This window comes from Paenibacillus tritici (genome assembly GCF_018207515.1).
GTDB classification, from domain to species: domain Bacteria; phylum Bacillota; class Bacilli; order Paenibacillales; family Paenibacillaceae; genus Paenibacillus_AQ; species Paenibacillus_AQ tritici.
On the sequence record NZ_CP073365.1, the window covers coordinates 807,079 to 922,421 of the forward strand.

The window sequence follows — 115,343 nt, forward strand, 5'->3', positions numbered from 1 at the left end:
TCCAGTATAGCGATGTACAGCTTATAAATGAAATATATAATTGCTATTCAGTTTATATCTATTGCCTATAAGCGTTGCTATTTGCGAATTAAAGAACATTAGTTAGAGATAAGAACCCCATATTGTTTGAAAAAGTTGGTAATTGCAGAGGCGTCCATCCGCGCATCAGGCAGATCTTCGGGATAATAAATGCCTGGAGCCAGTGGTTCGTCCCCGGGTGCCTGCAATAGCTTTTCTGCTTGGACAGCAGCTCCCAAGGCGGTAAGATGAGTCTGACCAAGCGGATCGGAAATCGCGATTCTCCGTTCAACCCATTGCCCATTATGATCACGGCCCTTTAGATGAATAAGGATGTGATGTGCGCTGCCAGTGCCCGGATTGTAGAGCAGACTTCGTCTAAGCGGACGGAATCGCTCCCCGCTGATCAACTTCCATATTCCGCTTTTGACCAGTCCGACAAGCGCGTATGTGGATGCTTTACTATCGAAGGAGATGCGGAAGCTGGCGGAGTCGACATGCTCAGCTTTGGGCAAGGTTACATGATCCGGGGTGTCAAGCCGATAACATTGTGCTGTATATCCGTCTGGAAATTGGACTTTGACAGGGTCGGTCATGGGGAATACAAGACGCCGTCCCTCCGGTTCCGTAATATGGAAGGGAATGGTCATACGATCCATGTACGCCGCAGAATCGGGTCCTGCCTTGTCACTCAGTGAGTATAGCGCATGAATATGGATGGAGACGTTCTGAAGAGAGGCCGAATGCAGCATGGCGAACAGTGAAGCAGTTCCCGCCATCCATCCCGAGGACAGCACGACAGGAGCATATAGCTCTATGTTCTCCAATTTGCTGACCGATTGTTGGAATATCTCTGTCCAGCGGGTAAGGTCGATGAGTGGGATTTTTCTTCGAACTGCAGACAGAAGCAGCCGATCCTGCAGATCGTTAACGGAGTTAATTATCAGCGACACATTGTCGTCTACATTAAGCAGCGGATCATCCGCATTATTATCAATTACGACTGTCCGGACTCGCTCGGACTCGAAAGGTGCCGCTTTCCCAGTTGACCTTCCTCCCAGTGCAATATCCAGATCGGGATGCCGATCCAGTAATATTTGCGCGATCTGTCTGCCTACGGCCCCGTATCCCCCTACAATAAGTATTTTTTTCCTGTTCATATTATTTGCCTCCGATCAAATGTTTAAATGTTTAATTTATTCGACATAATGTTTTAAAAAATTGGAATGACATGTGCTAGTCCGGTAAATGGCACTAGTAATGGCATTCCTCTTCAACAAAATGGACAAGCTGTTTCATAAGTGCTATCGCTTCGTTAAATTCAAGTCTGTAGAACATCTCCGTGCCCTTCTTCTGAACTGTAAGCAGCCCTGCTTGCCGTAAGATTTTGAGGTGATGAGAGACGGTAGGCCGTGACATCGGAATATGCTCTGCGATTTGTGTCACATTCATACTCTCTTTGTCGATCAGCAGCGCAACGATTTGCTGGCGAATCGGGTCTCCCAAGCCTTGAAAATAAGGGCTTAAATTCTCGAAAATATGGATTGCTTTCTGATTACCATTTAATTCGTTCATAGCGCTCTCCGTTCTAATGCTTAATCGTTTAAACGTATTGTATTGTATCTGGCCAAAGAACGCAAGAAGACGCTTGGGCATTTGCTTCCCACAGCGTCATTCTTGTGTCATACAGAGAAATTAATACACCTGCACGCCCGCACCAAGCACGGACTTGTTCAGCACGGAATTGCCGGTCAGGAATACCTTTTGCAGATTAGGCAGCTTGCTCAGGATATCTATATTGGAAATGGCGTTGTTCTCCAGATGAAGCTCTTCGATGGCCTGCCATTTGCCCATGAATGCAAGAGTTGCCAAGTTGCTGTCCTGCAGGGTGAAGGAACGCAGAGCGGACAGGCCCGCGAAATAAGGCATCGCCTGGTCAACTTCAGTTACAGAGTTATTGTTAATACTAAAAGACGGCCGGTCCAAGGTCAAATGCTCAAGCACGCTGTTCGCCGCGCCTGCCTTTTGTCTGAAATCCAGACGGCATTCCGAGCAGACCAAAGTCTTCACCTGCTTCAAACGAAATAAGGAATCACTCTCCTTATACAGCGACGAATCGTAGATGCTTAGTGTCTGCAGTTGCGGCAAATCGTCAAGGGCGCCAAGCTGGGCCATTTCGTCGATATCCCAGAGGGAGAGCTGCGTAAGCTCCGGAAATTTCCCCAGTGCCTTCATATTGAGCTCCGAGCTTCCGCCCCGGAGTGTCAGGCCGGTTAGGGCAGGCGCCTTCAGCCCGGGAAGAAAAGCGCCGGGGATTTCCACCCGCTGGGCGCCCGGCAATGCCAGCGCCTCCGCCTTCTGGTAGTACCCGGACAATGTCAATTCCCGCAAAGAGGGCAGACTGTTCACGGCCGCTACCGAGCTAAGCTGGCTTAAGGAAGCCAGGCGGAGCGAGGTAATAGAGGTTTTGCCGGCCAGAGGCTTCAGACTGGTGAAATTCAGATTCTCGATATCCAGCGTTTGCAGAGCAGGCATGTTCTGCAAGAAGTCGATGGATTTTACATTGGTTAAATAGGAAAGCTTAAGCTCCTGGAGCCCGGTTAAGGCGTACAACGGCTGCAGATCTGTGGTTTCACTGTGATGGATAGCCAGAGAAGACAGCCCCGTCATAGACGATAACCACCCCAGGTCATTGACGAAGGTAAGGGACAGGGACTTCAACGGAAGCTTACTCAGCAGATGCAAATCCGTTATAGACTCATCCACATAGGTAATGGACAGCGAGCTTAAATTGGGGAATTCCAGCAGCAGGGCCACTTCCTGATTGCTGCGCAGCTGGGTGGTGAGCTCCGTGATTTTAGACTTGTCGCCGAAGTACCCGGAAAATATGCTAAAGGATTCGTTAAAGGCGCCGCCATAGCTTTTTAATCCGGGCATATGGGCCAGAGTTGTTCTGTCCGCCTGGTTGATCTCATAGGTACCCGTCAGATTCAGTGCCGTCAGCCCCTTGAAGGCCTCAAAATCCCGCTGATCAATCCGCTGGGTATTCAGTTTCTTGTCCTGGGTAATATACGTGATCTTCTCAGCCTGGGCATTGCTGAAGGGATCGGCGAAGCTGTAGGTGAAACGCCACTGGTCATTCTTTGTACGATCCACGGTCAAATAGCGCAGCGAGGCCAATTCCTCCTCTGTCGGCATCGCAGAGCCTTTATCCAAGATCTCCCGCAGAAAGGAGAGCAGGACCTCGCTTTCGGGCATTTTCCGTACAGACAGATTGGCTTCTGTTGTGCGCTGAGGGGAGTCTAAGCCGTAATACAAATAAGTACCGATGGCACCTGATATGACGAGCAGCAGGAGCATTACCAGCCTTATAGGGATGGAGACGGAGACGGTCGGCTTCGGCGTGGCTTCAGGTGTTGCTCCGTGATAATGGTTAATGGTCTGGTCCACATAGTAGACATTATTTTGCTTCAATAGAAGCTCCGTTTGACAATAGGGACACTTCAGGATCGTACCTTCCTTGTATTCAATTCTTCCGCTGCAATTGGGACAGGTTAACGGAATAAAAGCCACGAATGCCCCCTCCTTCATTATGTAATGAGTTAATAACTATACTATTATATTTTCCTTTGGTTCCATATTACTGAACCGCCCGACGCTTTGGCAACAAAACGTTAGGGAATCTCAATTGGTATGTAGTGAAATGTAAAAGGACCTGAAGCAGTGCTTCAGGTTCTTCTTGTGCGCAAAATGGTATGTTCAGACCAGTTGGGATTCGATGGAAGGCCCACTTACAGGGTCGGGTTGCGGACATCTGCCAGCCAAACGGCACAACTGCCACCGGTAATCTCCCTTTCCCTCACGGGAAATATCCTCGACTTGGAAGAACCTCCGCAGATCATCCATGAACGGGTAGTGGTCATAGTCGTCAACCAGAACGAAAGCGTCCGGCTTCAGTTTTTTGTAAAACAGGGGGTAGGCCAAGGAGCGTCCGTTCCCGTGAGGGCCGTCCAGAATCATAACGTCGATGGAGTCGTCTTCCAGCGGGAGCATATCCACATCAGCATAGAAGGTATTCCGGATGGTGTAGTGGTTATGCTGATCGGCAGGAACGGGGAGTCCGTAAGAATTCCATACAGACAATGCAATATCCGGACATGAGAAGATTTCGTTCCATTCCTCATCCGTCAGACTCTTCAAAGGCTGTGTATGAAATTCAATACAGCCATTCCCAAGTTCAGCTTCCTTCCAGGTATTGCTCAAGGTCAGGTCATGCTCCACCGAAATCATGGAGATAGGGAGTAGCTCCTGAGTCACGATCTCGTTCCAGAAATGCGGAGTTAATCCGCCGCCTAATTCCAGAATCCGCCAGGTCCGGTTATGATCCAGACGCCGGCATAAATGGACCAACGCTCCTTTGCTCAATGCCTTGCTTCCAAATACCACACCCGTTTGTTCGGCTGCATTAAGCGCTTTTTCTATGTCTCTCACAAGCATTCCATTCACCTCGTCACGATTTTCTAGTTACGATTCACTATATGCAAGGCGGATTTTAAGCATTCCACAGCGGATGGCGGAAAGTTCTAGGAATAGTAAGTGGACTTTGGAAATATTTTTTAAGAGAACGACTTTATAGAATGAGGTGCTGAAATGGACCAAACAAAGATTCTAATTGGCAGTCCGATCTGCCAGAAGCCTGCTATCCTTAAGGAATTCCTGGACTCCCTGGATGAGTTGAGGACCGAGAATCTTCATATTGAATATTATTTCGTGGATGATAATGAGGACCAAGCTGCTAAGGATTTACTGCATGAATTCTCGCAACAGCATGAGCAAACTCATGTTATGCCTTATGAAATAACTACCGGGCGATATGTCCGTAACGACAAAACCCATTACTGGCCGGATGAGCTGGTATGGAAAGTAGCAGGGATGAAGGACGGTATCATTGAGTATGCAAAGTCCCATGAATTTGATTATCTGTTTTTAATTGATTCTGATCTGGTTGTTCATCCCGATACGTTGGAGCATCTGATAAGTGCGGAGAAGGATATTGTATCAACCATTTTTTGGACCAAGTGGCAACCGGACAGTCCGGAAATGCCGCAAGTCTGGGTGTCGGACCACTATACACTGTATGAAATGCGTGAGGGTGGAAAGCTGGAAGATGAGGAGATCCGGAAGAGAACCTCGGAGTTCTTGCACAAATTGCGGGTGCCCGGATTATATGAAGTGGGGGGCCTTGGCGCGTGTACTTTAATTAGCCGTAATGCACTGAGCGCCGGAGTAGGTTTCAAAAAAATCCCGAATCTATCGCTTTGGGGGGAGGACCGCCACTTTTGTGTACGTAGTGCGGCACTCGGATTGACTTTATATGTGGATACCCATTATCCGGCCTATCATATCTATCGCGAGACCGATTTGGATGGGGTGCAGGCCTATAAACAAAGATATCCGCACCATTCCAGAGCTATCCGGGAGGGGCGGAGTGTGACCGTCAGTTTATGTATGATTGCCAAAAACGAGGAGGATGCGTTACAACGTGGTCTGCCCAACATAAAGGATCTGATGGATGAAATCATTATAGTGGACACGGGATCAACCGATAGAACCAAAGAAGTGGCTGCGGAATTCGGGGCGAAAATCTATGATTTCCCATGGATTGACGACTTTGCCGCTGCGCGAAATCATGCCTTCAGCAAAGCAACCATGGATTATATCATGTGGCTGGATGCGGATGATATTATTCTGGAGGAAGACCAGAAGCTGCTGCGGCAAACGATCCGTGCATTGAATCCGACTATTGATAGTGTAACGATGCCTTACAATATTGGTGTGAATCCCAATGGCAAGGTTACCTTCAGCTTGAGGCGGAACCGGATTGTTAAGCGCGAACGGAACTACCAATGGTATGGTGCAGTTCATGAGTATTTGAATGTATATGGAAATGTGATTCATTCCGAGGCTGCGGTGACCCACCACAAGGAGAAGGAATACACGGACCGGAATTTGCAGATATACCGCAGACATCAGGCAGCCGGCAAAGAGTTTTCTATCCGGGATCTCTATTATTTTGGCAATGAGCTGCGGGATAATCTGTTTTTTGAAGAAGCGGTGGAGTATTATGAAAAATATCTGGCTACGGGGTTAGGCTGGGTGGAGGATCAGATTGCAGCGTGCTTGAAGTTGTCTGCTTGTTACATACGGATGTACGAGCGGGAAAAAGCATTCGAAAGCTTATTCCGGACGATGATTTATGACAAACCGCGTGCGGAGGCTTGCTGCCGAATTGGAAATATCTTTTATGATCAGCAACCGAAACAGCTGGAGCAGGCTATTTTCTGGTATGAATTGGCTGCCTCCTTACCGAAGCCTACCAGCGCCTTGGCTTTCATGGAGCAGAACGCCTGGACATGGCTGCCACATTTGAATCTGTGCTTGTGCTATGACAAGCTGGGACAATATGACAAGGCAAATGACCACAATAATCAGGCTTTGGCCTATGAACCCGATCACCCCAGCATGCTGCTTAATAAAAAATATTATGAGGAAAAGTTTGCTGCTTTAAAGAAAGAGCAGCAGGAATCGACTGTCCGCATCCCAATTTATGAATAAATATGAGTGCTAGCTAGCTAGATATCGAAGGGACCCATGCTTCAGGCATGGGTCTTTTTTCTTATGAACTGCTGCCGCAGCAGAAACAAGCACCTCTGCAATCCCAGCGGGAATGTGAGGTGCTTGTTGTTGTAAGGCTTACCCGATAGCAACGAAAGTAATAAGTCCACTATTCACTTCTGCATCGCCAAATTCCCCCGAAGCCTCCGTATTGTCAAACATGAGGGCAAGCTGTATGTCACTTCCACCTGAATCGGTCTGATACACAAGCGTGTACGTTAAGGAAACGTATTCTGTGTCGGATGCAACTGTAGCAGCGATAGGGGAGGTACTGTAGAGATCAAATTCAGGGTCAGGATTGCGACGATGAAGCAACTCTATCCCAATTGTACCCCCAGAGTCAGAAGTACTGCGTACAGTAGCCTGATAAATAATCATAAAGGTGCGATATGAAGCCAGAGTAAAGGTGTTTCCACTGTTTGTGACAGTTCCTCTTGTGGGCGATACTGAGGCTGAATAAGGACCAAGCGGTGTATCTGGGCCGGAAGCTATAACTGAAGGTGCATCAACAAAATAACTTGCAAAATCATAGCTGTATACGCCCGTTGCACCGGTTTCTCCCGTAGACCCAGTGATGCCGGTCACGCCGGTGGCCCCCGTCTCGCCGGTGACTCCCGTACTGCCAGTGGCTCCGGTCTCGCCAGTAGTTCCAGTCTCGCCAGTAGCTCCCGTATCGCTGGTGGTACCCGTCACGCCAGTGGTGCCTGTCACGCCAGTGGTGCCCGTTTCGCCGGTAGGCCCGGTCACGCCAGTGGTTCCGGTCTCGCTGGTAGCTCCAGTTTCGCCAGTGGCACCAGTCACGCCAGTAGCGCCGGTAGCCGCAGTAGCTCCAGTCGCCCCAGTAGCTCCGGTCGCACCAGTGGCACCCGTCTCGCCGGTAGTGCCCGTTTCACCGGTAGTCCCCGTCTCGCCAGTAGCTCCAGTTTCACCAGTAGCCCCGGTTTCACCAGTAGCGCCAGTCTCACCGGTCGCCCCGGTGGCCCCGGTCGCACCAGTAGCACCAGTCGTACCAGTAGCTCCGGTTACTCCAGTGGCCCCGGTCGCCCCAGTAGCTCCGGTCGCCCCAGTAGCCCCCGTATCGCCAGTAGCTCCGGTCTCGCCAGTAGCTCCGGTCTCGCCAGTAGCTCCCGTCTCGCCGGTAGTGCCCGTCGTCCCAGTAGCTCCAGTGGAACCCGTATCGCCAGTAGCCCCGGTCGCCCCAGTAGCTCCGGTCTCGCCAGTAGAACCCGTCGCCCCAGTAACCCCGGTCGCCCCAGTGGCTCCCGTCTCGCCAGTAGAACCCGTCGCCCCAGTAGCTCCGGTCGCCCCAGTAGTTCCCGTATCGCCAGTAGCTCCCGTATCTCCAGTGGCTCCAGTAGCCCCGGTCGTACTAGTAGCCCCGGTCTCGCCGGTAGTGCCCGTCGCCCCAGTAGCTCCGGTCGCTCCAGTGGAACCCGTATCACCAGTAGCCCCGGTCGCCCCAGTAGCCCCAGTCTCGCCAGTGGCACCCGTCTCACCGGTAGCCCCAGTCTCGCCAGTAGCTCCAGTCTCGCCAGTAGCTCCGGTCGTCCCAGTAGCTCCCGTCTCGCCGGTAGTACCAGTAGCCCCGGTCGCCCCAGTGGAACCCGTCGCCCCAGTAGCCCCGGTCTCGCCGGTAGAACCCGTCGCACCGGTCGCCCCAGTGGCACCCGTCTCGCCAGTAGCTCCGGTCGCCCCAGTGGAACCCGTATCACCAGTAGCTCCAGTCGTCCCAGTAGCTCCCGTCTCGCCGGTAGTACCAGTAGCCCCGGTCGCCCCAGTGGAACCCGTCGCCCCAGTAGCCCCGGTCTCGCCGGTAGAACCCGTCGCACCGGTCGCCCCAGTGGCACCCGTCTCGCCAGTAGCTCCGGTCGCCCCAGTGGAACCCGTATCACCAGTAGCCCCGGTCGCCCCGGTCGCCCCAGTAGCTCCGGTCGCCCCAGTAGCTCCGGTCGCCCCAGTAGCTCCGGTCGTCCCAGTGGCCCCGGTTGCACCAGTAGCCCCCGTCTCGCCAGTGGCTCCGGTCGCCCCAGTAGCTCCGGTCGCCCCAGTGGCCCCGGTTGCACCAGTAGCTCCAGTAGCTCCAGTAGCTCCAGTAGCCCCGGTCGCCCCCGTCTCGCCAGTAGTACCCGTCGCTCCAGTAGCCCCGGTCACGCCAGTAGTCCCCGTCTCACCTGTAGTCCCGGTCACGCCAGTAGCCCCAGTAGCCCCGGTCTCGCCAGTAGTCCCCGTTACGCCAGTGGTACCGGTCGTACCAGTAGCCCCAGTCTCACCAGTAGCCCCCGTCTCGCCGGTAGTCCCGGTCGCACCAGTGGCCCCGGTCTCACCAGTAGCGCCCGTCTCACCAGTAGCTCCGGTCGCACCAGTCGCCCCGGTCACGCCAGTAGCCCCAGTATCGCCAGTGGCCCCGGTCACGCCAGTAGCCCCGGTCTCACCGGTAGCCCCCGTCTCGCCAGTCGCGCCCGTCTCACCAGTCGCCCCAGTAGCCCCCGTCTCGCCGGTAGTGCCCGTCGCCCCAGTGGCACCCGTCACGCCAGTAGCACCTGTCTCGCCAGTAGCTCCCGTCTCACCGGTAGTGCCCGTCGCCCCAGTAGCCCCGGTCACGCCAGTAGTCCCCGTCTCACCTGTAGTCCCGGTCACGCTAGTAGCCCCGGTCACGCCAGTAGCCCCGGTCTCACCAGTGGCGCCAGTCACGCCAGTGGCCCCGGTCACGCCAGTAGCCCCAGTCGCCCCGGTCGCACCGGTAGCCCCAGTAGCGCCGGTCGCACCAGTAGCCCCGGTCACGCCAGTAGCCCCCGTTTCACCGGTAGCCCCGGTCACGCCAGTAGCACCCGTCTCACCAGTAGTCCCCGTTTCGCCAGTGGCCCCGGTCACGCCAGTAGCCCCGGTCTCGCCGGTAGCTCCTGTCACGCCAGTCGCACCCGTTTCACCAGTAGCCCCGGTCTCACCAGTGGCCCCAGTCTCCCCAGTAGCCCCAGTAGCCCCGGTCGCACCAGTAGCGCCGGTCACGCCAGTCGCCCCCGTCGCACCAGTCGTCCCGGTCGCACCAGTAGCTCCGGTCGCACCAGTCGCTCCCGTCTCCCCGGTCGCACCAGTAGCCCCCGTCTCCCCGGTCGCACCAGTCTCCCCGGTTGCACCAGTAGTCCCGGTTGCACCAGTAGCCCCGGTCGCACCAGTCGCGCCCGTCTCACCAGTAGCCCCGGTTGCACCAGTAGCCCCGGTTGCACCAGTGGCCCCGGTCACGCCAGTGGCCCCCGTCTCGCCGGTAGCACCCGTCGCACCAGTGGTGCCCGTCTCGCCAGTGGCCCCGGTAGCCCCGGTCTCACCAGTAGCCCCGGTTTCACCAGTAGTGCCTGTTTCACCGGTAGCCCCCGTCTCGCCGGTAGCCCCGGTTTCACCAGTAGCGCCGGTCGCACCAGTAGCTCCCGTCTCCCCGGTTGCACCAGTAGCCCCGGTTGCACCAGTAGCCCCCGTCGCACCAGTAGCTCCCGTCTCCCCGGTCGCACCAGTAGCTCCGGTCGCACCAGTAGCTCCGGTCGCACCAGTAGCTCCGGTCGCACCAGTCGCTCCCGTCTCCCCGGTCGCACCAGTCGCTCCCGTCTCCCCGGTCGCACCAGTCGCTCCCGTCTCCCCGGTCGCACCAGTCGCTCCCGTCTCCCCGGTCGCACCAGTCGCCCCGGTTGCACCAGTCGCCCCGGTTGCACCAGTAGTCCCGGTTGCACCAGTAGCCCCGGTTGCACCAGTAGCCCCGGTTGCACCAGTGGCCCCGGTCACGCCAGTGGCCCCCGTCTCGCCGGTAGCACCCGTCGCACCAGTGGTGCCCGTCTCGCCAGTGGCCCCGGTAGCCCCGGTCTCACCAGTAGCCCCGGTTTCACCAGTAGTGCCTGTTTCACCGGTAGCCCCCGTCTCGCCGGTAGCCCCGGTTTCACCAGTAGCCCCAGTCTTACCAGTAGCCCCAGTAGCCCCGGTCGCACCAGTAGCGCCGGTCACGCCAGTCGCACCCGTTTCACCGGTAACCCCGGTCACGCCAGTCGCCCCCGTCGCACCAGTCGCTCCCGTCTCCCCGGTCGCACCAGTCGCTCCCGTCGCCCCGGTCGCACCAGTCGTCCCGGTCGCACCAGTAGCTCCGGTCGCACCAGTAGCTCCGGTCGCACCAGTAGCTCCGGTCGCACCAGTCGCCCCGGTTGCACCAGTCGCCCCGGTTGCACCAGTAGTCCCGGTTGCACCAGTAGCCCCGGTTGCACCAGTAGCCCCGGTTGCACCAGTAGCCCCGGTTGCACCAGTGGCCCCGGTCACGCCAGTGGCCCCCGTCTCGCCGGTAGCACCCGTCGCACCAGTGGTGCCCGTCTCGCCAGTGGCCCCGGTAGCCCCGGTCTCACCAGTAGCCCCGGTTGCACCAGTAGTGCCTGTTTCACCGGTAGCCCCCGTCTCGCCGGTAGCCCCGGTTTCACCAGTAGCCCCAGTCTTACCAGTAGCCCCAGTAGCCCCGGTCGCACCAGTAGCGCCGGTCACGCCAGTCGCACCCGTTTCACCGGTAACCCCGGTCACGCCAGTCGCCCCGGTCTCACCAGTCGTCCCGGTCGCACCAGTAGCGCCGGTCGCACCAGTAGCTCCCGTCTCCCCGGTTGCACCAGTAGCCCCCGTCGCACCAGTAGCTCCCGTCTCCCCGGTAGCCCCCGTCTCGCCGGTAGCCCCGGTTGCACCAGTAGTGCCTGTTTCGCCGGTAGCTCCGGTCTCGCCGGTAGCTCCGGTCTCGCCGGTAGCTCCGGTCTCGCCAGTCGCACCCGTCTCACCAGTAGCCCCGGTCACGCCAGTAGCGCCAGTCTCACCAGTAGCCCCGGTAGCACCAGTAGTGCCTGTTTCGCCGGTAGCCCCCGTCTCGCCAGTAGCCCCCGTTTCACCAGTAGCTCCGGTCTCACCAGTAGCCCCGGTCTCTCCGGTAGCCCCCGTCTCGCCGGTAGCGCCGGTCGCACCAGTCGCACTAGTCGCCCCAGTAGTGCCAGTAGCGCCAGTCTCTCCGGTAGCCCCGGTCTCTCCGGTAGCCCCGGTCACGCCAGTCGCACCCGTCGCACCAGTCGTTCCGGTCTCACCAGTAGCTCCGGTCGCACCAGTAGCCCCCGTCTCTCCGGTAGCCCCCGTCTCGCCGGTAGCGCCGGTCGCACCAGTAGCACCAGTCGCCCCAGTCGCCCCAGTAGCGCCAGTAGCGCCAGTAGCGCCAGTCTCGCCGGTAGCCCCGGTTTCGCCAGTAGCCCCGGTTTCACCGGTAGCCCCGGTCTCGCCAGTCGCACCCGTCGCACCAGTCGTTCCGGTCTCACCAGTAGCTCCGGTCTCACCAGTCGCACCAGTAGCGCCCGTCTCGCCAGTAGTCCCCGTCTCGCCAGTCGCCCCGGTCGCCCCAGTCGCCCCGGTCGCCCCAGTAGCTCCGGTCTCACCAGTAGCTCCGGTCTCACCAGTCGCACCAGTCGCGCCCGTCTCGCCAGTAGTCCCTGTCTCGCCAGTCGCCCCGGTCGCACCAGTGGCTCCCGTCTCGCCGGTAGCCCCCGTCTCGCCGGTAGCGCCGGTCGCACCAGTGGCTCCCGTCTCACCAGTGGCTCCCGTCTCGCCGGTAGCCCCGGTTTCGCCAGTCGCCCCGGTTTCACCGGTAGCCCCGGTCTCGCCAGTCGCACCCGTCGCACCAGTCGTTCCGGTCTCACCAGTAGCTCCGGTCTCACCAGTAGCCCCCGTCTCACCAGTAGCCCCCGTCTCGCCGGTAGCGCCGGTCGCACCAGTAGCACCAGTCGCCCCAGTAGTGCCAGTAGCGCCAGTCTCACCGGTAGCCCCGGTCTCGCCAGTCGCACCCGTCGCACCAGTCGTTCCGGTCTCACCAGTAGCCCCCGTCTCTCCGGTAGCCCCCGTCTCGCCGGTAGCACCAGTCGCCCCAGTCGCCCCAGTAGCGCCAGTAGCGCCAGTAGCGCCAGTAGCGCCAGTCTCGCCGGTAGCCCCGGTTTCGCCAGTAGCCCCGGTTTCACCGGTAGCCCCGGTCTCGCCAGTCGCACCCGTCGCACCAGTCGTTCCGGTCTCACCAGTAGCCCCCGTCTCTCCGGTAGCCCCCGTCTCGCCGGTAGCACCAGTCGCCCCAGTCGCCCCAGTAGCGCCAGTAGCGCCAGTAGCGCCAGTAGCGCCAGTCTCGCCGGTAGCCCCGGTTTCGCCAGTAGCCCCGGTTTCACCGGTAGCCCCGGTCTCGCCAGTCGCACCCGTCGCACCCGTCGTTCCGGTCTCACCAGTAGCTCCGGTCTCACCAGTCGCACCAGTGGTGCCCGTCTCGCCAGTGGCCCCGGTCTCACCAGTAGCCCCCGTCTCGCCGGTAGCTCCGGTTTCACCAGTAGTGCCTGTTTCGCCGGTAGCCCCCGTCTCGCCGGTAGCCCCGGTTTCACCAGTAACCCCCGTCTCGCCGGTAGCCCCGGTTTCACCAGTAGCCCCCGTCTCGCCGGTAGCCCCGGTTTCACCAGTAGCCCCCGTCTCGCCGGTAGCCCCGGTTTCACCAGTAGCCCCAGTCTCACCAGTAGCCCCAGTATCCCCGGTCGCACCAGTAGCGCCGGTCTCGCCAGTCGCACCCGTTTCACCGGTAACCCCGGTCACGCCAGTCGCCCCCGTCGCACCAGTCGTTCCGGTCTCACCAGTAGCTCCGGTCTCACCAGTCGCACCAGTCTCCCCAGTCGCTCCCGTCGCACCAGTGGCCCCCGTCCCGCCAGTGGTCCCGGTCTCGCCAGTAGCCCCAGTCTCGCCAGTGGAACCCGTCGCCCCAGTAGCCCCGGTCGCCCCAGTAGCCCCGGTCGCCCCAGTAGCCCCGGTCGCCCCAGTAGCCCCAGTCTCGCCAGTGGCACCAGTCTCACCGGTAGCCCCGGTCTCGCCAGTGGCCCCCGTCTCGCCAGTAGCACCCGTCGCACCAGTGGTGCCCGTCTCGCCAGTGGCCCCGGTTGCACCGGTAGCCCCAGTCTCACCAGTCTCACCAGTCTCACCAGTCTCCCCAGTAGCCCCAGTAGCCCCAGTAGCGCCGGTCACGCCAGTCGCACCCGTCGCACCAGTCGTCCCGGTCTCACCAGTGGCTCCGGTCTCACCAGTAGCGCCAGTCTCCCCGGTAGCCCCGGTCTCACCAGTGGCCCCCGTCTCTCCGGTAGCCCCGGTAGCCCCAGTAGCCCCAGTCACGCCAGTGGCACCCGTCGCACCGGTAGCCCCGGTCACGCCAGTAGCCCCGGTCTCGCCAGTAGCCCCGGTCACGCCAGTAGCCCCCGTATCGCCAGTAGCCCCGGTCTCACCAGTAGCCCCAGTCTCGCCAGTGGCACCAGTCTCGCCAGTGGCACCAGTCTCGCCAGTGGCACCAGTCGCCCCGGTAGCCCCGGTCTCGCCAGTAGCTCCGGTCGCCCCAGTAGCTCCCGTCGATCCGGTCGCCCCAGTTGCTCCCGTCGATCCAGTTCTGCCGGTAGACCCTTTCCCCGAAAGTCCCGTATGCCCCGTATGTCCAGTAGCCCCCGTGGGTCCCGTTATGCCGGTAGCCCCCGTAGCTCCCGTAGTACCGGTGGTCCCCGTTAGACCAGTAGCTCCCGTAGTGCCAGTGGCTCCCGTTACACCCGTTACTCCAGTAGCCCCTGTGGGCCCCGTCGATCCGGTAGCGCCAGTTCTGCCGGTAGCCCCTTTCCCAGAAAGCCCCGTATGTCCTGTATGCCCCGTAGCGCCAGTAGGCCCCGTAACTCCCGTAACCCCGGTAGTCCCTGTAGTCCCCGTCGCGCCCGTCGCGCCTGTCGCCCCAGTGGTCCCTGTCGTGCCAGTAGTTCCCGTATTTCCCGCAGTTCCAGCTCTGCCGGTAGACCCGCGCCCCGAAAGTCCCGTATAGCCCGTATGCCCCGTCGCGCCAGTGGGCCCTGTAGGCCCGGTTGGGCCTGTGGGCCCCGTATCCGCGGTAGTAGCCAGAATAATCGTGTCTGTTACTCCCGTAGGTCCTGTAATTCTTTCGAGATTACCCACAATATCACTCCTTCCACAACGCCTTAATACTCTGAGTGCCTTGAATATGAGATCAGTATTTGTTGCCGGATTCATATTCAACTCTGTAGGGAAAGTTTATTCTGAGACTGCTTAAATACAACCATAACGTGGTTTGGTACGATAATTTCTCTCCAAAGTCTATGGGGGTGCATAAGGTATATGGATGTTACGGATTTTGATACATGAGGGAGTGCTTATCTTGTCAAATGTAAATGTTCGTCATGAACATGAAGGTCAAACAACTGCCTTTTTTTCAGGACCGGAAGACCGTTCTATTTCCATACGTATGCTTTTGCAGCGCTTTGAGGATACAGGCATTGAGGATGAACGGCTGCTGACCCTTGCTGTACATGCTTATGATTCCGGGCACTATATCCGGTCGGCTTCTTTATTTGACCAATTTCCGCCATCCTCACCGCTATATGCCCTTGCCAAGCTGGGAGGAGCGCTTTCGCACCTGTCCCAGGCTGTAGGGGTAAGCCGTAGCTGGCGAACAACGGATTCTCAGGATCAACATAACCATAATAAGATCAGTAACTTGGAAGCCATTGAACATAAACTCCGGCAATTAATAGCGAAGCAAAGAGGAGGCCGTTCATGAGTAAACCTTCGATTTCTCTTTGTATGATTGTACGGGATGAAGAAGAGTTACTGCCGCGTTGCCTGGACAGTGTCAGAACACTGACGGACGACATCATCATCGTGGATACGGGCTCCGCGGATGGAACAATAGAGATAGCGGAGAGGTACGGAGCCAGAGTGATCCGTCATGTCTGGCAGAATGATTTTGCAGAGGCGCGCAATGTGGGCTTGGAAGCAGCAACCGGCGATTGGATTATATTCCTCGATGCGGATGAGGTCTTGGACCCGTACAGATGCGAACTGATTACTAGTTATATGAGCCATACCGAAATAGAAGGAATTCTATTTCAAATACACAGTTACTTGGATGAGCAGGTGCCGTGGCAGACCATGATCACTCCGGCATTGAGAATGTTCCGGAATCGCCCGGAGTACCGGTTCCGAAATGCCATACATGAACAAATCATTGATAGCATTGCCTCCCACAAGCCTGATGCTGCTCTGGGCCAATCGGATCTGATCATCCACCATTTCGGCTCTGATCCCAAACGCATGGCTTCCAAACAAAAAATAAAACGAAACAGAACCGCCTTATCCGGTGTGTTGAAAAAGGAACCAACCAATTCCTACCAGATTTATAATTTAGCGGTGAACTATTGTCAGACTCATGAGCTTGAACAAGCGGTTCTTCTCTTCCGGCAATGCCGCCAGTACGATCGGCAGGATTCTCCCTGCCGTTCAGCATCTTACTTACATGAGACCATCTGTCTGTTTCGTCTGCACAGAACGCATGAGGCGATAGCGGCGGCGAATGAAGGGATAGGTGAATACGATAACTATACCGATTTGTATCACTGGCTTGGAATTCTTCATCTGCAAACAGGAGACACGAAGAGGGCAGAGGACATGTTTATCCATGCCCTTAAGCTGGGGGATGCGGTGAATTATGTGTCTCACAAGGGTACCGGAACCTTCCGTACCCGGTGGCTGCTCGGTAGCCTTAAGCACCATACAGGAGCTTATGATCTGGCCATACAGCAATACACGCTGGCATTGGATTGGGAGCCCTTGTTCTCCCCGGCGTTGCGGGATCTTGCCCGTTTGCTGAGATGCTGTAACCGGGAAGAGGAGCTTTCCCAGCTGCTCTTGCGGCACATGAACTTACATGGAACCCAAATGATGTCTCCGCTCCTTGCCATTCTGACCGAAGTGGATAGTTACCAGACGATTTTGTCCTTACTTGACAGGCGGGGTCCGGGTGAAGAGTCCTATGGGGAAGCAGTAATACATTTTCGTGCCTTGTTATTGTCAGGCAAGCTGACCGAAGCGGAACAATATGTTACAGCCAATTCTATTCTGTCGCAGAACATGCAGCACCAATTAGAGATGGAACAGTGGATCCTGTGGATGAAAAAGGGGGTCCCTATTGAAATTCTTAAGTATCCTTTTACAGGAGAAAACATGGAGAACGAAAATGCTGCTGCCGCCTGGTTGTCATTCGCAGCCAAAGCAGCCTTGGTGAATGGTCATGCACATACTGCGCGATCCATTACCGGGAGGTGGCAAACTGCCGTTCACCGGGAACCCCGTGCCATACAGAACAAGCAGGCCTGCACAGGGCTGATTCAGACGTTGCTATATATGACGGATGTATGCTTGAAGGAAGCCGGAACACTGCTTATAGAGCAAGAAACGCAGCAATTGCTGCGGGAGATCAGAATCAGTATGTGTACTGAAGATATGCTTGAACAGATACAGTCTATCTGAGAAAAATGCCTCCATTCTCAAAATGATGGAATGGAGGTCTTCAGCATCAGGATCGACTGCTGTATGCCGCGGCAATACCTTGAACATTGCCTCCGATATTAATCGAATTGCCCGCTGAATAGGTCAGGAGATTGACGGGATGGACATATTGATGTTCGGAAACATAAGCCTTGGTACTATCGGGCGTAATGGCAACTTGCAAAGCAACGGGAAGTTCAACGAAATGAGAGGTATCGTTGTTCCCCGTTTCGATGATTTGCAGTCCGGGGAACTGGTCATCGTCACCCGCAATAGTTACACATACTTTGGACTGATCTGGCGTCAATGCAATATGCCGTTCTCCTTTATAACTGGGCAGATACCAAGGGCCCTCATGACCTTCTCCCCAAATCCGGATTTTCACCAGCTCGTTAGAGGATGGGTTTTTCATAATATAAAGCAAATTATCGCTGCCCTCCAAATAGATGCCGGAGACCCAGCCGTCTGTATAGTAAGGAATAATAGGCGTAAATTGTCCTGCCTCCGTAAGGGTGAAGCGCGCAAAGCGGTCCTTCTGGAAAATAAGAAACATCTGACCGTCTGATGAATTGGCAAGAGGGTTACGCTGAGGCTCCTCTACAAAGTTATAGGTATAACCGGTGTTGATGACTTGCTCGTTTTTGACGGAGATAGCATATACTTCCCCTTGGTCTCCTTGATCGAGCCGGGTAGCCACAAATATAAACCAGCTCTTGGGAGAAGCGAGCAGGGCAAAGGGATGGCCGCTCCCCACGGATACAGTGGTCAGAACTCGCCGATTAACGTTATCGATAACGGTGACGCTGCGGGAATCGTAGTTGGCTACATAGGCTTTGGAGTTATCCGGCGTCACAACAACAGCAGCCGGGTTAGCCCCTACGTTCAGAGTAGCAGTGACAAGATTAGTAGTGGTGTCGATCAACGAAACGGTATTATCTTGCGCATTCACCACATACAGAGTGGCTCCGTCCGGCGATTTGGCTACTGCGCCAGGCCCGCGTCCAACCTCAATCGTCTGGATAATGGCGTTGGATGCAGTATCTACTACAGCCACATGACCTTTGCTTAGTCCATCATCTTCAGCAGGACGGTAGGACACATACAAGTAAGCTGGCGGCGATACATTGTTGAATACAATAGTAGACATATCCGTTTCCAGAACCTGCGTGGTTGCCTGAATGTTAATGAAGGAGCTGATGCGGGCTTGAAGGGTATACGTATGTGAGCCTTCGGGCGGCGCATCCACATAGAAGAAGCGGATTAGATCCTTGAAAGGGAGCTTCTTCAGAGCAAGATAGCCGAAGGTGCTGTTGCTGGAATAAATTTCAGTGCCGTTACGGAGGATCTGGAAATCAATGGATATCGAGGTTTCGCTGGTTTCCCCGCTTGCCCAGGAGAGCAGAAAAGAAACATCGACTTTGACAGACTGGTTAGTCCCGATACTCAGAAAAGGAACGGTACTCAGCGTCACCCAGGGAGCAGGTGCACCAAGAGGCAAGGTTATGGACACATCCGACCGGGCATAACCGATATAGTTGGAGGCTCCGGTGGCCCCTCTGGGACCATTCGAACCAGTATAACCTGTCGTTCCTGTAACCCCCTCAAGGCCACTGAGACCTGTAACCCCTGCGGGTCCCTGATTTCCAGTGGGTCCACTGATGAGGCCTGTTGCTCCTGTTACCCCGGTAAGCCCCGTGGACCCTGAAGGCCCGGTTTCGCCGTCAGGTCCCGTTATACCTGTAAGCCCATCCGGGCCAGGGTTCCCCGTCATTCCGGTAAGCCCGGTCGGTCCGGTAGGTCCGGGATCACCGGGGTCTCCTGTGCCGCCGGGCCGGCCTGTTGATCCGGTGGGCCCCGTTGGGCCTGTCGGTCCGGTGGGGCCCACCACTCCATCCTCTTGGGGTTGTGAGCCTTCCCGGATCACTTCCTGATCATTCTCACCGGTTATTCCGGTAAATATTGGCTTGCTTTGCTTATCATCCACAATGCACAACTCCTTATTCTAAACTCTCAGGTTCATAGAGCATGTGTGCCTGGTTAAGAAGAGCGCGTATTATAAGCAGCAGACATCCCTTGCACGCTGCCTCCGATATAAACGGCGCTCAGAGCGGTATATCCCAAAATATCGACGGGATGGACATATTGATTCTCAGAAACATAAGCCTTGGCGCTGTCCGGGGTGATCTCAACCAGGTTGGCCACAGGAAGCTGGATGAAATGGGATTGGTCATTATTTGCGGTCTCAATGACTTGCAGTCCGGGGAACTGGTCATCGTCGCCCACAATGGTCACACATACCTTGGACTGATCTGGTGTTAATGCAATATGCCGCTGTCCTCTGTAACTGGGCAGATACCAGGGCCCATCATAGCTTCCGCCTATAAGCCTGACTTTCACCAGCTGGTTAGAGACAGGGGAATTCATAATATAGATTACATTGTCGCTGCCCTCCAAATAGATGCCGGAGGTCCAGCCTTTGACATAATAAGGAACAATAGGCGTGAAGTCCCCTGATTCGGTTAAGGTGAAACGCGCAAACTGGTTCCTCTGGAAAATAAGAAACGTCTGGCCATCCGATGAATTGGCAAGAGGGTTGCGCTGAGGGACCTCTACAAAGTCATAGGTGTAGCCGGTGTTGATGACTTGCTCATTCTTGACGGAGATGCCGTATACTTCCCCTTGGCCTCCTTGGTCGAGCCGGGTAGCCACAAATATAAACCAGCTCTTGGGAGAAGCGAGCAGGGCAAAGGGATGGCCGTTCCCCACAGAGACAGTGGTTAATACTTTACGGGCAGCGTGGTCAATAATGGTCACATTGCCTGAATCTGAATTGGCGACATAAGCCTTGGAATTGTCAGGCGCCACGACGATCGCGGTTGGGTTACTCCCCACAGACAAGGTTGCCGTTACTTGATTGGTGGAGGTATCAATCAGGGAAACAGTATCATCCCCGGAGTTGGCCACATAGAGGATTGCTCCATCGGGTGATTTGGCCACTGCGCCCGGTCCGCGGCCTACCTCAATAGTCTGTACGACCGAATCGGTACGGGTATCGACCACCGCCACGTGCCCCTTTTCCTGATTGTCTTGCGGACGGTAAGACACATATAGATAGGTGGAGAAGCTTTTGTTATTGAAAGCAACGGCAGCCATATCCGTTTCCAGTATTTTTAAAGTATTCTGGACATTAGAGAATCCCGTAGTGCGAACCTGCAGGGAGTACGTATAGGCCCCGCTGCCGGGCACATCCACATAGAACAGATCGATCAGTTCCTTGTTGTTCATCTTACTGTTGGTGTAAAAGCCGTAGGTACTCAAGCTCTTATAGATCATATTTCCATTCCGCAGCAGCTGGTACTCAATACTTAAAGAGGTGGCATCTGTATTCACACTGTCCCAGGATAGAAGGAAGGAGGCGTCGATCTTAACTGCCTGATTGTTCTTCAAATACAGGAAGGGAACTGTATTTATGGTCATCCAGGGTGCAGTAGCGGAGAGCAGTAGCGGCACCGCCGTTGAAGAGCGGGCATTGTTAATATAGCTGTAAGGCCCAGTCGCTCCGCGAGCACCGGCGGACCCTGTAGAACCAGTTGCCCCCAAGGCTCCCACGGGTCCTTGAGTTCCGGAAGAGCCTGTCGGTCCAGTAGCACCAGTAGCACCAGTAGCGCCAGTAGCACCTGTTTCTCCTGTGTGTCCGGTGGAGCCTGTTGCTCCCGTAGCTCCGGTAGCCCCGGTCTCTCCTGTCGGACCGGTGGGACCGGTGGGACCGGTTGCTCCCGTAGCACCAGTAGCGCCAGTTCCTCCTGTAGAGCCTTGGTGCCCCCGGTGCCCGGGTCTGCCCGGGTCACCTTCATCTCCAGGATCCCCAGTTTCCCCTGTCGGTCCCGTGATTCCTGTAGAATCGGCTAGCGCGGGCGATATAAGATATTGATTTTTCATAATCTCATCCACGTGTGCACAACCCCTCATTCATTTTCACTTTCATATTTGCACGCTACGGGCCCGGTAAGCCCCTGCCATGCCGCGTACTTGTTTGCCTATATAGACTGCCCTCAGAGCCTGGTAGCCCAGAATATCCACCGGATGGACATATTGATTCTCAGCTACATAAGCCTTTGTGCTGTCCGCCGTGATTTCGACTTTATAAGCAATCGGCAACTCGACGAAGTGGGAGACATTATTATTCTTGGGTTCGATGATTTGGAGACCGGCAAACTGGTCATCATCTCCTATTATGGTTACGAGTACACGGGAATTGTCTGGAGTGACGGAGATATCATATTGTCTTTTATAACTGTCCAAATACCAAGGACCATAGTATCCGCCGCTTCCATAAATCCGCCAATATGGCATTTGTGTTGAGGTCGGTTCTTTCATTACATAATTGTAATTATTAGACCCTTCCAGGAATACGCCGGAGACCCAACCATTAACGGTAATATGCCCGCTTATAGATAAGGGACTTGTGAGTCCACTCTTAAGAACGTAAACATAATTTTTGGTGTAAGCAATTAGTGTTTCGCCGTCCGAAGAAACGGCTAGCGGATTTTGTTGAGGCTTCGAGATAAAATCATAATTGTTGGAATGAAATAGGGATTCATTCTGAACGGAGATAGCGTATACGTTGCCATTATCCGCCTGATTCTGCTTGCACGCCACATAGACATACCAGTTTCTCGGCGAAACCACCATTGCAAATGGATGATCGGTACCCATCGACAGAGTACTTAATACTTCACGGGTTAAGTTATTAATAACGGTCACACTGTGAGAATCATAATTCGCCACATATGCCTTGGAGTTATCCGGCGTTACCACTACAGCAACGGGGTTGAGGCCAACGGCCAGTGTCACTGCAACCCTTCGCTCACGGGTGTCAATTACGGAGACAGTATTGTCCGTACTGTTGACAACATAGACGGTGGTTCCATCCGGAGATTTAGCGAGTGCTCCCGGATTCCGTCCTACCTGAATTGTCTGGATAATGGTATCAGAGGAGGGATCGACCAGAGCTACATAACCGGATTGCTGATCATCTGAAATATAAGAAACGTACAGATAAGAAGAAGGCTCTATGTTATTGAATACAATAGCCGCCATGTCAGAATTCAGGATATGCGTGGCATTTTGCAAATTGAGATATCCGTTCGTTCTAACCTGCAGGGTATAGGTGTAAGCTCCCCGTTCAGGCGTATCTACATGGAAAATCTCTACCAGCTCTTCATTGATCATTTTGGAACTGGTCCGGAATCCGTAAGTGTTGGTGGCGGAGTAAATGGGAAGGCCGTTTCTCAGCAGCCTGTAGTCGATTGTCAGCGAGGTGTCGTCAGTAGTAGTGCTGTCCCAGCCTATCAGGAAGGAAGCCTCCACCTTCACTGCCTGTTGTTCGTCCAAGGTTACGAATGGCACTGTATTGACAGTCACCCAGGAAGAAGGCTCGCCAAGCGGGAGCAAGATATCTTGAGGGGACTTGGAGTATACAATTTCACTGGAGGGTCCGGTATCACCACGGCTTCCGGTACCTCCAGTAACTCCGGTAGGGCCTGTGACACCCGTCACACCCGTAACTCCTTCATCTCCGGTGGCGCCGGTGGCACCTCGGGGTCCCTCAGGCCCAACAGGGCCTATGCCTCCTTCGGATCCATCATCTCCGGTTCCGCCGGTGATTCCCTTCTCTCCGGGAGTGCCCGTTGAACCGGTGGGCCCAGTTGGCCCAGTAGGCCCTGGAGCGCCGGTAGCACCGGTAGACCCTGTGTCTCCGGTATGTCCAGTTGGACCAGTAGCGCCCTTATGTCCCCGGTTACCTGTCGGTCCTGTTGGTCCTGTAATGCCTTCAGGCAGCTCCGGGCCCGTGCCCGGCCAGATGATCTCCTGGTCATCTTCGCCTGTCTCCCCAATGATGATCGGTCCGGGCCCTCCGTTGACGGGAGCTTGCAGGGGTTGATTCTTATTTTCTTTGAATTCATCCACGTGTCGGCACAACTCCTTTATAAGGAATAAGGGGAGCGTCAGCTCTGCAGACGATACGCTGCGAGTAGGGTCTGCACAAGCCCATCGACGCCAATCGCCTGCATTTCTGTGAAGGTCTGAAGATTGACAGGATGTACATACCGGTGCTCAGATACATAGGCTATGGCGCTGTTGGCTGTAATAGCTACTTCCCGGGCAACGGGCAGGTTGACAAAATGGGATGTGTTATTGTTCTCCGGCTCTATAATTAGCAGGCCGGCAAATTGATCATCGCTGCCTGCAACGGTGATGCAGATACGAAGCTGATCTGGAGAAGCAACTACCTGATTTTGTCCCTTGTAGCCGGGGTAGGGCACCGGGGTCTGCCAACGGGCCGGACTGTTGTCGGCAGACACGTGCCATATGGATATCTCCTCAGACGGCGTAGGTTCTGTCCAGTACATCTGATGGAACTGCTGAATATCCTGGTCAATGAATATGCCGGACCGCCATTGACCTCCGAGAGAAGTATAGGGTACGGAAAAGAAGGGTCCAATGGAGCCTGAACTTAGACTGGCCAGCAAAGCCTTTTCTTTCCCAGCAGCCACAAAGGTCCGGCTGTTGCTGGAAACCGCAATAGGGTTGCAGGAGGGATCGAATTCAAGGCTGTAGCTTTTGCCAAAAACGGTAACCTGTTCATCGGCTGTTCTAATAGCCGCGATGTAATCGTTCCCAGCGGTATCTGACTTGCATGCAGCAAAAATGTAGCTTCCATCAGGTGAAGCGGTAAGGGCAAAGGGGGTGCCCGTTCCCACTGGAACAGTTGCAATAACCCGGCGGGTCAAATGGTCTATAACCGTAACATTCCGTGAGCCGGAATTGGCGGTATACGTCTTCGTGTTGTCTGGTGAAACCACAATGGCAACGGGAGTTGCCCCAATCTGAACGACGCCGATTTGTCTGAGCTGGACAAGGTCCCACACCCACATGAAGTTGTAGCCAGATTGGGCTGCTGTGACCGGATCCTGATCTCCGACATACAGTGTTGTAAGGTCTGGAGATATGGCCATGGGTCCCGGCTTAGAGCCTGCGAACAATGTCCTCACGATATGGTTTGAAACGGTATCAATGACTGCTACATGACCATTCAGATTCTCGGTATCATTCCAGCAGGAGACAAAGAGATAATGCTGATAGGCCATCTGGTTCGGATATACCACAGCCGACAAATCAGATTCCAGAATTTCAATTGTAGCCTGCAGGTTACTGTAACCATTAATCCGGGCTTGCATAGTGTATGTGTATGAGCCGGAGGGGGCAGTGTCAACGTGGAAGAAATTAATGAATTCCTGATGAGTAGCCCTGGAGTTCTCTGCCAGTCCATACACATTGGCCCCCGTATAAATTACAGTACCATTGCGGAGAATTCTGTATTCCAGATTCAATTCGGCAGCGCGGCTGTCTCCGCTGACCCAGGATAACAGAAACGAAGCATCAATTTTTACAGCTTGGGTAGCGGTTAGGCTAATGGCAGCAACACTGCTTACCGTGGCCCAGCGTGCGGGCGTACCCGGGGGCAGGATCAGAGGATCGGTTGAAGAGGCATACCCGATATACGCAGCAGGTCCGGTTGCTCCCCGGGGTCCGGCAGGGCCGGTTGGTCCGGAAGCGTCTGCTAACGGTTCGGGTGTATTGAGCTGGTCTTGATTATCATCCACCATGTTAACTCCTCTCAAGGTATAATCGACATATGTATATGTTCGATTTCTAAATAATAGTATTTTGTTAATATTTGTCCAATTATGGGACAGGCGAAAAACGGACACCGGTTAGTACCGGTGCCAGTTTACCGCACAGAATGTGATTTGGTTTAAGGTTGGTTAGGTGTATACGGATTGAGGCTGATAATGCGTAAATTAAGCTGATTGATTGTCGAACCCATGCCCATGTTTGTATGCATAATTAACGCCAGTCCTTCGGGAGCGGGGGTTATGTCTACGACAAAAGAATTGTTCCATACATTTTGACCCACCGAATCATGAGTTACCCGGCTGCCAAAATTAACAGGGTAGCGACTGTCGTTAATTACATCTTCTAATATAATCTCCACCATAACTCCATTAGGAGCTGTGGTGATGGAGGGAATGGCGTCCACCATATAGTCTATCTGGAACAACCCTCTGGCCAAATTAATGTATAGGGGGTAGTCAATTCTGGGTGAACCAGTGCCGCCAGTAATTTCTTGTCCGCCATGGCTCCAGTGGACATCCTGATCGCCGTAAAAACTTGCTTCTAATGGTGTGGTGGGTCCTGTTATATAGGCCATCAAGAAGTTCGCGGTAGGCAGCCCCCCTGTAGTGCCTGTCGGTCCGGTTATGCCCGTGCCCGTTGGTCCGGTCGGTCCGGTGGGTCCAGTCGGTCCAGTAGGCCCGGTGGGTCCAGTCGGGCCTGTAAGGGATTCGCCTGTTGCCCCCGTAGCGCCGGTGGGTCCGGTCGGCCCGGTGGCCCCAGTGGCACCAGTAGCTCCTGTACTACCCGTGGCTCCAGTGGGACCCGTGGCACCAGTAACGCCCGTAGCACCGGTCGGCCCTGTTATTTGGAGACCGGTGGGCCCGGTGGGCCCGGTCGGTCCAGTTGCACCAGTGGCCCCCGTCGGTCCGGTGGGTCCGGTCGGCCCAGTGACCCCTTCTCCGGTAGGTCCAGTCGGGCCGGTAAGGCCAGTAGCCCCTGTAGCTCCTCTAAGACCTGTCGGTCCTGTAGCTCCTGTGGGACCAGTTGGACCGGTGGGTCCGGTGGCTCCCCTTGGCCCGGTATGGCCAGTAACGCCTGTACTTCCGGTGGGTCCGGTGGCTCCTGTTGCTCCAGTTGTCCCGGCGGGTCCGGTAGGACCGGTAATGCCGATCCCCGCTGCGCCGGTGGGACCGGTGGGGCCGGCAACATCCACCGGTTCCCAGGGAGTCCAGACACCGCCGGTATTTACTCTGTAATAGATAGATGGATTCGAAAGATAGAGCTGCTGCACTGTTGTACCTGATACTGTCACATACAGGGTCCAAATTTGTGGATTCAAAGGCCCGGACGGTCCGTTCAAAGGCGGTCCTTGCGCAGCATTGGAGCTGTAAACCCCGGGTATGATATACAAATTCAAGTCTGCTCCCGAGGGCTCAGCTGTAAATGCGGGGAACACTCCGTTAGCGGCATTAAGAATAACATCACCGGTTAATCCGTTTACCGTATTGACACCGCCGGTTGCTCCAGTAGGTCCTATCGGACCCGTTACGGTAGGAATATTAACCGATGTCTTCAGCTTGGAATCCAGCATCATTTCCTGTCGGAAGATGCTGTCGAGCATGGCTTGCGTGCTGCTGTTCACATTCAGAATATCCTGAATGGATGCGGGGGGACTGGTGATGCCAGGCAGGGTGCCCAGAGCGAACTGGATCTTTTCTCCCTCCGCGTTGATGATGTGGGCCAGACCAAGCTCTTCCATGGCAATGGAGGACATGAGCAGGTTCTGGACATCATCCCGCGTCAGTGTAATCGTGGGTGTAATATTAGGAAGATTGGGAGTAGACATAGGGATTCCTCTCCTTCAGTAAGATTATTGAACGCGTAAGGTAACCACACGTACGGAGGCGCCAAGAATCGTGGTGCCTGTTCCAAAATTGGTGTTTAACACAAATGACATGGCATCGGCAGGGAACAAGGTGGCATCCAGTATAAAGGAGTTGCGCCAAATATTCTGGCCGATCTGTTCCCTGGAGACCCTGGAGTAAGGGGTATACTCCTGCACATCGGAGCCGGAATAGGAGAAATAGAGCTCAGCGAACAGGGAGGGAGTCGTATTAGCCGGAATTGCGTTTACTGTGAAGTCCATTTGGTACTCCGCATTTGGGATCAGCGTGATTTCTGAGGGATTGCTCTGGAAAGGGAGGATTGTGGACCTGGGTTGTCCAAGGGTAAGTCCGGTACTCCAATTGGATATGAATTCTCCCCCCGTAAAACTTGTTAAAGTAGCTCCAGTCACAAAGGCGTAAAAGAAGTCCTGATCCAAGATCCCGGTAGGGCCGGAAGCGCCGGGGGGGCCCATAGTGCTTCCTCCGGTATGTCCTGTGGGACCGATAGGTCCAATGCGTGTAGGGCCGGAAGGTCCTCTGCTACCCGGCTGTGTTGCACCAATCCCGGTCCGGCCGGTGGCTCCCTTAGCTCCGGCAATCCCAGTGGGTCCGGTGGGGCTTTCACCCGTCTGTCCGGTAAGTCCTCTGGGTCCTCTTGATCCCGGATTCCCGGTAGTCCCGGTTTCCCCGGTAGCTCCTGTGAAACCTTTAGCCCCAACAGGTCCTGTCGGCGATTTACCGGTAGCTCCGGCAGGTCCTCTCGCTCCCCTGAAAGCTCCGGCCAGAGGGGAGGCTCCTTTCATGCCGGTAGCTCCAGCGGCTCCAGTGGCCCCGGGTTCTCCAATGACACCGGTGGGTCCGGCAGGCCCGGTGACCGTACTGGTTACACCGGTAACGCCTGTAACGCCCTTCTCTCCAGGGATGCCCGCAGGTCCGGTGAGTCCGGCATGCCCCGCCGAACCCGTCTGCCCCGTCATTCCGGTCTGGCCTGTATCTCCGGTTACGTCTGGTCCGGTAGGTCCGGTAGGACCAACCTCTGCAACAGGCTCCCACGAAGTCCACAGGCCATCAGCTTGGCGCACCCGGTAATAAATGGACGGATTAGAGAGATACAACTGCTGAACAGTAGTGCCTGAAACACTGACATAAAGTGTCCAAATCTGTGGATTAGCAGGTCCGACCGGTGAGTCGGGAGGGATACCTTGAACGGTATTGGAGCTATAGACACCGGGTTGAACGAATGTACTCAGAGGCAAATTAGAAGGAAGCGAATCGGATACTGGAACAATCCCGTCCGCTGAGGTCAATGCGACTTCACCAGCCAGCCCATTTACACTGAAGACTCCGCCCGGAGGTCCCGTAGGCCCGGTAGGTCCAATCATAGATGGGAAACCTGCGGTCGTACGCAGCTTGGAGCCGAGGATCATCTCTTGGCGTGAGATCACATCAAGCATGGACCGGGCACTGGCATTCACGGCCAGAATATCGTCTATGGTGACAGTTGGCCCGCTTATCCCCGGAAGCGTACCCAGAGCAAATTGAAGCTTCTCCCCTTCGGCGTTAATAATGTGCGCCAAACCAAGCTCTTCCATAGCGATGGAGGAGAAGAGTAAATTCTGCACGTCATCGGAAGATAAGGTAATAGTAGGCGATATATTAGGAATATTAGGGGTGGACATAAAGGAACCTCGCTTTCGCATTAGTTTTCCGGAAGAGAAGCCTGCTCTGAATCTGTGGCGACAAAAGAGGAGCAATCTCTCTGAACCAGATAATTCCAGCTTATGAGAGTATGTATGAAAGGTTCGGGCGTATTACTTGCTTCAGCCCAGAATCTCGTCCAAATAAAAAAACTCAGGTCATATTGACCTGAGTCTACTATCGAAATATCTAGTTCTCGCTACTTGTTTATACTTAATCGTCTCTTTTTTGAGCTGCGCAGAATAATTCGTGTCCCCGCATTTCGGCTTGAAGCCGGGACAGCAGCTCCATTTTTTGAGGGAAGGTAAGCGGACCATAGACTGGATGGCCGGAGGTCGTTGATTCCAGCTCGGCATAGGTTTGTCTGCTGAATAAGGCACGTACCTCTAAGCCTGCTTGATCCGTAATGCGTCTCAGGCTCCGCTCGGAATGATGGAAGAGATGATCCGCTTCGGTGAACAAGGGACTGGAAGCCTTCCGCAATTCATTCCTGAGACAGTACCGGTTCGGTACGCTAAAAAACAGATAACCACCCGGCGCGAGCAGAGAGGACGTCTCCTTCAAAAAGGAAACGGGCTCAGCGATATGCTCAAATACATGCCAGAACACAACCGCATCGAAGGAGTTCACCGGCAGCTCCAGCTCCGGACTCCATATGCCTTCAATGACCGGCAATTGGTAGTTCTCAGCAATGTATGTGCAGGAGGCTGGGGAGGGCTCAATTCCAAGGGCGTCCCAGCCTGCGGCCCGTGCCATATTGAGAAATTCGCCCGTCCCCGAACCGATCTCCAGCAGCTTGCCGCGGCCCGGGCTGAAGGTCTGCAGCATAAGCAGGTTGAACGAGCCATGATCCAGATAAGTACTTCTCATCCACTGGTCCCGCATTCGTATCCAGCTGTCATTATAAATCTCCGGTATAAGAGCTTGGCTTGTGCTGCGGCTGTCCTCCGGTTGAAACAGCATATCGCAATCCAGGCAGTCCATCAGCGTAAAGCGGGGATAGTTGGCGAACGTGGATGTAGAGCCGCTTCCGCATACTGGGCATTCCATATTCCAATAACCTCCAATGTTAAAAAAGAAAATTTCAGGTAGTCATTTGATAGGCAGCCACCATATCGTGAACCTTGCCGCCGATATAAATGGATTCAAAGGGAATGAAACGGATAATATCCACCGGATGCACATAGCTGTTCTCCATGACATAAGCCAAGGAGCTGTCAGAGGTGATAACCGACTTATGGGCAACGGGAATCTCGATGAAATGAAGGTCACTGTCACGCTCCGTATCAATAATCTGCAGACCTGCAAATTGATCGTCATTGGCCTCAATGCTGATGCAGATTCTTGAGTAATCCGGTGAAGCTACAATGTGACTTTGACCGGTAAAGCTGGCATAATTCCAGGGACCAACATAATTACTATTATCGTACACCCTGAATCTTCCCCTTGAAGTGGACTCAAAGGTCTGAATGCCGTAAAAATAATCAAATCGTTCTTTGTGAACAGCGGAGGTCCAATTCTTCAGACCATAGGAATATGAGGCGGTGATCGTATTGGAATTATAAACATTGAACGTCCGCGTACCACCAGGGGCGATGAACATCAGTTTAATACCGGCTACCTTTGCTGCAAGCGGATTGTATCTGCGGTCCAGTCCGGAATTCTGCCCCAGATCCTGAACATGATCGTTACCTACGGAGATTGCAATGGCGTGGCCTTTATCTCCCTCAGTGATTGTAGCGGCAAAGATAAACCAGCTATTGGGCTGAGCTGTAAAGGCAAACGGACTGCCTGTCACAGGAACGGTTGCCTTAACCTGACGGGTCTCATGATCGATAATGGTCACATTCTGTGAACCATAATTAGCTACATAGGCCTTGGTGTTATTAGGGGCCACGATAACGGCAGTGGGGCTATTGCCTACGGGTAGCGTGGCCGCTACAGTATGGGTGTTCGTATCAATAATGGAAACTGTCTCATCCTGGACATTGACAACATAGACGCTGGCTCCATCAGGAGATTTGGCCAACGCCCCTGGACTGCGGCCAACGCGGATGGTCTTAATCACCTTCTGGTTATCGGGGTCCACGACAGCGACGAAGCCGGGATCATTGGGGGCTTCCAGATTCTCAGTATAGGATACATACAGATAAGATTTGGACAGGATGCCGGAATAGACCACGGCTGCTAGCTCGGATTGCATAATTTGCACCGCAGGCTGAAGGTTGGTATAACGGTTGATACGTATTTGCAGGGTGTAGTTATAGTTACCGACATTTGGGTTGTCAATATGGAAGCAGCTGATCTGTTCCGAGCTCTTGGCATTTGCCTTGTCCTCAGAACCAAAGATATTGCTGGACAAGTAGATCTGAGTGCCATTTCGCAATATACGGTAATCAATGCCAATAAAGGTATGAGCGGCGGCTACACTGGTCCAGGACAGCATAAAAGAAGCGTCAAGCTTCACCACTTCCCTATCACGTGTATTAATAAAGGACAACGTCTCCAGTGTCTGCCATGGGGATGGAGTGCCCAAGGAAAGTGTGACGGCAGTGGAGGAATTGTTATAGCTGATTGTACTGCCCGGACTTGAAGTACCTTGAGGAGGTTGTGGACTTTGCGGTCCTCCGTTACCGGGGACTCCATCGGTGGGGAGCACAGGCGTATTCTCCCACGTCCATGCTCCATTTTCATCGGGAATGCTATCCGGGCTTGGAGTTTTGACCACTTCTATTAGATTGTGATCGTCTTCTGGGTTCACTGTGCGATTCCTCCCTCAGTAGTTATTCAATCTTCTGATTCAAGGATTTGCGTTTTGGGTCTGAGCTTGCTCTGCGTCCGGTAGCTGACTGCCATACCATACACCTTGCCGCCGATAGAGATGGCTTCCCCCTTGGTATATGTCACCAGATCAACAGGGGTCACATATTGCTCTTCGGTGACAAATGCCTGTAAGCTGTCAGGTGTAATAACTACCTGATGGGCAACGGGGATTCTCACAAAATGCGAGAGAGCACCGTTATAGGGCTCAATAATTTGCAGGCCGGCAAACTGGTCATCGCTAGCCTCAATAACGATGCATATCTTTTGGCTATCCGAGGAGACGTCTATGTCATTCTGGCCCTTATAGCCGTCGAGATAATTAGGGCCGGCAAAGCCGGTAGAGATGCCGGCGAACATGATCTTTGTGGAAGGGGGGGCTTGAATTGCATAAAAAATATCATGCCATTGTCCTGCATCAGTGGCTACGGCAGCAATGTTACCCCCTACGTTCCAAGTAGTCAGGCTTCTAAACTTACTCTGACCGTCAATGCGATAGACCCTGATGTTAGTAGGTCCAAACATGGGCACCCAGTTTCCATTGTTTGTAACAGCGATCGGGTTATGATTCTCGGATCCCCATGCCAAGTTACCATTCTGGACCGTGTATTTCACCGTATCAATAGCGGCATAGCTATCCGGATCCTTGCAGGCAGCAATGACGAACCAGCTATTTGTGTCTACAGTCAGGGAAAACGGAGCTGCAGGAAGCGCTATGGTGTTGACGGCGGTATGGGTACTGTTATCAATGACGGTAACACTTTTACTTCCGAGATTTGCTACGAAGGTCTGTTTGTTGTCCGGTGTAATCACTACAGCTACCGGCTCAGTACCCACGCTGATAGTGGCAGTGATCTGAAGGGTTGCCGCATTAATGACAGAGAGGGTTTCATCTCCGTAATTAATGACATAAATAGCTGCTCCATCCGGCGATTTGGCAATGGCCCTCGGATCATTTCCAACCTTTATGGTTCCCGCAATCTTTTGGGTCTGCGGATCTACCACTGACACATAACCTTTCCCATCCGCTGCGGAGGTGTAGGTAACGAAGAGATAGCTGGAGGAGTCTACGCTGTTGAATACGTTGACACTCATATCGGACTTACTGACGCTTAAAGGGCCTTCTACGTTATTGTAGCTTGAAATCCGGGCTTGCAGCGTGTACGTGAATGAACCTTTACCGGGTGTGTCCACATGGAAGAAGCTGAGTGTCTCCTCGTGGACGGTTGTCGCGTCAACATCATACGCAAATATTGTATTATCCAAAAGAATTTGTCTGCCGTTGCGCAATAGACGGTATTCAATGGCCAATTTGCTGTTTGCTTTATCGATGCTGTCCCAGATCACCTCCATATTAACCTCGATTTTGGCAACCTGATTCTCTGCAATGATATTGAAGGGAACGGTTACAAGGTAAGTCCAATCCCCGGGTGATCCCAGCGGAAGGCTCACTGGCGATAACGTGGATTGATAATGGAAGCTGTTGCACGGACAGGAATTTAGGGAATCAAGATTCATTTGTATACCTCCTTAAGATGGGAGAGACAGATAGCGATATAGGCAGTTATGATTGGGTCCGGTATGCTCCAACGATTCCCTTCACCCTGGACGAGTTGCCCAAATGAATTGAATTAGAGGAGGAGGGGGTCACAAGATTGACGGGATGGACATATTCAATTTCTGCGACATAAGCTTTGGTGCCGTCATAAGTGATAGCCAGATCATTGGCCACAGGCAATCTTACAAAAGCAGACGAAATATCCAGGCTTTGCGAATCAATAGAAATCACCTGCAGGCCCGCGAATTGGTCGTCATTAGCCGTAATGGTTATACACACACGCGATTGGTCCGGTGATACCCGGATTTTATTCTGGCCTTTGTAGCTGGGAATATCCGGTTTCTGTTCTCCCGTTACAGCGCCGCTGGCATCAATCGCCAGATTACTTGCTGTTCTTATGACATCTTCAGTGAAGGACTTGGTCGCCAAAAAAAGGCCATTGTTCAGGTAAACGCCGGAGACGGTTTGATTCAGCCATGTAACAGAATTCCCGGGACCAATATCGTCAGGACCATTGATCCTCCTTAGCTGATTGTTGATATCCAGGGCGGCCACCAAGTGACCGTCAGGTCCGACAACCAGCGGGTTGTGGGCGGTGCTAAAGCTCAGGTTCCATCCGCCGTGCGCGAAGGGATTAACCTCATCGCTGTCTACGGCAATGGCCGATACATAATCGTTAGTTCCTCCTTCACGGCAGGCGGCATACATATACCAGCTGTTGGGACATGCAGCCAGAGCGAAGGGACTTCCGCTGCCCACGGACACTGTTTTAATAACCGTTTTGGAGGAATTATCAATAATGGTGATGCTCTTATCGTCATAATTGGCCACGTACGCTTTGGTGTTGTCAGGGGTTACCATAACTGCTTTGGGATTACGTCCTACGTTCAGCGTAGCGGTGACCGCATTGGTATTGGTATCAATGATGGATACCGTATGGTCCCCTTCGTTGACTACATAGACAGTCGCTCCGTCCGGTGAGATGCAGATGGAGCCCGGTTGCTTACCTACCGGAATGGTTGCGAGAATAGCATCCGTCTGAGAATGGATGGCCGCTACATACCCGTCGCCGTTCTGTGCTTCATAAGATACATACACAGGTATGGATACAGGGGTGGTATTGTCAACTACAAGTACAGACATACCCGCTTCTACAATTTGGATTTCAAGTAGCATGACATATTGAGAGTCCGTAACTTTAGCCTGCAATTCGTACGTGAAGGCCCCGCTTAACGGCTGATCCACGTATAACAAACTTACCGGTCTCTGATTGATGGTTTTTAAATAAGTTAAATGACTATGAATTACAGGCTCACTCAAGTAGATAGGGATGCCATTACGCAAGAGACGGTATTGGATACCCACTGTTACCTCTAAATTTTGGTACGACTGCCATTGAGTCAGCAGGTAGGCATCAAGCTTGACCGCCTGGTTTTTCTTGGTGCTAATGAATGGAGCCGTCAGAATGGTGTTCCAATTGGAGTCGTTGAAATATATATATTTTGTCTGAACAAAATCAATATGAGACATGGCCCATTATCCCTCCCGCTATAAAGTTGTATTTCCCCACGGCTTCCCCAAGATGTGATCAGTCAATCTTCGTAAGAGTGAATTCATGCTTGCACTTTCTGCCGTTGAAGGCGTGGCGCAGAGTTACCGAATGAGCAGTCAAGTTCTTGACACCAAGTCTTTGACCGGCTTCGCATTGAATCATGCCGGTGACATGAGCAGGCTGAATGCCGGTGAAGGTAGAGGCTGCAGGCTCGTAATGCAGGGAGGAATGATGCTCGGGCGTTTCACCATCTAATGAGATGACGAAGGAGGCAGGCTGATTATTGTTCAGATGAAGAGACAGGGATAAGGAGTACACGCCGGATTGATTCACAATCACTTCTCCCGTCCGGGCATCAAGCTGGCAGTCGCTGCTTAGTGCCATTGCAGTAAAAGGAATGAAGTCATTGTTGGCAATCACGGCGTCACCTAATAAATAAGCGGAACCGTAGGCCTTTACAAGATCATTACTGGTAATATTCACCCAACTAGACCAAGTAGAGCCATTATCTTCACTTCGGCGCCACCAGATGCCCCTGTCTGTAAAGAAATACTGGGTTGTATAGGGAGGGTTATTGTAATAAGGAGCAGCTAACACCATTAATACCCAAGAACCGTTATCATTAGGGGCATTATTAGCTTGGTATCCGTTGCCTACATAGTAACCAATTGTCTTGAATTGGTTTAGATCAATATGGTCGCTGCCTCCAAGATTCGTTAAAGGAACAAAGTTCTGATTCGTACCCGTGCCGCTGCTGCTGTGCCACTCGCTCCAGGTGCTGCCGCTATTGCTGCTGGACCGCCACCAGGAACCGGACTCGGACTTATAGGTCTGGAGGATGTGGGTTTGACCGGACACCGTCTGGGCCACGACTTCCACACTCCATGCTGCATCGGAGGCCGGAGCATGGGTACCGGCGCTGCCCGGACCAATATATACGCCGGTGTCTTTGAGTTGGTTGAGATCAACAGTGCCGGACAAGGTTCTCAAAGGCAAGGAGGATTCAGTTAAGTTAATCCACTCGGTCCATCCATTAGGGAGGTGAGTACTTGAGCGATACCAGACTCCATTAGGATCAAAGAAAGTCTGACTTAAAAAAGGATGTTCTAAAGGGCGGTAGTCAACCGGAGCGCCAGTGATCATTAGTGTCCATAAAGCGCTGTCGCTGGGCCCATTTACAGCCGGTTTGTTGGGACTGTAATAGAATCCATTAGCTGTGGCATCATCTAAATTTGTGTCATCCCCCCAAAATTCCTCCCAATACCGGATGGGCATTGGATATATGTCTATATCCCATTGTGTCCATGAAGACCAAGTGTCACCTCGATTAAGACTATACCTGGACCACCTGCCATCTGAAGTTATGAAGGTTTGACTGATGAAGGAGGCCCGTGCCAGGATTTCGAGAAACCATTCCGATCCTTGGGAAAATGGGGAGTGTGTGGGACGGGTTCCAGTTCCAATATATACGCCGGTGTCATGGAGCAGATTAAGGTCAACAGTGCCGGACAATGTCTTGAGCGGCATAGAGGGTTCATCCACCAGACTGGTCCAATCCGACCAGGTCGAACCGTTATCCTGGCTTCGGCGCCACCAGATGCCGTTGTCTGTGTAGAAGGTCTGCATGACATAACTCTGACTCCCATAGGGTGCGGCGACCACCATGAGGACCCAGGCAGCATTGGAGTTGGGGGCATTCGTCGCTCCTATACCGTTCCCCACGTAGAAACCGGCTTGGTTAATTTGATTCAAATTGTTGGTTTCGGTCTTCTGCAGCGGCATGGCAGGAACATTCGTGTCGCTGTGCCACTCGCTCCAGGTATTGCCTCCGTTGCTGGTAGACCGCCACCAGGAACCAGAATCGGACTTATAGGTCTGAATGACATGGGTTTGGCCGGACACCATCTGGGCCATAACCTCCACGCTCCAGGCTGGATCGGCAACCGGGGCATGGGTGCCAGCAGTACCTGGACCAATATATACGCCGGTGTCGTTGAGTTGGTTAAGGTCAACGGTGCCAGACAATATTTTGAGCGGCATAGAGGGTTTATTGACCGTACTGGTCCAATCCGACCAGGTAGAACCGTTATCCTGGCTTCGGCGCCAATACATGTCGTTGTCCGCATAGAAGGTTTGCGCAACATAGCTCTGATTCCCATATGGAGCGGCTACCACCATGAGCACCCAGGCAGTGCTGGAGCTGGGTGCATTCGTCGCATCTCTGCCGTCTCCTACATAGAAGCCAGCTTTGTTAATTTGGTTCAAATCATTGGTTTCCGTCTTCTTCAGCGGCATGGCCGGTTCATTCATGAGGCTTTGCCATTCCGACCAGGTAGATCCTCTATCTTTGCTGGACCTGTGCCAAATACCGCTTGGCGATTGATAGGTTTGACTGGCACTGACATCCCGGTGGGCTTTATTGTCATCATCTATGATGACCTGTACAGTCCATGTGACATCCTGACTGGGGGCATTCGTACCCGCTTTATTCCTGCTCAGATAGAAACCGGAAGTTTGTAAAATGTTCAGATCAATGCTCTCGTTATCAGGATTCACAATGGTCAAGTGCATCGCAGATGTCAGCGTAAATCTGGACGCAAGTGTATCCGCCAATGCCCCCGCTAAATCTTCATCTTCGTGATTCATTTCGTAAATCTCCTTTCGGTGTAAGGTGCCTGTTCTATTACACAATTCCGGACTTCGTGGTGGACAACAACCGGTCATTGCAACAAATGGTCGTTAATACTGCATATGCAGAGACAAATATACTTAAGACCACAAATTAAGAAATAACATTAATTTGAAACTATATAAATATATTGATTTCTTTCTCGTTCATAGTCTACAAATGACAACAGCGACTCCCGGAAACCGGAGAGTCGCTGTCTCATATAATCTGTCCTGTTATCTGTCCTGCAAGGAAGGAGGCTGCTCCATCCAGGAGCGCTCACTGGCTTGCACATAAATTCCCAGGGCCTGCTCGAAGGAAAGACCGTGAGAATAGAAGTCCAGCACCTTTGCGGCGAAGCGCTTGCACTTATTGGCGCCTGGCGACTGCAGCAGCTCTGTGGCGAGCTTGCGGAAGTCCTGCGGCTTAGCTTCCGCAGCCTCAACGGCGTCCAGTAGCCCCTTGTGGCTTGGAAAGAGCATCCGGTTATAAGCCAGGATCATTCTGCCGCTGAAGAAGACCAGACTGCTGGCGGTGTGGGCGAGCAGGAAGGCGTCGTTCTTCCGGGCCGCCTTCTGGGCGAAATAGAAGGCGAACATGAAGATCTGGGCGCAGAAGTCCCGCAGATTGCGCTCCCGGTTCTCCTCGGGATAGACGGGAATCCGGGCGACCCATTCGCCCAGCTCCGGGATTCTGGAGAATACAACCTCCGACCCGGTAAAAGCATATCGCGTAGGCTCGTTGCCCCGCTCGGCGGCCAGCTCCACAAACCGGAGGTTGACCACTTTGATATCGGCATATCCGCCTTCATAGGTGCTGACCTCACGGTCCACGTAGGACAGCAGATGCTTCCGTTCATACTCTGCATAGGAATCATCGGTGAATACCAGGTGAACATCCACATCCGAGGTCTCCTTGGCGGTTCCTTGGGCTACTGATCCACTGGTGATTACCGCCAGACAGGATGGATTCTGCTCCAGCTTCTCCACCAGCTTCTCCAGTGTCTGTCTATGGTGCTCATACATTTCTTGCATCCTCCCTTAAGCGTTGTCCAGCACATTAAGCGTAGCCGCTGGGGGGCTTGCCAGCTATGGGCAATTCAGACATATGTTTTTGGGATCTATTAGGGGAGTCACTTCTTTGGGGCTTATGATATAATCTGGGTTACAGGTTAGTTATTCTACTACGGGACAAGGTATTGTCCTGATCATTATAGAGAGGTTTTGGATATGACGAACAATTTTTGGCGTGATTTGCCACGGCCGTTTTTTATACTGGCGCCGATGGAGGATGTGACGGATGTTGTGTTTCGCCATGTGGTGAGTGCGGCGGGCAGACCGGATGTGTTTTTTACGGAGTTTGCGAATTCAGAGAGCTATTGTCACCCGGAGGGGCATCATGCGGTGCGCGGGCGTCTGACTTATACGGAGGATGAACAGCCGATTGTGGCCCATATCTGGGGAGACAAGCCGGAATACTTCCGCCGGATGAGCATTGGGATGGCCGAGGAAGGCTTCCGGGGCATCGACCTTAATATGGGTTGTCCAGTAGCGAATGTGGCGGAGAACGGGAAGGGCAGCGGACTGATCTGCCGTCCCGAACTCGCAGCGGAGATCATCCAGGCGGCGAAGGCCGGAGGATTGCCCGTCAGTGTCAAGACCCGGCTCGGGTTCAGCAGCATTGACGAATGGCGGGGCTGGTTAACCCATATTTTGCAGCAGGATATTGTGAATCTGTCCATCCATCTGCGCACCCGTGAGGAGATGAGCAAGGTGGATGCCCACTGGGAGCTGATCCCGGAGATCAAGAAGCTTCGCGATGAGGTGGCCCCGCATACCCTGCTGACCATTAACGGGGATATCCCGGACCGGCAGACCGGCCTAAGACTGGCTGAAGAGTACGGAGTGGACGGGATTATGATCGGGCGCGGGATTTTTCAGAATCCGTTCGCGTTCGAGCAGGAGCCGAGGGAGCATACCAGCGAAGAGCTGCTTGATCTGCTGCGGCTGCATCTGGATCTCTACGATCAATACTCAGGACAGGCACCACGTTCATTCAGCCCGCTACAGCGGTTCTTCAAAATCTACGTCCGCGGCTTCCGCGGGGCCAGTGAACTAAGGAATAATCTAATGAACACCAAGTCTACCGGTGAAGTGCGGGCGCTGCTCGATGCGTTTGGGAGTAGGGAGCCGGACGGGGCGGAGGGACTGGGGGATTAAAGGAGAGAATATGAGAACATTTATTAATTTCGAAGTGGAAAGGGATTAGGTGGTCTATTTTTTATATTTCGGAAGTTTGTAGATAATTATTCCATTTTTGAGGAAGGAGGTATATGATAGGATTGTTGGTAAATCACCATATATACCAATAAATACTATTCGGGGAGAATTGACATGAAAAAAAGAGTTGCAACATTATTGCTAGTTTCAGCGATGTTTGCCTCCGTATCAGGAGTATCTGCTTCAGGAATTGCAACAGAGGATACTCAAATCAGCAATCTAAGTAATGATAATATTTCAGCTACAGAGTCTAATGAAATGATCAATTACGCTAGGCTAAACCTCTCCCAAGAAAAAGGCGAGGCCTCCAGATCAGTATCTGTAAGTTCGTACCAATATACATTTTTAGCTACGAATCCGAATGAAAAAAGTTATGTATATGAAGAGCCTTTGAATGGAACACCACAATTAACAGTTTTTGATTCAAGTATTCAAGAAGAAAAAATCCAACCCCAATCGTTACCTACAGATCAAACTGATTTTATCAAAGATGGTGTAGGCGGTAGATATTATATATCTCCAACTGGAACAGCTAACTCTTACTTAACTACAACCTTAAAATTACCAGTAGATAGTTTAGTTGCCCCTAAAATTGCTGCTTACAATTATATCGGTTATTCAGCTGGAAGTGATGAAGCTGATTTAGGGACAGTGTACACAGCTACTGCTGGACCAAGCGGATCTGAAAAAGGTTGGAGAGTTGCTGCTAACGTTAAACATAATGGAGCCACTGTTGCAATGAATGGGGTATCACCTTACAATCAGATGTACAACAAAAATGCATTCTTATCCAACTCTTCTGTAACAATGTCATCTTGGTATAACTATAACGGAACCGGTCATGCTAGAATAAAAGTAGAAGGAACTGCAACGTGTTCAGATAATGCTTGCACAATATCGACTGATTCCCACCTTATTTCAATTTTTGAGTCTGGTGTTATTGGGACAAATGGAATTAGCTCAATCACTAAGTGGAAAATATTATCAACTGTTGTTTCATCTGATAACACAGGGAAAAATTACGCGGTTTATAGCGGTATTAAAATAAATGGAGCTGCAGTATCAAGTAGTTCTTTTGGAGTTCCTGAACAAGATCATGCGTATATTACTAGGGATGCTAATAACACAGTTACAATAGATGTAGATTCAAGTAAATACCCATTATAAGAGACAGGGGCTATTCCAAGTAATGGGATGGTCCTATTCACATTTTTTTGCAACTTTTCTGCGTGACTTAAACGTCTATAAATTGAAAATATATAATTTGGAGGAGTTAGTTATGAAATTGAAATTAATAATACCGTTTCTTGTTGTCATCTTGGCCTCAGTTGGCTGTATCTCAGTCTCCAGTGTAAGTGCGGCAACACCACCCACTTATGGTTCGGTTATTTTAGATGGGAAACCTCTTGGCTTTGATGCCAAACCCATAATCATTAATGGGAACACGATGGTTCCTTTCCGTAAAATCTTTGAATCATTAAATATGAATGTCCATTGGGATTCCAAAACAAAAAATATCACTGCCAAGAATACTGGTGTAACCATCCAAATGACTTTGGATACCCTTAAAGCAACTGTCAATGATAAAGAATTCACGTTAACGCAAACTCCATTTAATACACCTGAAGGAACGGTTTATGTGAACCTCCGATTCATTAGTCAAGCTGTAGGGGCAACAATAAGCTGGGATAATACGAAGAAGATTGCAACGATAAATACAAAATGATGATGCGCTGAAGCTGCCTAATTGTAAATAGACCGATTCCTTGGATAGGACGGTCTATTTTGTTATATCTACCCAGTTGTAATACTTCCGCCATGTACTTTGCGCTCCAATTAAACGACTATAGAGGCAGAAGTTTGTGATATCCCGATCCATAGGAGGATGAATAATTATGGCTTATACAACAATAGACGGCGTGCGGGTGTGGGGGAAGCCGGACGACGGCGCGCTGGTGCAGGCCCGTATGTGTGCGGAGAACGGGAATGTGGTGCAAACTCTGCTCATGGCGGATCATCATAAAGGCTACAGTCAGCCCATTGGCGGGGTGGTCGTGTACGATGGGCAAATCTCCCCGTCTGGCGTGGGTTATGATATTGGCTGCGGGAACAAGGCGGTGCGGACCCGCTTGACCATGGCTGAGCTGCGGCCGAGGCTCTCAGGAATCATGGACGAGATTGCCCGCAGAATCTCCTTCGGAGTCGGCCGTGTCAATAATGAGCGGGTGGATCATGAGCTGTTCGATGACCCGGATTGGGATGTGTTCAAGGCAGTCGGCAGAGTGGAGCATGACAAGCTGAAGGCTCTGGCCCAGAGTCAGCTAGGCACGGTCGGCAGCGGTAACCACTTCGTAGACTTGCTGGAAGAAGCCGGAGACGGCCGGGTGTGGATTGCCAATCATTTCGGAAGCAGAGGGTTCGGGCACAAGACGGCGAGCGGGTTCCTTAACCTGGCTGCGGGCAGAGACTTTCTTGCTAACGCCCCCGGCGAAAAGATGGACCAACCGCCCGTTCTGCTGGATCTCAGCAGTGAGCTGGGCGATATGTATTACAGAGCGATGAAGCTGGCGGGACGCTACGCCTATGCAGGGAGGGAATATGTGATCCGCCAGGTCTTAGCCATCCTGGGAACGGAAGCGGATCTCGAAGTGCATAACCATCATAACTATGCCTGGAAAGAAACCCATAACGGCAAGGAAGTCGTCGTTGTCCGCAAAGGGGCGACCCCGTCTGCACCGGGACAGGTTGGTTTTATCGGCGGCAGTATGGGGGATATATCGGTAATCGTTAAGGGCAAGGACAGTGCGGAGAACAAGGATTCTTACTACAGCACCGTTCATGGGGCGGGGCGGATTATGAGCCGGACCCAGGCGGCAGGCCGAATGAACTGGAAAACCCGCACCCGCAGCGGCGGCCAAATCTCGACAGCGCAAATGCTCGGAGCGGTTCGCGATTTCGGTGTTGAGCTGCGCGGCGCGGGCACGGACGAGAGCCCTTTTGTGTACCGGAAGCTGCAAGAGGTGCTGGATGCGCACGCGGGAACCATCGAGGTCATGCATGTACTGAAGCCGGTTGGGGTATGTATGGCGGGAGCGAATGAGTTCGATCCGTATAAGGATTGAGATCGTTCCTCTCTCCATAGTGAGTTGACTTCTAAAAGCCCCCTGTTTACACTTTGTGTATACATTCAGGGGGCGGTTCTATGTTTCAGGTTCAAAAATGGGGGAACAGCTTAGGTATTCGTATTCCCAAATCCCTTGCGCTGAAGGTCGGTATTGAGGCGGGCTCCGAAGTCGATCTTGATGTGGAAGAGGGGCAACAAGGACGGGAAGCATGGTGACGTGCGGGTATGTGCCAGATCGGGGGAGTGTACAACATGACAGGAAGAAATGACCCTTGTCCTTGTGGCAGCGGGAAAAAGTACAAGCAATGCTGTATGCTTAAGCAGGCGGAGGAGCAGACACTGCAGGCGAAGGGGCGGCACTTTTTTGATCGGAAGTATAAATTAACGAATGATCTATATGCCTTTCTGGCTCAGAAGCAGGGCGGAGAATGGACATTTGATCGTCTGAAAATTCTACCCTTCGATAATAAGTTAGGCTATTCCAGAGACGGGTCCGGCAATATGTGGTCGTATTTCTTCCGTGTCTATGATAATGGCTTGCGCGGAATAGAGTGGTTTATGGAAGAGAGAGGCCACAGGTATACCGGAGAAGAGCGGAAGATGCTGGACCACTGGATGGAGATGAAGCTGTCCTGCTATCAGCTCGTGGATCAGTATGAGCAAGGATTGATCATTGAGGACATCTGGACTGGGGAAAGGTACCGGATGCCCTACTGTGAGACGATGATTAAGCTTCCGCCTTGGACGGTATCCATCGGAATGCTTGAGCCGTTCGTAGAGGATTGGTGTATCCATGGACTGTTTATGTGGGGCCATCCTGATGTAGCATCCGAAGTCATGACCCGGGTAAAGCAGTTGCAGGAAGAAGCAGCCAAGGCTTCAGGTCAGGAGCTGTCACCTGCGGATATACTGGCCGGCAATTATCCGGAGATGCTCAATTTGTGCGTTAGAATTAATAACAGCAATGGGACCACAGTTAGCAATCTGGAGGAGATACAGGAGCTGACCTGGGTAACGCGCGAGTATACCTGTGAACATCGAGAACTGCTGGAAAAGATGCTGCTGGAGATTGGCGATGATTATTTCCTGGCGCCGGGCACAGTGCCTGAAGAAGGGATTGCCGTAATTAGCCGGATAGACAGGCTGGACGGACTATTAGGAACCCTGCCAGCGGAGCGCCGGGAACGGCTTGACTTGGGCGAGATCCAGCTCTCGATGGATCTGGCAGATATTAAGATCGACAGACAAGGCGTAACCGTCACGGGTTGGCAGAGTGCTGAGCTGGAGGCTACACTGGAGCTGCTCGACTCGAAGCTGTCTGCAGCCGCAGGTCTGACCCTGGTGAATGAACGAAGAGAAGCCCATGAGCTCCCCCGGGAACGGGTCGTTAATGGATACAATATAGTAACAGACAAGAACCTCTCTGACCAGGAGTTCCAAGCTTACGGGAATCTGCCCATGCTGCTGCAATGGGTTCTAGATACACTAGAGCAAGATCCCGAAGAAAGTGCAGAAATGCTGGTTAGGAGAAGAGAATATAGGCAATACCGGGCCAATCCGCACAACGCCAACCTGAACCTGTTACGTACAGCACTTGGGTTGCTGGAGAGTCCGTTTACCGGGTAAGGGACAAGCCGGTTCTCTGTTTGATTAAGGAAGGTAGGATACTATGTCTTGGAGCAAATTGAAGCAACAGCTGGAGGGCTTTCTCAGTCCTGCGTTACAGGGAAGGGTAGAATACCGCGCACCGGGTTACCGTTATTTTGCGGATAAATCAGGGATCTGTTACATCTCGGTGGATAAGAAGAACGTACTCAACTTGGGAGATAAAACGAACACGATCAGGTGGTATGCATCTGAGCTTGACATCAGGAATGATCCGGGTATCCGGATTCCTGTCACCGATGACGACATTGAAGCCGTCAGACAAACGGCCAAAGGGCCAATTCCCGAGGATCGCCTGATCGTCATGGCCCGAGGCCGCTTAAGCACAGAGCACGCCAAAGAGCTAATGGCAGCGCAGGCTGCGCTCACTAAATCGAATTTCATCGTAGTGGCGAATCAGTTCCTGACGACTCCTATCGAGGAGAGCCTGGAGAGTAATGATATGGTGCTCAATATCCTGGCCTTGGTGGATCGGAGAGTCGGGAAGAAGCGGATTATAGGCATGTCAGAGAAGATGAGGCTGAAGCATCCGGTGGTGCAGTATTTCTATGAGCTGCGCCGGTGGACGCTGTGAGTGTATTAACGAATAGATCAGCCTGAACGGCTCCACTGACATTCACTGTCCTTGGAGCTGTTTGCTTTATTCAACGCTTGCCGGCCACCAGCATATATCCGGCTCCCCGGACTGTAATGATTCGCTCCGGATGGACAGGGTCGGCTTCGATTTTTTTGCGTAGATTACTGATGTGGACAGCGACCGTTCGCGTATCCTCCAGGCTCTTCATGCCCCAGATGAGATGGAACAGCGTATCGACAGTGACGACATGATTCACGTTCTGTGCCATATAGGATAGCAGACTGAACTCTTTTTTGGATAAAAAGATGGTTCTGCTGTCCATATTGACCGACTGTGCGTAGAAATCCAGCGTCAGCCCCGGCAGCTCCAGCAGTTGTTCCCTTCTGCCCGTGGACACTCTGCGAAGGTGGGCCTTGATCTTGGCTATGAGTACGCCCGGACTGAACGGCTTGGTCACGTAATCGTCGCCGCCATACGATAAAGCGCTGATCTTCACCTCGTCCTCCTCATGGCTGCTCAGGAACACAATCGGCGCATTCGTGTGTTTGCGTGCGTCCCTGCACCAGTCAATGCCGTTCTCATTGGCCAGCAGGACATCCAGAACAATAAGATCCGGGTTAAGCGATGCCAGCATCATCATGGCTTCTGTCCCGCTGTGGCAATACGAGGCTATGAAGCCTTCACGCTCACAGTACGCCTGAACAATCTCACAGATATGGGGATCATCATCGACGATCATAATTGTGTATGTGTCCATCACTCCGTCACCTTCCTGCTGCTGAAATACAAAGGTAGCGATACATAGAATATCGACCCCGTCTTGCCGTCGCTCTCCGCCCGGACGCTCCCGCCATGCGCTTGAACGATTTCTCTGCAAATCGCCAGCCCAAGCCCGCTCCCCTCTACGCCCATGTCCATGCCCGGCCGGTCAACCCTGTAATTGCGGTCGAAGATCTGCTCCAGCTGCTCAGGGGGAATGCCTGTACCAGAGTCTTGTACGCTAATGAGCGCACAGCGGGTATCTTGCACCTCGTCCACGGCTAGGGCAAGACGCACCACTCCGCCACTGGAGGTGAACTTCATAGCGTTCGACACCAGATTGAATAGCGCCTGGTCTAACCGTTGCGTATCCATCTCTACAACGGGCAAGCCAGGTCCATGATCCTCCGTATTTCCAATCTCCAGGTTGAAATCAAGCCCCGCGTCACGCACAACCAGCTCATATTGTTCATAGAAACCACGCAGGAAGTGTACCACAGGAACCGGCTCCATCCGGTACTCTACTTGCCCCGTCTCCAGATGCGACAAGAAGCTCAGCTCCCCGATCATGCGGTTAATCCTCACCGTGTTATCCCGGATATACATCAGGTATTGTTCATTGCGTTCCGGCTTCACCCTGTCCATTACCGCCTCGACATAACCGAGCATACTGGACAGCGGCATACGCAGATCATGTGTAATGTAGGCCAGCAGCTTCTTCCTGCCTTGCTCGGAGTGTAGTAACCGCTCATACGACATGCGGAGGTCTTCGTGAGCTGCGGATAAGGCATGTGTGCGCTCCAGCACGAGCTGCTCCAGATTGGCATTCATCTCCGTCAGCTTGGTATTGGCTTCCTGCAGCTCCCGGGCAATCCGCTCTTCGTTCGTTGCCGCCCTCGTAAATCTGGAAGACAGCAGCATCATCTGGGCGATCGTGAATACCAGCAGCCCGAACGGAGAGGTATTTCCGATTCGTGACCATTCGTTATAATACAGGAAATCGTTGATCACCGTAACCAGAGCAACCACCGATACGAGCAGGAAGATCAGCGCCCCCTCCATCCGCCGCATGGCCGCCGCAGCCAGCCCAACCATCAGATACACCATATGCAGAACAACGATGACACCGATCAGCAGCAGCATTCTTGAATAGAGGATGGCGGGGGTTACCACTATAACCACACAGAGTATGCCGGTTACGATCCGGCTGCCATGGCGGAACCAACGTGACACCACATCCGGGAAAATGCATTCGAAATACATAGTGATGATCCATCCGCCGAGGCAAAGAATCAGATATTCGATCTTGAACTGCAATTCCCACGGAAAACGGGGAAGCCACTGGGTAAGCATCAGCTCGCCGTTCAGCAGGGACCGGATACCGAACATCACGGTGAACAGACCGAAGTACAGTGGCGCCCTGTCCTTACGCCGCAGGATGTAGAGCAGCAGATGATACACGCCAATCACCAGCAGGCTTGCGGTGATGAACATATCTGAAGCAATCTTCAGATGGGTCTTGACCGTTAGCACGTTACTGCCGCCCAGCTCTATATCCTTGGTGATGCCGCCCCGGTTGTGATGGAAGTTCGCCACTTGCATAACCAGCTCTACCGTGTCGCCTTCGGGCTGGAAGAATACCAGCTTCGTAGCCAGACGCGGAGTCATGCCGTGCTTGTCCTGACCCACCTCACCGACTTCTGCCAGCAGTTCTCCGTTCACCCATAATTTATACGCATGAAAAATAGTAGGCAGCCGCAGCGCCAGCCGCTCATTCCTGTCCTGTCCGCTAAGCTGAATGACCAGCCGAAAGGTTGCGAAGCCTTGCCCGCTCAGCTCGTGACCCTCCAGCTTGTACCCCAGCCAGGAGCCGGGGATGTTGATATATCTATCCACCTGTTCCCCTGCTGCCATACGGTTCCGTATGTCCTCCGGCGAGAGAAGCTCTTGCCAGTAGAATTCCCATTCTCCTTGTAACTTCTGCGGATTCTTACCCATAGAGTCCTGCGTTAGATCCAGAATGCCTTCTTTGCTTTGAAGCTTGGGGGCGCCTGGCGATCCAGGCACGATGGCATAGCTAACGGTCAAACCGATAACAACGGCAACAGCGAGTTGAAACCAGATATTACGGGAAACGAATCTTAGCATACCCCTCATCATGAAGCCGACCCCAATCTACAAGATTCGCCAGCATAAGCTGATTCTCTTCATGATAGCATCATTGAAGAAAACTGTGTGAAATAGCAGAGTTTAAAGTTTTCTTTAAGTTTCATTTAAGGGCTAAATTACTATGATAGAATCCAGTTTAAGGAGACAAACCGTCGAAATTTGTCATATTTCCAGGCTGCTTTTGCTAGGAGAAAAGCACCCGAAAGAGGAGGCATAACTTGTACAAACGTATCATTAGTTTCATGCTGGCCGTGTTTTTATTGGTATCCATCATCCCCCCGGGAATCAGCTCAGCGAAGGCAAGCAGCCCGAATCAAGCGAATACTATCCTCAGCTTCAGTGATGTTAAGCCGTCCGACTGGTTCTATGCGGCGGTCAACTATGTACAGCAGAACGGATTGTTTAAGGGGACTGACAATGATCACTTCACTCCCCACGGCACGATGACCCGTGCTATGTTCGTAACGGTACTTGGACGTATCGCACAAGTGGATGTAACCCAGTATACAGAAGCGGCATTTGCAGATGTCCAGGGAGGCTCATGGTATGCACCCTATGTAGCTTGGGCAGTGGAGAGCGGAATTACAAGTGGTACAGGCACAAATAGCTTCTCACCTGAGGCCACGTTAACCAGAGAGCAGATGGCTACATTTACCGTCCGGTTTCTCGATACACTTACGATTCCTTATCCTCCCGATTCTACAATCAGCTCGAAGCCTAGCGACTTAGCTAAGGGTTCTCCTTGGGCTGCTGATGCGGTTACTAAGCTATGGCAGGCAGGCCTCATCAAAGGCGATGCGAAAGGCAATTTCAATCCTGCTGCGAATGCAACCCGTGCAGAGGCAGCTTCTTTCTTAATGCGCAGTCATGAGATGGTGAGCAAGCAAAGAGCAGCACAACCCACACCAGCACTAACCCCAGGATCAACACCAGCACCAGCGCCAACACCGGGTTCAACGTCTGCACCAGTGTCAGGGTCAGGGTCGGGACCAGCACCTAATCCTACATCCCCGCAGGCCACTTCACCAGGTACATACTACACAATTACCTTCCATACCAACGGTGGCAAGGAGATAGGCAGCAAGACTGTTGGTAAGGGAGACAAGCTTGGCGTGCTTCCGGCAGCCTCCAGAGCAGACTATCGCTTCCTTGGGTGGTATACAGATAGTGCGCTTACAGAAGAAGCGAAACCAGATGCAGTGGTCACCCGGAATATGACGCTGTATGCGAAATATGAGAAATTACCGGAGCTTGGACTGCTGACGCAAAGTGTTCCTACGATCACGAAGCTTGAACAGCCAAGCACGTTCACGATTAAGGTAGTAGACCCTTCCGGCACATTAACAGCCAGTGAAGTTAAGAACGCTGTTACCTTTACCTCTACTTCGCATTCCCCCTTCGCGGAGGAGACAGGAATTGCAGTCACTGGAAGCAAGGGTGAATTCACGGTTAGAGCCAACAACGAGAAGGGCGCTTATCCAGAGGGGGGAACGTTCCAGTTCAACCTGACCAATGAAGCTCTTCTTTTCAAAGACGGACCAACCGTACAGGATTCCTCTACTAGAGAGCTGGTATTTACAACTGCCAAAGCTGAGGTGAATAACCTCCAATATAAGTCTGACGTTGTATATGTAGCCGCAACGGATATCTCCATGATGAGTCAGGATGGGCAGAGCGCGGACTTTATTCCCAACTCCCTGTACCAGCTGGAGGCCAGCCCGGAAGAACGCAGCAGCTCTCCTGTTAATTATGAGAATGGCTACTTCATCTACGAGGGCAACGATATTGAGGTCGGGGATACCGTGATTATCTATCAAGGGACGCACCCGAATCAGCGGCTGGATGCATCAGATGATAATGACCTGTCTTATGTCAAAATCCGTTCGGTTACAGGACATGAATATCGTTATGGCGCTCCTGATATCAAGGATATTCTATTCATCCCGGATGTGCTGCCTGTCAATGTTCTTGCAGATACGGATGGTGATCCGGGCAATCTCTCTATCACCGTTCCTGCAGCCGATATGGATTACACAGACAGCAAGTATGCTGAATTTGAGTTTGATGAGCAGCTTGTCATTGAAGCCGGTGACTATATCTCGTTCTATCAGGGCGAATGGGGTAGTGATGCGGCTAAGCTAACAGACTATGCATTAATTACGGGTGTGAATCTGACGAACGGTGTGTATACGATCACGTATACGATTGCAACCGAGGATGACATGCTAAGATCACTGGATTATTACAAGAAGCAGGATATTGATAGTACAGACCTGATTCCTGAGAGTGAAATTCCGAAGCTCGAAGCACAGATGCGGCAGAAGGCGATGGATAGCGGTTTTGCGGAGCAGGCTGCCGGATATCTGGCGGCGATGGCGCTGGAAACGGATAGCTTCAAGGATCTTAGCGGAGATCTGCAGGTTGAAGAGAAGGATATCCAGTACCTATCCTCCCTTGAGGATACAGGTACCATGCAGATGAAGGTGGCCGGCTCGAAGGTAGAGGTGGAGCTGGAGGATATCAAGGTCAACATCGGCACAGACTTAAGCCACTTCAAAGGCAAGAGCGGAGTTCGCGCATCTATAGAGATTACGGCCGGGGTCTCGATCGAAGTGGATGATGAGAATGAAATCAAGATCAAGCTGACGGGTGTATTCGAGCAGGAATTATCCGTAGGTATATCCGCGAGCGGGGAGATTTTCTGGAAAAAAGCCTGGTTCATCCCCTATCCGGCAGATTACACGATCAACGCTAACATTGATGTGTTCACGTACACGGCGGTTCAGTTCGATGCCAACATTGGATTGTTCGAGCAAGAGGAAGATCCGGATTGGAATGACGACAGTGTAGAGAATATTGCCAAGCAGCTGAAGAAGATTATGGAGGAAGCTGAAGATCTCGATGATCAGGAGATTGATGCGATCTCCAATTCCTTACCTGATCTGTACCAGGCCATGCTGGAGAACGATAATGACTGGGTAGATATTGTCGAGCAGAATCTGCTGAAGGTCAGCTTCCGCGTAGTGGCGGGACTGATTGAAGTAACGTTCAGGGCGGATTTTGTGGTGAGTGCCAAAGTCAATGTCTCGCTGGGGATCATCTACACCTATGAGAACGGCCAGCGGTACAGCTATAACATCCGGCTATTGGCAGGAAGTGTGGGCAATTCGAAATCCACCCTGGTACCGGAAAAGTATGACTTCACGTTCTACGCCATGGGTGAGCTGGGGCTCCGGGCCGGGATACGGTTAGAGGTGGCCGTGGGCGCATTATCCACCTCTCTCAATAGTATCGGCGTTCAGGTAGAGATGGGCGGCTACATTAAGCTATGGGGATTCTTCTACTATCAATATAGCCAGACCCAAGGCAAAGCCTCCACCTCTAATGCTGCCGGAGCCATCAATGTAGAGATCGGGCTGTATCTGGATGTTAAGGTTATCGCCCAGGCGTTCAAGGGAACCTTCTCCGTCGTGCCATTCTCAACATCCTATGAATTCCCGCTGCTGACCATAGGTTCACGTTATGTGGTGATTGACTTTGCCTATGATCAAGACGATGTACAGGATGTTAATCTGAAGGGGAATGACTATATCTTCCCGCTGGATGATCACTTCCTGGAGATGAGCTATATGGATCTTCACGAAGGTGAAGTAGAGAACCAGGTGTATCATCAGGTTGATCAGTATTTCGATATCTCGTTCTCGAATGCGAACTTCTACTATGATCCATTGAAGCGTCGAGTCCTCGTGGGTAATTTCGAACCTACAGGCGTGGACACGGTAATGACCATTGCCTGGAGATCGCCGATCGGAAGCTTCAAATCTGAACCGCTTAGCCGCACGATTAATCTGCATTATGATGATCTTAGATCAAGCTACAGCATGAACCTGTTGTCCTATGATCGCGTAGTGAATCCGCCTTCGCAATCCAAAGTCATTACTAGAATCTGGGGGGAGTATAACTCCGATATCCCGAAACAGCCTGATCCGGTTAGAGTCGGATACCATTTCACAGGCTGGTACGATGATGTGAATGCCTCAGTGCCGGTAACCATTCCTGCCAAAATGCCTGCAAACACGACCTTACTGTGGGCGAAGTGGTCACCAAAGACGGATACACCGTACCTGGTGGAGAGCTACACTCAGAATATTTATACCGGACAATACAGTCTTCATTCGGCAGAGAGGTACAGAGGGACAACAGACAGCGTAGCTGAATATGAACCCATGGATATTTGGGGGTATCGTTCACCACAGAAGCAAGAGATCAAGATTAACGCGGATGGGACAACGGTGATTAAGTATTATTATGAACGCGGAAATACTGCATTAACCTTCGCGTTCGATTATCTATCCCGATTGGGACTGCCTTTTGGAGTGAGTCCAGAGGTCAGAGAATATCGGCCAGGAGCTATCCTGGACCCGCCGTATCCGGCTCTTCCAGGGCTAACCTTCGTAGAGTGGGAGAATATAGATGCAACCGTTCCTTTGGATGCCCGGACGTATCAGGCTATTTTTGAAATTGCGAATATAGATCTGAAGGTTAATTATTATACTAGAAATGATCTGGAGTCGGAATTCACTAAGCTTGGTAGCGAAATTGTATCGGTTCCTGCCTGGAGTACGTATGACGCTTCTAAGGAAGACCTGCTGGCCCGAACGGAGTACATGCTGCAAACAGAGACATCTGTTATTCCAGACCAGTCACCGTATATTATGTATACGAATCCGGAGCAAGTGTCTTCCACAGGCTTGAACCTCTATTACGAGAAGCTGTACGATGCAGCCTTTGATCTGAACGGAGGCAGCCTGACGGAACAAGATATTAGCAGTGGCGGCGGCAGTATGGTAGGCGGCAGCTACGTCATCTATACAGCTCAAAGTTACCTATATGGAAGACCGAATAATCCGACTCGTGAAGGCTTTGAATTCATGGGCTGGGAAGGCTGGGCTGCGGATGAGATCAAAAAAGAAATGCCCGCACAGGATGTAACCTATACAGCGATTTGGAAAGCGAAGTACAAAGTGGAGCATTACGTTAGAGGTGTTGGCATTGATGACGACTATACGCTCTATACCACAACGGAGCATTTAGGCCTTGAACATGAGACTGTAACTGCAGCTGTATACGGCATTGAGGGCTTCATGTTCGATGCCGGGTCCAGTCTGAATGTAACCACCGGAACCGTGAAGGATGACGGCAGCCTTGTACTGAAATTGTATTATGAAAGAAATGTATATGCAGCGAAATTCATAGCTACTGATCCGGATACTGGAGAACAGGAAGTATTATTTGAAGAGACCTACCGGTACGGCGCGGAGTTCAGCATTCCGGCGAGAAGGACCTATGCCTATCGCAAGGTTCTTGGCTGGAGAGCCATAGATGGAGGGCCGGAGATCGAAAGTATCTACGTGCGTTCCCTCCCCATGCCTGCACAGAACGTAACCTATGAGATGATTCTGGGTGACTACGCTGACGACGGGGGCGGAGGGTTCCCGGGTGGGGGAGGCTTTCCGGGCTGGCCGTTCTGATGATTAATTGAATTAAATAAGGGGCTTCTCGGTCATCTTCGGATGATTGGGAGGCCCTTTGTTTGGTTGGCGTGGCTGGTTAATCCGTATTTTGCAGCAAGACATAGTGAGTTGTCCATTCCTCTGCCCGTTAAAATTCATCAGGTATGGAATTAATTTCACAAATGACAATACAATATAATACCCTGTGGATCGCCTAATAAGCGAAACCGGTAAATTAAATTAAGGAGGATTATGAGATTGATGAGACTGAAGCACAATGCTCCAGCCAGAGCCGTATCCCTAATGGTAGTTGTAGCAATGTTCCTATCCCTATTCTTCACCGCCTTACCGCAGGCAAATGCGGCCGCCAGAGGAGCATGGGCTCCCAATACGGCTTATGCAGTAAACGATACCGTCACTTATAGCGGAGGTACCTATACCTGTCTTCAGGCACATACTTCCCTCACAGGCTGGGAGCCAGTTAATGTTCCTGCACTATGGAAGAGCGGCAGCACTACAACGCCAACACCGACACCTGCGCCGACCACACCCCCGGCTACGAATGGAGTCATCTTGTATGCGAATATTAACTATGGGGGCAATGCCGTAACCCTTGGTGTAGGCAATTATGTATTATCTCAGCTCAATGCTGCCGGAATTCCGAATGACTGGATGTCCTCGCTCAAGGTTCCTAACGGCTGGACGGTTGAAGTGTATGCGGACGATAATTTCGGCGGCACGAAGTGGACCTACACGGCAAGCTCCTCCTGGGTCGGCGACAGTGTGAATGACAAGATGTCTTCGGTCAAAATCTATACGGGTTCACCGAATCCTTCGGTAACGAGGCCCTCCGAGGTGCCCAGCCAGATCTGGACCTATGCCATGAATGTGGACAATAAATTCGGAAAAGGCGGAGATTTCGCACTGCTACTGAGCGCGGTGATCAAGAAGGAGAGCAGCTTCGGAGCAGGCCTGCCGGGCAGCCCATCCGCCGGTGACGGATTGATGCAGGTGGAGCCGAACACCCGTAATGCCTATCTATCCCAATTCAGCGCCAAATTCGGCCGCACGTATAATCACAGCAGCGAACAGGATCAGGTAGCCTTAGGCGGACTGATTCTCGATGAGAAGATCGTCAGATTCGGCAATATCTACAACGGACTCTTACACTATAACGGAGGCGACAACTGGTATCCGGGCGCTACCGATTCTTACGGCCGTCCGATTCTGGCGGATCAATATGCCAATGCTGTGTATGCTACGTATAAGGGGTATGGGGGGCAGAATTAAAAGAAACTCAAACAGCTTCGCTGACAGCATGTGTCAGTGAAGCTGTTTTATAATAAAAAAAGAAAGAAACTTGAAGGAGGACGTACAAATGAATAATAAGGTATATCTATATGTGTTAGACACCATGGCAGACTGGGAAATAGGGTATCTAACGGCTGAACTGAACTCGGGAAGGTGTTACAAGGAGGGACAAGCCCCCTCTACAATAGTAACCGTAGCCAATGAGAAGACACTGATCACTACCATGGGCGGACTGAAAATCATGCCTGACATCACGGTAGAGGAGTGCAGCTTGGTAAGCGGAGATGCCTTGATCCTACCCGGCGGTGAGACCTGGACCGAAGCCATCCACAAGCCGATCCTTGGGCTCGCTGAGAGATGTGTACAGGAGGATATATTAGTGGCAGCGATCTGCGGGGCTACCATGGGACTTGCCCAGGCCGGACTGCTGAACTCACGCCCGCATACAAGCAATGATCTGGAGTATCTCAAAATGATCTGTCCCGCCTACACCGGCGAAGAGTTCTACCAGAACCAGCCTGCTGTAACGGACGGCAAGCTGATCACGGCAACCGGCATCGCCCCGCTGGAATTTACTCTGCATGTGTTGAAAGCCCTGGATGTATTTGCACCAGAGAAATTAGAGGCCTGGTATGGTCTGTATAAGACTCAGGAAGCGAAGTATTACTATGCGTTGATGGGATAAGAGCAGTTAAGCAAGACCGCCCTCTCTTCGCGGACGGGCTGAACACCCACCACTCGGAAAGCTTGGTTCGTTTGGTGGCAGGCTACTGCCATCTGGACGAACCTCTCGGTCTGAAGGGAAAGCATGGAACTCTGGCGACCCAACCGAGTCGAAACAGTGGAAGAAGCCGAGGACGAGGTGCAGAACCTGCAAAAGCTGGGCGCGCCGGAAGCATTTCTCGATATCTGCCACGATAGGCCATTTCCTCGCTGCTCTACGACTACTTCCCGAGCGCTTGGACGATATCGTTAATTTTCAGATCATCGGCCAACATGCCATCGCTTATCCAGTGTTTGGCTCCAACCATATAGATATTCCCTTGCTGATAAGCTGGAAGCCCCTTCCAGACAGCGGATTTCTCAATTTCGGCGAAGCCTTCGAGATCCTTCTTATAATCTTCCGGCCCTCCACTGGCGCTGCCAACTGTGACGAATATATAGTCGGCCTTAATTTGTGGTAACAACTCCATTGATATTGTCGCATTTTCTCTTTCGGGTTCCTTCTTCTGCAAATCCAAGGCAAGTGGATCGGCCTGCAGACCAAGATCATGGTACAGGGCGGTCGCATAGCCTTGCACCTGCTCAGAGGACAGAATCGACGGGAAATACAGGCGGAAATCTTTGGCCGTAACCCGAACTAACGCTACCGTAGGTTGGGCCGCTATAACAGGTGCCAGATCCTCCCTAGCCTGCGCCACCTTCTCTTCATGGGCTTTGAGAGCAGCTACCGCTTTCTCCTCCTGACCTAGATCTTTGGCGATCTCAGTAATTGAACTTCTCCACGTCCGGCGGTTATAGACGATTGTCGGCGCGATTTTGGACAGGGCATCGTAATCTTCCTGTGTGATAACATCGAATGCAATGATCAAGTCGGGGTTCGACTGAAGCACCGCCTCCGGCGAAAGGGATGGGAGCACCTGGATATCCCGGGCTTGCAGCTGTGGCATCAAGTAATTGTCTGACCCCGCCGTTACAGCCAGCACGACCGGTAAATCAAGAGAGAGCAGCATATCCTCCAGATTGATCGAAGCAATCCGTTGCGGATGGACAGGAATATCCGTTTCACCGAATTTATGCTGAACCGTGAGAAATTGGGGCGCCGAAGAAGTGTTTTGTGTGGCGACTCCCCCTTCTTCTCCTCCACAAGCGGTCAGAAATACAAGCAAAAGTGCAATACATGCATGAATAGCAGCTTTACGTTTGAAAAGCAAAATATACCCTCCCTCAACATTGATAATCATTATCAATGTTGATTTTAGCATAAGCCTATGTCCCCATACATGGACAATTGTGCGGGATACCCATGGACACCGATGCTAAGTCGTTCAGCCTCCTGTGCCGCCGAACAACGTAACGACCCGATCAATAATCATGTTGTGAGCGAGCGGGGAATAGTCGAGCCAAGGCATCTCGTGCTGTTCGTAGACATGTCCTTCTCTAACAGCCACCAGCCCGGTCCACTGTTCTAATTCGCGAAGGGTCTCCCAGGTGTGCATGGAAGCGGGGTCCCCATCGACGATCAGCAGCAACCGGTCGCCCGTATACGAAGCAAGGTCCTCGATGCCGATATTGCGATAGGTCTGAATGTCGTGCACATCATATGCAGGGTTCAAGCCAAGGTCCTCGAATAGCACGGCTCCGGCATTCCGGCAGCCATAGACAAGCAGCTCGCCAAGCATAATGTGCAGCACAGACACTGTATGCTCTCCGAGTCCCGATCGGAGCAGCGCGCCGGCCCGCTCCGCTTTTGCCTCATAAGCGGCCAACCACAGCTCCGCCTCCCTCATCTTGCCAACCACCAGCGCTACTTGGCGAAAATGACTGCGCCAGTCCAGCCGGTTCCACGCAATGACTACGGTGGTAGCCAATTGGCGGATACAGCCCTGGGAGATGGCATCTTCATATTCACTGCAGATGATGATCTCAGGACGAGCTTCAGCAAGCACATCCAGATTTGTTCTCCACTTCTCAAAGCTCATGGTCTTGGAACGCGACAACTGATACGGAATATGTTCCACGTAATCTAATCTGTGCAAATCCCGGCGTTTGTCGACAAGCCCCACATAAGGAGTTATACCCAAGGCAAGCAGATGACCCGTATAAGGAAAGCTGATAGCCGCTATTTTCTCTAGCTTTTGCTTGATATAGTTCGTGGGGGAAAGTCCGACCGTTTTTTTGAATTTGCGGCTGAAATAAAATTCGTCGGCAAACCCAACCTGGCGAGCAACGTCGCGAACTTTTCCCCCGCCAGTGAGCAATCGTTCCTTGGCCTGATTCATCCTGATTCCGTTCAAATATTCCATAGGACTGTATCTAGTCCTTGCCTTGAACAAGTGGGCGTAATGCCAGACACTCATATCGGCCAATTCGGCGAGTTTCTCACGTGTAATGAGCTCAGGGTAGTGGGTATGCATATAATCCATTGTTCGCTCGAGCCGCGATATATTCTCAGCTGTATCGGCAGGTTGTGACAGAAACAGCTGGTTCAGCAAGTCGAAGAGCAGCATCTGACGCCGAAAGGAGAAGCTAGACCTGTGTGGAGTTGGAAGCGACTGTTCGCCGGAATAAGAGTCAACTCCCTTGCCGGAGACGCCAATCTTGCACAGCTCCTCAGTCCGTCCGAGCACCTCCGCGCTCTGCTGGACCTGTAGCTTGCCATACAACTCATCAGCGAATCTTGCTTGACAGAACAGGGCCTCGTTATCCTTGACACCCCCCGCCCTCATGACCGGATTCCACAAATCGAAGCTGATTCTGTAATAATTCAGTGGATTATTCGCGGATGTTCGTAATTCCATCAACATCCCGGGAGCCAATAGATAAGCGTGGCCCCGCTCCATTGGATAAGTCTGTCCGTTATATTCAAGCTCTCCCTTGCCGCTTACAATGAGAAGCAGCACGTGAGATTTGACAAATTGTCTTTCCGGGAGCGACATTCTTGTAGAGAGGATATGCTCCTCAGTTCCAGGCTGTAAGAGCATGTTGTCCAAGTTGTTCGTTTCCACTTGCCTATGTTGATCCACCGTTGCACCTCCCCCTGCCTTGATTATATCAATAACAAAAACGAATTGTCATATGCGTTCATCTGATGGAGAACCCATAGAACCAGACGGATGAAAAGGTCAAGCTTCGATCTTTTTTCTACAGGAAAATCCTCTCTCCAATCAAGCGAACTAAAGGTTAGCATAAGCATCATTGCTTCAAACATTTTCAAGAATCAATGGGGAATTGAAGAATTGCTAATATCTATTAGGTAATTAGAATTATTTGGCGGCATCATGAAGCTTAACTGGTGAACAAGTAGCTGAGTTATTTAGAAAGTCTGGAATTAAGCGACTTGTACCCTCTCTTCATGGAGAGGGTATTTCTGTTGGTCGGGGGGATTCGAACATATGGTACGATGTGAGGGATGCTTGATTGAAGGTTAGAGGCTAAGGGGGAAGGCAAATGGAGGCAATACACTCTCATAATTGCAATCTGAACATATGGTATTATCTACCCGATGAAGTATGGAATAAAGTTGCTAAGTTATATGAGCGTATGCCCGGTTGGATGGGGTACATAGACGGGATTCCACACTGGTATGGGCAAGAAGAAGATGATGTTTATATTCAGGCATCCGTTGAGCTAAGCGGATTATCATTTTATGCGCAGATGGATCAGAGCGATTGGGATTCTTGGATCGGAAGGTTTAAATCTGAGGCGACCAAGGTATTGGGGTTTGAGGTGGGGGAGCCTGAGGATGGGGTTGAGTAAAGAATATGTCATTGTATCACAACCATCAGTTACGTAAGGACTCCTCTTCCGCGGCAACGGCCAGTCTCTATCAACAAGGGAATCCTCTGGAGCAAATGAACCTGAAAGCGTATAGTCCTATTTTCCCAGCATTTTTGCAGAGCCTGCTTATTTGTTAACGCGTATAGAAACCCCTGTATTCTTGCAGTATTATACATAGATTCCATCCGGCGAAACGGCCGTTGCCTTAGAAATCCCCAAGGGGACGATGATTGTGGCCATTCCGGAATAAACACAAGGCTCCTCATTCTATGAGTTAGGATATGGCTATACCAGCTATCCTACTTATGAGAAGGGGTGGCGGTAGGTTCGTCAGTTCAAGACGATAGAGGATGCAAGCTCTGCATGGAGCGAAGAGTATTATTTATGTGAAAGCTTAGAGGCAGTATTGGATACAGCGATTGGTGCAAACAAGCCTTTTCGTGCCGCGGTGCGTCAGCAGCAATGGACCCTGGAACGGGGGACGGATATATTTGCACGATATATTGATGACGTACTGTATCAGAATGGAGTTTATCTTTCGCCGCCGGATTTGTTTTATCGGGTGGTTGATCGTTGGGAGATTATGTTGCTTGGGGTAGTGGGGGTTATCTTCGTTTTTCTGTTAAAGTCGAGTTTAGGGTTTTCTCGGATTTGAAGATAGGAAGAATTCGGGGCTACATAATCTTCATTAACTGGAAGGCCTTCATTGCGACAGTCTAAGAACAGTACAATCGAATTAAATCAAATTAACACTGACACTATTTCATACTTAATCTTCATGTCAGGAGGTTGGTATTTTAAACCAGTTTATTCGTCTTACTGGTGAAAATATCAATTGCTAGTTTTTAGATTGAGTCGGAAGGAGTATGGATAATATAAAAAGCCAAAGATTCGATATAATTCGCATAAATGGATATAAATATCTTCTGTATAATAGTACTATAGAAGTATAGAAAATGACTAATTCCGCAGAAGAGAGTGACGATTTGTGTGCGCTGATTATATTGCGTGTATCTTTGGAGCTGCGTGAGATGGCGACCACTGTTACACGTTTTTCTATTTTATACAGGAGGCGATCAACCAAGTTATGGTGTCATTATTTTCTTTTTTGGAAGAGGCCCATAGTGGGCTCTCTGTTTTAGCTGTTGAAGCGGAAGAAGCGGTTTGGAGTAATCCACGTGCTACACTAACGCAAGGCAGGCTATTCAGTGAAGAGCTGGCCTCTATCGTATCCAAGCAAGAGAATCTGGAAAATGTATTCGCCTTAAAATATCATGAACGAATACATAAATTGTCTCGGGAAGGGATTTTGCCTGAAGAGATCAAAACCAGTTTTGAATGGCTACGATTGAGTGGAAATCAGGCCTCCCACGATGTCAAATCAATTCCCATTGAGCTCGCAATTACAGCTCACAGACATATCTTTGCGTTGGCTTCGTGGTATGTAGAGTCCTATGGACCCTTGGAGATTGAGACGCCAGCCTATCAGATGCCCTTTAAGCCTTCAAAAAGTAGTTCCAATCTTGTTACAAATGAGCTTGTAAGTGAACATTTGGGGCAGCTATTGAATGAGCAGATTGAGACGAAGCTACTGCCCACATTGACGGAGCAGTTCAAGTTTTTGCATGACAGCATCTCCAAGGTGGCAGGTAGTTTGGATGAGTGGACGCGGCAGCAACCAGTGTCAGTGGAGGAGGGAAATTTAGGTGCCACTACGACAGGTATAGCCACATCAAAGAATGCAATAGAGTTAATTGAATCTTCCGATTCAAGCGAGAAGTTGGAAATCGGCAACTATCTGGTTGGTCGTGGGCTTTTAACTATTGACAAACGACCAAACAATGGAGCTTTGTGGGTAATCGGCGGATGGGAGCTCAAAGACGAACTTTTTTCGTTGAAAGATCAGGGTCTTTATTTCAAATTCGCCAGAAACGGAAGCCAATCAACCAAACGCCAACCAGCTTGGTTCTTGACCGGGAAAGAGCCCTCCACTGAGCGCTATTTAAACGTACAGGAAAATCAGGAGCAAGATAAGGTACGAATTCTCGATGATCTTGAAATAATGCTTAAATCAGTTATCGGTGATCTATCGATAAATGATCTAACGGAGGAAATTCCCGATTCGTCTGCTCAAATAATAATTGAGCTGGATCAGCCAAGGAATGAGGTTAATCCTAACGTACAGGAAAAAACAGAAGCAGTTTTAGGAGAACGGCAAGATGTAGCGTCTATGTACATTGAAGATATCGTTCGGACATATCAGCAACGGGAAATTCGTTTTCCAGTATCAATGTCTGACTTTTCGCTGGATGGACTACAAATTATTGGTTGTGACGCATTACTTCGAAGTATGCGCGATGAACAAGGTTGGACAGCAATTTCTAATCTACCGCATGAGCTTTCAGAAATTACAGAGAATGTTAGCGGTGCTGGTACGAAGACAGTTGCCAAGTTGGTTAAGCAGATGGAACAGTCCATTCAAAATGAGAAGAAATTGATTGGTTCCGGTAACCGCAAGGCCAATCTAGTTATTGCTTATAGAGCTCTGAAAAAGAAACTGGGCAGACGTCCAACATACTTGGAGATGCATCAGCAGGGGACTTGTGACAGTAAGGAGTTTCGTCAACTGTTCGGCTCCTACCACTTGTTTCTGTTGAAAGCCAAAGAATTGGACAAGCAGAAAGCCGCAGTGGCTCAGCGATATGAACAATGGCTACTGGAAGCAGAATCGACCATCATGCGAAAAAGCTATAAAATGGTTGTGCTACTCATCATGCTGGAGCGCGGATCGGATGGTTGGATGAAGCCGATTACGGCCGAAGAGGCTGCATCCTTTTTCTATGCCTATTATATGAATGACCCGGATAAGAAAAGCATTGACTTCTCAGATGATGAGACTCGTAAACTGTGGGAAGAACCACTGGACAAAACTGCACGGCTAATTGCAAGGATGCCTATGAGCACCTGGGGCAGCAGCTCCAATAGGGTTGTCTCCTACAATAAGGGGCAGTTTAAACTGTTGTTCAACGTGCGGGAGAATGACCGGGAAATACTGTATGAGTGGACGCGAGATATATGTGAGTATCGGCTGACTAGTTATTTTGAGCGGAAGTCTGAGAGTTATAGAATGTTAGAATGATTACTGAAAATGATTTGGCATTGGTGATGCGGGTAGATCTAAGACAACGAGCTAAATGACAGAGGAGACATAATAAATATATGAATAATTTTAACGATAAGGTAAGTTTCATATGGAAAATAGCCGAACTCTTAAGAGGGCCTTATAAACCTGAGAAGTATGGGGATGTAATCTTGCCTTTAGCGGTGCTCAGAAGGTTTGATAGCCTGCTTGAAGATACTAAACCTGAGGTAATAGAGAAGGCGAAAACTACAGATATTGAAATGATTCTTAATAGGATGACTGGTCACGGTTTCTCTAATAGATCTAAATTCGACTTTAATAATCTATTGAATGATCCAGACAATATTAGAGCGAATTTCGAAAGCTACATTCGGAACTTCTCAATGAATATAAGAGAGATCATGGAGAACTTCGATTTTGATAAGGAAATAAAGAAGTTAGATGATAACAACATGCTGTTCTTGGTAATCAAAGAATTTGCTCAAATCGATCTTCATCCTAATTCAGTAACGAATCAAGAGATGGGTTATATCTTTGAAGAATTAATTAGACGATTCTCAGAAAATGCCGAAGCAGGGGATCACTATACACCGCGAGAGGTTATAGTATTGATGACCAATATTCTTTTTAATGGACTTGAGCAGGAGTTAACTCAGGAAGGAACCATATTCACAGTAGGAGATTTCGCATGTGGTACAGGAGGAATGCTGTCCGTAGCAACCGATTATATCCATGAAATGAATCCGAATGCCCAGATCGAAGTTTTCGGTCAAGAAATTAATCCCCAATCTTATGCTATTTGCAAGTCGGATATTCTTATTAAAGGGCAAAAGGAAAAGAATATTGTTCTTGGCAATTCATTCACAGCAGATGGACACCGTAATGAAAAGGTTAGATTTGCTCTCATGAATCCTCCCTTTGGTGTTGATTGGAAGAAGGATAAAGATCAGATCGACAAAGAAGTTAAGGAACAGGGCTTTAAGGGCCGTTTCGGTGCGGGAACCCCTAGAACCTCAGATGGATCTTTGTTATTTCTTCAGCATATGGTATCAAAAATGCAAGAGGATCAAAAAGGATCGCGTATGGCAATTATTTTCAACGGGTCTCCACTTTTTACAGGGGATGCGGGTTCAGGTGAATCCGAGATTAGGAGATGGTTAATTGAAAATGATCTATTAGAAGGGATTATCGCTCTACCTAACGACTTGTTTTACAACACAGGGATAGCTACTTATATATGGATTGTTACCAACCGTAAGAATGACGACATTTTGCGTGGACCTATTAGAACAGGGAAAATACAGCTTGTCGATGCAAATGGTTTTTCTCACAAGATGAGAAAATCATTAGGTTCCAAAAGGAATGAAATCAGTAAATCTGATATCGATGAGATCGTTAAAATTTATGGTAACTTTAAGGAAAATGAATATTGTAAAATCTTCGATAATAAAGAATTTGGATATCTGAAAGTAACCATTGAGAGACCTTTGCGGCTCAACTTCCGGATTTCAGAAGAAAGAATTGAGAATCTATATTCCGAATCTGCCTTCTCTAACCTATATGATCAGGACAAGGTTGAAGATTTAGAGTTGAAAAAGACAACTTTGAAGATTAAGAAGACAGAATTGACTGAGCTTGAGAAACAATATAAGGGCAAAGAACTGCAAGATAGTATTTTAAATACATTGAAGCCACAGTGCAACAATCAAATATATAAAAACAGGGATGAGTTTATAAAAGTTCTCCAAGATATTCTGCACGACTTAAAGCTAAACAACACGCTATTTAAAGCAGTATTGATGGGGTTATCGGAACGGGATGAAACGGCTGATTACTGTTATATTGGCAAGAAGAAAGAAGCAGATCCCAGCCTACGAGACACAGAAAGCATTCCGCTGTCTATAGATGTTGATAATTACGAATTCGACAATGAGAAGCATATTAAGAAGGAAAATCAGAACATACTTGATTATGTAGATAAAGAAGTTAAGCCCTATGTGAAAGAGTTTTGGATTGACCACACCAAGACGAAGATTGGATATGAAATTCCTTTCACAAAATACTTCTATAAATATGAAGAATTAAGACCATTTGTAGATATAATGGCCGAAATTCAAGAGCTTGAGAAAGAGATTCAGGTTGAGATCAAGAAGGTGCTTGGGTAATGGGTGAAATTAAGTATAGAGCAGAGGAAGAGATGAGGAATAGTGGCATTGAATGGCTGGAGAAAGTGCCGCATGAGTGGGGAGTTACTAAGTTAAAATATATGATGTTAGTTAACCCTGTTAAATCAGAAATTAAAAATAAAAATCAAGAGTGTAGCTTTGTCCCAATGAACAAAATTCATAATGGAACTATTGAAATAGATGATGTGAAAAGAATAAGTGAAGTATATGATGGCTACACATATTTTAAAAATGGTGATATTGTAATGGCGAAAGTAACCCCATGCTTTGAAAATGGTGACATTGCAATAGCATCAGATTTAGTAAACAATATTGCATTTGGCACGACAGAGATAAATGTATTTAGAGTTAAGTATGGATATGACATACGATTTGTATACTATAGATTGCAAGAATCTCATTTTATGAAATATGGGTCAGTCCACATGACTGGAGTTGCGGGTCTGAAGCGGTTACCTACTAGCTATATTACCGATTTTAAAACATTAATACCAAGAATGAGAGAACAACAAAAAACATCCAATTTTCTTGACGTTAAAACAGCACAATTCAACACCATCATCTCAAAAAAAAAGCAACTAATTAAGAAATTAGAAGAAGCTAAAAAGAGCCTCATTTCCGAAGTTGTTACTGGGAAAGTGAAAATCGTCGATGGTGTGATGGTGAAAAGGCAGCCAGAGGAAATGAAGTACAGTAGAGTTGAATGGTTAGGAATGATACCGAGGGATTGGGAAATAAAGAAAGTTAAGTATTTTACTACTAAAGTCGGAAGTGGGAAAACCCCTAAAGGTGGAGCAGAGTCGTATGTTGATGATGGAATAATTTTTTTAAGAAGTCAGAATGTGCACAACAACGGTATCGAACTTGGGGATATTGTGAAAATTGATAAGAGAACTGATAGAGAAATGAGTAATAGTAGAGTTATTGACCAAGATCTTTTATTAAATATAACAGGTGCATCGATAGGCAGAAGTTCAATATTTATTAATATGGATTTTAGTGCTAATGTTAATCAACATGTATGTATTATTAGACTTAGAAAAGAAATTGAAAACAAAGAATTTTATCTGTATTTACTGCAAAGTCATTTTTTGCAAGATCAAATAATGTCTCTTCAAACAGGTACTTCTAGAGAAGGTTTGAACTTTGAACAGATAAAAAATTTGTTATTTACTCATCCTAAATCGGATGATGAACGTGGAATTGCTTTGGAGTATTTAAGAGCACAATTAAATGACTTCAATAACATAATTCTAAAAAATAAAATCCAAATCCAAAAACTAAAACAAGCCAAGCGATCCCTAATCTCCGAAGCAGTAACGGGCAAAATCGACTTAAGAGATTGGGAGATTGTTGAGGAAGGAGAGTAGTCATGATTACTTCAATCACACCAGATTCATTGAGAGAACGTTCATTTCAGACCTTAATCAAGGACTATCTCGTTCATGACAATGCGTACATTGAGTCCTTCAATAGTGGCTATGATCAGAATCTAGCTATTGATACAGATTGCCTATTCTCCTTCTTAGAGACCACACAAGAAAAACAGATAAATAAGTTGAAAGAAATCTATAAATCAAACTTCAAGAATAAAGTTCTGGACAACCTTGATAAAGAACTCAGAGCAAGAGGGTCTATTGATGTATTAAAACACGGCATTAAGGACTACGGAGTTAAAATCAATCTTGCGTATTTTAAACCACCAACTGAGTTGAATCCTGATCAGGTTATTTTATATCAACAGAACATTCTATCCGTGACCGAAGAGTTGAACTATACAGGAAATAAAAGGATTGATTTAGTAATCTTTCTGAATGGTATTCCCGTCATAACGATGGAATTGAAGAATGCATTTACAGGTCAGACCTATAAGAATGCTATTAAGCAATATAAAGAAGATCGAAGTCACTTGGAATCATTGTTCCGATTTAAGGAAAGAAGTATTGTCAATTTCGCTATGGATACGGATGTTGCTTATATGACCACTCGAATAAATGGAGATAGTACCTACTTTCTTCCATTTAATAAAGGTGTTGGGGATAGTGGCGGAAATCCACTCGTTGAAGGGAAGCTCAGTACCTATTATATTTGGGAGGAAATCCTTGAGAAGGATTCCATATTGGAGATCATTCATAAATTCACCTTCATAGATAGTAAAGAAGTCACCCTTGATAAGGGATATACCAGTATTAAGGAAACAGTGATCTTCCCCAGGTATCATCAACTGGATGTTGTACGGAAGGTTCTGAATCATGCCAAATACAAGGGCTCAGGTGAGAAATATTTGATCCAGCATTCAGCCGGATCGGGAAAAACCAACTCCATTACCTGGATCACTCACAGATTAGCTTCGCTGCATGATGCAGACAACCATATTATATTTAATGGAGTTATCGTAGTAACGGATAGGGTTATTTTAAATCAGCAGTTACAGGATTCCATCTATCAATTAGAGCATAAGGTAGGTCTGGTCGCTAAAATAAAGGATGGTTCCAGTCAACTTGCAGATGAACTCGAAAAAGGTACAAAGATCATTATTACTACTATTCAGACCTTCCCATATGTTCTAAAGAAGCTAGAAGGTACTAAAGGTAAGAAATACGCTATCCTCATAGATGAGGCTCATTCATCGACTTCCGGTAAGAGCATTATGGCTTTACAAGAGTCGTTATCCTTAGAGGAAGCTGCAGCTCTAGCGGGTAAGGATGAAGCAGAGGAATTGGATGCAGAAGACAAGATCAACCGAGAATTGGAGAAGTTTGCAGATCGGGATCATATTAGTTTCTTTGCGTTCACAGCCACTCCGAAGCCGACCACTTTGAAATTGTTTGGAAGTGAAGGTGAAGAGGGGAAGTATTATCCGTTCCATGTGTATAGTATGCGGCAAGCGATTGAAGAGAAGTTCATATTTGATGTATTACAAAACTATATGACCTATAAGATGTTCTACAATGTTAATAAGAAGATAGAGGATGATCCATCCTTCAGTAAAAGTAAGGCAACTAAATCAATAGCCAGGTATGTTAGCTTACATCCACATAATATTTCGCAGAAGACAGAAATCATTATTGAACATTTCCGAAGCTCGACTATGAAAAAAATCGGTGGGGAAGCTAAAGCCATGCTCGTAACCTCTTCAAGATTACATGCGGTTAGATATAAGCTTGCTTTTGATGAGTACATCAGACTTCATGGATATAGTGATTTAAAAACACTGGTTGCTTTCTCAGGATCAGTGAAAGAGGAGGGGGATGAATACCGAGAAACAAAGATGAATGGCGGCGTTAGTGAAGCAGGACTACCAAAGGAATTTGATAAAGAGGAATCAAGGATTCTAATCGTAGCGAATAAGTATCAGACGGGTTTCGATCAGCCCAAGCTTCATACGATGTATGTAGATAAAAAACTCTCAGGGGTGAAGGCCGTTCAGACGCTATCTAGATTAAACAGATATTGTGCTGGCAAAGAGAGCACCTTCGTCTTGGATTTTGTCAATGAACCTGAAGAGATTAGGGAGGCATTCTTACCTTTCTATAAGGTAACTGTCCTTAATAATGATATTGAACCAAATGAAATCTACAGGGTAGAAAGATCGATCTATGATAAACAGGTCATTAACAGAGAAGATGTAATTGTATTTACGGATCTATTTTATAAAGAACAGCAATCCAAAGTGGACATAAGCGTGATGAACAATAGTATTAATCAATCCGTTAATCGAATGGTTGGGTTTACAAAGGAAGAGACAATTGAATTTAAGAGTCTTATTGGTAAATTCATCAATCTCTATATGCTAATCATCCAAGTAGTACCTATTGTAGATTCGGATCTTCATAGATTAAGTATTTACTTGCGTTACCTCATTAGGAAAATTGAAGTTGAGGATACAGGGGGGGTGGATCTTACCGATAAAGTGCTGCTCCAATATTATAAGTTGGAGAAGAAAACAGAAGGTGCCATTCAACTTGATGGAGACAATGAAGGTGTAGATATTAGATTTGGTGGTAACAGTCAAATTGCTGAAGAAGCTACGGACTACTTAAGTGTCATTATTGACAATTTGAATAAAAAATATGGAACAGACTTTTCAGAATCTGAAAAACTGGCTGTTGCACAGATTAGATCCAATCTGCGTGGGGATAAGGAATTGGAATTAAAAGCCCAGGTCAACTCTTATGATGTCTTCAAGCATGCCTTCGAGCCCAGATTCCTAGATGGTGTGATTCAAGAATATGACAAAAACCAGGAATTCTACGGCAGGATTCTAAAAGATGATAAGTTCAGACACAACTTTATGGAATTACTTATGTTGGACGTATATTCTTCGTTCAAAGATGAAAAAAATCATAGTGCATAAGCAATTATAGAAGAGGTGTTTACAATGAGGAATATGTGACTGGTTCCGCAGGGGAAAGGGAATATCTTATTGATGGGTTTAAAGATAAGCGAGCGTTTGCAATTGCTGGCCCTAACTAGGTAATTGGGTAAAGTAAGCACATTACAAGATATGAAGAGACTCTTGAAGGTCACGTAGCATTATGTATCTACAGGTGGCTTTTCAAAAGAAGCTATATATGAAGCTAAGCGGTCTATATCCCTTTGTCATTAATTGATCTTGATATTTTGACGGAATTAGTAACAAAATTATGATCAATTTGATTCAGAGACACGGATACTAAATCCTTTAAGAAAAATATATTGACTTTTGTAGGTTGAGTTCCAGAAAATGAGAGGGTTACTTTAAATTGTTTAATGAATACATAAATATAACTTTAAAAGAAAAGACGCTAAGTACATGCAATCAAAGCGTCTTTATTTTTGCCTGAAAAGTTAAATCCCTTTCCTAGAATGATATGTAGAATTTATTTTACTACATTAATTATGAATGTATCATCAATTATGAATGTATCATCCTTGTATTATGTACTTACTTGTCGTTAGGAGAGGATCTCAGACGAACTTCGCCTTTTCTGCTGAATAAAACCCTGTGTTTGTTAAATGACATAGGCTTATTAATAGGGCTTTATTCTTTACTTATCCACTCTCCCCCAACAACTCCCCAACAGAAACCTCCAACGCCTTCGCTATTGCAACCACCTCATAATCCTGCACAAGTCTATATTGACCTTCCAATCGTGATAAACTGGTCGGGCTGATGTCTAAGCCCAAGGTTTGCAACCTCGCGAGGAAATCCTTTTGCTTCATTCGTTTAGCTTTTCGAATAGCTACAACTCGGGTCCCGATGATGTTTTTGTCACCTGGGGGCTCTTTGCGATGTCTCATTTCCGTGTCACCTCACAATTTAACCAAATTGTATGCGAGGTAAGTGTTGTTTTAATGCGAATATCGAATTAAAATAAAATAAACCGATAAACGCATTAAAATTTCTGTACATCGTCTACAGACATAGCTTTCCCAGGAAGGAGAGGGTGCGATGCAACATCTTATGCATAATTATGAGGAGGAGAAGCGAAAATTGAATGAACTCGGAAATAAATCATTAGAGCAAGGGATTCCGCTAAGCAGCAATGAAGCGGTCCAGGCCCAGAGTCGTAAGGTGGACGAAATCATTAATCAAATGTATCAAGAAAAAAGTAGACATACACTTCCACTTAATTTGAAATTCTGTCTTGGAGGGGATGAGGTGAACTTTCCGGCATGGTTTATAAAGACGATACAAAGTCGATTGAATGAGGTCACTGCACAGATCGAACATCAGTCTGAGTCTAGACATCCTTTTGAAGAAGAGAGCAAAGCTTTTCAAGCGTTATTTGAGTCGATGGACATTGCTCACAAGCCAGAGTTTGAGCATTGGGAGGATAAGCTTTCTTTGAAGCACTCTGTTATTTATGAACGTCTATATCTACAAGGGCTTAAGGATGGAATGCAGCTTGCTAATGCATTTGCTGCGCCTTCTGTTCTCTCAGATTAAGACGGAAGCCAGGGCAAAACGTTAACTTTATGTAAAGGCTAAAGGCTGTCCATTCGACAGTCTTTTTTCTTATGTGTTTTATTGGAAGGGAATCCTTCCCATATTGTCGAATTATCATACATATTGTAAATCAAAAGGATACGAGGTTTTGCTATGTTGAAAGCACTGTTGTCTCTCTTCAAAAAGTCTGACGCTAAGCCGGCACAGGCTGTAAAGAAAATACAAACTCCAAAGCCCAAACCAAAAGTTGCTTCCACACGAATTGGAGAGTTAGGCGAGCACAAAATCAATATTCAGCTTGACCAGCTACCTAAGGAGTGCAAAGCGCTAAGCGATCTAATGCTCCCTAATCCCAAGTCTAGAACAGGCTACGCTCAGATTGATCATGTTGTTATTTCCCCGTATTGCGTATTTGTCATCGAGACGAAAAACTACAATGGGGAAATTAAAGGTGGGCGGACGGATCAGCAATGGTCAGTGAGCAATCGTTATAAGATGTATAATCCGCTGAAGCAAAACTACGGACATATCAAGGCCATCGAGAGTCTGATGAAAAGTGTAGCGGCAGTAAAGTTTGTCTCCATGATCTCATTCACAATGAGATGTCGGTTCAGTATTGATCCGGAGCTTCGGAAGATTCATTCAGACGAACTGGTTGTCTATGATGTGGAACTAAGTGAGTTTATCTCTAGGAAGCTGATTAGTTTGAAGACGGGAACCCATGTACCTTCTATTTCTGTGGCGCAGGCCCAAACGATATACGATCAGTTAGTTCAGGCTAATATCACTGATACCGAGATTCGAATGCTTCATGTACAGAGAATTAAAGGGATCAAGAATTATTGAAATCATTACTTTTATAGAGGGGTGTTAACTATGGGGAATATGTGGCTTGTACGAGCAGGGGAAAGAGCATACCTTATTGACGAATTTATAGGAAAACGAGCTGTGGCAATTGGTTGGGAAGAATTAGGTAACATTAATGCAGTGAAAACTTTACAAGAGATGAAGAAGCTTTTGAAGGTGACGTATCCTGAATATAAAGATGGTAAGATCAATATTACTGCTGGCCAGATTTATCGTTTTGTAAGTGAATTCAAATTAGACGACCAAGTAATCACATATAATCCTGAAGAGCGCCTCTACTACATAGGAAGAATCAAGTCAAATTATGAATTTAAGCCAAATCATGTTACGGATATGCCCCATATTCGCAGAATAGATTGGGAGGGAACTGTATTTAGAGATGTTTTGACGGCCAGTACTCGGAATACACTTGGTTCCATAATGACTATTATATCTATCCCGAATGATGTTCAGAAGGAATTGCTCAAGCAAATGGTAGCCGGACAGACAGAAGGTGATCAACCAAATCAACCCATAGAGTCGGTGCAAGCTGAGACGGAGGAAGAAGCTGAAGAATTAGCGCTGATCAAGGAAGACGTCATTGAGAAGTCGAATGAATTTATCAAAGATAAGATTGCTAAGTTAGACTGGGAGCAAATGCAGGAGCTCGTAGCAGGCGTACTCCGAGGAATGGGGTACAAGACGCGAATCTCACCTAAAGGGCCGGATCGAGGAAGAGATATTTTTGCATCTCCAGATGGACTAGGGCTTGAAGAACCAAGGATTATAGTGGAAGTAAAGCACCGTTCAGGCAGTATGGGATCTAGTCACATACGTAGTTTTACCGGAGGACTAAGAGTAGGGGATCGGGGGATTTATGTATCTACTGGTGGATTTACCAAAGAAGCCAAATATGAAGCAGAACGATCAAATATCCCTTTATCGTTAATAGACTTGGATCTACTAGCGGAGTTAGTAACGCAATATTATGATCAATTTGATTCAGAGACACGGACGTTAATACCGTTAAGGAAGATATATTGGCCGTTATAAGTTTGGGGTTTTTAGATAACTAAGGATGTGGTGTATCCACATCCTTAGTTATTGATACATTCTAAGATTTAGTCAAATACCCGTACAACTTACTCTCCACAGCATTCTCTAATAGCAGATTCATATGCACAACGGATATAGACTTATTATTTTTGTCCAACATAGATGCCTGTACAGCAGTTTTTTGATCGGGATGTGCTTTACCTAAGTAGTAGAATTCTGTTCCATCTGCATCATCCTTTTTCACGAAAACATGAAGGTCGATTTCTAGACGATCTGCCTCAAGAATCGTTTTAACCTCCTTAGATTCAAGTTTTCGTTTATTTTTTGTTGACCACATTAAAACCTCTGTATTGATAAAGTTTTCTTTATATTTCGTACTTGCTTCTATTTTTTCATTTTTGTGATAGGTTACAAAGATAGGGCAAGTTTGATGCTTTGTTTTATAGCCATATATCGTTGAGCCCTCGTCATTATTCCAATTCAAAAGTTTACAAGCATCTTTTCTGGAATACTTCTTGTATAAAGTTAAAGATTCGCCAGGACTGTACTGTTCATTTTTATGAAAAGCAGTCTGAATAATATCAATCACCATTTCTCTAAAGTACGTGTTATTCTTTAGCGAATAAGCCAATGTTGGATGGAACACATAATTTTGAGACGGATCGAATTGCACTACAGCTATTTCTCCATACTTTTTTCTTGTGGCTTCAGTGAAAAAAGATAAATTTAGAACACGTAAGACAGAATCCAACGTTGCGGAATCGGTTAGGCAGCCATCCTCCATAAGTGCATTCATATACTCGGTCGAAGTAACACTATCTCCAGAGAGAAGTAAGTTTATTAATATAATTTCATGCCTGCGTTTTTCATTTAGAATCTCTTCCGATAGCATCGCTATATAACTTTTCTCGTGCTCTGATAAGATGGGAATATTTTCTTTAATCTTTTGTAGAAAGTGATAATAGCTTGAATGCTCATCAGTGAATATAAACGGATCAATTGAGTTTGCTTCAATGAAATCCATTAGTTTGGGTATTCGATTAAGGCGGTTTTTAAGTTGAGAGTAAGATTCTTTAAGAATCTTAAGTGCTGTTAGATTGCTATTACTAATCGAGCGATAAATTTGTTGGAGGGCAATTTCTTCGAAGTTAATTGTTGAGATGCCCTTAATATAACTGGTGTCCTTCATGTGACGACGAATATTATCCTTGTTTTGAGTCTTGTCTCCAGACAGGGCTACAGGAATCAGATAATTATTTTTATAGTTACCAATAAAGTCGATAATCGTGACGAACTCTTTATTAGGATACTTACGTAAGCCACGTCCAAGCTGCTGAACAAACACTATACTGGACTGAGTTTGACGAAGCATTACAACTTGGTTAATACAAGGGATATCGATTCCTTCATTAAAAATATCTACAGTTAGAATATAGTCTAGGTTACCTGATTCAAGATCAGTTACACAGCGCTCCCGTGTTTCTTGACTATCACTCCCAGTCAAAGCTACTGTACGATAACCTTTCATATTTAGAATGTTAGACAACTCGATAGCTTCTTCTCTGCGACTACAAAAGATTAAGCCCTTTATGGCTTCCCCTGAGTAACCGTAATATTCAATCTTTTCAATTAAATAAGATACTCTTTCAACTGTGACTAACTGGGAGAATAGAGTGGTATCATCAACGATTTGGCCATTGTATTCAAAGTCAGTAACGCCAAAATAGTGAAATGGACACAACATATCTTCTTCCAAAGCTTCTTGAAGGCGGATTTCGTAAGCAATGTTGTAGTCGAATAGTTCATATATATTAAATTCATCAGTGCGTTCTGGAGTTGCTGTCATGCCCAGTAGGAACTTAGGTTTGAAATATTCGATAACTTTAAGGTAGGAACGTGCTCCGGCTTTATGAACCTCGTCAATCAAAATATAATCAAACGCCTCAGCATTAAAATTACTTAATGAGGAGTCCTGAGAGATGGTTTGAATTGTAGCAAAGAGGTACTTGGCCTCTGTTTCTTTACTGTTTCCAGATAAAATACCAAAATCACTGTCCGTACCGTCTAGAATTCGCTGATAATCGGCCAAAGCTTTATGCAAAATTTGTTCTCGGTGTACTACAAATAGCATTCTACTTGGAGCAAAGTTCTTCACGTCAAATGCAGAGAGATAGGTTTTTCCTGTCCCAGTAGCTGAAATAATAAGTCCTTTTACTGCTCCAGTTGAGCGCAACTCTTTTAGATTTTGTAGAGCGTTCTCCTGCATTTTATTAGGTGAGACTAAAGCAGATGCAGTTTGAGGAAACATTTCAGGAGTTAAGGGCGCTGCTAGTCGATCATTACGAGTAACCTTTTGAACCTCTTCATAAAGGATTTGATATAATTCGATCCATCTATCGGTAAGTGGAACAGCATTAAGCCATACTTTTTCAAACTCACTATGGAACTGTCCAAGAAGGCCCCCATGTTTAAATGAGGTTAATTTCACATTCCATTCATAGTTGGCTTTTAATGCAGCGGCAGTCAGATTAGAGCTTCCCATAATGATTGTTGAATGATCTTCATGTTGAAAAACGTAACCTTTAGCATGAAAACCACTTAAATCGGTCAAGCGAACTTCTACATTCGTTATTTTTAACAACTCTCTATATATTTTTGGTTTGTTAAAGTTTAGATAATTGGAGGTTAGGATTTTACCACTAATCCCTCTTGATTTCAGATCAGCTAAGTGCGACTTAAGGGTGGCTAAGCCACTCTCCGTAATAAAGGCAACAGAAATAATGAAAGAGGAACAACGGTCCAGTTCCTCTAACAAAGGCGTAAGAACATAATCATTAGTGTCCTTATTATTGACTAACAGTTTTGGCTTATATTTATCTGGCGAATCCTGTTGATGGTCAATAAATGCCCAACTTAATGAACTGTTTAAATGTAGAAGGGGATTGTCCATTTCATTTCCCCAGTGCTTCTTGAATTTTTTTTACAGCAGGAATATCGGCAGGTGCCCATTCTAAAGACATCAATTCATTAGCAGGTAACCATTGTATCGCAACATGTTCAGTTAAGGTTGGTGTACCTTTTAATAGATTGCAATAAAAAGTAGTGAGATGAACAAAACCAAAGTCATATTCGTACACAGTGGTCTCGATCGCTTCACCAATTTCGATTGTGCAGTTCATTTCTTCATCAATCTCTCGTTTTAGTGCAGACTGTGGTGTTTCGCCGTCCTCAATTTTCCCGCCTGGGAATTCCCACATATAGGCCAATGCTTTGCTGGCTCCCCGCTGTGCACAAAGTATTTTTTCATCTTCAATGATCACAGCACCAACAACATGGATATGTTTTTTCATTAGTCAGTTCCCTCCGGTTATGCAGCTTAATGAGAAAGATATGGATTCTGCATTGATAATACTATTTTAGTATACTTTCATGAATGTTTACATACTGCATATGAGGAAGAGTCCGACCGGCAGAATGCCCTATGGAGGCAGTACAATTTTGCGGGACTGGAGTAAGTTACTTCTTTTCGATTGCTTGGGCATTTTTCTGTAACAGAACTGAGATTTTTTTACTTTATGATATGATTTGTGGTATAGTAAAGGCAGAAAAAACGTAGAATACAAAGAGAGCCGTGCTGGATACACGACTCTCGGAGCAATAGCCGCTTTTAAGGGCGGTGGCTTTCGGAATAGCAGTTAAGAAATAGACCGCTTCCCTTGACTAGGGCGGTCTATTTCTTTTTGTGGAAAGAGAGAATCAACACAACCAGAGTCGCGAACGAAATCATTAGCGTCAATGCTTGGTATACCTCCACAGGCTTCACCTCCCTTCCGGGAGATTAGCCGACCGCCCATATAAGCCTTTCTATTGCTTCTGCGATTATACCACGGATGGAAAATTTTGAATATACGAACAGCTCAGACTCGACCAATGGAGCCCGCCGGAAGAGTGGGCTCGGACTAATGAGAGATTCTAAGAGAGCGGTGCAATAGGCAGGAGAAAGTATAATAAAAAAGAGAGCCGTGCTGGACACACGACTCTCGGAGCAATAGCCGCTTTTAAGAGCGGTGGCTTCAAAAGGTAGACCGTCAAAGAATAGACCGTATCCCTTGGGCAGGGCGGTCTATTTCTTTTTGGGGGAATTAAGCAGTGCGATAATGAACATGCCGAACATGAACATCAGGGATCACGAATGGAAAAGTGTGAACTTACCAACAGGACTCTTCTAAAAAAGCTCAAAAGCAGGCCCCCACCTGCCTTTGGGCTTTTTCCTGTGCCTCCTACAATCCCCCTCTGGAAATTTATTCTCCCATCGTAATACTTCCGCCATGTTCGCCCCGCTGGATATCAGCGATGATAGAGCCTGTAAGGTAACGCCAAGCGCGTTCATCCTACATCCGGTTCTTATCCGGACGGGCGTAACGAGGCGGGGATCTCAGGTGATCCCGCAGTGCCGGCATGTATGTTACGGTATCCTGTACGGTCCGTTTCGATAAGAGTCACTTTTGGGGTTCGATTCCCCGATCGCCTTCACAGCGACGTTGGTTACAGTACTCGATTTCCATCGAGCCACAATTGAAGCACAATTGGAGTAAGGAAACCAATGGACAGAATCTCTGGCGGCTAGTCTAGCGCACTGCGGAAGGGCTTTGCAATCCGTGGATACCGATAGTGCGGCAGCAGGGGAGGACAGTGGCAAGGACAGAAGGGAATGAAGGCTGGCCGAAGGTTGGGTTAGCCTCGGACCCCTAGAAGTCCTCCCGGACCTCCCGGCAGACCGCCTGTCTCAAATGTGATTCCGCCCGGTCCACAGCGGGATTCTGTCATCCATTGGCCAAACATGAAGGGGGTAATACATATGATGTTGAAACAAATCACAATTCAAGCGGACCAGCGCGGTCTGCTCTTTCATAAGGGAAGTTATGTGAAGCGGCTACTGCCGGGAACCTACCGTTACTTCTCATGGTCGCAGCATACGGTAGTAGTATTGAACATTGGCAGGCCGTTTAGTGTCGAGGGCAAAGACCTGGAGCTGTTCTTACAGGAGAATGAACTCCTGCAGGAGCTCGATGTCGTACGCGTACAGGATCATGAGATTGTTCTGCACTATGAGGATGGCCAATTCAAGCAGGTGCTGAAGCCGGGTGTGTATGCTTATTGGAACCTCCTGCGGAAGCACACCTTCGTCCATACGGATATCAGGCAGCCGGAGCTGCCTGCCGGGATTGACCGCTCGATTATATCGAAGCTTACTCCATATGTGCAGTGCTACGAGATTGCGAGCTACGAGCAGGGCTTCCTGTTCTATGATCATACGCTCCAGCGGGAGCTCACGCCGGGTAAGTATTATTTCTGGAAGGGACCAGTCTCGGTGCTGACGAAGACGGTCGATCTGAGACAACAGCAGATGGATCTGGTGGGCCAGGAGATGATGACAGAAGATAAGGTCTCGCTGCGTCTGAACTTCGTATGCCAGTACACCATCGTCAGTCCGCACCGCGTTCTGGAGATGAAGGGGTTCGACGAGCAGATCCACATCCAGCTTCAGCTCCTGCTCCGGGAGTATGTCGGGACGCTGAAATTGGACGATCTCCTGAAACGAAAAGAGGATGTTGCCACCTTCATTTTGTCCCGTATCCAGGAGAAGGAGGGAGAGTTCGGGGTACGTTTCCTTGGGGCGGGGGTGAAGGATGTGATTCTGCCGGGGGAAATGAAGGACATTCTGAACACCGTCCTGCTCGCCGAGAAGAAGGCGCAGGCGAACCTGCTTACCCGCCGGGAAGAGACAGCTTCGACGCGCAGCCTGCTGAATACGGCGAAGCTGATGGATGAGAATCAGACGCTGTTCCGTCTGAAGGAGCTGGAATTCCTGGAGAAGATATGCGACCGGATCGGTTCCATCTCGGTTACGGGCGGCGGCGATCTGCTGGAGCGGTTAAGCTCACTCATCGGTACCCATAAGTAGACCGCTTCCTGGCGGTCTATTCTTTTGTGCAACGCTATAGAACTAAGCTATAGTAGAGCTAATAATGCCGAACCCAAGGAGGTAATCCCATGGACAACAAAGCAAAGAAAATCCTGATGAACACCTTCTGGACCTCAGCCGGCTGGAAGAGTAGTCCTGCTGCCTTCACCGGTGAGGATTTCGACTATGCCAAAAGCAAAGGCCTGATGTTCGATCCTGTGACGATTACCCACGACAAGATTATCCAGCGGCTGCAGGAGCTGCATCAGACGATCACCAGGGAGCGGGTAGCTGCTGCGTTCCTGCACAGTCTCTCGACGAAGAAGGTCCATTTGCGGAGCGCCCTTTCCAGCTGGGCCCTGACTTCCGGTGTACCTGTACATACCTATGAGGAGCGGAGTGCTGTCCGGCCCAATTACAGCAGCTGCGGGGATTGTAACTTTCACAGATTAATGTCTGACCGGGAATATATCAATCAGGATCTGAATGTGCTGAATTTCGAACGGGTCAAGTGGGGCGGGATTCGTCTCAACTGGCTTTTATATTGCTGGCTGGACCTAGAATTATTCAGTACAGAGGAAGAGTTCGAGGTTACCGCCGAGGATGCTGCTATACTCTCCGGGATGCTGGAAGCGGTCCGGGGTTGTGGGGAATATGATGGTGCACGGCTGCTGGAGAAGCGGTGGAAGGGCGTGGTTCCTTCCAGTAAGAATGAACGGGATGTAATCCTGGAGATTTGGGGCTATGCCGGATTGCTGATACCGCGGGACACACCCCGGAAGCGCAGAGGCGGGAGTTCAGATTATAACTCTATGGCGGAGTGGCAGGGGAATGACGGTTATTCTCCGGAAGCGGTAGAGCTATATTTCGGCGGCTTCAACAACAATCGCCCCCCACAGCTCTCATGAGCGAATGGAGGGCGATCCTGGTAATGAACGGTTCCACTTATTCTACTCCACCAATCCCAGCAAATACCCGTAATGCTCGGCTTCCATCTGGTCCTGCGGGATGAAGCGGATGGAGGCGCTGTTGATGCAGTAGCGCTTGCCGCCGCGGTCTTCGGGGCCGTCATCGAACACATGACCCAGGTGGATGTCGCCGGATTGGCTGCGGACCTCGGTGCGTTCCATGCCGAAGCTGGTGTCCGTATCGTAGGTTACCACCTCCGGGGTAACGGGCTTCGTGAAGCTGGGCCATCCGCAACCGGAATCGTATTTGTCCCGGCTGGTGAATAGGGGCTGACCGGTTGTGACATCCACATACAGGCCTGGTTCGTAATTATCCCAGTATTCGTTGCTGAAGGCACGTTCGGTATCATTGTTGACCGCGACCGCATACTGTTCATCCGTTAATTGTTTCTTCAATTCTTCATCGGAGGGCCGCGGATATTGGGCGGGATCAATTACCACCGCTTGCTCATCCAGAATACTTAAGTCAATGTGGCAGTATCCGTTCGGATTCTTCTCCAGATAATCCTGATGGTACTCCTCCGCCAGATAATAATTCTTCAGAGGCAGCACTTCGGTTACAATCGGCTTATCATAGTTCGCCTGCTCCTGATCTACAGCCTGCTGAATGATGGCTGCATCCTCCGGGGACGAATAGTAGATTCCTGTCCGGTATTGAACACCTCTGTCATTGCCTTGCTTATTGAGGCTGGTAGGGTCAACTACTTTGAAATAAGAATCCAGTAACTGCTGCAGCGTCACTTGCTTCGGATCATACTTCACATGAACGGTCTCGGCGAACCCGCGGTCCCCGCTAATGACATCTTCATAGGTTGGATTCTCGCCTTCCCCGTTGGCATAACCCGAGGTGACATCCTGAACTCCCTGAATGCGGGACATATAGGCCTCCACCCCCCAGAAGCAGCCGCCCGCCAGGTACAGATTGTGCAGATCCTTATCGGCGATGGTAGTGGTCTTCACGGCCCGGACCGGCGCCGAAGAAGCGGTCCGGCTCTCCGCATTGTTTCCACAAGCAGATAATACGACAGCCATGGTAAGCAGACATAAGCCCCATAAGGTACGTTTCATGAGTATTCCTCCTTCCTTACATCATTCCCTCGAAGGTCTGGGTAATTTGCTCATTGGAAGCATGACCCGGGAGTGATTTCACTAGATTACCGTCGGCATCAATATAATAGGAACTGGGGAATGCCCGGACTCCGAATTTCTTGGCCCATACCCCATCCTCATCCAAAAGCACAGTTAAGTTGTCATAAGACTGTCTGTTGAACCACTCTGTGAATTCCTTGGAGGACTTTTCGCCCTTGGCATCCGGTGTAACGATCGTGACCACCTGGAAGTCATTCTCTTGCCCGGCCAAGGTATTGAGGTCCTCCAGACCGGCCAGACAGATGGAACACCAGGAAGCCCAGTACTTCACATATACTTTCTTCCCTTGAAGATCCGCAAGCTGTAGAGAGTTACCCTTCAGATCCTGTAAGGCGAAATCTGGGGCAGGCTTTCCTTTGTCCATTGCAGCGGGGGAGCCGGTATTGCCGGCCGCTGCGTCCGGTTTCGTACCACAGGCCATCAGGAGCGACAGCATTCCGCCAATCACCAGGACATATCCCATCCATTTCCACGCACTCCTCATAGCTAACCCCTCCTAACGATTTATTGAATCCAGCCGACAATCGTGTTCAGCCGGTCTGTCATCAGCAGCAGTCCCATGATAATCAGCATACAGCCGGATGCGATTTTGATTCCTCCCATGAATCTGTACAAGCGGCGAATCCGCTTCACCAGAACTTCCGAGAATACGGACATGATCAGGAAGGGGATCGCTAGACCGAGCGTATACAGGAACATAAGGAAGCCTCCATAAGCAGGAGAGCCTTCACCGGCGGCGATGCTGAGAATACCTGCGAGTACCGGGCCGATGCAGGGAGTCCAGCCGAAGCTGAACGTCAGACCAAGCAGGAAGGCGCCTATATATCCGCCTTTGGCCACACGATTGCTGGATAGCTTTTTTTCACGTTCCAGCCAAGATAACTTAATGAGGCCTGTCTGATAGATCCCGAATAAGATAACGATGGCTCCGCAGATAGCAATGAATCTCGGGCTGGATATGATATTGCCAAGGATGCCGGAACCGAAGCCAAGCAAGATGAAGACTACAGATAGTCCAAGCACGAACAACAACGTCCGCATCATGAAGCTGGAACGAAACCGGAAGGAGCTGGTGTCAGCCACTCCCTGATTCGTACCATCCGCTATACTTCCAGACAGATAAGACACATATACCGGAAGCAACGGCAGAATACAGGGTGCAAAAAACGATAACAGCCCTGCGCCAAACACGCCGAACAGAAATATAGATTCACCGGCCAAATCAGTCACCACCTTAATAAATGCTGCTTACCCGGGCCCTAAGGCTTACCGGCTGATATAGATGGGAACGGTGAACCAGAAGCAGCTGCCTGCTCCCTGAACACTGTGCACCCCAATGGCACCGCCATGAAGCTCAACAATCGACTGTGCGATGGCAAGGCCCAGACCGGCGCCCCCGTTGTTCTTGCTGCGTGCTTTGTCAATCCGGTAGAACCGTTCAAATATGCGTGCCGTCTCCTCCGCTTCAATCCCCTGACCTTCATCGGTCACTGAGATTCGCAGGTATTGACCCTCTTCAGCGGCAGCCAGCACGATCTTACCTTCCATAGGTGAATGCTGAATGGCATTCTGCAATAAATTGGACAAGACCCGCTTAATCTGCGTCGGCATCATCAGAGCGGCAGGCAGTTTATCCGGCAGCTCAATCTCCACGTTCAGCTTCTTCTCCGTGAGGTGAAAAGAGAAGCTCTCCAGCGTACTGATCAGCAGCTCATCCGCATGACAAGGCAGCGGGTCGAAGATTTCGCCTTTGGCTTCCAGACTGGATAATTCAAATAGATCATGGATCAGCCCTCCGAGCCGCTTCGTCTCCAGCCGGATGGTATTCAGATAACGCTGAAAAGTCTCTTCGTCCTGAATGACATCGTCCTCCAGCGCTTCAACGAACGATTGAATGGAGGCGAGGGGGGTCCGCAGATCGTGGGAGACATTCGCAATCAGTTCCCGCCGTGCGGATTCCGAGTGGTGCAGGTTGTCGAAGCTTTCCTTCAATTTGAAGCTCATTACATTGAACTGCTGTGCCAGGAGCTTGAACTCCTGCGGGCCGATTAAGGGGACTTCGGTATGGAAATCCCCCTCGGCAATTCGTACTGTCTGCTGTGTAATCTGTGCAATGGATTTCTCTAACGGCCTTGTCAGCAAATGCTGCAGGATGAAGGATAGTAAGCCTACCCCCGCCGTTATACCGGACAACCAGTAGAGCTGATTGATGTTGAGGAGCATTTTGGAGTAGCTGACGAATAGACAGATCAACAGGACCCCAATCCCCGTGAGGCTGGACAACAATAGATACGTACGCAGTTTCATTAGATGCCATCACCCGCAAACTTATAGCCTATTCCCCAGACCGTCTTGATATATTTCGGGTCAGAGGGAGTCTGTTCGATCTTCTCCCGTAATCTCCGGATATGCACGGTAACTGTGGTGGTATCTCCCTCGTAGCTGAAATCCCAGATCTTGCTCAGAATCTGGGTCCGCGAGAACACCTGGCCGGGATGACTTGCCAGTAAGTACAGCATCTCGAACTCTGTAACCGTCAAGTCAATCGCTTGCCCGCTGATCTCCACGGTACGCTTCGCCACGTCTATAGTAAGTCCTTCATACTTAATGGTGTGTTCAGCCGCGGTAACAGGCGATGCCTGAACCACCCGCATTCTGCGCAGGATCGCCCGCACACGCAGCACGAGTTCTCTTGGACTGAAGGGCTTGGTCAGATAATCATCTGCACCCATCGTCAGCCCCATCAGACGATCCTGTTCCTCCCCGCGCGCCGTCAGCATAATGATCGGGACATCTTCGGTCTGCCGGATCTCACTGCACACTTCCCAGCCATTCTTATGCGGCATCATCAGATCGAGCACAATCAGGCTGGGAGTCTGACTGCGCCATAGCTCCAGCGCTTCTACCCCGTCTTTGGCGGTGATCACCAGATAACCTTCCCGTTCAAGATACCTGCGGCACACATCGGTAATATTTGAATCGTCATCAGCGACCAGTACCCGTTCATTCACCTTAACCCACCCCATATTCGGAAAAATACATTTGACTCCATCATAGCATATGGTGATGGTATAGCTCAGTCCGTCTTACTTCATAGCCTTGGCAGGCTTCATGTAGTCAGCCACTACCATGTCCACCACATAAGTGCTGCCATCGTAGAGAGCAGGGGCCATACTCAGGTTGACTGTTTTACCGTCGACCATCATTTTTTTCGACCCAATCATTACCTTGATCATCTTACCCATCGGCTTCATGCCGTCATCCATCATCTTGCCGTCATCCATCATCTTGCCGTCGTCCATCATCTTACCGTCGTCCATCATCTTGCTATCGTCCATCGTTTTGCCGTCGTCCATCATCTTGCCATCGTCCATCATCTTGCCGTCATCCATCATCTTGCCGTCGTCCATCATTTTGCCGTCGTCCATCATTTTGTCGTCGTCCATCATTTTGTCGTCATCCATCATCTTGTCCATGTACATTAGCGATACTGAGCGGTCCTTGCTGTTCCATTCAATGCTGTAGCCGTACATCATGGCGGCCTGTCTTAGGTTCATCAGCTCCATGCCGTCCTTTTTCATCGTTTTGATTCCTGCTGCCGCACCGGCTATTCCGGACACCGCCAGAGAGAGCACCAATGCTGCTGTCATCATGAACCTTTTGCCTGATTTACCTTTAACCATGTTTATCACGCTCCATCGGTTTTTTTGATTACATGGATAAGAATAAGCAAGAGAGCTTACGATTCTCTAAGCTAAGTATTACGATTGTCTTACGAAGCGGTCAGAGATTGTAGATCCGGTCTGCCGCACTATAACCTTTCACTATAACCAGGTATCATTTTTAAGTGTTACGTACCTCTGAGTCCTCCATGCTAGAATTTAGACACAAGAGACAGAGATGAGTGAGAATAGAGGAGGACTAACCATGTGCAACAGATTTCAGATCGTAGGCAGCCTGCTGCGTCCGGCGGAGCTACTAGAATATAAACAGCAAATTGAACACCGGGATGATATCCAGTATCCTTTTTACCAGGATTTCCAGGGTTATGAGCAGTGCGAGGCTGAGGCGATTCAGGCTGTGGTCGAGCAAGAGCGCGAGAATGGGCTGTCCATTCTGACGGATGGGGAGTATTCCAAGTCGATGTGGCATCTGGACTTCGTGTGGGGCTTCCAGGGGATTGAGCGTTATATCGCACCTCACGGGTATTTCTTCAGAGACATTGACGGCACCTCCAAATACGAGACGCGAAAAGATATCGGCCTACGCATTACAGGCGAGCTGGGCGGAAAGAATCATCATTTCCTTCAGCCCTACCTTAAGCTTCAAGCCCTTGCCGGCGACCGCGAGACGAAGCTGTGCGTACCTTCGCCGTCCCATATCTTCGGAGAGCTGTCCTGGTCGGATAACCTTGGTGGCGCTAATGCAGTGTACCAGAACCGTGATGAGCTGAAGGCGGGTCTGGTGACGGCGTATAAGGATTTTGTACAGGAATTCGCGGCCGCTGGCGGGAAAATTCTGCAATTCGACGACTGCCTCTGGGAGCTGTTCGCGGACGATAATCCGAATTCGCCATTCACCGGCGAGAAAATCAACCATGAGGAAGTTCAGAGTCTCGCCACAGAATTCATCGATATTAACAATACCATTATTGATTACGGACATAGCTTGGGGCTGAAAATGTGGACGCATAACTGCCGCGGCAACTATGATTCCCGGAATATGGGCGGCGGCTCCTATGTGAAGATTGCCAACCTGTTCCTGAAGCAGCTGAAGTACGACCGCTTCTTCCTGGAGTGGGACGACGAACGCGCTGGTTCGCTGGAGGCACTTGCTGTGTTCAAGGATAGACCGGAGACGGAGATCGTACTGGGCCTGCTGTCCTCCAAGACGAACACTCTGGACGATGAGACCCGTGTCCTCCGCATGCTGGATGAGGCCTCTACGATCATTCCGAAGGAGAGATTACTGCTCTCCCACCAATGCGGCTTCGCGTCCTGCGACGGCGGCAACGAATTAACGGAAGCCGAGCAGTGGGCGAAGATCAGACAGGGGCAAGAGATTGCCCACCAATATTGGGCTTAACTTCATTAATAGGTAGCAACGGTTCATACAAAGCAAGCCCGCATCCGGCAACAGGATGCGGGCTTGCTGATTGTTTAGGAAATTATAGTCTCCCTCTGATGTGGACCAAATGTAATCGAAAGACCGAACACAATTGGACTGGGTACGAAACATAGGCCAAATGTAACCAGCCCATGTCGCATTTATCCGGCTGCAATGTCGCAAAAGTACATGGAAACAGAGGCTCTGAATCGGCTATACTCGCTGTAACAATTATGATAATGAAAATCATTATCACATAATACAGAGATGGGGGAGTCGAAATGAATAGAGCAACAAGGAAAAAGAGGACCGGCAGCAAGAGCAACGCCACCCAAAAATCAGGACTGTTCATGATATGGATGCTGGCGCTGGTGCTTGTGCTGACGGCATGCGGGACGGGAGGGGGCACTAATAAGGCAGGTTCAGCCGCACAGCCGACAGCGGCAGCTGAACCGTCTCCGGCCTCTGAAGCACAGGCTCAGGCATCGCCGGAGCCGCAGACTGCTGCAGCCTATCCGGTTACCCTCACCCATATCAAGGGTGAATATACCCTGACGGAGAAGCCGAAGGTGATTGCTGCGCTTGACGTGAAATTCGCTGATCAGCTGATCGCGCTTGGAGAGAAACCGGAGGGCAGTGTTGTTGCTGGAACAAAGGACGAGTTCCCGGAGTATTTGAGTGAGCAAATGGCAGGTGTGAAGGTCCTTGGTACACGGGATGAGCCCAATCTGGAGGCGATTGTGGCGTTGAACCCGGATCTGATTCTGATGACCAACTTCCAGGAGGAGGTCTATGAGAGTGTCAGCAAAATTGCACCTACAATCGTCCTGGACTTCTATGAGGATTGGCGGGATACGCTGGCTACCATCGGTACCATAACAGGCAAGCAGGCAGAGGCTGAAGTGGTGAAGAAGGCCTACGAGGACAAAATCACCGGTCTACGGGAGCAGCTGTCGGCGAAGCTGGGCGACGAGACGGTTGCGCTGATTCGTCCGAGACCGGAAGGGATTCGTGTGCATGGTCCGGAGCACCGGACCGGAAGCATTTTGTATGAGGACCTGGGGTTAAATGCGCCTGCCTTCGTTCAGGCGATCAAAGATGATACCTCGGTTGAAATCTCGATGGAGACTGTCGCTGATGTCGGAGCAGATCATTATTTCCTGCTCTCGGATGATCTGTTCGCCAAAGAAGCAGAGGTGCTGGCCAGCAGTCCGATCTGGAAATCCCTTGATGCAGTCAAGAATAACCGTGCATACGACGTTAATTCAACGCTCTGGATCGCTTACTATGGTCCCCTTGCAATCAATATCATTGTAGATCAGGCCTCGGAAGCGCTGCTTGGAGCTCATTGAGATGGACCACTATCTGTCGTCGGCCCCCTGGAGGGAGTTGGCGGAGGATTACAAGCTGTGGCTGGGTGAGCCGCCCGCAGGCAGCGTCCGTACTATTGCACTGAGCCAACTGCAGGATGAAGCTGCATGCCGCGAATATGTCAGCTGGCTTAAGGAATATATCGGCGCGCCGGACATGCAGGTTGCGGCTTCCATGCTGGCCAAGCGGATCGGCTATCTGTGGATCGCGCCGCTATTGACCGCCATGACCTTTCATAATCGCGAAGTTTTCTTCCCGCTGGACCGAAGCTTCCTCTATCATCCGGCTTCTGCAGAAGTGACGACGTTCCCTTTCCTGGCGCTGAACGGGCTTCGGTCAGCATCACCGCCGGAAGACAGGGGAATGTGGCGGGAGAAGGCTGCAGAGAAGATTTTTGCAGTACAGCTTGCGCCGATGCTGCAGACGCTTGCTGCCATTGGGCCTGTCTCCATGGCCGTGCTGTGGGAGAATATTATGGTGCGTATTGCCCCGCTGTATGCGCCTGGAACAGACCATTCCGGTCAAGAAAGGGCGCGGATGCAGGAGGATTTTGCGTTTCTGGCCCGGACGGCTCCCGGACAATTGTTCAGGGCAAGACGCAATCCGTTCACCCGGTTCACAGAGGGGAATGACAAGGCTCCGGTTGCGAAGAGCAAGCGCATGACCTGCTGTTTCTATTACCGGATGTCGGGGGAATATTGCCGGAAATGCCCGAAAATTGACAATGAGAATGAATCTCAATTAAAATGACAGCAGGTCTATCCGTTAAGCATAGGATACTGTTGTCAGGAGATGAGAGAAATGCCGCAACAAGAACAGGCAAGTCTATGGAGTGATACGGCGGTCAAGACACTTGACGTACGCAGCGGGACTGTGCCGCCGGGCGGGGTTCTGAGCGAAACGGGACTTGCGGCAAATATGCTGCTGCTGGCAGGCGGCGGGCAAGGAGGGCTTGTGATTAATGGTGAAGCTTGCCATGTCCAGGCCTCTTTTGCTTGTCACGCTGTTAAGGGATCAGCCTTTGCTCTAACTGCGGGATCAGACAACATTCATTATACTGTTATTAGCTACAAGGCCATTCCTGTGGCGGGAGCCGCCCATGTTCTCTTCCCGCAGCGCAATCATCCGCTACGCACTTCGTTCGTTCACCATCCCGCGCTCCCGGCGGAGCTGCATATGGCGGCGGACAGGATTGCGTCCAAATGGGGCCGGGGTGAAGGGCTGGAACGCTTCCATGCCAATGCGCTGCTGCAAAGCATGCTCTACGAGCTTATTATGGAGCATGAACGCGGCCGGGGCGGCGCAGAGCCGGATATGGTGGATGTTGTCGCCGCTTATATAGCGGGGCATTATCGTCAGGACCTGGAGCTTAAAGAGCTGGCTGCGCTTGCCGGATGCGGCGCGAGACAGCTCCAGCGGCGGTTCAAACAGGAGATGCTGGTCGGGCCGATGGAATATGTGATCCGGCTGCGGATGGAGAGCGCAGAGCGGATGCTGCGTTATACGGATGCTCCCATCGGCGAAATCGCTGAAAGAACAGGCTACCGCGACATGTATTATTTCAGCAGGGCGTTCAAGAAATATTATGGCGTCCCCCCGCAGCTCTACAGGCGCACTGCCGCTTCAGGCCCCGGTACGGTCTCTGCTTCTTCAGGACTGCTAGAGGGCTTGGCCTCCTCACGCGAGTCACTGCAGAGCCCGGTGATATCCCATCTGCGGGGCGAATATTGTGTCACCGCTACTCCGCAGCGCATTGCTGTACTAGACGTTCAATATGCTGACCATTTGCTTGCGCTTGGGATGTCTCCTGCAGGAAGTGTAGGCTTCGGCAGCAGGGCGCTCAATTTCCCCCCGTATTTCCGGGAGAGGCTTAAGGCAACGGAAATGCTCGGAACCTATGAGTACCCGGACCTGGAGGCTGTAGAACGGCTGCGGCCGGATTTGATTATCTGTACCGAGGTGCATGATCTGCACTATGAACGCTTAAGCCGGATAGCTCCAACGATCATGTTCAAGCGCAATGAGAGCTGGCAGACGATTCTGAGCCTGTTCGGCGAACTGACGGGCAAGCGGGTGGAAGCGGAACGTATGATTGCCGATTACCTCCGCCGTACGGCACTGCTGTCGGCAGAGCTTGCGCCGGTACTGTCGGGCAGGAGCGTGGCTCTGATCCGTCCGCGGGAGTCCGTGGTCCGGGTACATACGGCTGCTCACCGCACCGGCGCTGTGCTGTACCGGGACCTGGGTCTGCCTGCTCCGCTGTTTGTTGCAGATACCTCCGACACGGCCTATCATATTTCCGTCGACAGCCTGCCGGCTGTGCATGCCAACTACTATTTCCTGCTTAGCAACGAGAGGATGCAGGACGGAAGTTCTATGACAGAGCAAAGCGTGAGGGGCATACTGGATGCAGACCAGCGGCAGCGTATATACGCGGTGGATGCGGCTACCTGGATCGGCTGCTATGGACCGACAGGCATCAATTGTATTGTGGATCAGGTAGCCCGGGCCTTGCTGGCCTGAGCAGCAGCCGGTGGCTTTGAATTGAAATGACATACATGTTGCAAGTTAGTACGCTTCAGAGACGATCTCTGAGGCGTTTTTGGTTGGCGGGGATAGTATACCCATTGCTTATTTAAAGGCTGAACTGGACGGAGGACTTGGCGCAATACCTTTAATCAGCATGTCTGTCCATTGGGCGGTGTAAGGAACGATCCTGCCGTAGATATGCGGGCTGGAGATCCCTTCAACTAAGGCCTGGAAGTATATCAAAAGAAATTCATCCGAATATTTCAGATCAACCTTGCCTTCCTTACGTCCGCGGTGGAATAAATCCAGCATGATATTAAAGCTTTCCTTAGCGTATTCCTGCATCATCATAGATAAGCCATCCTCCCCCTTCATGGTGAAGTAATCCATCATCTCTAAATAAAACTCTTTTTTGATTTTGTCCAGATAATGAATTTTGGTCTGACTCATGGCAATGAGTGTTTCTTCAAAGGGTTTATTCTCGGCCATAATCCCCCGGGCGGTGTTCCCCATTTTATCCAAAAAATACTTAAAAACCTCATGAATAAGATTCTCCTTACTCCCGAAATATTTAAAAATCGTTGTTTTGCCAACGTTGGATTGTTCAGCGATCTCCTCCATTGTTAATTTCTCTATACCGGTATCAGAATTCATCAGGTTAAAGGTGGCTTCTAATACTTGGTTTTTCTTCTCCTGGGTCCGCTTTTCGAAACCGTTCATGTATCATTCCTGCTTTCTATTTCAAGTGAATAAATATATTATGGAATGGTTTAGTTCACAATTTTCCTTCATATTAATTATATAGCTATAGTTATGGGTTATCAAGCTTACGATAGTTCATAACTTTTGACTTTTAAATTGACTGAGAGAATAAAAAGAGCTATAACTGAAGATGTAAATGAACTTTGGTTTAAAACAAAGGGATAATTCATTAAATATGAACTTTAATACTATTAATAGTTCATATTTATCTGGAGCTGACCTTGCTTTGAACTGGAAAGCACGTTACTAAAACTGTTTTTAAAAGGAGTTTTAGTGCTATGGATGAAATTGTGAGGGTGCAAGGCCTGCAAAAAAAGTTCGGGAAATTCAAAGCGCTGCATGATGTGACATTCACCGTAAAAGCCGGGGAGGTTGTGGGCTTTATTGGGCCAAATGGCGCGGGTAAGTCAACAACCATTCGTACTTTGCTGGGGATCATCAATCGTGATGCCGGGGATGTGAAGATCTTTGGCAAGGATGTATGGAAGGATAGCCTGGAGATTCATAAGCGCATCTCTTATGTTCCAGGCGATGTGGCTCTGTGGGGCAACTTAACAGGCGGCGAAATTATTGATCTGTTTATTAAATTGCATGGCGGAGGAGACAAGGATAAACGGGATTATCTGATTCAGCGTTTTGAACTCGATCCTAAGAAGAAGGCTAAGGGTTATTCCAAAGGAAACCGGCAAAAGGTTGGCCTCATTGCGGCATTGTCTGTGGACTCCGATTTGTATATTTTCGATGAACCGACTTCCGGGCTTGACCCGTTGATGGAGGCTGTCTTTCAGGATGAGGTGGAGCAGATCAAGCATACCGGGAAAGCAATCTTACTATCGTCTCATATTCTGAGTGAAGTGGAACGTCTGGCAGACAAGGTGGTTATCATTCGTCAGGGAAGAGTGGTTGAAACCGGGACATTGAATGAATTGCGCCACCTGACCCGTTCTATAGTGACTCTGGTAACTGAGGGGGATGTGGCTGAGATGCTATCTGTTAATGGTGTCCATGACTTTAAGCACCAAGGCAATCAGGCGACATTCTCTGCGGATAATGAATATATTAATGAGATTTTGACCCAAGCGGCAAAATTAGGGGTGAAGAGGTTCGAAGCTGTACCGCCAACGCTGGAAGACTTATTCATGCGGCATTATCAAGTCTAAGAGCTGAAATGGAGGGACATGCGATGCAAGAAAAATTTGCACGTTGGAATGTGTTATTTGCGCTGTATCTGAAACGTGACTGGAAAAAAATAACAGTCTGGATTTTGGGCCTGGGTTTATTCTCAGCGGGTTATGTTCCAGCTTTTGAAGAAATCGGCAAGGGGCAAGGCTTGCAGGGGATGTATGAGACCTTACGCAATCCCGCTATGATCTCAATGGTTGGACCGACACCGGTGAACACCGCGGCTGATTATACCTTGGGTGCTATGTATGCGAATGAGATGCTGTTATTCTGTGGTTTGTTTGCGATGATTATCGCTGCTCTGCATGTTGTGAGCCATACCCGCAAAGAAGAAGAGCGCGGGCTTACAGAACTGGTGCGTTCCTTTCAAGTGGGGCGTCAAGCGAACTCGTTTGCGGTGATCGCTGAAGTCGTCCTCATCAATATTGTATTAGCCCTTCTGATTGGCGGGGTTATGACTAGCTTTGGTGTAGATACGATCTCGGCGGGGGGATCATTTTTGTTTGGCGCCTCCATCGGGATGGCTGGTATTGTGGGAGCTGCGATTGCATTGGTGATGGCACAAATTATGCCAACTTCATCCGGCGCAACGGGTTCATCACTGGGGATTGTGGGTTTGCTCTACATTATTCGGGCCGGTACGGATGTATCGAATGTTGATTTCTCAATGATCAATCCTATGAGCTGGATCTATCTGACCTATCCTTTTACAGACAACAATGCGGTTCCCCTGATTTTGTCCGTAGCCTTCAGTACTATTGTGGTGATTATTGCTTTTGCCCTTGAGGGCGGAAGAGATATGGGGGCTGGTTATTTACCGGAAAGAGAAGGGCGCGGGGCAGCGAGACAGTCGTTGTTGTCTGTACCCGGTTTGTTTATGAAGCTTAACCAAGGCATTATCATTAGCTGGTTGATTGCCTTTGTAATTATGGGGGCGGCCTATGGCTCGATTTATGGAGATATGCAGACCTTCCTGGCAAGCAATGAAGTGATGAGTCAAATGTTCACGATAGCCGGGGTGTCCATCGAAGAATCATTCACTGGAACGATTATGATGGTCATGATTGGGCTGGTTTCTATTCTACCCATTGCCATTGTTAATAAGCTGTTCTCGGAAGAAGCGCGGCTGCATTTGAGCCAGATCTATTCAACCAAAGTGACCCGGGCTCAGCTCTATTGGACGAGTGTCATTATGGCAATCATTGCCGGACTAGTGGGTATTGTGCTGGCTTCAAGCGGTCTTGGGGGCACGGCAATATCTGCAATGGGGGACAGCTCGTCCATGAATATGGGAGACTTCCTCGCTGCAGGCTATAACTTCCTGCCTTCTGTGCTGTTCTTTACCGGACTTGCGGCTCTGGCTTTAGGCTGGGCGCCGAAGCTGGGCAAGGTGATTTATGCTTATCTTGGCTATTCTTTTGCGCTGAACTACTTTGGAGGAATTCTGGATTTACCGGAATGGTTCTCCAGAACAGCGGTTCAAAGCTGGATTCCGCGGATGCCGATGGATAACTTTGATGGAGCCATCTTTATGATGATGACAGGAATCAGTATCGCCATGATGGGGATAGGCTATATGGGCTATCGCAAGCGGGATATGGTGGAAGGGTTATAGAGGGAAATAGAAGGATAAGTTATCGTGTGCAACCTATAAATTCTTATATTTGGACAAAAGACACGGAGGGACTCGTGTCTTTTTTTGCGTGCTAAACCATCTATAGTCAGAAACTCGTCACTCTTCCATACGAACGTTTGTGCTACAATAATCTTTGTGAATATATGGAAGAGGGGTGGGGCTGTGACTTCAAGGCAGTGGGTCATTAAGTTCATGCGGATGCACCAATGGGTGTTTGTATGCGGGTTCCTTGTCACTACACTGATGACTATGGTCAACCTGATGTATCCGTTCCTGGGCGGGAAGTTAATCAATATCGCTTTTTATGATAAAGACATGAGCGCCTTTTTGCACTTGTGCCTGATCTATGCCGGTATCCTCTTTGTCAATCAGTTCGTCATTGCGACATTCAATAATCTCATTTCCTCACAGCTAATGACGGGGTTTGTCTTCGATATCCGGCGGGCACTGTTCAACAAAATATTACATCAGCAAGGCAAGGACCTCTCCGGGATGTACAGCGGGGATCTGATCAGCCGGATGAACCGCGATGCCAAGGATATTATGAATCTGGTATTCTGGAGCGGACTTTGGGGATATTCCAACCTGCTGCATATTGTATTCGCTGCCGGCTTCATGTTTTACTACAGCGTTCTTCTGGGGGCTTTTACGGTCGTTTTGGTTCCCGCCGTGTTTTTTGCTTCGAAGGTCTTCAAGAACAGAGTACAGAAGGTTAACAAGGATATCCGGACGGAACAGGGGAGGCTATCCTCTTATTTATTCGAGATCGTGAAGAATTTGCGGGAGGTCAAGGTCCTGGGTGCAGGGAAGAAGGTAACAAGTACATATCTAAGAAGAACGGTCTCTATCCATAGAATGAATGTAGACAACGGAAGAATCGAAGTGACCACCGAAAGGGTGAATTCGTTCATCATGCTTGCCGCCCAACTCCTGCTCTTCATTATCTGTGCCCATCTGATTGTGCGCGGCCGAATGCAGCTTGGTGTTTTTGTCGCCGCCGCCAGCTATTTCAATATGGCTGTGAACTACTTCAGCTCGATCAACAGCAAGATGGCCGACATCTGGGGGCAGACGGTCTCCTTGCAGCGTGTAGTGGATATCCTGAATGAAGAGGAAGAGGATTACCGGGAACTGCAGCCGCCGTCATCCATCAAGGAGGGGACGGTTGAATTTCATAATGTCTGCTTCGGATATACCAAGGATCGGCCGGTGCTGAACGGATTCAATCTCCGTGTGGAGGCGGGAAGCACCATTGGCATTGTCGGAAAGAGCGGTGCGGGCAAAACAACCATGGGGAACCTGCTCAATAATCTATACAGCGTGGACAGCGGCGAGCTTGTGATTGATGGCGTGAATGTCAACGATTACAACCTGCACAGCTTGCGGAGCCAGGTGGGGATAGTCCATCAGGAGACGGTTATCTACGATAACACTTTGCGGTATAATCTTTCGTTCTCGAACAACCGGGACCATGATGATCTATTGCTGGAGGCGCTTAAGAAGGCCGCTCTGTACGAAGTTGTCCTTAGCCTTCCTGAAGGGCTGGACACGTGGCTGGGGACTTACGGGCAGGAATTATCCGGCGGGCAGAAGCAGCGTCTGGCGATTGCGAGAATATTGGTCAAGAACCCGAAGATATTGGTCTTCGATGAGGCGACTTCTTCCCTCGACAGCAAGAATGAGGGGCTGATCCGGCAAATGATGAGCGAGCTTGCGCAAGACCGGACACTGATCATCATCGCTCACCGTCTCTCTACCATCCGAAGCTGTGACAGAATCGCAGTGCTGGAAGGCGGCGTTGTCCAAGGCTATGATACTCACGACGTACTGATTAGAAGCAATACAACATATAGGGAGTTATTCAGCGAACAGTGTGCAGGAGGGGAGGCCGTATGACACGACTGGTTACATTCAAGGCATTAACCCGTGAGATCGGGGGTATTCGCAAGCCGCTCCTGGTGCTCGCCCTGCTCAAGCTGTGGAATCTGGTGTGCGGACTAATTCCATTGTTCCTGTACTCATTGTTGGTCAAGCAGGTTCTAGTGGATAAGCACCTGAACGAGCTGTGGCCGGTCCTTGCTGGTTATCTGGCGGTATTCCTGCTTACGACGATCGGGATTGCAGTCAGCCAGCGGTTCTCCAACCAGCTAATCCTGAAGTATGATCTGCGGCTCAAGCATAAACTGTTGAATAAATTGCTCCGCCTTGATCATGAGGTATACAGCACATATAGTATGGGCGATGTTAAAAGCCGGATTGAGCAAGATGCTGCCGTTGCCGGGAAGTTCTTCACGACACATATACTGGATTATAGCTATGCGGTCGTATATGCCGGTGCGCTGGCTATTATCTTACTGTGTTACGACTGGCGGATTGCGCTGCTTAGCTTCGTCTTTGTTCCCGTGTCTTTGTATACAGTTAATTTCCTGGGAGAGAGGACACGGAAGGCCGGAGAAGAATTATGGAAGCTGCAGAACCAATATGAATCTTTTTTACATGCGAATCTGCAGAACTGGAAGGATATTAAGACCAACAATCTGGAGGAGGCACAGCTCGCTGAACTGAACGGACATTATAAGAAGATCCGCCCGGTCTGGTTCCTTAATCAGCTCTATTTGCATCTGGGGATTTCCTATTCATTCTTCACCAAAAACTTCATTACGCAGCTATTTATCTACTTCATCGGCGGGATATTTGTCATTCAAGGCTATTCACAGGTCGGCGTACTGCTGGTGTTCATCAGCTTCTATGGGCAGTTCTTCGGGTTCATCGAGAGAATTAGCAATGGTCTGATGAATTACAAGAATGATTCGGTGAATATTAGTAAAGTGATCGGGCTATTACATGCAGAAGCGGACAAGCGGCCTTACAAACGCATTAGCGGAATGGATATAGACGTTCAGAATCTGCATTTCCGCTATGAGGGGAACGATTCTTTCGCGCTTGAGGGGATTTCGTTCTCGGTGAGCAGGGGGGAACATCTGGCTATCACCGGTCAAAGCGGCAGCGGCAAGTCTACTCTTGCTAAACTGCTGACAGGGCAGATGAAGCCGCAAGGAGGAAAGGTCAGCATCGGCGGTATAGATCTATCTGAGGTGAACGGCGAGAGTGTCTCTGGCAAAGTAAGCATCGTTGTGCAGGAACCCGTCCTGTTCAATATGACGATCAGAGAGAACCTGCTGCTGGCTAAGGCCGGTGCAACCGAAGCAGAGCTGATAGCGTGCTGCCGCAGAGCGAGTATCTATGAATGGATTGAATCACTGGAGCATCAGCTGGATACGAGGATTGGGGAGAAGGGGGTTAAGCTCTCCGGAGGCCAGAAGCAGCGCTTATCCATTGCCCGGGTGTTATTGCAGGACAGGGACATTATTATATTCGACGAAAGCACAAGCGCTCTGGATCACGGGAATGAGAGTGACATTATTACTGAGCTTCAGGGCTTGTCCTCCGGGAAAACCATGATTTCCATTGCCCATCGTCTATCTACGATTCAAGGCTGCGACAAGGTAATGGTGCTGCAAGCCGGAAGGGTGGTAGCCTACGATACCCACACTAATCTGTTCACCCGAAATGAAGCTTATGATATGCTGTTCCAGAGTCAGTATGTATACATGAATCAAGCGAACTGATCTGTCCATTGACGGCATCACCGCCCGGTAATATATTGAAGTGAAGATATTCCTGGCGACAGATTGTAGAGGAGAAGAGAAATGAGCCCGACCCAAGTGTGGATACCTGTCGTCTGTTATTGGCTGCCGATGCTCTTCTTTTTCTACATGGGGATGGATGTGCTGCTGCGCAACCCGAAGAAGATTGAACATCGTCTGGTGAGTGTATCGATTCTGTGCTACTTCCTGATGTTCCTGGAGGAGTACATCCGATATATGCTGCCGATTGAATATAGTCCCGTACTGGCTGCAGCCTGGTTCGCCAATGTGGGTATCCTCATTCCAGGGCTTGGATTTCACCTCATGGCACGGTTAATCGGCTTGCATAAGCGGATGCCGAAGCCGTGGTATCCCTATCTGTTACATATATTGGTGCTGGCTATACCAGCCGGACTTATTAGTCAACGTTCCTATACGTCTGTAGAGATGTTCACGACATCCGGTGTGTGGAAATGGCCGGTGGCGAATGCAGCCTATTATGGAACCCTGACGGCAAGCCTGCTGCTTAGCTTCGTGCCTATCGCCATGCTGCGCAGTGCGCGCAAGTGGAGTGCTGCCGATCCGGCCTATCAAGAGCATAAGGGCATCTTCAAGCTGCTGGAGTACGGCTCCTGGGTTACGATCCTCTGGGTAGCCGTATTCGGCTATTTCCGGTTCGGTGAGGTGTTGCCGCCCTATACGTACATATACGGCGGGCTGATCTGGTGCTTCGTCCTGCGTCTATCCATGCAGAGGTATGAGTTCCTCAATCATGCCGGACAGCGCTACCAAAAGATGTTTCAGATCAACTCACAGGCCGCGCTGCTCGTCTCGCTGTCCGGCAGCATCAAGGAAGCAAATCCGAGTGCGAATAAGATGTTCGACCGGCTGGCGCTTGGCCCGGCGAATCTTGCCGATCTGGGCGGTGCGGATATCGTGGCCAAGCTGAAGGCACAGGAGGATATCGGCGAAATCGAAGCAGTGCTGCGTAGTGGTGACGGGATGATCGAGGTGATGATTAACGGGGATTACGTAACCGTGGATCATGAGATCTATGCCGTTCTGCTGATTCGTGACATCCGGTTGCGCAATCAGCATTTGCGTCAAATTGCCTTCATGGCTTATCATGATCCGCTGACGGAGCTGCCGAACCGCAGGCAGTTCTACGATAAGCTGGGAGAAGCCCTTGCGGAGGCGGACCGGACCGGCGGGGAGCTGGCTATTCTGCTGATTGATCTCGACAGGTTCAAACAGGTGAACGACCGCTGGGGTCATGAGGCCGGAGATCTGGTGTTATGCCGGGTGGCCGTCATGGTCCGGGAGCTGGTCCAGCCCTACGGGCTGGCTGCCCGCTTCGGCGGTGACGAATTCGTGCTGTTCTGCCCTGTAGGACGGGAGGGGCTAACCGCCGCAGAGCTGGAGCAACGGCTGCATATAGCTGCTACGCAGGCTACGCTTGATTACGAGGGTGAAGAGCTGAGGATCGATATGAGCATCGGAATCAGTCTGTACCCGCGGGACGGGACGGCCCCGGACGCTCTGCTGCGTCATGCGGACAAACGGATGTATGCGGTCAAGCGGGGCGATGTGGAGGGCGGTCATGAAATTTGAACCGGGCGGTAGTACAGATGAGAATCGCTTACAACCGGGATATATTTAGTGCTATATTTGAAATCAATTGACTTACAGCTATGCCGTTAGGACAAGAAAGGAGTGAGCCGAATGGGATACCCTGAAATAGTGCGTAAAAAGGCCTTATATGATCAGGTTAAAGATAAACTCCCGGACATTACCGTCAATAGCTACGTCAAGGCCTTTGAACTTGAGTATACGCATAACTCAACCGCGATTGAAGGCAATACATTGACCCTTCTGGAGACCAAGGTGGTTCTGGAGGAAGGGTTATCCGTAGGCGGCAAAATGCTTCGGGAAATATACGAGGTGATTAACCATAATAAAGCCTACCAGTATATTAAAGCCTGTATTCATGATGGGAAGCCGCTGGATGAAGGTATTATTAAGGATATCCATGCTGTACTGACTGAGAATATCATGGTAGGCGGTGTCTACCGGAACGTTGAGGTGTATATATCAGGAGCATCCCATACACCGCCGCCACCCAATGAAATGTACCAGCAGGTGAAGAACTTTTATGCGGATCTAGCTGACAAGAGTACCGCCGATATCATAGAGCTTGCGGCCTGGACCCATGCTGAATTCGTGCGTATCCATCCATTCGCTGACGGGAATGGGAGAACCTCGCGTCTAATCATGAATTATCAGCTGCTGGCGAATGGATATCTTCCGGTTTCCATAGCCAAGGAGACACGGCTGGATTACTTCAATGCCCTCGAAGCCTACGCTGTGCACCGGGACCTTAAGCCTTTCGCGGACATGGTAGCCTCTCTGGAAGAACAGCAGCTGGATCGCTATCTGGGGATGATGGGGCGGCAGGCGTAGGGTTTCTACTATCGTTTATATGGAACAACCAATTTATTTCCTAGGAGCTGTGTTACGAACCATGATCAAGAAAGAAGCCGCACATATACGTAAGCAGTTTAAGATGGATCACGATCAGCTGAATCTGTACGATATTCTCAACGTGTATATTATGAAGGAGACCAACGAGATCTATCATTTCGAGCGCCAGCCGTTCGCGATGCTGGAACGTGAGAAGCAGGAGCTGTATATGAGCAACTTCCGCAAGCTGCTGACCGGGGAGCTGGACCATAAGCTGTTCGAGCTGAAGTTCTTGGAGGAAGCGGAGGAGCCGTCGCAGGTGATGCTTCACCAGGGACTGGTGACCGGTGACCCGGAGGAGTGGCAGGACCTGATGCTCATGCTGGTGGACAAAATGCTGGTGGATGCCAAGTATGAGAAGGATGCGGTCATCACATTCGTACGGGGGCAATACTTCCGGCCGACCAAGGCGCGTAATGACGAAGCCGAGGAGACCGGGAAGGACGAGGTATTCGCTCATCCGTTCATCCTGTGCAGTGTGAATTCCACGGAGCAGCAGCGCAAGACGCTTTTATTCGATTATGTAGAACGGGAATTCAAGTATAATATCATGGTTGACCCGATTATCAAGCTGAGCACGCCGGAGCAAGGCTTCTTCTACCCGAGTGTGACGGACAACTATTCGGATGTGAACCGTGTACTGTATTGTACGGGAAGCGCGAATAATCCGAACCCGCATTTCATTGAGCAGGTGCTGAATGCGGAGCGGTCTGTGACGGCCATGGAAGAGAGATCTATCTTTGAAGAGATTGTAAAAGAAGTGGCAGGCGAACAGATTGATGTGGGTACCATTGCCCAGGTGTACGAGGAGATTCACCAGGTCATCGAAGACAACGCGGATGAGGAAGAGCCGCCGAAGCTGGATTACCGGGATGTGGAGCGTGTGCTGAAGGCAAGCGGCGTAGAGGACGTAACCATGGAGAAGGTGGAGCGCGCTTTCGAGACCATTGTCGATAATAAGCACTACGAGATGAAGGCCAGCAGTGTCATCCCGAAATTCACCTCCAAGTCGATCAAGATTGATACCAAGGTAGCTTCGATCACGATCAGCCCTCAGGATCTGAAGTATGTGAGACAGGTGAATTATCAGGGGAAACGCTGCATCATGATTGAGATCGAGGAGGATGCGGTGATTGAAGGGTTTACGCTGCTGACGGAGAATTTATCCTGACCTGTAACACCTGAATAGGTGACAAGAATAGGGCTATTCCGAAGTCTCGGATGAGACCGGAATAGCCCTGTTTGATTCTGTCCGCAGGAAGGACGGAGCGGAAGCTGCCATTACCTCCCGTACTTCTCCCAGACCGCTGCATACTTCTTCTCCAAGATCGCCCAGCGCTTCTCGGCGCCGTATTTCGCTTGGAGCTGCTTGAGGTATTGCTCCGCAGTCTCTGTATCCCCTGTATCCAGCAGGAACCCGAAGGTCTCCTCACTTAAATGCAGTGCTATCTTCGGCATATAGTATTCAATAATGGCCCTGGCATCGGTTAGGGTGTACATGAATTGGAGACCCTGATCCAAGTGGAGCAGCAGGTCTGCCGTGAACTTGTCCACATCTACCTCCGGAGTCAGGAAGTAGCGTTCCGGGGCGGCGGGGACGATGTTCCTGATCCGGACATAGAAGTGAGGCAAGCCCAGAGACGAAGCAGGCCTATATTGCGCAAGCTCTTCGGAATTAAGACTGTAATTCACATAGAAGCTGAGTTGCTTGTGTGTATTGTACTTGAATTTCTGGATATTGATTGTATAGCTGAGTTGGCCTTCTGTTTTGTTGAAATTCAGATCCTTTGTACGATAGCCCCGTTCGGAGAAAAAAGGTTTGACGTCCTGCTTAATGATCGCCTTAAATAAATCCTGCATATCCTGCATATTCTGCACACTAACCCCTCCTCGTTCCAAGTAGATGACTGATGGCAAGATTAATTGTACTATAGTCACAGATAATCGCAAATTGTAAGGGAAATCATACCCGGCCTATTCTGTTCAATGGACAGATCGGCTTTTTTACATTTGTTTTTGTTGATTCGCATCATGCAAGGACTAAATATATATTTATATCATTATTCAGTGAATATATTTGTCGAACTTGTTAATTTTAACGCGGAAAATGTCGATAAACCAATTATTAAAAACGTTATCAATTATAAAGGAATAGCCAATTCGACAAGGAGGAAAGCGATGTTAAGTAAATTTGGAAAGATCGGGCTGGCTTTGGTATTGGTGATCGGGCTGCTGCCCATGGTATCACTCCGGGCCTATGCTGCGTTGCCAACTTTTAATGAAACACTCGATTTTGTCATCGAACCTCCGGTTTCAGGCACCACAGGCAAGACTGTTTCGGATGCCCAAGGTCTTCAGGATGGAAGTACGGCAGTGCTGCTGAATTCATTCGTATATCAAGGTAATACCTACACCTCCTCTAATTTCCTGAGGATCTACAACAGCACAGGAACCCTTACAACAGACGTTAACCTGGGCAGCCTGATGGACACCTATTACAAAATGACTTATGTGAGTATGCTTGCGCTAAGTAACGGCAATCTATTGATTACGTATAGTAAAAGTGACTCCAATGAAAATAATCTGCAGTTGGGGACTGTTACGGAGAGCACGCCGAATGCCTATTTCATGGTGCTTAACAAGGCAGGCCAGAAGGTAACCGGCCAGACTCAGCTTAATACATTCAGTGCCGGAACTCTTCCGCAGCTTACGCGTTTTGTATCGGCGGCGGAGTTATCTGACGGGAATATAGCTTTTTCCTGGCAAAGGAATGACAACAAGAGTACGGTTACCCGTGTGTTCACCGCTGCGGGCGTACCCGTGTCAAGTGAAACACTGCTGGTCGATGCTAATGCGAGCATGTCCTATGTAGCTGCTGGTGACGGCGTGTATATGGTAGCTTACAATTCGGGGGCTCCGAACGATAATATCTATCTGAAGTTATTCCATAACAACGGAACCCCCACCGTAACAACTATTAATGTGGGAGCGAGAATGAATGAGAGGCAGCTGTATCTGTCTACACTGGGCAACGGGAACTTCATGTTCAGCCAATATCACTGGCAGACCGGGGTTACCAGTGTTTCTTTATATGACAACACGGGTGCAGCTCAGGGCGGATTTACCATGAATGGTTCTCTGGCCGCGGCATCAGCCGTTGTCTACAAGAAGGGTGCCATGCCCGGATTCGTAACCGTAAGTACGGACGCTGTGTCCAATAAGGCCATCGACGATGCGTACAACTACGGTACAGAGTGGTCGGGAACCCAGTATGCTTACCTGAATTACTATGACTATAACGGGAACTTGCTTTATACAACGGATCAGCCGGTGGACTCCGCGCCCGTCGTATTTCAGGGATATGATGAAGATAGCTGGATGTTCGCTGTGGAATATTATCCGAAGTTCTCTATCCATCCCACCTTTGGCGACAAGCTTGTCTTCATCAGAACGGATAATACCGATGATACTCATTACAGAATAACCGGCAGACTGTTTGCAACAGAGATCTCCACTCCGGTTGTGCTGCAATCGGCGGTCGCTGATGGCGTACCCGAAACCACCACCTCGACGAAGATTGATCTGACGTTCGATCCCGCGATTGCCGGGCTGACGGCAGATGACATCACGATTACTGGCGATACAGGCTCTGCGGTAAAAGGAGCATTAAGCGGGTCAGGAACAGCTTGGAGCATTGCGCTTACTTCAGTGGAAAAAGAAGGGGACGTATCGGTGGCAGTGAATTCGCCAAGCGGGTACACGATCAGCGGATCGCCGCTGACGGCAACGGTATCACTGTTCAAGCCAGCGCCGGAAGTAACCCCGACCGCTGATATTGATTATGCAGCTGAACAATTAACAGGCTTAACGGCTAACGGTTCATATACGGTGAACGGCGCTTCGATGATGGCTACAGCAGAAGGCAAGCTGGCTATAGACAGTAGCTGGCTCGGAACCTCGCTAAGCATCGTGAAGAAGGGCAATGGTTCAACGACGATCGACAGCGCGGCGCAGACGTTGGTAGTTGCTTCCCGTCCGGCAGCGCCTGCTGATGTAGCAGCGACAGCTGAAACAGCGATTAATGCCAACAACGGTACGCTGGTTGATGTGACTCCTGCGATGGAATACAAGAAGGGCTCGGCAGGGGCGTGGACAGTTATAGCAGACACAACGGTAACGGGGCTTGCTCCCGATACGTATTACGTGCGGACGAAGGCGACAGCGACAGCGTTTGCCTCGGAAGCACAGACGGTGACGGTGAATGCTTACGTAGCAATACCTGAAGCAACTCCGGCAGCAGATCTGGATTATGTGGCTGAACAGCTGACAGATCTGGTACCAAACGGTTCGTACACGGTAAACGGTACGCTGGCGGTAACGGCGACAGCAGAGGGTAGGCTGGTGCTGGATAGCAGCTGGCTGGGAACCACGCTGAGCATCGTGAAGAAAGGCAATGGTTCAACAACGATAGACAGCGCGGCACAGACGTTGGTAGTTGCTTCCCGTCCGGCAGCGCCTGCCGATGTAGCAGCGACAGCTGAAACGGCGATTAATGCCAACAACGGTACGCTGGTTGATGTGACTCCTGCGATGGAGTATAAGAAAGGTGCAGCAGGGGCGTGGACAGATGTAGCGGGCACAACGGTAACAGGGCTTGCTCCCGATACGTACTACGTGCGGACGAAGGCGACAGCGACAGCGTTTGCCTCAGAAGCACAGACGGTGAGGGTGGCGGCTTACGTAGCAATACCTGAAGCAACTCCGGCAGCAAATCTGGATTATGTGGCTGAACAGCTGGCAAGTCTTGCGCCAAACGGTTCGTACACGATAAACGGTACGCTGGCGGTAACGGCGACAGCCGAGGGTAGGCTGGTGCTGGACAGCAGCTGGTTCGGAACCTCGCTGAGCATCGTGAAGAAGGGCAATGGTTCAACGACGATTGACAGCGCGGCGCAGACGTTGGTAGTTGCTTCTCGTCCGGCAGCGCCTGTTGATGTAGCAGCGACGGATGAAACAGCGATTAATGCGAACAACGGTACGCTGGTTGATGTGACTCCTGCGATGGAGTATAAGAAAGGTGCAGCAGGGGCTTGGACAGATGTAGCGGGCACAACGGTAACGGGGCTTGCTCCCGATACGTATTACGTGCGGACGAAGGTGACAGCGACAGCGTTCACCTCAGCTTCGGTGCCACTTACGGTAATGTCGTTCACCGCAACGGCTGAAGTGACACCTGCGGCGGTCATTGATTTTGCCGCTGAGCAATTATCAGGTCTGACACCAGACGGCTTATACACGGTGAATGGCATGGCAGTAACAGCTGCAACGGACGGAACATTGGCTGTAGACAATGGGTGGCTGGGAACCTCGCTGAGTATTGTGAAGTTGGGCAACGGGGTAACCACCACGGATAGTGATGTGCAACTGTTAACTGTTCCTGCCCGTCAGGCCGCTCCGGTTGGTGTGAGTGTAACGGATGTGACCTACAACGGAGCCAATGATGGTACTCTGCAGAATCTGACGGTCCAGATGGAATACAGAGCAGGCAGCGCGGGACTTTGGACTGAGGTCATCGGCACAACGATTGCTGGTCTTGCGCCGGACACCTATTATGTACGTGTGAAGGCAACGGCAACAGACTTTGCTTCAAATATTGCTCAGGTTACTGTTCATGATTCGGATGCGGTTATCCCGTCTGCACCTGAAGTAGCCGCAGATGATCAGAGCAATACGATTATAGGCCTGAACACAAGCATGGAATTCGCTGTAGACGACGGACCTTACGTACGGTACGACGGAACTAACCTGCCGGATCTCGGCGGTGAGCATACCGTCAAAGTCCGGGTAGCAGCCAGTGGATCTGTTCCGGCGGGACCGGCAACGATGCTTACTTTTACAACGAATGTGCTGATCCCTGCTGAAGACTTGTCTGTGAGTGCCAGTGACCCGGGTGGTGCAGCCAATAACGGCTATACGCTTATATCGGTTACGCCTGCACCCGCTGAGGGGCATAAGCTGCTGTATAAGAACTTCGGTCCTGGGAGTGTCAGCGTGCCGAATGCGGGAGACCTTCTGAGCGGATACACCCTTGTAGGCAGTGAGGGTCTGATTCCGGCAGCCGACGGGGATACGATTGGAATTGCTGAGGTTGATGCTGACGGTAAGGTAGTGAGGTACGGCAGCGCGATAGCGGTAGTTGCGGTGACTAATCCGGTCATACCAGATCCCGGGCCGGGCAACCCGGGAAGCAACCCGAGCAGTGGCAACCCAAGCAGCGGAACGCCTGCCGGGAATCCGGCAACTACGGTTACCGATGTAATCGTCCTTGTGAACGGCAAGCAGGAGAATGCGGGCAAAGCAACAACAACGACCTCCGGCAACGTGAGAATAACGAACGTCGTTGTAGATCCGGCCAGACTGCAAGCGAAGCTCGATGCGGAGGGGGATGGGGCTGTAGTAACCATTCCGGTGATGCTGGATTCCAACATTATCATCGGAGAATTGAACGGCCAGATGATCAAGAACATGGAGGAGCTGTCGGCCACCCTGGTGCTTCAGACAAGCAAGGGTACCTATACGTTACCTGCATCCCAGATTAACATCGGAGCGTTAGCTGCAAGACTGGGGAACGGGGTGAAGCTGGAGGATATTACGCTGAAAATTACAATTGGCGAAACTTCGGCATCCATGAATCAGGTAGTGACTGCTGCGGCAGGCAGAAACGGCTTCACGCTAGTTGCCCCAGCGCTGGATTTCACCGTCACTGCTACCTCTGGTACAGCAACAGTGGAAGTGAGCCAGTTCAATGCTTATGTTGAGCGGACAGTGGCGCTTCCACAGGGCATTGATCCGAACCGGATTACCACGGGCATCGTCGTTGATCCAGTTGGAACGGTGCGTCATGTGCCCACCCGGCTTATCCAGAAAGACGGCAGATATTATGCTGAGATTAACAGTCTGACGAACAGCTCTTATGCTATAGTGTGGCATCCGCTGACCTTCCAGGATGTAGATAAGCATTGGGCGAAAAATGCGGTGAACGATATGGGCTCGCGTCTGGTCATTAACGGAGTGAATGATTCAATGTTCAATCCGAATGCAGACATTACCCGGGCAGAGTTCGCAGCGATTATCGTACGCGGTCTGGGACTGAAGTATGGAGGAGAAACTGCGAAGTTTGCCGATGTTCCGGCGGATAGCTGGTATGCCACAGCCGTCGAAACAGCCTCCTGGTATGGTCTGATCACCGGCTTCGAGGATGGAACCTTCCGTCCGGATGCCCGGATCACACGTGAGCAAGCCATGAACATCATCGCCAAGGCGATGAAGCTGACTGGCCTTGCAGAACAGAGCGGCACGGTGGATACAGCAGGTGTACTCGCAGCCTTTACCGATGCAGGCCGCGTAGGAGCCTGGGCCAAGGACAGCCTGGCACTTGCAGCCAGCGCCGGCTTGATCACCGGCCGCGGCGGCAGCAAGCTGGACGCCAAAGCTAATGTCACCCGCGCAGAAGTGGCGGTTCTGATTCAGCGTTTGCTGCAGAAGTCGGAGTTAATTGACTGAAGATTGTTATAATAAGAAAAAAGCGAATTCAGACATTGTGCTGAATTCGCTTTTTTCATTGTTCAGGAAATTGTGGGACCAAAAGGCTGAAGGAGCGAATGAAGAGCATTAGTGCACTTGAATTGAGCGGACACGGGCTAAATGAGCAAATGAAGAGCATTAGTGCACCTGAATCTAGCGGACCCGGGCTAAATGAGCGAATAAAGAGCATTAGTGCACTTGAATTGAGCGGACACGTGCCAAATGAGCGAATAAAGAGCATTAGTGCACCTCATTACGCCAGATGGCTACCGGAGTAAGCGAATGCCGTCTAAAAGGACGCATAGTCGTTTCTATTTAACGAAGCTGTATGTAAGCATAGAGAAGACAAAGGTTAATTTAATCTATATTCTCAATACCCCATTCACCTGCTTTATTTTTAGTAAAGAAGTAGGTAATCCCTTGATTTTGAATGGTTCCATCCGCCATTTTTTTGGCATATTGAACGCCGACTCTAATTTGTTCACGCCCATGAACTGTGAGTTTCTCCAGAAGATCTAGATCATAAAACATAAATTGAACGCCTTCTTCACTGAAAAAGTATGTTTCACCACGAGAGCCTTCATGTAGATGCTCTTTGAATTTTTCTCCATCCTGCTCGACCACAGCTTCAATATTACCATTGAACTTAGAAATAATATCATCGTCGAAAAAGCTTTTTTGGTATGGGTCAAAATTAATAAATACTCCTTTTGTGAAGTCGGCTTCGGCAATTTCTTTGACTTCTTTTGTTGCCGGATCAATCAATTTCTCTGAATCTGCGGGTGAATTAGTAGCAGGTGTTGGAGTTGTTGGTAGGATAGTACCCGATTCTTCACTGGTTGTAGAGTCATCGGCTTTTCCGCATGCAGAGAGAAGTAGAGCTCCGATTAAACATAAAGATAAAATACCACGAGTTAGATTTTTCATTAATATCCTCCATGAAAGTTTTGGTATATTGGTATATATGTAAGGACGCAAGTGATAAGGAAAAGTTGAATCAAAATAAGACAATTATTCAAAGATGCAAAGGACCGTAAAGTCAATTGCTTTGGGCGGACAAGCAGGAGATTTTGAAAAAATGGCAAATGGTTAACTAATACGGAAAAGGAGAGTAATGACATGTTCATAGTCAACGTAGAAGCTGCGGTCTATAAGGATGGGAAATGGCTTGTGATTACTAGAAGTATGAAAGAAGAGCATGCGGGAGGGACGCTGGCTCTTGTTGGGGGGAAGGTGGACGTTGAAGGGAATACGCTCGATATCCTTGAACGGACGGTACAGCGGGAATGCTATGAAGAAGTCGGAATTCGGATCACAGAAGCGGTTACGCTGGTGTACAGCTCCTCCTTCGTCACTGAGGATGGACGCAATGTCATCAATCTGGTCTTCCTTTGCGAATATGACAGCGGTACGGCAACGAACAAGAGTCCTGATGAAGTCGAAGCCGTACATTGGATGACCTACGATGAGATAATGGCTCACCCCCTGGCTCCTCCCTGGACGAAAGAAAGTATTAGAAGAGTAGAGCTGGCAAGAAAATAGAACATAACATCTCGATGATGAGAGGGGAATACACATGCTTCAAGTAGAGTATAACCGGGAAGAAATCTTACAGCTTATCGACAAGGTGACCCGCAAAACGCTGGCGATGGACTTAACCTGGGAATGGCCTTGCGGCGTAGCTTATTATGGGGTGTCCAGAGCTTACCAGACCACAGGGAACAAGGAGTACCTGGACAGACTGGTGGAGTGGGTGGATGAATATATCGGGCTGGGGCTGCCGGATTGGACCGTGAATACCTGTGCCATGGGACATATGCTGATTACTTTATATGAAGAGACCGGAGACCGGAAGTATTGGGATATTGTGATGAGTAAAGTCGGGTATCTCCGCGGGACCGCGCTGCGGTTCGGGGACAACGTGCTGCAGCATACGGTATCGGTGTCCAATGATTTTCCGGAGCAGGCCTGGGCGGATACGCTGTTTATGGCGGCGTTTTTCCTGCTGCGTGTGGGCAGTAAGCTTGAGGATCAGGAGCTGATCCAGGATGCGCTTAATCAATATTACTGGCACATCAAATATTTGCAGGACCCCGGCACCGGCCTCTGGTTCCATGGCTACAATCATGTGAAGCAGGATCATATGTCCGGGCTGTATTGGGGCAGAGCGAACGCCTGGGGCGCGTATACGATGTCGCAGGTGAAGCCGCTTTTGAAGGAGTGGTATCTGTACCCGCAGTGTATGGATGTGGAATGCTCGCTCCGGGACCAGCTGGCGGCGCTCAAGACGGTGCAGACGGAGAACGGCTTGTGGCGGACGGTGCTGGACGATGAGGATTCCTATGAAGAGGTATCTGCGTCCTGCGGAATCGCGGCGGCTATGATAAGCAACGGGAATCCGCTGCATACCAAATATGTGCAAAAGGCCCTGAAGGGCATTCTTGAGCACATCACCGAAGACGGGCGGGTACTGGGCGTATCCGGCGGAACGGCCGTTATGAAGGACCGGGAAGGATACCGCAATATCCCCAAAGACTGGATTCAAGGCTGGGGCCAGGGCCTGGCGCTTGCTTTCCTGTCTGATATGCTTCGGTAGGAGGAAGAGTATGTTAGTATATAAGATACATTTATTTTTCCCGCAAGGGTAGAAAAGAGAGTATCATGAGAATCATCATTTCACCTGCCAAGAAGATGAAGACAGACACGGATATCCTGGAGTACCGCCAGGTTCCGCAATTCTTAAGCGAGTCGCAGAGTCTTCTGGCCTTATTACGCAAGCTGAATTACGAAGAAGCCAAGGCGCTATGGAAATGCAATGATGCCATCGCCACGCTGAATATGCAGCGGATTCAGGAGATGGAATTAACCCGCAATCTGACGCCGGCGATCTTCGCTTATGAGGGAATCCAGTATCAGTACATGGCGCCGGGGATTTTTCAGACGGAGGAGCTGGAGTATCTGCAGCAGCATTTGCGGGTGTTGTCCGGGTTCTATGGAATCGTCCGCCCGTTCGACGGCGTTGTGCCGTACAGGCTGGAGATGCAGGCCAGGCTGGGCGGGCCGGGCTTCAGTACACTCTATGAGTTCTGGAACAGAAGGCTGGCCGACCAGCTATTTGCCGAGAGTGACACTATTGTGAATCTGGCCTCCAAGGAATACAGCAAGTGCATCTCACCGTATGTAGGCGGCCCTGTCCGGATGGTCAGCTGTGTATTCGCGCAGGAGATCGGCGGCAAGCTGGTGGAGCGGGCGACTCTGGTCAAGATGGCCAGGGGGGAAATGGTCCGCTTCATGGCTGAGCGGCAGATCACAAGCGTGGAGGATATCAAGGGCTTCAGCGGATTTGATTTCAAATTTGCCGAGGCCTTGTCGGATGAGAATACCTATGTATTTATCCAGCAGAAGCACGAACAGAAGCAACTGGTAGAGTAAGCATTATAGCGGGTAATCTTGAAGACGGTGGAATCGCCGGATTAGGGGTTGCCCGTATTTTTTGAGATGGAACCCGAACAGATTCAAGATTCAGAGGAGGACTTATGATGGTTAGGCGAGACCCATTGGACAAACAGAGCTTACTCAAAGAACTCGATACACTAGGTTATTCCGATAGAATCCGAACCATAGCGGTCTTAGGCCGTAATCACCTTGGTTCTCCAGCGTATTCCCGGTTATTAGCCTCTTTACTGGAGGGCGGAGCCTATGAAGCACGCCTGGCCTTGATGGGTGCGATTGCCACACTGGATGCCCCTATACTTCTATCCGGGCTGCGACATCCTATGGCGAGTATCCGAAATACAGCGGCCGGACTGGTAGCCAAAGTAGCCTCAGACGAAGAGATCGAACGGGAGCTTCCCCAGCTATCGCCGGATTGCCGCCGCAAGCTGCTGCGCACGATTTCACTTGTGGGCCGTCAGGAGCTGGCGGAGCGGCTGTTGCCTATCGTGTACGCCCGGTGGGGAGCGGAAGAGACGGCTATTGTACTCCAGGCCTGCTCTGCGGCAACCCTCCGCACCTGGCTGGAAGCTATCGGCTATGCGATTAAGGACTGGAAGAGGTTAGCGGGCCGCCATCTGGACGTAGTGGCGGAATACTTCACAGCCACTCTGGAGGAAGCACCACTTAGGGTGAAAGGAAGGGTCTGGTCAAGGTTCTCCTCAGCGATGGAGCATCTATGCAATCACAAGCCGGAGCTGGTGCTGGCCTGCGCGCAGAATCACGGCCCGGTGAACCTGATACATCCTGCCATCAAAGCCCATCTCGGCACGCTGGTACGCCTGAAGCCGGATGGGGTGTATCAGCTGCTAACCCTGCCCGGTGTACGGAACGATCTTATGTCTCTGGGCGTTCCTGAGGCCATACTCAAGAGGTGGAGACTCCTGACCGTAGACCAGTGGACGGAGATTGCCAAATTGCTGGCAGACACCCCGGTGCATGTAGCGAAGCTGCTTGAACATATGGCTCCGTCTAACCGTCAGGCGATCTTTGAGGCGGTGTACGGGGAGGAGAAGCGCAAGGAATGGATTTTCCCCGAGAGACTCTTGTATGCCTTGCCGCATGACTTGCGTGACAAGGAAGCTGCCCGGATGCTCGGGCTGCGTGAAATCAAGGAAAACCGGGACCGGACTCTTCGCATAACCGCTTCCCGCTCCATTCTTCAGGCAAGAGAGCCGCTTGAACAAGCGACCCGGGTATCCAGTGCAGACGAGCGCGCCACAGCGCTGATGCAGCTTGTCCGAAGTACGGTTCTGTCGAGACAAGGCATGAGTGAGACGTTATTAACTTTAAGCCAGATTGTAAATGATCAGGACCCGGTCCGGGGCGCAGTGTTCAAAGAGCTGTCAGAAAGCCCGGCGTCCGTCTATACGAATGACCATGTGCAGGCACTTACTGTACTCGTCGATAGCGTGATCGACGCCAGAGATACCTCCTATGGTACCAAGTTCTCTGTCCAGCAGCTGGCTTTCATTCTCCTGCGCCATAATGCGGCCGAGCCTCACGGGGAGCTGTTCCGGTTCGCCCTTACTACGCTTCAGAAGCTGGCGAAGCAGGACGGACAGCTGTCTCTCCCCTCGCTGGAAAAGAACCTGCCTAAGGGAGTAGAAGAGATTATTTTCGAGGCGATTTATTCTTACGCTGCACAGGCAGGCAAGAGAGAGAACTACAATCTGGTGCTGAGTCTGGCGAATTCCTTCGGCAAAAGAGGGAGCGGTATCGTCAAACTTCAGCATCTGTTACAGGAAGCCACACGAGCCAAAACCGATTCCACAGCGATACGGGCAGCCAGATTCTGGCTTGCGCCTCTGAAGACGCGGGATGAACGGGTGAAGGAATTGCTGGCCGCAGATCCATCGTATATTACGATCCATGAGGTGTTCCGGCATCTGCACCTGAAGCGTCAGGAATGGCTGGACCCGTATATTTCGGGAGCTGTAATCAAGGGCAAGTTCCTGTCCGGCAAAACCATTCATCCGGTTCCGGCTACGGACGGGTTCTACCGGTGGCTGCCACGGCAGCAGCAAGCCTACGGCTCTGTGTTAAGCAGAGTCGCCTCCGATCCGAAGTACAGCCTGTCCGAGCGTTCAAGAGCGATAAGAATCATGGCAGCTATGCCTGATTGTGACCCGGACCCGCTATTTAAGCTTGTGCAGGATCAGGAGGTCGCTGTTGCAGAAGCTGCGCTTCATGCCTTATCCCTGCTGGAGGAGCCAGAGAAATCCCTTCCCGTGCTGCTGGACCATCTGGATGGAGACCGGGCCCGTGTAGCCATGTATTCGATACCAAGGTGTATCCGCAGGGTGAATCCGGTATTGCTGGTCAGCCTGCTGAAGGAGCTATTGAACCGGGATAAGCTGAAGGTCACCGTCCGTAAAGAAACCATCCGTCTGCTGGGTGTGTATAGAAGTGAGGATAGTCTTCCGCTGCTCCTGCACGAGTTCGGGAAACCAAACGTGCACAAGGATGTATTGATTGCTATCGGACATGCAGCCAAACAACTGCTGGACGATGAACGCAGCTGGGAGATTCTAAGCGCCATCGCAGCTTCTCCGCAAAGTGATGTGGCAGTTAGCTTATTGTCCCAGCAGCCTGCTGCGCTTCCGGTTGACTATAGACCGCGCTATCTGTCCTTAATTCTGGAGATTGCGGGTCACCCGGATGCATACGTCGGCAGACATGCCTTCGTTATTATGAGCTGGTGGACGGATGGACATGAAGAGGTGATTGCCGCTGCCGCTGCTCAGGCGATTACGGACCTGGAAGACAGTACCCGGTGGGAATTTGCGATGAACACCCTGATCGAAGCCTGCCAGGATGGCAAGATCAATGAGGCGGTAGCCGGGATCTGTCAGAAGCTGGCTGGTCCGGTGGTGAACGATGAATGGAATGCAGCTACGGACAGAGATGTGCCGCACCGGCAGCGGCTATCGAAATTAATAGAGAAGCTGGCCCTTCTGCCGAAGGAGACACGCCAGCAGCTTATTCCATTATACCTGGAGCTGATTCATATTCTGGCTCCCGACGAGACGCTGCAGCAGCTTGTAATGAAATTATATATCGCAATACTAGATTGGAATAACGTGGAGGAATCCGCCGCCTATCTGAACCGGATGGTACATAGTTTGTCCGATCAGCCGCAGCTGTTAGGCGAGGCGTATAGCCAGATCACGTATAATCTGGATACAAGCACCGGATACTGGACGCCGGAGACGCTGCTTGAGCTTGTAGACAGATTGCGGACGGAACCGCGGTATGAAGCCGCGTATATTGGACTTTCCTTGCTGGAAGCAGCGGGAGCTGCGCTTCGCTGGAGTCCGGAAGCCGCAGAGTATTTGCGGGGGTACAGGAATCACACGAATATCGCAGTCCGCACCCATGCGCTTAATATTTGGACGGCGAAGGAGTAGGTAGCAGGGGATTAAGCAAGCAACAGACAAGTCAGAAGCGTTACTCCAGAGACAGCCGCATATGCAGAATAGGCCAAGGCTTGCCTTGCTCATCCCGTTCAGACCGGTCATAGACCGCAAATCCTAAATGTTCGTAGAACCCGGCAGCCTGGGGATTGTCTTCATTGACATCCACATCGCGCACGTTCAGTGTGTGTATGGCGTAAGTGACCAGCTCTTTACCGATGCCTTGTCCCCTGACGGCCGGGTCTACGAACAGCATTTCAATCTTCTGCTCCTGAACACCGATGAAGCCGATAGGACGACCCTCCTGATCTGTATAGGCGAGCAAGTGGGAGATTTGCGCAATTCCTTGCTGCACCAGGGGGCGTAAATCTTCAATATCCTGTCCGGTGAGGAAAAGATGCGTAGCCCCCACGGCATTCTCCCAGATGCGCAGCAGGTGATCGGATACTTCCCGGGTTCTAAGTGTGACCTCTTGTATACGGTTCATGGTTCCTCCTTGGCAAATTTCTTTTGGTTGTTGATTCTAGCATACCGCAAGCACGACATTAACACCTATAAAAATTGGGGGTAAACCTTTAGTTTGCAGAGAGTAATGTAAACGCTTACTATATATAATCTATTTTGAAGGAGGACAGGCCAATATATGGCATATAGCTCAGGATAAGTTATATTCCGTGAACAGAAGCTACTGGCAAGTGAGGGCGGGTAAGACAGGCTGTACCCACAAAATATTCTTGGGAGGTAATTCAATGTTTAAGTTAAACAAGAAGATTCTAACGGTAGTTATGGCAGCCACTATGAGCTTCAGCGCATTCGCAGCCACCGCAGGTGCAGCAACTGATTATTGGCAGAACTGGACGGATGGCGGCGGGACGGTCAATGCTGTGAACGGGTCTGGCGGGAATTACAGTGTGAACTGGTACAATACCGGCAATTTCGTGGTCGGTAAAGGCTGGAATGTCGGATCACCGAACCGCACGATCAATTACAATGCAGGCGTCTTTGCCCCGTCCGGCAACGGATATCTGACGATGTACGGGTGGACTAGAAACTCACTTATCGAATATTACGTGGTTGACAACTGGGGTACCTATAGACCTACCGGACAATACAAAGGCACGGTGAACAGTGATGGCGGCACTTATGATATCTATACCACTATGCGGTACGATGCTCCTTCCATTGACGGTAATGCGACGTTCCCTCAGTACTGGAGTGTCAGACAGTCGAAAAGACCGATCGGAAGCAATTCAACGATCACCTTCAGCAACCATGTCAACGCCTGGAAAAGCAAAGGGATGAATCTGGGAAGCAGCTGGTCTTACCAGGTAATGGCAACTGAAGGATATCAGAGCAGCGGCAGCTCCAATGTAACGGTATGGTAACGGGAAGCTGACAGGCGACTGGCCGGTTCCGGCATTCGCGAAGGCCAGTTAACCGATAATAGGGCTAAGGCCGGCCGGTCACACAGCGGACGGCCTTATTTTGCAAGCGGTTACTTGCACCCTGCCTTAATCGCTTCTAAGGAGATGTATCCATGAGAAAACTATTGATTATTCTGGCAATGGCCTTAATGGTTGTGATCAGTGCCTGCTCGCAGGACAAGCCTCCCAAGGAGGAACGCCTGGTCTGGGTCAAGGGCGGTTCTTTTGTAGATACCAAATCTAATTATCACGGAACCAATGTGACTCTTCCGGATTTCTATATCGGCAAATATGAGGTGACTCAACAGGAATGGCTGGACGTAATGGGGAATAATCCCTCCCAGTTCCAGGGGGACAAGCTGCCGGTGGAGAGTGTAACCTGGTATGATGCCGTGGAGTACTGTAATCAGCGGAGTATCAAGGAAGGCCTGGACCCCTATTATAATATAGACAAGAACACAGTTGACCCTAATAATACAAGCGACCGGGATTTCATGAAATGGACAGTAACGGCCAATGAAGGAGTGAACGGCTACCGTTTGCCGACAGAAGCCGAGTGGGAATATGCAGCAGGCGGAGGCCAGATGAGCAA

The 115,343-nt window shown here is 50.0% G+C and carries 76 protein-coding genes and 2 pseudogenes (1 of these 78 running past the window's edge); 42 read left to right on the forward strand and 36 right to left on the reverse strand.

The window, feature by feature from the left end; translation table 11 throughout:
• Positions 1–98: 98 nt before the first annotated feature.
• The 4 genes from KDC22_RS03540 to KDC22_RS03555 form a co-directional block, all read right to left on the reverse strand.
• Positions 99–1,178 (reverse strand): saccharopine dehydrogenase, encoded by a 1,080-nt coding sequence (locus KDC22_RS03540; RefSeq protein ID WP_211722091.1) that lies wholly within the window; start codon positions 1,176–1,178, stop codon positions 99–101.
• Positions 1,179–1,272: 94 nt separating this feature from the next.
• Positions 1,273–1,593 carry an ArsR/SmtB family transcription factor gene (locus KDC22_RS03545; protein WP_173140969.1) on the reverse strand — a complete coding sequence of 107 codons (321 nt, stop codon included), beginning with the start codon at positions 1,591–1,593 and terminating at the stop codon, positions 1,273–1,275.
• 120 nt (positions 1,594–1,713) lie between these two features.
• Entirely contained in the window at positions 1,714–3,591 is a 1,878-nt protein-coding gene (locus KDC22_RS03550; protein ID WP_211722092.1) for a leucine-rich repeat domain-containing protein, read from the reverse strand.
• A 186-nt stretch (positions 3,592–3,777) separates the two neighbouring features.
• Entirely contained in the window at positions 3,778–4,509 is a 732-nt protein-coding gene (locus KDC22_RS03555; RefSeq protein ID WP_211722093.1) for a class I SAM-dependent methyltransferase, read from the reverse strand.
• A gap of 159 nt (positions 4,510–4,668) precedes the next feature.
• Between KDC22_RS03555 and KDC22_RS03560 the strand changes: the two genes are divergently transcribed.
• A complete protein-coding gene (locus KDC22_RS03560) occupies positions 4,669–6,633 on the forward strand; it encodes a glycosyltransferase (RefSeq protein ID WP_173140963.1) in 1,965 nt (654 codons plus the stop codon).
• 138 nt (positions 6,634–6,771) lie between these two features.
• Here KDC22_RS03560 and KDC22_RS03565 read toward each other — a convergent pair whose 3' ends face one another.
• Complete coding sequence (locus KDC22_RS03565; protein WP_425517049.1) at positions 6,772–13,947, reverse strand: hypothetical protein; 7,176 nt, start codon at positions 13,945–13,947, stop codon at positions 6,772–6,774.
• A 964-nt stretch (positions 13,948–14,911) separates the two neighbouring features.
• On the opposite strand from KDC22_RS03565, the gene KDC22_RS03570 reads away from it, so the two are divergent.
• Both KDC22_RS03570 and KDC22_RS03575 read left to right on the forward strand, forming a co-directional pair.
• On the forward strand, positions 14,912–15,313 hold the full coding sequence (locus tag KDC22_RS03570) for a hypothetical protein (RefSeq protein WP_173138476.1): 402 nt from the start codon (positions 14,912–14,914) through the stop codon (positions 15,311–15,313).
• Complete coding sequence (locus tag KDC22_RS03575; protein WP_173138474.1) at positions 15,310–17,061, forward strand: tetratricopeptide repeat-containing glycosyltransferase family 2 protein; 1,752 nt, start codon at positions 15,310–15,312, stop codon at positions 17,059–17,061. The genes KDC22_RS03570 and KDC22_RS03575 overlap by 4 nt, the downstream gene beginning before the upstream one ends.
• Before the next feature lie 46 nt (positions 17,062–17,107).
• Here KDC22_RS03575 and KDC22_RS33710 read toward each other — a convergent pair whose 3' ends face one another.
• The 12 genes from KDC22_RS33710 to KDC22_RS03635 form a co-directional block, all read right to left on the reverse strand.
• Positions 17,108–19,063 (reverse strand): YncE family protein, encoded by a 1,956-nt coding sequence (locus tag KDC22_RS33710; protein WP_216857429.1) that lies wholly within the window; start codon positions 19,061–19,063, stop codon positions 17,108–17,110.
• Positions 19,064–19,116: 53 nt separating this feature from the next.
• Positions 19,117–21,030, reverse strand: a complete 1,914-nt coding sequence (locus KDC22_RS33715) for a YVTN family beta-propeller repeat protein (protein WP_216857428.1) — start codon at positions 21,028–21,030, stop codon at positions 19,117–19,119.
• A gap of 30 nt (positions 21,031–21,060) precedes the next feature.
• Positions 21,061–23,049, reverse strand: a complete 1,989-nt coding sequence (locus tag KDC22_RS33720; RefSeq protein WP_173138468.1) for a YncE family protein — start codon at positions 23,047–23,049, stop codon at positions 21,061–21,063.
• Between the two features lie 38 nt (positions 23,050–23,087).
• Positions 23,088–24,749: a YncE family protein gene (locus KDC22_RS03595; RefSeq protein ID WP_211722095.1), complete on the reverse strand. Its 1,662-nt coding sequence runs from the start codon at positions 24,747–24,749 to the stop codon at positions 23,088–23,090.
• Between the two features lie 149 nt (positions 24,750–24,898).
• A complete protein-coding gene (locus KDC22_RS33295) occupies positions 24,899–26,605 on the reverse strand; it encodes a pyocin knob domain-containing protein (RefSeq protein ID WP_246553271.1) in 1,707 nt (568 codons plus the stop codon).
• 24 nt (positions 26,606–26,629) lie between these two features.
• The gene (locus KDC22_RS03605; protein WP_211722096.1) at positions 26,630–28,324 is read right to left on the reverse strand and encodes a collagen-like protein; all 1,695 of its coding nucleotides are present in this window, start codon (positions 28,322–28,324) and stop codon (positions 26,630–26,632) included.
• Positions 28,325–28,556: 232 nt separating this feature from the next.
• Positions 28,557–29,393 carry a class I SAM-dependent methyltransferase gene (locus tag KDC22_RS03610; protein ID WP_173138462.1) on the reverse strand — a complete coding sequence of 279 codons (837 nt, stop codon included), beginning with the start codon at positions 29,391–29,393 and terminating at the stop codon, positions 28,557–28,559.
• 34 nt (positions 29,394–29,427) lie between these two features.
• Positions 29,428–31,104: a YncE family protein gene (locus tag KDC22_RS03615; RefSeq protein ID WP_173138460.1), complete on the reverse strand. Its 1,677-nt coding sequence runs from the start codon at positions 31,102–31,104 to the stop codon at positions 29,428–29,430.
• 26 nt (positions 31,105–31,130) lie between these two features.
• Positions 31,131–32,681, reverse strand: coding sequence for a YncE family protein (locus KDC22_RS03620; protein WP_173138458.1), 1,551 nt, complete (start codon positions 32,679–32,681; stop codon positions 31,131–31,133).
• Between the two features lie 46 nt (positions 32,682–32,727).
• Positions 32,728–34,251 carry a YncE family protein gene (locus tag KDC22_RS03625; RefSeq protein WP_211722097.1) on the reverse strand — a complete coding sequence of 508 codons (1,524 nt, stop codon included), beginning with the start codon at positions 34,249–34,251 and terminating at the stop codon, positions 32,728–32,730.
• A 58-nt stretch (positions 34,252–34,309) separates the two neighbouring features.
• Positions 34,310–36,919: a pyocin knob domain-containing protein gene (locus KDC22_RS03630; RefSeq protein ID WP_211722098.1), complete on the reverse strand. Its 2,610-nt coding sequence runs from the start codon at positions 36,917–36,919 to the stop codon at positions 34,310–34,312.
• A gap of 258 nt (positions 36,920–37,177) precedes the next feature.
• Positions 37,178–37,966 (reverse strand): nucleotidyltransferase domain-containing protein, encoded by a 789-nt coding sequence (locus tag KDC22_RS03635; protein ID WP_173138452.1) that lies wholly within the window; start codon positions 37,964–37,966, stop codon positions 37,178–37,180.
• Between the two features lie 204 nt (positions 37,967–38,170).
• Between KDC22_RS03635 and KDC22_RS03640 the strand changes: the two genes are divergently transcribed.
• The 7 genes and pseudogenes from KDC22_RS03640 (at position 38,171) to KDC22_RS03670 (ending at position 44,583) form a co-directional block, all read left to right on the forward strand.
• A complete protein-coding gene (locus KDC22_RS03640; protein ID WP_211722099.1) occupies positions 38,171–39,160 on the forward strand; it encodes a tRNA dihydrouridine synthase in 990 nt (329 codons plus the stop codon).
• Positions 39,161–39,334: 174 nt separating this feature from the next.
• On the forward strand, positions 39,335–40,387 hold the full coding sequence (locus tag KDC22_RS03645; RefSeq protein ID WP_211722100.1) for a YrpD family protein: 1,053 nt from the start codon (positions 39,335–39,337) through the stop codon (positions 40,385–40,387).
• A gap of 112 nt (positions 40,388–40,499) precedes the next feature.
• The gene (locus tag KDC22_RS03650; RefSeq protein WP_211722101.1) at positions 40,500–40,946 is read left to right on the forward strand and encodes a copper amine oxidase N-terminal domain-containing protein; all 447 of its coding nucleotides are present in this window, start codon (positions 40,500–40,502) and stop codon (positions 40,944–40,946) included.
• 169 nt (positions 40,947–41,115) lie between these two features.
• Positions 41,116–42,342 carry an RtcB family protein gene (locus KDC22_RS03655; RefSeq protein WP_211722102.1) on the forward strand — a complete coding sequence of 409 codons (1,227 nt, stop codon included), beginning with the start codon at positions 41,116–41,118 and terminating at the stop codon, positions 42,340–42,342.
• Between the two features lie 80 nt (positions 42,343–42,422).
• Positions 42,423–42,527 (forward strand): annotated as a pseudogene (locus tag KDC22_RS03660) (AbrB/MazE/SpoVT family DNA-binding domain-containing protein); the annotation flags it as partial.
• Positions 42,528–42,596: 69 nt separating this feature from the next.
• The gene (locus KDC22_RS03665) at positions 42,597–43,970 is read left to right on the forward strand and encodes a YecA family protein (protein ID WP_211722103.1); all 1,374 of its coding nucleotides are present in this window, start codon (positions 42,597–42,599) and stop codon (positions 43,968–43,970) included.
• 43 nt (positions 43,971–44,013) lie between these two features.
• Positions 44,014–44,583, forward strand: a complete 570-nt coding sequence (locus KDC22_RS03670) for an SF0329 family protein (RefSeq protein WP_211722104.1) — start codon at positions 44,014–44,016, stop codon at positions 44,581–44,583.
• Positions 44,584–44,653: 70 nt separating this feature from the next.
• Here the strand turns inward: KDC22_RS03670 and KDC22_RS03675 are convergent, their stop codons facing one another.
• Together KDC22_RS03675 and KDC22_RS03680 are read right to left on the reverse strand one after the other, a co-directional pair.
• The gene (locus KDC22_RS03675; protein ID WP_211722105.1) at positions 44,654–45,343 is read right to left on the reverse strand and encodes a response regulator transcription factor; all 690 of its coding nucleotides are present in this window, start codon (positions 45,341–45,343) and stop codon (positions 44,654–44,656) included.
• On the reverse strand, positions 45,343–47,505 hold the full coding sequence (locus KDC22_RS03680) for a sensor histidine kinase (RefSeq protein WP_246553273.1): 2,163 nt from the start codon (positions 47,503–47,505) through the stop codon (positions 45,343–45,345). Before KDC22_RS03680 ends, KDC22_RS03675 begins: the two co-directional genes overlap by 1 nt.
• A gap of 227 nt (positions 47,506–47,732) precedes the next feature.
• Here KDC22_RS03680 and KDC22_RS03685 point away from each other — a divergent pair, with 227 nt between their 5' ends.
• The 3 genes from KDC22_RS03685 (at position 47,733) to KDC22_RS03695 (ending at position 55,023) form a co-directional block, all read left to right on the forward strand.
• A complete protein-coding gene (locus tag KDC22_RS03685; protein ID WP_211722106.1) occupies positions 47,733–53,045 on the forward strand; it encodes an S-layer homology domain-containing protein in 5,313 nt (1,770 codons plus the stop codon).
• A gap of 243 nt (positions 53,046–53,288) precedes the next feature.
• A complete protein-coding gene (locus KDC22_RS03690; RefSeq protein ID WP_211723877.1) occupies positions 53,289–54,317 on the forward strand; it encodes a carbohydrate-binding protein in 1,029 nt (342 codons plus the stop codon).
• Positions 54,318–54,405: 88 nt separating this feature from the next.
• Complete coding sequence (locus KDC22_RS03695) at positions 54,406–55,023, forward strand: type 1 glutamine amidotransferase family protein (protein WP_211722107.1); 618 nt, start codon at positions 54,406–54,408, stop codon at positions 55,021–55,023.
• Positions 55,024–55,282: 259 nt separating this feature from the next.
• Here KDC22_RS03695 and KDC22_RS03700 read toward each other — a convergent pair whose 3' ends face one another.
• Positions 55,283–56,323 (reverse strand): ABC transporter substrate-binding protein, encoded by a 1,041-nt coding sequence (locus tag KDC22_RS03700; RefSeq protein WP_211722108.1) that lies wholly within the window; start codon positions 56,321–56,323, stop codon positions 55,283–55,285.
• 63 nt (positions 56,324–56,386) lie between these two features.
• Positions 56,387–58,084 carry an AraC family transcriptional regulator gene (locus KDC22_RS03705; protein ID WP_211722109.1) on the reverse strand — a complete coding sequence of 566 codons (1,698 nt, stop codon included), beginning with the start codon at positions 58,082–58,084 and terminating at the stop codon, positions 56,387–56,389.
• Between the two features lie 424 nt (positions 58,085–58,508).
• On the opposite strand from KDC22_RS03705, the gene KDC22_RS03710 reads away from it, so the two are divergent.
• The 6 genes from KDC22_RS03710 to KDC22_RS03735 all read left to right on the forward strand — a co-directional run bounded on the left by KDC22_RS03710 (position 58,509) and on the right by KDC22_RS03735 (position 68,523).
• The gene (locus tag KDC22_RS03710; RefSeq protein WP_211722110.1) at positions 58,509–58,817 is read left to right on the forward strand and encodes a hypothetical protein; all 309 of its coding nucleotides are present in this window, start codon (positions 58,509–58,511) and stop codon (positions 58,815–58,817) included.
• 427 nt (positions 58,818–59,244) lie between these two features.
• The gene (locus KDC22_RS03715; RefSeq protein ID WP_211722111.1) at positions 59,245–59,493 is read left to right on the forward strand and encodes a hypothetical protein; all 249 of its coding nucleotides are present in this window, start codon (positions 59,245–59,247) and stop codon (positions 59,491–59,493) included.
• Positions 59,494–59,925: 432 nt separating this feature from the next.
• Positions 59,926–61,977, forward strand: a complete 2,052-nt coding sequence (locus KDC22_RS03720; RefSeq protein ID WP_211722112.1) for a DUF4145 domain-containing protein — start codon at positions 59,926–59,928, stop codon at positions 61,975–61,977.
• Between the two features lie 80 nt (positions 61,978–62,057).
• Complete coding sequence (locus tag KDC22_RS03725; RefSeq protein WP_211722113.1) at positions 62,058–64,145, forward strand: type I restriction-modification system subunit M; 2,088 nt, start codon at positions 62,058–62,060, stop codon at positions 64,143–64,145.
• Complete coding sequence (locus tag KDC22_RS03730) at positions 64,145–65,536, forward strand: restriction endonuclease subunit S (protein WP_211722114.1); 1,392 nt, start codon at positions 64,145–64,147, stop codon at positions 65,534–65,536. Before KDC22_RS03725 ends, KDC22_RS03730 begins: the two co-directional genes overlap by 1 nt.
• 2 nt (positions 65,537–65,538) lie before the next feature.
• Complete coding sequence (locus tag KDC22_RS03735; RefSeq protein WP_211722115.1) at positions 65,539–68,523, forward strand: type I restriction endonuclease subunit R; 2,985 nt, start codon at positions 65,539–65,541, stop codon at positions 68,521–68,523.
• Between the two features lie 677 nt (positions 68,524–69,200).
• Here KDC22_RS03735 and KDC22_RS03740 read toward each other — a convergent pair.
• Positions 69,201–69,449, reverse strand: coding sequence for a helix-turn-helix domain-containing protein (locus KDC22_RS03740; RefSeq protein WP_211722116.1), 249 nt, complete (start codon positions 69,447–69,449; stop codon positions 69,201–69,203).
• Between the two features lie 151 nt (positions 69,450–69,600).
• Here KDC22_RS03740 and KDC22_RS03745 point away from each other — a divergent pair, with 151 nt between their 5' ends.
• The 3 genes from KDC22_RS03745 (at position 69,601) to KDC22_RS03755 (ending at position 71,997) form a co-directional block, all read left to right on the forward strand.
• Complete coding sequence (locus KDC22_RS03745; RefSeq protein ID WP_211722117.1) at positions 69,601–70,098, forward strand: hypothetical protein; 498 nt, start codon at positions 69,601–69,603, stop codon at positions 70,096–70,098.
• 153 nt (positions 70,099–70,251) lie between these two features.
• Positions 70,252–70,944, forward strand: a complete 693-nt coding sequence (locus KDC22_RS03750) for a nuclease-related domain-containing protein (RefSeq protein WP_211722118.1) — start codon at positions 70,252–70,254, stop codon at positions 70,942–70,944.
• Positions 70,945–70,974: 30 nt separating this feature from the next.
• Positions 70,975–71,997, forward strand: a complete 1,023-nt coding sequence (locus KDC22_RS03755) for a restriction endonuclease (protein WP_211722119.1) — start codon at positions 70,975–70,977, stop codon at positions 71,995–71,997.
• Positions 71,998–72,058: 61 nt separating this feature from the next.
• On the opposite strand, the gene KDC22_RS03760 is transcribed toward KDC22_RS03755, so the two are convergent.
• The 4 genes and pseudogenes from KDC22_RS03760 to KDC22_RS33950 all read right to left on the reverse strand — a co-directional run.
• On the reverse strand, positions 72,059–74,950 hold the full coding sequence (locus tag KDC22_RS03760) for a DEAD/DEAH box helicase (protein WP_211722120.1): 2,892 nt from the start codon (positions 74,948–74,950) through the stop codon (positions 72,059–72,061).
• A 1-nt stretch (position 74,951) separates the two neighbouring features.
• Positions 74,952–75,350 carry a (deoxy)nucleoside triphosphate pyrophosphohydrolase gene (locus tag KDC22_RS03765; RefSeq protein ID WP_211722121.1) on the reverse strand — a complete coding sequence of 133 codons (399 nt, stop codon included), beginning with the start codon at positions 75,348–75,350 and terminating at the stop codon, positions 74,952–74,954.
• Positions 75,351–75,730: 380 nt separating this feature from the next.
• Complete coding sequence (locus KDC22_RS33945) at positions 75,731–75,823, reverse strand: putative holin-like toxin (protein ID WP_372238078.1); 93 nt, start codon at positions 75,821–75,823, stop codon at positions 75,731–75,733.
• Positions 75,824–76,123: 300 nt separating this feature from the next.
• A pseudogene (locus KDC22_RS33950) lies at positions 76,124–76,186 on the reverse strand (putative holin-like toxin); the annotation flags it as partial.
• 675 nt (positions 76,187–76,861) lie between these two features.
• Here KDC22_RS33950 and KDC22_RS03770 point away from each other — a divergent pair.
• Complete coding sequence (locus KDC22_RS03770) at positions 76,862–77,965, forward strand: slipin family protein (RefSeq protein ID WP_211723878.1); 1,104 nt, start codon at positions 76,862–76,864, stop codon at positions 77,963–77,965.
• Positions 77,966–78,054: 89 nt separating this feature from the next.
• Entirely contained in the window at positions 78,055–78,873 is an 819-nt protein-coding gene (locus tag KDC22_RS03775) for a hypothetical protein (protein ID WP_211722122.1), read from the forward strand.
• Between the two features lie 42 nt (positions 78,874–78,915).
• On the opposite strand, the gene msrB is transcribed toward KDC22_RS03775, so the two are convergent.
• From msrB to KDC22_RS03805, 6 genes are all read right to left on the reverse strand, one after another.
• Positions 78,916–80,001 carry a peptide-methionine (R)-S-oxide reductase MsrB gene (gene msrB / locus KDC22_RS03780; protein WP_211722123.1) on the reverse strand — a complete coding sequence of 362 codons (1,086 nt, stop codon included), beginning with the start codon at positions 79,999–80,001 and terminating at the stop codon, positions 78,916–78,918.
• Between the two features lie 16 nt (positions 80,002–80,017).
• Complete coding sequence (locus tag KDC22_RS03785; RefSeq protein ID WP_173138397.1) at positions 80,018–80,566, reverse strand: TlpA family protein disulfide reductase; 549 nt, start codon at positions 80,564–80,566, stop codon at positions 80,018–80,020.
• A 20-nt stretch (positions 80,567–80,586) separates the two neighbouring features.
• The gene (locus tag KDC22_RS03790; RefSeq protein WP_246553275.1) at positions 80,587–81,315 is read right to left on the reverse strand and encodes a cytochrome c biogenesis CcdA family protein; all 729 of its coding nucleotides are present in this window, start codon (positions 81,313–81,315) and stop codon (positions 80,587–80,589) included.
• 33 nt (positions 81,316–81,348) lie between these two features.
• Complete coding sequence (locus KDC22_RS03795; RefSeq protein ID WP_211722124.1) at positions 81,349–82,389, reverse strand: sensor histidine kinase; 1,041 nt, start codon at positions 82,387–82,389, stop codon at positions 81,349–81,351.
• On the reverse strand, positions 82,389–83,093 hold the full coding sequence (locus KDC22_RS03800; RefSeq protein WP_173138391.1) for a response regulator transcription factor: 705 nt from the start codon (positions 83,091–83,093) through the stop codon (positions 82,389–82,391). Before KDC22_RS03800 ends, KDC22_RS03795 begins: the two co-directional genes overlap by 1 nt.
• A 75-nt stretch (positions 83,094–83,168) precedes the next feature.
• Positions 83,169–83,765, reverse strand: a complete 597-nt coding sequence (locus tag KDC22_RS03805) for a stalk domain-containing protein (protein ID WP_211722125.1) — start codon at positions 83,763–83,765, stop codon at positions 83,169–83,171.
• Between the two features lie 244 nt (positions 83,766–84,009).
• Between KDC22_RS03805 and KDC22_RS03810 the strand changes: the two genes are divergently transcribed.
• From KDC22_RS03810 to KDC22_RS03825, 4 genes are all read left to right on the forward strand, one after another.
• Positions 84,010–85,167, forward strand: a complete 1,158-nt coding sequence (locus tag KDC22_RS03810; protein WP_211722126.1) for a cobalamin-independent methionine synthase II family protein — start codon at positions 84,010–84,012, stop codon at positions 85,165–85,167.
• 302 nt (positions 85,168–85,469) lie between these two features.
• Positions 85,470–86,540, forward strand: coding sequence for an ABC transporter substrate-binding protein (locus tag KDC22_RS03815; RefSeq protein WP_211722127.1), 1,071 nt, complete (start codon positions 85,470–85,472; stop codon positions 86,538–86,540).
• Between the two features lies 1 nt (position 86,541).
• Positions 86,542–87,309, forward strand: a complete 768-nt coding sequence (locus KDC22_RS03820; protein ID WP_211722128.1) for an IucA/IucC family C-terminal-domain containing protein — start codon at positions 86,542–86,544, stop codon at positions 87,307–87,309.
• Between the two features lie 51 nt (positions 87,310–87,360).
• Entirely contained in the window at positions 87,361–89,082 is a 1,722-nt protein-coding gene (locus KDC22_RS03825; RefSeq protein ID WP_211722129.1) for an AraC family transcriptional regulator, read from the forward strand.
• A 108-nt stretch (positions 89,083–89,190) separates the two neighbouring features.
• On the opposite strand, the gene KDC22_RS03830 is transcribed toward KDC22_RS03825, so the two are convergent.
• Positions 89,191–89,808, reverse strand: coding sequence for a TetR/AcrR family transcriptional regulator (locus KDC22_RS03830; RefSeq protein ID WP_211722130.1), 618 nt, complete (start codon positions 89,806–89,808; stop codon positions 89,191–89,193).
• 320 nt (positions 89,809–90,128) lie between these two features.
• Here KDC22_RS03830 and KDC22_RS03835 point away from each other — a divergent pair, with 320 nt between their 5' ends.
• The 7 genes from KDC22_RS03835 (at position 90,129) to KDC22_RS03865 (ending at position 100,006) form a co-directional block, all read left to right on the forward strand.
• On the forward strand, positions 90,129–91,010 hold the full coding sequence (locus KDC22_RS03835) for an ABC transporter ATP-binding protein (protein ID WP_173138378.1): 882 nt from the start codon (positions 90,129–90,131) through the stop codon (positions 91,008–91,010).
• Between the two features lie 23 nt (positions 91,011–91,033).
• Positions 91,034–92,647 (forward strand): ABC transporter permease, encoded by a 1,614-nt coding sequence (locus KDC22_RS03840; protein ID WP_211722131.1) that lies wholly within the window; start codon positions 91,034–91,036, stop codon positions 92,645–92,647.
• Between the two features lie 213 nt (positions 92,648–92,860).
• On the forward strand, positions 92,861–94,564 hold the full coding sequence (locus KDC22_RS03845; RefSeq protein ID WP_211722132.1) for an ABC transporter ATP-binding protein: 1,704 nt from the start codon (positions 92,861–92,863) through the stop codon (positions 94,562–94,564).
• Positions 94,561–96,297, forward strand: a complete 1,737-nt coding sequence (locus tag KDC22_RS03850) for an ABC transporter ATP-binding protein (protein WP_211722133.1) — start codon at positions 94,561–94,563, stop codon at positions 96,295–96,297. Before KDC22_RS03845 ends, KDC22_RS03850 begins: the two co-directional genes overlap by 4 nt.
• 81 nt (positions 96,298–96,378) lie before the next feature.
• A complete protein-coding gene (locus tag KDC22_RS03855) occupies positions 96,379–97,926 on the forward strand; it encodes a diguanylate cyclase domain-containing protein (protein WP_211722134.1) in 1,548 nt (515 codons plus the stop codon).
• 111 nt (positions 97,927–98,037) lie between these two features.
• The gene (locus KDC22_RS03860; RefSeq protein ID WP_211722135.1) at positions 98,038–98,775 is read left to right on the forward strand and encodes a Fic family protein; all 738 of its coding nucleotides are present in this window, start codon (positions 98,038–98,040) and stop codon (positions 98,773–98,775) included.
• A 61-nt stretch (positions 98,776–98,836) separates the two neighbouring features.
• Entirely contained in the window at positions 98,837–100,006 is a 1,170-nt protein-coding gene (locus KDC22_RS03865) for a DUF4317 domain-containing protein (protein WP_173138366.1), read from the forward strand.
• Between the two features lie 110 nt (positions 100,007–100,116).
• Here the strand turns inward: KDC22_RS03865 and KDC22_RS03870 are convergent, their stop codons facing one another.
• Positions 100,117–100,704: a DUF4304 domain-containing protein gene (locus KDC22_RS03870; RefSeq protein WP_246553642.1), complete on the reverse strand. Its 588-nt coding sequence runs from the start codon at positions 100,702–100,704 to the stop codon at positions 100,117–100,119.
• 309 nt (positions 100,705–101,013) lie between these two features.
• Here KDC22_RS03870 and KDC22_RS03875 point away from each other — a divergent pair, with 309 nt between their 5' ends.
• Positions 101,014–106,398, forward strand: coding sequence for an S-layer homology domain-containing protein (locus KDC22_RS03875; RefSeq protein ID WP_211722137.1), 5,385 nt, complete (start codon positions 101,014–101,016; stop codon positions 106,396–106,398).
• A 378-nt stretch (positions 106,399–106,776) separates the two neighbouring features.
• On the opposite strand, the gene KDC22_RS03880 is transcribed toward KDC22_RS03875, so the two are convergent.
• Complete coding sequence (locus KDC22_RS03880) at positions 106,777–107,346, reverse strand: hypothetical protein (RefSeq protein WP_211722138.1); 570 nt, start codon at positions 107,344–107,346, stop codon at positions 106,777–106,779.
• A gap of 192 nt (positions 107,347–107,538) precedes the next feature.
• Between KDC22_RS03880 and KDC22_RS03885 the strand changes: the two genes are divergently transcribed.
• The 4 genes from KDC22_RS03885 (at position 107,539) to KDC22_RS03900 (ending at position 113,321) form a co-directional block, all read left to right on the forward strand.
• On the forward strand, positions 107,539–107,961 hold the full coding sequence (locus KDC22_RS03885) for an NUDIX hydrolase (protein WP_211722139.1): 423 nt from the start codon (positions 107,539–107,541) through the stop codon (positions 107,959–107,961).
• 34 nt (positions 107,962–107,995) lie between these two features.
• A complete protein-coding gene (locus KDC22_RS03890) occupies positions 107,996–109,015 on the forward strand; it encodes a glycoside hydrolase family 88/105 protein (protein ID WP_211722140.1) in 1,020 nt (339 codons plus the stop codon).
• A 65-nt stretch (positions 109,016–109,080) separates the two neighbouring features.
• Positions 109,081–109,851: a peroxide stress protein YaaA gene (gene yaaA / locus KDC22_RS03895; protein ID WP_211722141.1), complete on the forward strand. Its 771-nt coding sequence runs from the start codon at positions 109,081–109,083 to the stop codon at positions 109,849–109,851.
• Between the two features lie 125 nt (positions 109,852–109,976).
• A complete protein-coding gene (locus tag KDC22_RS03900; protein WP_246553277.1) occupies positions 109,977–113,321 on the forward strand; it encodes a HEAT repeat domain-containing protein in 3,345 nt (1,114 codons plus the stop codon).
• A 40-nt stretch (positions 113,322–113,361) separates the two neighbouring features.
• On the opposite strand, the gene KDC22_RS03905 is transcribed toward KDC22_RS03900, so the two are convergent.
• A complete protein-coding gene (locus tag KDC22_RS03905; protein WP_173138350.1) occupies positions 113,362–113,814 on the reverse strand; it encodes an acetyltransferase in 453 nt (150 codons plus the stop codon).
• A 262-nt stretch (positions 113,815–114,076) separates the two neighbouring features.
• Between KDC22_RS03905 and KDC22_RS03910 the strand changes: the two genes are divergently transcribed.
• Both KDC22_RS03910 and KDC22_RS03915 read left to right on the forward strand, forming a co-directional pair.
• Positions 114,077–114,712 (forward strand): glycoside hydrolase family 11 protein, encoded by a 636-nt coding sequence (locus tag KDC22_RS03910; protein WP_173138348.1) that lies wholly within the window; start codon positions 114,077–114,079, stop codon positions 114,710–114,712.
• Between the two features lie 152 nt (positions 114,713–114,864).
• Positions 114,865–115,343: the 5' portion of a formylglycine-generating enzyme family protein gene (locus tag KDC22_RS03915; RefSeq protein WP_173138346.1), read on the forward strand. 367 nt of this gene lie beyond the right edge of the window; 479 of the gene's 846 nt are visible here — the first part of the coding sequence; the start codon lies at positions 114,865–114,867; its stop codon lies beyond the right edge, outside the window.

Excerpts from the sequence above, each read along its gene's own strand:
- KDC22_RS03880 (WP_211722138.1), bottom strand. The coding sequence starts at position 107,346 with ATGAAAAATCTAACTCGTGGTATTTTATCTTTATGTTTAATCGGAGCT.
- KDC22_RS03745 (WP_211722117.1), top strand. The coding sequence starts at position 69,601 with ATGCAACATCTTATGCATAATTATGAGGAGGAGAAGCGAAAATTGAAT.
- KDC22_RS03830 (WP_211722130.1), bottom strand. The coding sequence starts at position 89,808 with ATGAACGGTTTCGAAAAGCGGACCCAGGAGAAGAAAAACCAAGTATTA.
- KDC22_RS03755 (WP_211722119.1), top strand. The coding sequence starts at position 70,975 with ATGGGGAATATGTGGCTTGTACGAGCAGGGGAAAGAGCATACCTTATT.
- KDC22_RS03695 (WP_211722107.1), top strand. The coding sequence starts at position 54,406 with ATGAATAATAAGGTATATCTATATGTGTTAGACACCATGGCAGACTGG.
- KDC22_RS03820 (WP_211722128.1), top strand. The coding sequence starts at position 86,542 with ATGGACCACTATCTGTCGTCGGCCCCCTGGAGGGAGTTGGCGGAGGAT.
- KDC22_RS03655 (WP_211722102.1), top strand. The coding sequence starts at position 41,116 with ATGGCTTATACAACAATAGACGGCGTGCGGGTGTGGGGGAAGCCGGAC.
- KDC22_RS03620 (WP_173138458.1), bottom strand. The coding sequence starts at position 32,681 with ATGAATCTTGATTCCCTAAATTCCTGTCCGTGCAACAGCTTCCATTAT.
- KDC22_RS03635 (WP_173138452.1), bottom strand. The coding sequence starts at position 37,966 with ATGTATGAGCACCATAGACAGACACTGGAGAAGCTGGTGGAGAAGCTG.
- KDC22_RS03650 (WP_211722101.1), top strand. The coding sequence starts at position 40,500 with ATGAAATTGAAATTAATAATACCGTTTCTTGTTGTCATCTTGGCCTCA.
- KDC22_RS03560 (WP_173140963.1), top strand. The coding sequence starts at position 4,669 with ATGGACCAAACAAAGATTCTAATTGGCAGTCCGATCTGCCAGAAGCCT.
- KDC22_RS03890 (WP_211722140.1), top strand. The coding sequence starts at position 107,996 with ATGCTTCAAGTAGAGTATAACCGGGAAGAAATCTTACAGCTTATCGAC.
- KDC22_RS03865 (WP_173138366.1), top strand. The coding sequence starts at position 98,837 with ATGATCAAGAAAGAAGCCGCACATATACGTAAGCAGTTTAAGATGGAT.
- KDC22_RS03905 (WP_173138350.1), bottom strand. The coding sequence starts at position 113,814 with ATGAACCGTATACAAGAGGTCACACTTAGAACCCGGGAAGTATCCGAT.
- yaaA (WP_211722141.1), top strand. The coding sequence starts at position 109,081 with ATGAGAATCATCATTTCACCTGCCAAGAAGATGAAGACAGACACGGAT.
- KDC22_RS03750 (WP_211722118.1), top strand. The coding sequence starts at position 70,252 with ATGTTGAAAGCACTGTTGTCTCTCTTCAAAAAGTCTGACGCTAAGCCG.
- KDC22_RS03825 (WP_211722129.1), top strand. The coding sequence starts at position 87,361 with ATGCCGCAACAAGAACAGGCAAGTCTATGGAGTGATACGGCGGTCAAG.
- KDC22_RS03805 (WP_211722125.1), bottom strand. The coding sequence starts at position 83,765 with ATGGTTAAAGGTAAATCAGGCAAAAGGTTCATGATGACAGCAGCATTG.
- KDC22_RS33295 (WP_246553271.1), bottom strand. The coding sequence starts at position 26,605 with ATGTCTACTCCCAATCTTCCTAATATTACACCCACGATTACACTGACG.
- KDC22_RS03840 (WP_211722131.1), top strand. The coding sequence starts at position 91,034 with ATGCAAGAAAAATTTGCACGTTGGAATGTGTTATTTGCGCTGTATCTG.
- KDC22_RS03855 (WP_211722134.1), top strand. The coding sequence starts at position 96,379 with ATGAGCCCGACCCAAGTGTGGATACCTGTCGTCTGTTATTGGCTGCCG.
- KDC22_RS03765 (WP_211722121.1), bottom strand. The coding sequence starts at position 75,350 with ATGAAAAAACATATCCATGTTGTTGGTGCTGTGATCATTGAAGATGAA.
- KDC22_RS03870 (WP_246553642.1), bottom strand. The coding sequence starts at position 100,704 with ATGCAGGATATGCAGGATTTATTTAAGGCGATCATTAAGCAGGACGTC.
- KDC22_RS03645 (WP_211722100.1), top strand. The coding sequence starts at position 39,335 with ATGAAAAAAAGAGTTGCAACATTATTGCTAGTTTCAGCGATGTTTGCC.
- KDC22_RS03625 (WP_211722097.1), bottom strand. The coding sequence starts at position 34,251 with ATGTCTCATATTGATTTTGTTCAGACAAAATATATATATTTCAACGAC.
- KDC22_RS03835 (WP_173138378.1), top strand. The coding sequence starts at position 90,129 with ATGGATGAAATTGTGAGGGTGCAAGGCCTGCAAAAAAAGTTCGGGAAA.
- KDC22_RS03675 (WP_211722105.1), bottom strand. The coding sequence starts at position 45,343 with ATGGACACATACACAATTATGATCGTCGATGATGATCCCCATATCTGT.
- KDC22_RS03875 (WP_211722137.1), top strand. The coding sequence starts at position 101,014 with ATGTTAAGTAAATTTGGAAAGATCGGGCTGGCTTTGGTATTGGTGATC.
- KDC22_RS03850 (WP_211722133.1), top strand. The coding sequence starts at position 94,561 with ATGACACGACTGGTTACATTCAAGGCATTAACCCGTGAGATCGGGGGT.
- KDC22_RS03770 (WP_211723878.1), top strand. The coding sequence starts at position 76,862 with ATGTTGAAACAAATCACAATTCAAGCGGACCAGCGCGGTCTGCTCTTT.
- KDC22_RS03885 (WP_211722139.1), top strand. The coding sequence starts at position 107,539 with ATGTTCATAGTCAACGTAGAAGCTGCGGTCTATAAGGATGGGAAATGG.
- KDC22_RS03860 (WP_211722135.1), top strand. The coding sequence starts at position 98,038 with ATGGGATACCCTGAAATAGTGCGTAAAAAGGCCTTATATGATCAGGTT.
- KDC22_RS03610 (WP_173138462.1), bottom strand. The coding sequence starts at position 29,393 with ATGGAATGCCCAGTATGCGGAAGCGGCTCTACATCCACGTTCGCCAAC.
- KDC22_RS03700 (WP_211722108.1), bottom strand. The coding sequence starts at position 56,323 with ATGCTAAAATCAACATTGATAATGATTATCAATGTTGAGGGAGGGTAT.
- KDC22_RS03630 (WP_211722098.1), bottom strand. The coding sequence starts at position 36,919 with ATGAATCACGAAGATGAAGATTTAGCGGGGGCATTGGCGGATACACTT.
- KDC22_RS03680 (WP_246553273.1), bottom strand. The coding sequence starts at position 47,505 with ATGATGAGGGGTATGCTAAGATTCGTTTCCCGTAATATCTGGTTTCAA.
- KDC22_RS03540 (WP_211722091.1), bottom strand. The coding sequence starts at position 1,178 with ATGAACAGGAAAAAAATACTTATTGTAGGGGGATACGGGGCCGTAGGC.
- KDC22_RS03575 (WP_173138474.1), top strand. The coding sequence starts at position 15,310 with ATGAGTAAACCTTCGATTTCTCTTTGTATGATTGTACGGGATGAAGAA.
- KDC22_RS03795 (WP_211722124.1), bottom strand. The coding sequence starts at position 82,389 with ATGAAACTGCGTACGTATCTATTGTTGTCCAGCCTCACGGGGATTGGG.
- KDC22_RS03545 (WP_173140969.1), bottom strand. The coding sequence starts at position 1,593 with ATGAACGAATTAAATGGTAATCAGAAAGCAATCCATATTTTCGAGAAT.
- KDC22_RS03845 (WP_211722132.1), top strand. The coding sequence starts at position 92,861 with ATGCGGATGCACCAATGGGTGTTTGTATGCGGGTTCCTTGTCACTACA.
- KDC22_RS03665 (WP_211722103.1), top strand. The coding sequence starts at position 42,597 with ATGACAGGAAGAAATGACCCTTGTCCTTGTGGCAGCGGGAAAAAGTAC.
- KDC22_RS03760 (WP_211722120.1), bottom strand. The coding sequence starts at position 74,950 with ATGGACAATCCCCTTCTACATTTAAACAGTTCATTAAGTTGGGCATTT.
- KDC22_RS03595 (WP_211722095.1), bottom strand. The coding sequence starts at position 24,749 with ATGGTGGATGATAATCAAGACCAGCTCAATACACCCGAACCGTTAGCA.
- KDC22_RS03725 (WP_211722113.1), top strand. The coding sequence starts at position 62,058 with ATGAATAATTTTAACGATAAGGTAAGTTTCATATGGAAAATAGCCGAA.
- KDC22_RS03605 (WP_211722096.1), bottom strand. The coding sequence starts at position 28,324 with ATGTCCACCCCTAATATTCCTAATATATCGCCTACTATTACCTTATCT.
- KDC22_RS03690 (WP_211723877.1), top strand. The coding sequence starts at position 53,289 with ATGAGACTGAAGCACAATGCTCCAGCCAGAGCCGTATCCCTAATGGTA.
- KDC22_RS03735 (WP_211722115.1), top strand. The coding sequence starts at position 65,539 with ATGATTACTTCAATCACACCAGATTCATTGAGAGAACGTTCATTTCAG.
- KDC22_RS03775 (WP_211722122.1), top strand. The coding sequence starts at position 78,055 with ATGGACAACAAAGCAAAGAAAATCCTGATGAACACCTTCTGGACCTCA.
- KDC22_RS03710 (WP_211722110.1), top strand. The coding sequence starts at position 58,509 with ATGGAGGCAATACACTCTCATAATTGCAATCTGAACATATGGTATTAT.
- KDC22_RS03815 (WP_211722127.1), top strand. The coding sequence starts at position 85,470 with ATGAATAGAGCAACAAGGAAAAAGAGGACCGGCAGCAAGAGCAACGCC.
- KDC22_RS03640 (WP_211722099.1), top strand. The coding sequence starts at position 38,171 with ATGACGAACAATTTTTGGCGTGATTTGCCACGGCCGTTTTTTATACTG.
- KDC22_RS03670 (WP_211722104.1), top strand. The coding sequence starts at position 44,014 with ATGTCTTGGAGCAAATTGAAGCAACAGCTGGAGGGCTTTCTCAGTCCT.
- msrB (WP_211722123.1), bottom strand. The coding sequence starts at position 80,001 with ATGAAACGTACCTTATGGGGCTTATGTCTGCTTACCATGGCTGTCGTA.
- KDC22_RS03730 (WP_211722114.1), top strand. The coding sequence starts at position 64,145 with ATGGGTGAAATTAAGTATAGAGCAGAGGAAGAGATGAGGAATAGTGGC.
- KDC22_RS03720 (WP_211722112.1), top strand. The coding sequence starts at position 59,926 with ATGGTGTCATTATTTTCTTTTTTGGAAGAGGCCCATAGTGGGCTCTCT.
- KDC22_RS03810 (WP_211722126.1), top strand. The coding sequence starts at position 84,010 with ATGTGCAACAGATTTCAGATCGTAGGCAGCCTGCTGCGTCCGGCGGAG.
- KDC22_RS03740 (WP_211722116.1), bottom strand. The coding sequence starts at position 69,449 with ATGAGACATCGCAAAGAGCCCCCAGGTGACAAAAACATCATCGGGACC.
- KDC22_RS03910 (WP_173138348.1), top strand. The coding sequence starts at position 114,077 with ATGTTTAAGTTAAACAAGAAGATTCTAACGGTAGTTATGGCAGCCACT.
- KDC22_RS03785 (WP_173138397.1), bottom strand. The coding sequence starts at position 80,566 with ATGAGGAGTGCGTGGAAATGGATGGGATATGTCCTGGTGATTGGCGGA.